We start from the raw sequence: 111545 nt of genomic DNA, 5'->3' as shown, positions 1-111545 counted from the left end.
GGTTGGTGGGTTTGTGGGTCAGCTTACCGGCCAGGCCCCAGATTTGCTCGGTGCCGTCTTCGCCGTCATAGTCACTGCCGTTAGAAACCGCCGTATAATTATAGCCCGGCACACCCTCTTGACCGGCCAGCGTTGCGCCATTTTCATCCAGATGGGCATAGCCATAACCGGCACCCACGTACATATCCAGGTTGTCGGTACCAAAGTTGTAGAACGCCGCCAGCGTGTAGGCGTTTTGCAGGCCGGTATCGCCGTCATCCGTTTCGGTCTGCATCGTGTAGGTGCCGCCGAAGCTGAAGCCGTCGAAGTCGGCACTCATGATGCGGATGGTATTGGAAACGCGGGAGATGAACTCATCTTCCCCGGTGCCGGTGCCGCTGGTACGGCCGATAAAGCCGCCGTTATAGGCACCGAAGCCCATTGCGCCGCCGTACTCATAGGTGAAGTCAGACCGTGCCATGTCATCGAACGGGGAGGTGACGCGGCCGAAGGTCAAATCACCGATGCCGTCCATACGGAAACCGGCCCAGCCCTGGCGGTTCGCCATTTCGAAATCGCCTTCGCCTTTCTGGGTATCGTTACCGAATTCCAGATAGCCGATGCCGTGTGCCTGGCCCTGGTTAAAGGCGTGGTCAAAGCTGAAACCGAAGCGGGAATCCTGGTCTTTCAGCTGGGTGGAATCTTTACCCGGATTATATTGATCGCGGGAATCGGAGTTTTCCATCATTAACCGGATGGAGCCGGTGAAATCAATTTTGGTGCCTTCGTTGTCGTACAGATTAGTGGCCTGTGCACCGGCAGTTGCCAGCATCAGGGGAAGCGCCATTGCTATCAAATTTTTCTTAAACATAGGAGATCCTTTCTTAATCGAGGTGACTCTTATTAATTAGGGAGGGACGGTTTAATATTTTTTAAATTGAACTTTTCGCGCTTTATATAATCGTTGTTCGGCATAATTTTCAATTTATGGTTTATTAATGAGTAATTAATCTGGGGTTAATTAATAGATCTGGCGCGTAAGAATTTTATTATTTTCTAGATTTGATGAATAAATAAAAACCCCGCCGGACAGGTTGCCCGGCGGGGTTTTTATTAAAGGATCGTGTTACGTGTTCACGTTACCGCGCAGTGGCTCTTTTTTTACGGATATACATCACCACCACACCGGCCAGCCCGAGCACCAGTAACAGCATCGGTAATACCATCAGCCCGGCCATCACCGCATCTTCATGGCGCTTCACCAGCGGGATCTGGCTGAAAGCGAAGCCGAGTGTCACCACCACGCTGACCCACAATGCGCCGCTCAGCCAGTTAAAGAACTGGAAGCGGGTATTGCTCAGCCCGGAGATGCCGGCCATGGTCGGCAACAGGGTGCGCACAAAGGCCAGAAAACGCCCCACCAGCAGCGCCATCAGCCCGTGCCGGTTGAACATATGAAACGCCCGCTGGTGGTAATGGGCGGGCAGTTGCAACAGCCAGCGGCGCACCAGCCGGGTATCGCCCAGCCAGCGCCCCTGCAGGTAACTCAGCCAGCAGCCGAGGCTGGCGGCCGCAGTGAGGATCAGCAGCGTAGGGATAAAGCTCATCACCCCTTTGGCGACCAGCGCCCCGGCCAGCAGTAACAGGCTGTCGCCCGGCAAAAAGGAGGCCGGCAACAACCCATTTTCCAGGAACAAGGTGGCAAACAACACGCCATAGATAATCCAGATCACGCCCGGATCGGCCAGCGCGCTGAAGTCCTGTTGCCAGAGCGCGTGGAGGATGTGTCTCAGTACTTCCATTGTTCTTCCCGTTGCGAATAAAACGTGCGCCGATCGGGCCCGACGACGCGCCGTCAGTCTACTCTCATTATAGTGCGCCGGGGGCGGCAGGCGATCAGGCCGGACGCAGACGGGCAAACCCGGCTGCCAGATCCTCAATTAAATCGTCGCAATCTTCCAGGCCGATGTGCAGCCGCACCAGCGTGCCGCTGAACGGGAGCGTCTCCGCCGGGCGGATCGCCTGCAACTCTTCCGGCTGGTTGGCCAGAATCAGTGACTCAAACCCGCCCCAGGAGTAGGCCATGCTGAAGTGGGTGAAGTGGTCGAGGTAGTGCGCCAGCTGGGCATCACTCAGGCGATCTTTCAGGATAAAGGAGAAGAGGCCCGCGCTGCCGTTGAAATCACGCTGGAAAAATTCATGGCCGGGGCAACCGGGCAGCGCCGGGTGGCGCACTTCCGCCACCTCCGGGCAGGTTTGCAGCCAGCGCGCCACCCGCAGGCTGCTCGCCTCATGCTGCTTCAGCCGCACGCCCAGCGTGCGCAGGCCGCGCGCCGCCATGTAGGCGGTGTCGGCATCGACCATCTGGCCCATCAGGTAGGAGTGCTCGCGCAGTTGCTCCCAGCAGCGCGCATTGGCGACGGCGGTACCGATCATGGCATCGGAGTGGCCGATGATGTACTTGGTGCCGGCCTGGATCGAAATGTCGATGTCATGCGCCAGCGCCGGAAACAGAATGCCCGCCGCCCAGGTGTTGTCGATCATGATCACGATGTCCGGGGCGACGGCGCGCACGGCGCTGACCATCGCCGGGATATCGGGCACTTCCATGGTGATGGAGCCGGGGGATTCCAGAAACAGCACTTTGGTGTTGGGCTGCACCAGTTCCGCGATGCCGGCGCCTGTCATCGGCGGGAAATAGGTGGTGCTGACCTGCATTTTCGCCAGCACTTTGCTGCAGAAATCCTGCGTCGGCTCATAGGCGGAGCCAATCACCAGCAGGTGATCGCCCGCGCTGACAAACGAAAGGATGGCATTGCTCACCGCCGCCGCGCCGCACGGGTAGAGCACGCACCCGGCACCGCCTTCCAGTTCGGTCATCGCGTCCTGGAACGCGAAGTGGGTCAGGGTGCCGCGGCGGCCGTAGAACAGCTCGCCCTGCGCACGGTGGGCGGTGGCGTGTTTTTTCGCTGCCACGGAATCAAACACCAGCGAAGAGGCCCGCTGGATCACGGCATTCACGGAGCCGTGGGTATATTTTTTCTGCCGTCCGGCGCTGACCAGCGCGGTATCACGATGTTTTCCTGCCATGTTGCCCGGTTACCTGTTGTTAATGTTGCGAACTTCCGCCTAACTTACCACGCAGCCGGGCAGGCGGGGGATGCTTTTCCCCGCCGGACGGAAAAACAGCAGATTCAGACAGCATTCTGCCGGAGAAGAGAAAAAACCTCCGGCAGAATAGATGGGAAATGAAAAAAGCCCGTCACGACGCGACACGGGCAAAGGGGAGTCACACTTAACCGGCGTGCACACCAAATAGGGTGGGCAGGTACAACGAAATCGCGGGGATGTACGTCACCATCATCAGGACAATGAACAGCACGATGTAAAACGGCATCATCGCTTTCACCACCGCCTCAATTTTCTGCTTGCTCACCGCACTGGCGACAAACAGCACCGAGCCAACCGGCGGGGTAATTAACCCAATACCCAGGTTGACCATCATGATCATGCCGAAGTGCACCGGGTCAATGCCGAGCGAGGTGGTCACCGGCAGCAGCACCGGCGTCAGGATCAGGATAATCGGTGCCATGTCCATTAAGGTGCCGACCAGCAACAGCATGATATTAATGCACATTAAGATGACATATTTGTTATCAGAGAACGCGGTGAAGAAATCGGTGATGCGGGTCGGCAACTGCATAAAGGTCATCACCGCGCCGAAGCAGGCGGCGAAACCGATCAGGATCATCACGATGGTGACGGTTTTCACCGTGCGGTACATCAGTTTCGGCAACTCAGACCATTTGTAATCACGGTAGATAAACATGGTGACGAAAAAGGCCCAGAGGCAGGCGATGGCCGCCGACTCCGTGGCGGTAAAAATACCGCTCAGGATGCCGCCCATGATAATCACCACCGTCATCAGCCCCCACAGGGTGTCGATGAAGATCTTCAGCGCCTCGCGGAACGGCACCCGCTCACCTTTCGGGTAGCCGCGGGCATGGGCAAAACCGACGCACATCACCATCAGCGACAAACAGAGCAGAATGCCGGGCAGGACGCCGGCGATGAACAGCGCCGCCACCGAGACGCTGCCGCCGGTGGCCAGCGAGTAGATCACCGCGTTATGGCTGGGCGGGATCAGAATCGCCTGCACCGAGCCGCTGGCGGTCACCGCGGCGGCGAAATCACGCGGATAGCCTTTTTTTTCCATCTCTGGAACCATCACCGAGCCAATCGAGGCGGTATCCGCCACCGAGGAGCCGGAAATCGCGCCGAAGAAGGTCGAGGCCATGATGTTCACCAGCGACAGCCCACCGCGGATAAACCCGACAAAAATATAGGCGAAGCTTACCAGCCGCCGGGCGATGCCGCCCTCCGCCATGATCGCCCCGGCCAGGATAAAGAATGGGATCGCCAGCAGGGAAAACTTGTTCACCCCGTTGGTGAGCTGGATCATCAGCGCTTCCAGCGGCAGATCGATCCACAACGCGCCGACCACCGCACTCAGCCCCACGGCATAGGCCACCGGCACGCCAATCGCCAGCAGCACGGCCAGCGAGAACAGCAGAACAAATGCATCCATCAGAGTCGCCCCGTATCAGGTTTCCGAGGTGCCGAAGACCACCGCCCGGCGATGGTGTTGCGGCCCCAGCATCAGCCGTTCAAGCACGAACAGCAGGGTAATTGCCGAGCCAAGCGGCAGCGGCAGGTAGGTTTGCCCGGCGGTCAGCACCGGGAAATCCGCCACCGGCTGCTCCCAGAGTTCGCGGCACAGGGTGGTGCTGTAGACCAGGATAAACAGGCTCAGCGCCAGCATCAGCAGGTCAGCCAGCGTCGCCGCGACTTTCTGCCACACCGGCGGCAGCCGGTCTGTCACCATACCGACGGCGATGTGCGATCCGGCGCGGTAACTCACCGCCGCACCGACAAAGGTAAAGGTCACCATGCAGATGATCGACACCGGCTCCGGCCAGGAGAGCGCCTGATTCAGCGCATAGCGGTAAAAAATACCGACCGGGATCACCGCGACCATCAGCAGCAGCGCAATGCCGGAAATCCACATTGCCAGCCGGTAGAGCACATCCATCGACGACAGGTAATAACGGGCCATAATTTCCCCCGGGTAACAGGCTGGACGTGAACAGGCTTATTTCACGTCGTTGATTTTATTCACCAGATCCTGATGGGCTTTGCCGAACTGATCGCGCACTGGCTGGGTGGCCTTATAGAAATAGTTAGTGTCTATCTCCTGGAATTTCACACCGCCGGCTTTCATGGTTTGCAGCGCTTTTTCGTTATAGGCGGCCCACAGCTGGCGCTGTTCAGTCTGCGCCTCTTTGGCCAGCTTCAGGATCAGTTGCTGATCCTCGCTGCTTAATTTGTCCCATTTCGCTTTCGAGTAGAGGAACAGCTCCGGGATAATGAAGTGGCGGGTCAGGGTGTAATATTTCGCCACCGGCAGGTAGTTATGGGCGACAAAGGTCGGCGGGTTATTTTCCGTGCCGTCAATCACGCCGGTCTGCATGCCGCTGAAGACTTCACTCACGCCCATCGCCACCGCATTGGCACCCATCGCTTTCAGCGTGGCCAGCGCCACCGGGCTGCCCTGCACGCGGATCTTCATGCCTTTCAGGTCTTCCGGTTTGGTCAGCGGGGTTTTGGTGATCATGTTCCGCGTGCCGGAATCCATCCAGCCGAGGAACACCAGGCGGGATTTTGGGTCATTGGTGATGTTATTGCCGATCTCCTGCCCGACCTGGCTGTCGAGCACCTTATGCATATGGTCTTCGTCGCGGAAAATATAGGGCAGGGTGAACACTTCAATTTCCGGCAGAATGGCTGCCACCGGCGCCATCGACACGCGGATCAGATCAATGGCGCCAATCTGCGCCTGCTCGATCATCTGTTTCTCATCGCCCAGCACGCCGCCGGGAAAGGTTTTAATCTCCAGCCGCCCGTCGGTGGCCTTCTCCAGTTTTTCCCCCATATGCTGCACCGCCACCACATTCGGGTAGCCCTGCGGGTGCACATCCGCGGCCTTAATGGTCTGGGCAAGGGACGAAGGGCTGATGAACAGCGTGGCGGAAAACAGGCTCAGGGCCAGCAGGGATTTTCGCAGTGTCATGGTTCTCTCCAGGGGCAGGGGAAGGCCGGGAAACGTCAAAGGAAAAAGGGGGTCTTGTTAAATTTGAAACATTTTATTAACGCGATTATACACTTTGAAATGGTATTGAAAATTTGTTGAAATGGCTTTTTAAAGTAAATCCGATCTGCGTCACGGCCAGCGCTGGCGCGGCCCCCGGATTTGTGATGCGGCTAAAAAAACAGCGCTTGCATCGGCGCGTTCCCGCCCTCCCTTCTGCCTGCCGCTCACTTTCCTTATGGATATTTCACTTGCCTTGACCTTGATCTCTTGCGTGCGTAAATAATAATGAGAACCACTATCAATCCCTGCTGTGTTTGATATGATCCCGCACTGATTTATTTCTTCCAACGTTGATGATTTAGGGTGGAGGCGTAGCAAATTGGCTCGCATGATGATGAAGTTGGGGATGCCCACATCCGCCGTAGCAGTAAAAAACACCACACAACGCCGTGGGCGCCTGGCGCTGGCCTCCCTGTGCCTGCTGGCCGGGTTGAGCGGCCCGGCGCTGGCGGCCCCAGCCACCAATACCGCCCCGGCCGCCCAGAGCGCGCAGGTAACCGCTGCGCCGGCGGCCCCGGTGATGGCCGCTGACCCGCAGCCGTCCGCCCCTGCGGCCCAGCCGGTGATCCCACAGGATCTGTCGGTGCTCGGCATGTATCACCACGCGGACGCGGTAGTCAAAACCGTGATGATTGGCCTGCTGCTGGCTTCGGTCGTCACCTGGGCGATCCTGTTCGCCAAGGGCAGCGAGTTGCTTGCCGCCAAACGCCGCCTGCGCCGTGAACTGCGCGCACTGGCTTCCGTGACCTCGCTGGACGAAGCCGCCGCCGTGGTAGAGGGCTTTGATGACAAGAGCCTCAGCGCCCGGCTGCTGGCGGATGCGCAAAACGAGCTGGAGCTGTCAGCGCAATCGGCAGACATCGCCGGCATTAAAGATCGCACCAGCTTCCGCCTGGAGCGCCGCGTGGCGGCGGCCGGCCGCCACATGGGGCGCGGCAACGGTTTCCTGGCGACCATCGGCGCGATTTCGCCGTTCGTTGGTTTGTTCGGCACTGTTTGGGGCATCATGAACAGCTTTATCGGCATCGCCGAAACCCAGACCACCAACCTCGCTGTGGTGGCACCGGGCATCGCGGAAGCGCTGCTGGCAACCGCCGTCGGCCTGGTGGCCGCAATTCCGGCGGTGGTGATCTATAACATCTTCGCCCGCCTGATTGCCGCCTACCGCCACCTGCTCGGGGACGTTGCTGCCCAATTGCTGCTGTTGCAGGGGCGTGATCTGGATCTGGCGGCCAACGCCGGCAGCAAACGCGCCAATCCGCAACTGCGCGTGGGGTAACTGACGATGGCGATGCGTCTGAATGACGATATTGATGAAAGCGGGGAGATGCATGAGATCAACGTGACGCCGTTTATCGACGTGATGTTGGTGCTGCTGATCATCTTTATGGTGGCCGCGCCGCTGGCCACGGTGGACGTGCGGGTTGACCTGCCGGCCTCCACCAGCAAGCCGTCGCCGCGCCCGGAAAAACCGCTGTTCCTCACGGTCAACGCCGAGAAACAGCTGTTTGTCGGTGATGTGCCGGTGCCGCGTGAGCAGCTCACGGCACAACTGGCGCAGCAGACGCACGGCGACAAAGAGACCACCATTTTCTTCCGCGCGGACAAATCCGTGGATTACGAAACGATGATGGGCGTGATGGACGCACTGCGTCAGGCGGGTTACCTCAAAGTCGGGCTGGTGGGCATGGAGCACACCGGCGCGCAGTAAGCCCGCCCCGCATGGAAAACGGCCTCCCCGGAGGCCGTTTTTTTATGGCCGCGCACCGGGCAGGAAGTGCGGTAAAGCAGGCGACTTCTGCGTGTGGCTCGACTAAAATAGGCGTTTTGTTGACAGGTCAGGCGGTAACTATGATGCACGGTACAATTACGACATATTTCGAAGACAAAGGATTCGGATTTATTAAAGATGAAAACGGCGACAACCGGTATTTTCACGTTGTCAAAGTGGCGAATCCGGAGCTGCTGAAAAAGAATGCCGCCGTGACGTTTGAGCCGACCACCAATAACAAAGGGCTGTCGGCCTATGCGGTGAAAGTGGCGGTAGAGAGCAAATACATCCACATTGCCGGTGAGCGCATCAAAATCACCAGCATCAAGTCGTTCAACCGTTTCACCAAACAGGTGCCGGTTGAGGCGCAGATTGATAAAGAGAACGCGGTGCTTTCTGCCGGGCTGCTGATGGAGCGCATCCGCCCGAAACAAGAGGCCGACAAAGGCGCAACCCGCCCGCTGGAAATGCTGAACGTCACCACCTTCCAGAATAAAACCTTCACTTTCTCCGAGCTGGAGATTGATATTGAAGAGACCGTGAAGGCGCTGAAAAACCTCTGATTGCCCGGCCTGCGGCCGTTAACTGACGCGCGGCAGGCCTTCCCCTCTGCATCCCCCTTTATGCCGTTGATAGTTTCATGTTGTTTATGTCTGATGATCGGCGCGCTGCTGCTAAAATAGTGACGTCGCGCACAATGCCGCGGCACACTTATAAAAACTAACCTGGTTACCGTTTCAGGTAACATATTGAGTTGAGAAGAGATAATGGAGTCTGTTCATATTGGTTTTCCTCTGGAGACGGTCAGCGTATTTGTTGGCCTGTCGGTCGCCGCGCTGCTGATTGACCTGTTTGCCCACCGTGGTAACCACGCCATCAGCCTGAAAAGCGCGGTAGGCTGGTCGATTTTCTGGGTGGCTACCGCCCTGGGTTTCGCCGGTTTTCTTTATATTCACCATGGTGCGGCCGTCGCGAACCTGTTTATTACCGGTTATGCGCTGGAGAAAGTGCTGTCGGTGGACAACCTGTTCGTGATGATGGCGATTTTCGCCTGGTTTAAGGTGCCGGATGGCCTGCGCCACCGCGTGCTTTACTGGGGCGTGATTGGGGCGATTGTGTTCCGCGGTATTTTTGTGGCCTTCGGCACCGCGCTGCTGTCACTGGGGCCGTGGGTGGAGATGGTGTTTGCGGTGATCGTCGCCTGGACGGCGGTGATGATGCTGCGTTCCGGTGAAGATGATGAAGAGATCGACGATTACTCCGATCACTTCGCCAACCGTCTGGTACGCCGCTTCTTCCCGGTGTGGCCGAAACTGGCCGGTGACCGTTTCCTGCTGAAAGCCGGCGAAGTGACCGCCGAGCTGGAGAAGCCGCAGAACAAGGGCTTCGCCTTTACGGTGAAGAAGGGCGCACGCTACGCCACGCCGCTACTGCTGTGTGTGGCGGTAGTCGAACTGTCGGACGTGATGTTCGCCTTTGACAGCGTCCCGGCGGTGATCGCCGTGAGCCGTGAGCCGCTGATTGTTTACTCCGCGATGATGTTCGCCATCCTTGGCCTGCGCGCGCTCTACTTTGTGCTGGAAGCGCTGCGCCGCTACCTCTCCCATCTGGAGAAAGCGGTGGTGGTATTGCTGTTCTTCATCGCCTTCAAACTCGGCCTGAATGCCAGCGATCACCTCTGGCACCACGGTTACGAGATTGGCATCAATACCAGCCTCTACATCGTGCTGATTGTGCTGGGCCTCGGCATCCTCGCCAGCGTGCTGTTCCCCGCCAAAGAGAAGTAATGCTCGCCTCCACACGCTAAAAACCCCGGCCCGCCGGGGTTTTTCTTTTTCCGGCCGGTGAAAACGGGAAAAGGGAATACCGGATTTTTAACGTCCTACAGGATCAATGACTTAGCTCTCATAAAAAACAAAGAAAATTTGGTAGAATTTTTTCGCCTGAAAAAGGTGCAGAGAATCAATGGAATGCCCGAAGAGTGTTCCCCGCGAGAGCGGGGATAAACCGGCGACTTGCACGGCAGGATTGCGAAATCGGAGGTGTTCCCCGCGAGAGCGGGGATAAACCGTTCATCACTCCCTCTCCGGTTGGTTGGAGTAAGTGTTCCCCGCGAGAGCGGGGATAAACCGGGGCTGGAGGGCGATGAGGAGCGCCTCACGGAGTGTTCCCCGCGAGAGCGGGGATAAACCGTGTCGCCGGTTGCTCAGTTTTGTACTGACCATGTCTTCCCCCGCTTTCGCGGGGATAACTTCTCGCCTTCAGGCGAAAGCCAGCCTGTGTAAATGGCTGACATCTGTTAGCTGTCTGGCGATAAAGAGGCTATACGTGGCCTGAATTTTTAGCCAGGTTTCCGGCGTGCTGCCAATTACGGCGGAAAGTTTAAGGGCCATTTCTGGCGTGACGGTAGTATGCCCGGAAATTAACCGGCTGGCCGTGGAAGGCGCGATCTCCATCGCTTTCGCAAATTGACGGAGGCTGACATTCATGTCCTCCAGCGCTTCAGCAATGATTTCGCCAGGATGGGCGGGGTTGGCCATTCTCATTAGTGGTAATCCTCCAGGTTAAGAATTTCAGCATCACCATCGGTAAACCTCCAGGGTAATACATCATAGCACCCCTTTAAGGTAAGCAAAAATGTTGACTAGGTAAGCATTTTTGATTACTATCTTTGCGTGTTCAACAGACAGGAGGAGAGGTGAAGCAAAGCGAGTTCAGGCGGTGGCTTGAATCTCAGGGGTGGAGATTTCAAACGGCACAAACCATTTGAAACTGAGATACCAGGGTAAACGGAGTGTAATGCCCCGGCATCCCGGCGCTGAGTTAAAAGAGCCATTGCGAAGGGCCATCATCAAGCAGCTTGGCCTATAAAAATCCAGCCCTTCGGGGCTGGTACTCGCGGAGATTCACTTAATCACTATGCGATATCCCATTGATTTACAGCCGTGTGATGGCGGGTACGTCGTGTCGTTCCCGGATATACCGGAGGCGCTGACCCAGGGCGACACGCGCGAGGAAGCGTTGGAAATGGGGCTGGATGCGCTGGTCACTGCCTTTGAATTTTATTTTGAGGATAATCAAAAAGTACCGGCCCCGAGTACAGTCACCGGCGATTTTGTAGAGGTGCCGTTAAGCGTTGCTGCTAAAGTCCTGCTGCTTAATGCCTTTATTGATGATGGCTTGACTCAGGTTGAACTGGCAAGCCGCATGAAAACTAAAAAGCAAGAGGTGACACGTATCTTCGATCTGCATCACACGACAAAGATCGATACGATCCAAAAAGCGCTGCTTGCGCTTGGTAAGCGGCTGGAATTGACGGCTATTTAATATACCGTAACCTAATTAAATGGCCGCCCTATGTGGGCGGCTTTTTTATGGGGATGTTCCCCGCCCCCTACATATTCCCTTCCAGCCTATACAGCTTCGTGTTTTCCCGTTTCACCTTAATCCGCCAGATAACCGCCAGCAGGATGAACCAGAGCGGCATCGAGAACAGCGCGATGCGCGTGTCCGGGTCGAACACCATGATCACCAGCGAAAACAGGAAAAACAGCAAGCTCAGGCGGCAGAGGAAAATACCGGCGGGCATTCTGAAAATCGCCTGCTGGTGCAGCTCCGGGCTGCGCTTGCGGTAGACCAGATAGGCCACCAGAATCATCCCCCAGCTGTAGATCACCAGAATCGCGGCCAGCGTCGAGACGATGGTGAACAGCGTCATCACGTTCGGCACCAGGAACAGCAGCAGGGTGCCGCTCAGCATACAGAAGATAGAGAAGATCAGGCTGCGTACCGGAATGGCCGTGGTGCGCGACAGAATCCGGAACTGCCAGTGCGCGTGCTTCTCCATCGACAGGCCGTAGAGCATCCGGGTGCTGGAGTAGACGCCGCTGTTGGCCGACGACATCGCCGAGGTCAGCGCGACAAAGTTAATCACCGCCGCCGCGGCCGGCAGCCCCGCTTTGGCAAACAGCGTGACGAACGGGCTGGTGTCGGGCGAGATGTGCTGCCACGAGGTCACGGCGATAATCACCACCATCGACAGCACATAAAACAGAATGATGCGCAGCGGAATCGCGTTGATCGCTTTCGGCAGAATCTTCTCCGGCTCGCGCGTCTCGGCGGTCATGGTGCCCAGCAGCTCAATGCCGGTATAGGAGAAAATCGCGATCTGGAAACCGGCAAAAAACCCCACCACGCCGTGCGGCATAAACACCGCTGTATCGGTGAGGTTGCCGAGCGAGGCACGCACGCCGTCTGGTGACGTCCAGCCGGTAGCAACCATCCAGATGCCGGTGACGATAAGCGCGACAATCGCAATGATCTTGATCAGGGCAAACCAGAACTCCGCTTCGCCGAACATCTTCACTGACAGCAGGTTAAACAGGAACAGCAACGCGAGCGTGAACAGCGCCGGGATCCACGGCGAGAGGTGCGGCAGCCAGTACTGCACATACCCGCCGCACACCACCACATCCGCGATGCAGGTCACCACCCAGCTCAGCCAGTAAGACCAGCCGAGGAAAAAGCTGGCCTTAGGGCCGAGATAGTCCGAGACGAAATCCGCAAACGAGCGGTACTCCAGCCTGGTGAGCAGCAGCTCGCCCATCGCCCGCATCACCATAAACATAAAGAAGCCGACCACCACATAAGTGATCAGGATCGACGTGCCGGAGACGGCGATGGTTTTCCCGGCGCCCATAAACAGGCCGGTGCCGATGGCACCCCCCAGGGAAATCAGCTGGATGTGGCGGGCGCTCAGGCCGCGGTGCAGGGTCTCCGGGCCGTGCTGATCCCCGGCCGGGGTGTGTGGCCGTTGTGATTTTTTTTCAGTCATAGGGGTCCTGTCACTCTGATAGGGAAAGGCGCGGCGCACCCGGTGCCAGCAGCATCCCGGCCCGCAGGCCCGTTGCTACCCCGGCGTTGGGGAACAGGATATGCCGTGCCGTGTCACTGACGACCCAGCGGCGATCCGGCTGGGCGGCGATCTCATAACCGGGCGGCAGGCAGGTGAAGTTCTCCGCCTCATTCGGCAGGTTCAGGGTGAACTGCTCACTGGTTTTGATGATGCTCTCCGCCACCGTAAAGTGATGCACCGGCGGTTTTTGCCGCTCCGGTAGCGGCGCGCCGGTGATCAGGGCACGGATCGCCCGGCCGGTGGGCGCGAACTGCGGCAGATCGTTCTGGCCGAACGGCCGCGCCTTGCCCAGCTCCAGCGTCACGCTCTGCGCCTGGAACTGCTCACTGACGAAGTGGCTGAAGGTGCCGCCCACCTGGGTGTGCTGCACCACCGCATCCAGCTCCGCCGCCGCCAGCAGATCAAAAAAGGCGGGTGAGTACGCATGCGCATGGAAAGGCACCAGCGCGAACTGCGGATACAGCGAACCCCTGATCGCGGTGTGCATATCCAGATGCCAGCGCTCACCTGCCGGGGCAGTGGTGTGCTCAAAAAACGCAGCGGTCACCGCTTCCAGCTCTGCCGCCCGCGTCGCCTCATGGCTGCGCGGGGCAGTTCGGTGGCGGCCGCCGAACAGCCGGTTCATGTCATGGTGCAGGTAGCGACGGTTGGCGCGCATCGCCGGCAGATTGCCGAACACCAGCAGCAGGTCAGTCGCCGGGCACAGCGTCCCGGCACCGATCGCCGCCACCAACGCCAGCAGCAGCTCGACCGGCGCGGTCTCGTTGCCGTGGATGCCCGCAGACACCACTACCGCCCGCCGGGCGTGCTCCGGCCGCAGTTCCAGCACGCCCTCCGCCAGCCAGCGCGGGTGAAGGGCGGCGGGCAGGGGCAGATCGGGCAGGGTGCAGTGCAACAGTTGATCGGTTAATGGCTGCATGTCGCCCCCTTAGCGCTGAAAGTCATACACGGTGCCGAGGCGCAGAATCTGCGACAGCTCGTCCAGCGCCACATAGACTTCGCGCAGCAGTTGCGGATCGGCCATGTCGCCGGGCAGCAGTTGGTCGCGGTAGTGGGCGTTGACCCACGCCGTCAGCCGCTGGTAGAGCGCGTCATCCAGCAGGCTGCCGGGGTTGACGGCGGCGCGCTCCGCCTCGTTCAGCACCACCCGCAACCGCAGGCAGGCTGGGCCGCCACCGTTGCGCATACTCTCGCGCAGGTCAAACACCCGCACTTCATTAACCGGCGAACCGGACGCCGCCGTGAGTTCATTCAGGCAGGCCCAGACGTTCTCCCGCTGGCGGCACTCCTCCGGCACTACCAGCAGCATCTTGCCGTCCGGTTTGCTCAGCAGCTGGCTGTTGAACAGGTAGGAGGCTACCGCGTCCGCCAGGCTGACGCGCGCTTCCGGTACCTCAAGGCTGATGAAATCCTGCCCCAGCGCCGCCATTTTTTCGCCCAGCGTGCGCAGCACCGTGGGTTGATCGACGAACGCCCGCTGGTGGTGGAACAGCACGTTTTTATTGCTGACGGCGATCACGTCGTTGTGGAACACGCCGCTGTCGATGGCCGCCGGGTGTTGCTGCACAAACAGCGTCCGCTCCGGGTTGAGCTGGTGCAGCCGCGCCACCGCCTCGCTCGCCTCCCGCGTCTGGCGCGCCGGGTAGCGCTGCGGTTGCAGGCCGGAGCCGAAAGCGCGACGGCCATACACAAACATCTGTACGCCCGGCGTCGCGTAGTCACCGCCGAAACGGTTATGGTTGGCCGCGCCCTCATCACCAAAATCGCCGTGCTGCGGCAGCGCGTGGTGGTGGCAGAAGTGCGCGTCGTCGGCGAACGTGGCGCGCAGGATCGCCGAGGTGGTCGGCGCTTCCAGCGACCGGTGCAGCTTGTTATTTAAGTTAGCGACGGTGAAATGCACGCGGCCATCCGCGCTGTCGGCTGACGGCGACACGGTGGCGGCGTTGGCCGTCCACATCGCTGATGCGGAGCCGAGCGTCGAGAGCAATTGCGGCGAGTAGGCGGCCGCCTGTTGCAGCATCTGCTCATCACTGCCGCCAAAGCCGAGCGCCCGCAGCGCCGCGACATTCGGGCGCGGGTGGGGCGGCAACACGCCCTGCACAAACCCGGTATCCGCCAACGCTTTCATCTTCTCCAGCCCCTGCAACGCCGCCTTGCGCGGGTTGGAGACGCCATCTTTATTGTTCAGCGACGCCTCGTTGCCCACCGACAGGCCGGCATAGTGGTGTGTCGGGCCGACCAGGCCATCGAAATTTGCTTCATAACCAGACATAACAACCCTCTGCGTGGTGGCGGATCAGAATTTCAAACCGGGATTGAGCGTGCCCGGCAGCGCCAGCTGGTCACTGACCAGCGAAGCCATCGGCCAGGCGCAGTAGTCAGCCGCGTAATAGGCGCTTGGCCGGTGGTTGCCGGAAGCGCCGACGCCGCCGAACGGCGCATTGCTGGAGGCGCCGGTCAGCGGCTTGTTCCAGTTCACAATCCCGGCGCGGGCGTCATCCGCCAGCTGGGCGAAGCGTGCCGGATCGGGCGAGATCAAGCCGATCGCCAGCCCGTAGCGCGTGGCGTTGGCGAGGCGGATCGCCTCGTCAAAGGTGGTGTAGCGCGAAACTGACAGCAGCGGGCCGAAGTACTCCTCATCCGGCACCTCAAGCCCGGTGACGTCAATAATCCCCGGCGTCAGCAGCGTGGCGTTGGCGTCCGGCTGGGTCAGCTCCAGCAGCGAACGGCCGCCGAGCGCCTGCAACTGCTGTTGCGCCTGCAACATCGACTCCGCCGCCTGCAACGAGATCACCCCGCCCATAAACGGCTGCGGCTCTGCATTCCAGTGGCCGACCTCGATCCGGCGGCTCACCTCCACCAGCCGGGCGATCAGCGCATCCCCCTCCGGCCCGGCTTTCACCAGCAGGCGGCGGGCGCAGGTGCAGCGCTGCCCGGCGGAGATAAAGGCGGACTGGATAATCACATGCACTGCTGCGTCCAGATCGTCCACGCCATCCACAATCAGCGCATTGTTGCCGCCCATCTCCAGCGCCAGCATTTTTTCCGGCTGCCCGGCGAGGTAACGGTGGAAGTGGAACCCGGCCGCCGCGCTGCCGGTGAACAGCACGCCGTCAATGTCGGCGTCTTCCAGCAGCGCTTTGCCGGTCTCTTTGCCGCCCTGGACAAGGTTCAGCACGCCGTCCGGCAGCCCGGCCTGTTGCCACAGCCGCACCGTCAGTTCGGCGGTAGCCGGGGTCAGTTCGCTGGGCTTGAACACCAGCGTATTGCCGGCGATCAGCGCCGGGATAATGTGGCCGTTAGGCAGGTGGCCGGGGAAGTTGTAGGGGCCGAACACCGCCATCACGCCGTGCGGTTTATGGCGCAGCAGCGCTTTGCCGTCCGGCATTGCGGTTTCGCGCTCGCCGGTGCGGCTCTGCCAGGCCTCTATGGAGATCGCGGCCTTGCCGATCATCGCCTGCACCTCGGTGCGCGTTTCCCACAGCGGCTTGCTGGTCTCCTGGCTAATCAGCCGCGCCAGCGCCTCTTTGTGGTCGGCCAGCAGCGCGGCGAAGCGCTCAACCATCGCGATGCGCTGGGCGGCAGGGCGGTGCGACCAGCCGTAAAACGCCTCGCGGGCGGCGCGGCAGGCGGCCTGAACCTCTTTCGCCCCGGCGCTGTGCGCCTGCCAGAGCACCTGTTGGTCATTGGGGGAAAACTTGCTGAAACGCGGGCCGCTGCCCGGTTGCCAGGTTCCCTGGATAAAGTGTGCAGCGTGCGTCATACGGGCAGTTCCTCAGGCAGCAGGCTGACCAGCCGGGCGGCATCGCCGTCGGCCAGGTGCAGCGCGTCAATCATCGGGCCGGTGAGATCCAGCGCCGGGGCGTCGGTGTCGGCCTCAATCAGCAGGGCGCGGAAATCCTCAAAGTGCTGGTTAGCCACGATGCAAAGCGTGTCTCCGGCGGTGGCCGGCTCACCATGGCGTACCGGCAACACGCGGCTGGCGCGCACCGCGCGGATGGCGTCAGTCTCGCCCTCCAGCACCGGCCCGGCGTCAAAAATGTCCACCGAGCCGCGCCACGTCAGCCCCTCACGCTCCAGAATGGCGCGCGCCGGGGCGGTCTGCGGGTGTACCTGCCCAATCACCTGTTGCGCCGGTTCCGGCAGCAGCGAGATGTAGATCGGGTAGGAGGGCATCAGCTCAGCGATAAAGGTTTTGGAGCCGATGCCGGTGAGGTAATCCGCCTCCGCAAAGGGGATCTCGAAAAAGTGGTGGCCGAGCGCATCCCAGAACGCCGAGCGGCCGCCGTTGTCCACCACGCCGCGCAGCTCCGCGAACAGGTGCGAGGAGAAGAACTCGCGGAACGCGGCGATAAACAGGAAACGCGCCTTGGAGAGGAACAGCCCGTTGCGGTTGCGCTGGTAGGCCGGGTCAAGGAACAGCGTGCAGAGTTCGCTGTGGCCGGTGTGGTCATAGCTCAGATAGAGGGTGTCGAGGTTCTTGTAGACGCCCAGCTCACGCGAGGCACGCACGGTGCGCTGGATGCGGAAATTGTAGAACGGCTCATCCAGCCCCACGGCGACTTCAATGGCGCTGACGCCGACCACTTTGGCCAGTTCGGTATCTTCCAGCACAAACAGGAACCCCTGTTGTGATTTGGGGCGCAGCCCGGCGAAGGTTTCGAGGCTGCGTGTAATCCGGGCGCGCAGGCGGTCGGGGTTATTCGGCAGCGAGGTCAGCCCCACGCCCGCACGGGCGGAAAGGTCAAGGATATCGTTCAGGTCAGTCTCTCTGACCGGGCGAAACAGCATCATGGCAGGCTCCTCAACGTCTCACACAAACCGGGCAACGGCGCGTTCCAGGCGGGCAAAGCCCTCGTCCAGCTCCTCAGCACTGATGTCCAGTGCCGGGGCGAAACGCAGCACATCCGGCCCGGCGATAAGCGCAATCAGCCCCTCTTCGGCGGCCAGATTGGTCAGGGTTTTCGCCTTGCCGTGCCAGCGTTCCGCCAGCGCCGCGCCAATCAGCAGCCCTTTGCCGCGCACCGCGCTGAACAGCCCGTAACGCGCATTCAGCTGTTCCAGGCGGCTGACGATCATGTCGTGACGCTCGCGCACCCCCTGCAACACATCGGCATCCAGCAGTGACAGCACCTTGTCTGCCACCGTGGCCGCCAGCGGGTTGCCGCCGAAGGTGGTGCCGTGCGTACCGGGCTGGAACACCTGTGCCCACGCCTCTTTCGTCAGCATCGCGCCAATCGGGAACCCGCCGCCCAGCCCCTTGGCGCTGGTCAGGATGTCCGGCTCGATGCCATAGGTCTGGTAGGCGTAGAGCGCGCCGGTGCGCCCGGCGCCGGTCTGCACTTCATCAAAAATCAGCGTCGCCTGGTGTTTATCACACAGGGCGCGCAGCCCTTTGAGGAAGGCCGGGTCAGCCGGGATCACGCCGCCTTCGCCGATAATCGGCTCCACAATCACCGCGCAGGTGTTGTCAGAGATATGATTCTCCACCGCCTTAAGATCATTGTAGGGCAGGTGGGTAATGCCCGGCGGCAGCGGGGCGTAATCGGCGGAGTACTTCGGCTGTCCGCCTACCGTGACAGTGAACAGCGTGCGGCCGTGGAAGGAGTTGGTGAAGGCGATGATTTCATGCTTGTGCGCGCCGTGGTGGTCATGGGCATATTTGCGCGCCAGCTTCAGCGCCGCCTCGTTGGCTTCCGCGCCGGAGTTACAGAAAAAGACTTTGTCAGCGAAGGTGGCGTCAACCAGCCGTTTCGCCAGCCGCAACACCGGCTCGTTGGTGTAGCCGTTGCCGATGTGCCAGAGCTTCCCGGCCTGTTCCACCAGCGCGGCGGCAAGGTCAGCATTGGCGTGGCCCAGGGAGTTCACGGCAATGCCGCCGGCTAAATCAATATACTCTTTGCCGGTTTGATCCCAGACGCGGGAACCCGCCGCCCTGACCGGAATAAACGGCGCGGGGGCAAAACAGGGCACCATATAATGATCAAACCAGTCGCGTGTAATTTTCTCAGCCATAACATTTCTCTCCCATTATCTTTTTTTAGACAAAGCCATCCCGCCCCTTAATTGCTAAGGGAAAAGTCCTGGTTAATACGGAAACACGTTGTTTACACCCCGGACGCTGTTTTTAACATCATCCCCTGCCGGCGATCGGCAGATGTGGGGCGGCCTTACATGGTTAACATGATAGAAATAAAGGGTTTTTCTCCCGGATTATCGCGCTGTATCGGCAGGGGGGCCGGTCAGTGATTGACCTCAATGCTGGCGGCACGCCATAACATTGTCAACACACTTCCCGACAAAAAATTCACTTTTTGATCACATTCAAGCTTCTGATAAATAGGAAAAATTCATGGTTTATGCACTTTAACTGCATAAAACATGCATAAAAATGCTTTCCCTATGGGGGTATAAAAAGCTAATTAATTATTCATTGCGTAAATGAATAAACCGGCGGAAAAAAAAGATCGGCACTGAATTAAACATTTCCCGGTTATTTTTTGGTGCTAGAGTAAAAGCGCATAGTGATATGCAGGTCACTTCCACGGTTTAACAACACAAATAACTTTGTTTAAAAAGGTTTGTCATGGAAAAGCTATCTTACGTGTCTGAAAGCAGCACATCAGCCTGGTCCACTTACCTGCAACAAATTGATCGCGTCGCACCCTACCTCGGCGACCTGTCACGCTGGATTGATACCCTGCGCCACCCCAAACGCGCCCTGATTGTCGACATCCCGCTGCAAATGGATGACGGTACCATCCGCCACTTTGAAGGTTTCCGCGTTCAGCACAACCTGTCGCGCGGGCCGGGCAAGGGCGGCATCCGTTACCACCCGGATGTGGACCTGAATGAAGTGATGGCGCTCTCCGCCTGGATGACCATCAAATGTGCGGCGGTCAACCTGCCGTATGGCGGCGCGAAGGGCGGCATCCGCGTCGATCCGTTCGCCCTGTCTGACGGTGAACTGGAGCGCCTGACGCGCCGATACACCAGTGAAATCGGGCTGGTTATCGGGCCGCAGAAAGATATCCCCGCGCCGGACGTCGGCACCAACCCGAAAGTCATGGCATGGATGATGGACACCTACTCCATGAACCACGGCACCACCATCACCGGCGTGGTGACCGGCAAGCCGATCCACCTGGGCGGGTCACTGGGGCGTGAAAAGGCCACCGGCCGCGGCGTGTTCGTGACCGGCAAAGAAGTCGCCCGCCGGGCGGGCATCGGGATTGAGGGGGCAAACGTTGCGGTGCAGGGCTTTGGTAACGTCGGCAGTGAAGCGGCCCGTCTGTTTGTGGAAGCAGGTGCGCGCGTGGTGGCGGTGCAGGACCATACCGCCACGCTGTTCAACGCCAACGGCCTTGATCTGCATGCGCTGAGCGACTGGCAGCACAAACACAAGCAGATTGCCGGGTTCCCGGGTGCGAAAGAAATCGACAGTGAAGCCTTCTGGTCAGTGGAGATGGACATCTTCATCCCGGCCGCGCTGGAAGGGCAGATCACCCGCGAGCGGGCGGAGAAGCTGCGCTGCAAACTGGTGCTGGAAGGGGCGAACGGCCCGACTTACCCGGAAGCGGATGACATCCTGAAAGCGCGCGGCGTCACCGTGGTGCCGGATGTGGTGTGTAACGCCGGCGGCGTGACCGTGAGTTACTTTGAGTGGGTGCAGGACATGGCCAGCTTCTTCTGGAGTGAAGAGGAGATCAACGTGCGCATGGACAAGATCATGACCGACGCGATGGTGCACGTCTGGGAGAAGGCAGTAGAGAAGGGGTGCAGTTTGCGCACCGCGGCCTACATTGTCGCCTGTGAACGCATCCTGATGGCGCGTAAAGATCGCGGTATTTACCCCGGTTAAGCCGCTGCGGCACGGGCGCAAAACCGCCCGTGCCACGCCTTATTTTTTGTTATTCATACTGTAAATAAGCCACATGGCTTTGCAGATACTCTTCCAGCCCGTGACGGCCATCCGCGCCGCCGATGCCCGATTTACGCCAGCCGGCATGGAACCCCTGCATCGCTTCAAAGTTCTCACGGTTCACGTAAGTTTCGCCGAACTTCAGCCCTTTTAACGCCTTCATAGTGACATTCAGGTCACGGGTGAAAATTGACGAGGTCAGGCCATAGTCGCTGTCATTCGCCAGCGCGATCGCCTCCTCCAGCGTCGAGAACGCCATTACCGGCAGCACCGGGCCGAAGGTTTCCTCTTTCATCACCGCCATATCGGCGCGCACGCCGGTCAGCAGCGTCGGCTCATAGAAGAAGCCGCGATCGCCGATGCGTTTGCCGCCAATCTCCACTTTTGCGCCCTGTTCCACGGCGCTCGCGACTTTTTGCTCCACGCGTTCCAGCGCGGCGCGGGTGATCAGCGGCCCCATGTCCAGCGTGGCCTGCTCGACCGGGTTGCCCACTTTCACCTGGCGGAACGCCTCGGTCAGGCGCGCCACGAATTCGTCATACACCCCTTCCTGCACGTAGAGGCGCTCGGCGCAGTTACATACCTGCCCGGTGTTGATCACGCGCGAGCTGACAATCGCTTTCACTGCCAGATCGAGATCGGCATCGTTCATCACAATCGCCGGGGCTTTGCCGCCCAGTTCCAGCGACACTTTGGTGACGTTGTTGGCGGCCGCCTGCATGGTGGCGATACCGGCATTCACGCTGCCGGTGAGGCTGACCATGCCGACTTTCGGGTTAGCCGCCAGCTCCTGCCCAACCACCGGGCCGTAACCGGTCACCACGTTAAACACCCCAGCCGGTAAACCGACTTCATCGACGATTTCGGCGAAGATCACCGCATTATTTGGCGTTAGTTCGCTGGGTTTGATCACGATGGTGTTGCCGGTCACTAGTGCCGGTGCGGCTTTGCGGGCGATCAGGAAGAACGGGAAGTTCCACGGCAGGATGCCGGTGGTCACGCCAATCGCTTTTTTGAACACCAGGATATTTTCATTCGGGCGATCGCTCTGCACGATCTCCCCTTCATAGCGGCGCGCCCAGCCGGCCATGTACTCCAGATAGTCGGCGGTGAACAGCACTTCGGTTTGCGCCAGCGCCTGGGTTTTTCCGCCCTCGGCCACGATGGTGGCGGTGAGTTCCGGCTCGCGGCGACGGATGCCGGCAGCGATTTTAATCAGCCAGTTACCGCGCTCCACGGCAGGCAGCGCTTCCCAGCCCGGCTGGGCCGCCTCGGCCGCATCGATGGCGCGGCGTGCATCCTCGGCGCTGCCTTCCGGCACCCGCGAGAGCACCTCTTCGGTGGCCGGGTTGATCACCTCAATCCACTTATCGCTGCGGTTCTCCACAAACTGGCCGTTGATGTACATCTGTTGCTGAACTGGGGACATGGCAGGATCTCCGTAAACAATATTTTATCGTCATGTTAATAAACAGAGAGGTTTCTGTTATTTGGTTGCCAACATGACGCACCCGGCGCGAAATCACCTTCATCTGGCTGCCATTTGCCCCTGACAGATGGCAAAAATCGGCAGATCGGCATGACCGGTGTAGCAGATTTGAAATACGGGGCAGCGCAGGCAAGGTCAGGTATCGTGATAAACCCCAATCAGCAGGAAAAATGTGCTATCACAGGCCATTATTTCACCACCACTGACGAAAAAGGGCCGCCTTATGACCAGACTGACTGCAAAAGATTTCCCGCCTGAACTGCTCGAATACTTCGATTTCTATGTGCACGGCAAAATCAGCAAACGCGAGTTTCTCGATCTGGCGTCAAAATTTGTGGTGGGAGGCCTGTCCGCCGTGGCACTCGGCACGCTGCTGACGCCGAACTATGCGTTTGCGCAGCAGGTGGAATTCACCGATCCCGACATTCTGCCGGAATATATCCACTACCCGTCGCCCAACGGGCACGGCAGCGTAAAGGGCTATTTTGTGAAACCGGCCAAGGCTGCCGCGAAGGTGCCGGCGGTGGTAGTGGTGCATGAAAACCGCGGGCTGAACCCCTACATCGAAGACGTGGCGCGGCGCGTGGCAAAAGCCGGGTTCATTGCCCTGGCGCCGGACGGGCTGAGTTCGGTAGGCGGTTACCCCGGCAATGATGAGAAGGGCCGGGAACTGCAACAGCAGGTTGACCCCACCAAACTGATGAACGATTTTTTTGCGGCGATAGAGTTCCTGATGCACCACGAGGCGACCACCGGGAAAGTCGGCATTACTGGCTTTTGCTACGGCGGTGGTGTGGCAAACGCGGCGGCGGTGGCCTACCCGGAGCTGGCGGCGGCGGTGCCGTTCTATGGCCGGCAACCAAAAACCGAGGATGTGCCGCGCATCCAGGCACCGTTGCTGCTGCATTTTGGCGGGCTGGATTCACGCATCAACGAGGGCTGGCCCGCGTATGAGGCCGCGCTGAAAGCCAACCATAAAACTTATGAGGGCTATGTCTACCCCGGCGTAAACCACGGCTTCCACAATGATTCAACGCCGCGTTACGACAAAGCGGCAGCGGATCTGGCCTGGACAAGGACGATTGACTGGTTCAGGAAATACCTGGCGTGAAGAGGGGGGCCGGTGGTGCACCGGCCCCGTGACGCGGCCGCAGATTACGGGTTGCGTTTGTCTTCGGTGCGCAGTTCAAAATCGGACGCATCATGGCGTTCATGCAACTGCTCAGAGGGCTCGCCCCAGGTGCGGTTAACGATGCGGCCGCGCTTCACCGCCGGGCGTTCTGCCACCTCATCAGCCCAGCGCAGCACGTGCGGGTACGCGCTCACATCCAGGAACTCGGCGGCGTTATACACACTGCCTTTTACCAGGCTGCCGTACCAGGGCCAGATGGCGATATCAGCAATCGAGTAGTCATTACCGGCAATAAAGCGGTGGTCAGCCAGTTGCCGGTTGAGCACGTCCAGCTGGCGTTTGGCTTCCATCGTGAAGCGGTTAATGGCGTATTCAATTTTTACCGGTGCATAGTTGTAGAAGTGCCCGAAACCGCCGCCCAGATAGGGTGCAGACCCTTGCAGCCAGAACAGCCAGTTCAGGGTTTCGGTGCGGCCTGCGTGATCTTCAGGGATGAAGTGGCCAAATTTTTCCGCCAGATAGAGCAGGATCGCGCCCGACTCAAACACACGCACCGGCGGGGTAGCCGAGTTGTCCAACAGCGCGGGGATTTTGGAATTAGGGTTCACCTCGACAAAACCGCTGGAGAACTGGTCGCCTTCGTTAATACGGATCAGGTGCGCATCATATTCCGCGCCGCTGACGCCCAGCGCCAGCAACTCTTCCAGCAGGATCGTCACTTTCTGGCCGTTCGGCGTGCCCAGCGAGTAAAGCTGCAACGGGTGGTTGCCTGCCGGCAGTGTTTTGTCATGGGTTGGCCCGGCGATGGGCCGGTTGATGTTCGAGAACGTTCCGGCATCGCTTTGGTTCCAGGTCCAGACTTTTGGGGGCTGATAGCTGTTTTCCGACATGATGGGGTCTGCCTTCTGCTGAGCAATAGGGATAACGATAATGGCGCGGAAGTGTGACAAGAGGGAAGAGGCAGGCGGGGATAAGGCAGAAAAAGTCAAAGACCTTACGGGGCAGAGGCCTTAGGAGGGGGGAAAGGGGCGCTCAGCCGTTGGCCTGCTCCCGGAGACGCCGGGAGGCTAACGCATGCATTACCGAACGCAATTCTGCCGGAGGGCAGCGTTGCGCAATCAGGTCGCGCAGCAGGGCCATATAGGGCGCGCTGTGGGTGAAAAAACGAAAATAACCCGCGCAGAGGTAGCTTTTCCCCTGATGCAAGCGGTGTTTAGGGCAATCGCCCCGGCATAAAGGCTGCACCGGGCAGACCCGGCACGCCTGCACTAACAGACGATGTTTATCTTCACCAAACCGGATGGCGGCCTGGCTTTGGTTTATCTCATGAAGTGAACGACGATGCACATTGCCCAGTTTGTACGCCGGGTAAACGTAATGGTCACACTGATAGAGATCCCCATTGGCTTCAAGCGCAAAGGCGTGGCCACAGCGTTTGCTGAAGACGCACATCTGCGCGGGGTAACCGCTCCACACGCCGAGCGTGGAGTCGAAGAGTTGCACGAACACCCGCCCGATATCCTCCTGCACCCACAGGTCAAACACCGTTGTCAAAAAATCGCCCCACTGCTCTGGCGGCACAGAGTCAGGGGTGACAGCGCCGGTTTCATCTTGCTCCACCAGAGGGATAAATTGCAGAAACGGGGTACCGAGGTTTTTCAGGTAGCGGTAGAGACGCGCCGGTTGCCGGCTGTTGTGCCGGTTTATCACTGTCACCAGGTTGAATTCAACCTGGTGCGCGTTCAGGTGCTGGATGGCAGCGATAACCCGGTGATGGGTCGGTTTTCCGCTGCGCGTGCGGCGGCAAAGGTCGTGGAGATCGGCCGGGCCGTCGAGGGAGATGCCCACCAGCCAGCCCTGCTGCCGTAAGAAGCGGCACCAGGCGTCATTAAGCAGGATGCCGTTGGTCTGCAAACTGTTCCGGATCTGTTTGCCTGCGCCGTAGCGCTGTTGCAGCGCCACCACACGCTGATAAAAGGGTAACCCTGCCAGCGTCGGCTCCCCGCCTTGCCAGGCAAACTCAACCACTTCGCCGGGTTGTGCAGCAATATGCTGCTGGATGAACCTTTCAAGCGTGGCGTCATCCATGACCGGATGCGTAGGTTTTTCAAGATAAAAGCAGTACCGGCAGCGGAGGTTGCAGCGTGAACTCATGGGTTTCGCCATCACATGGCATCCGCGCCCGCGCGCACTCTCCTTGCGGTTCCTCATTCCGTTATCCTCCACAGCAGCACAAGCTGACGTAAGTGTGACGCTGCAAACAACAGCGCCAGGCCGCCTACCGCCAGGGCGATAAGCCATTTTGCCCGTACCGCGCACGCCGCCGTAATATCACCGGCTGCGGTATCCATCAGATTGCGCTGCCGGGCGTAGTAATAAATGACCATCGCCGCCGCCGAGCACCCCATAAATACCAGGCAGAAAATCCACCCCGCAAAGGGCAGACTGTGGCGCAGTGCCTGGGCGAGCAGGGCGCTATAACCCAGCAGCGTGCGAAACCACGCCAGAGAGGTGCGCTCCGGCTGTAAACCCGGATCCTGCGTGCGCCGTTGCATCCGTTTATCCGGCATACAGCACCAGCCCCACCATAAGGGCGGCCACACCAGCCATGACCAGGCTGATCATGTGCAGGCCGCGGGTATAGGGTAAATCCTGTTTCAGCCGCATCGCTTTTTCATTACGCAGCCAGCGGACATAGCCATAGATCGCCACTATTCCGGAAAACAGGCACAGCAGCAGCGCCAGGGCTTCGCGGAGCAGTGGCGTGGCGAGACCGGGCGCGAGCTGATCCAGCCCGACACCCGCCGCCAGAAAGCCCAGCGCGGTACGTATCCACGCCAGAAAGGTGCGTTCATTCGCCAGGGAAAAGCGGTAATCCGGCGCTTCGCCCACAGTTGCTATTTTCATCGTGCTTCCTTTGCGGTGTTGCCTGAGGGGCGCCCCTGAGGTGAAGGGCGCACCTCAGAATTTCTGTTTCTTCTCTTCCACTTTGACCCCTTGCGTCGGCATCCCGGTGTCGTAATCACGCACCACCGGCGAGTAGCCATCGGCCGGGCGCGGGCGGAATGCACCCATCCAGCGCGGTGTCGCGCCTGTGCGCCAGGGGCGGCATGACCACTGATAAGAGCGGAACGGGTCGCGGATCTTATCCATGTAATCCATTAATTCGTCATGCAGTGCATCACGCTGAGCCGCGCAGGCCGGGTCGTCAATCAGGTTGTGCATTTCGTCCGGATCATGTTGCCGGTCATACAGCTCATCACTGGTAAACAGGTTCAAGACCAGCTTAAAGCGGGGCGTTACCCAGGCGCGCACCGGAATAAACCCCCCAAAGCTGTCATGCTCAATTTCGTAACGGTTGAATTCCACCATCACGCCGCGCGCATCATCCACGGCAAACAGATTGTCGCCGGGCAAACTCTCCGGTTGAGTGATGCCCGCCAGCGACAGCAGCGTCGGCAGAATATCGATATGGCTGACCGGCGTATCCACCCGGGCGGGAACCGCCTGGCCCGTGGGTGGCCGGAAAATCAGCGGGATACGGGTAATATCGTCATACATGGCGGCCCCCTTGCTGATAAGCCGGTGCGCACCCATCATTTCACCGTGATCGGAGGTGTACACCACCCAGGTGTTCGCCCGTTGCTCAGGCGTGAGCGCCGCCAGCACGCGGCCGATTTCATCATCGACAAAATCATTGCAGGCAAAATAGAGCGGGTGATGGTAGCGCCCATCCGCGCCCACCGGCGAAGGCATCGCCGCCGACCATAAACGGTGGTGCAGCGGTTTGTCCGCCAGATCATCAAATGCTTTCTCACCCAGGTCGTAATAGAAATCCTGATACTTTTCAATGTACTCCGCCGGGCAGGTGAACGGATGATGCGGTTCGTCGTAGGAGAGCACCATCAGGAACGGGGCGTCGAGACGCTGCGGCCGGGCGAGGAAATCGATCGCCCGGTTGCTGATACGGTGCGCCCAGGTGAAGGTTTTATCGATCTGGTGTTCCCGCAGATCGTCGGCGCTGTTTAACCCATTGCGCCACAGGCCGATCTCCTTTTCGCTCAATTCGGCAAGGTAGTTCGCCCCGTCAAACCAGTACTCCGCGTCCCACTCCGGCGGGCAGATGCCGGTGCCGAAGTAGTCATGCCCGTCCAGATGCCACTTGCCGATGTAACAGGTTTTATAGCCTGCATCACTAAAGTAGCGCCCCATCGTGGCGATGTTTTTGCCCGGCGCGAGGTTATTCGTCCACGGCCCGGACTGGTTTGAATAGATGCCGGTAAACAGCCCGGCGCGGGCCGGGGTACACACCGGGGCGCAGGTATAGGCCGAGGTAAAGCGGGTGCCCTCTGCGGCCAGGTTATCGATATGCTGGGTATTGAGCGGTTTGCCGCTGTAGCAGCCCACCATGTTGGTGGCCTGGGTATCGGTCATAATAAACAGGATGTTAGGACGATCCATTACTTATCCTTAAGGGCAGAAGAGGAGATAACAAGGCCGGCCCGGCGCTGACGCCGGCTGCTATAGATCAGATACACCACGACCGCCGCCACGATGCCGTAACTGACGATGGTGAGCGCCCGGGTGTGATAGCCGCCAAACTGGGCCAGCCCGGCGTACACGCCGATCATGGCGAACAGCACGCCCACTGAGGCGATGTGGGCGTCACGCCAGGGGGTTCTGTCCACGGCGAACGCATCCTGGAACCTGAAGGGCGTCGCACGCGGTTTCAGCAAGCCGATGGTGAGCATCAGCAATACGTTGATACAGAAGGTAAAAAACAGCACATAAAGGAAGTGGATCTCGAACGAGACCAGATAGTTGATGATGATATAGCTACAAATCCCAAACAGCAGGGCGGCTTTCGCGGCGATGGCCGGTATCCGCGGGAAGAAAAAGCCCATGATGACGATCGTCACCAGCGGCACGTTATAGATGCCGTTCAGCTGCTTCATCCAGCTATACAGGCCCTCCGGGGCGTTGGCGATCCACGGGGCGACCAGCACGGAAACCAGCGCAATAGCGAAGCCAAACTTCCGCCCGACGCTGACTAACTGCGTGGACGAGGCGTCCTGGTTAATGATGCGGTGGTAAATCCCCAGGCTAAACAGGGTGCTGGCGCTGTTCAGGAAACCGTTAAAGGTGCTGATAATCGCCCCGAACAGCACTGCGCCGAAGAAGCCGGCCAGCGGCAGGGGCATCACTTTATTGATCAGCGCCGGGTAGGCCATGTCATTCTTCGGCAGATCCTGGAAAAGGTGAAACGCGATCAGCCCCGGCAGAACCAGGATCAGCGGGTCGAGCATTTTCAGTACCGCCGTCAGCAGCGCGCCTTTTTGCCCTTCGGCCAGGCTTTTGGAGGCCAGCGTGCGTTGCACAATCCCCTGGTTAGTGCACCAGTAAAAGGTGTTCACCAGAATCAGGCCGGTCAGCGCTGCGCCAATCGGCACCGGGTCATTGCTGCCACCAATCGCATTCAGTTTCTCACTATGCACCGTCGTGAGCTGCTCAATGCCGCGCAGCAGGTTGCCGCTGCCCATCGCCATTAATCCGAACACCGGCACCATCAGGCCGCCAATAATCAGGCCGACCCCGTTGATGACATCCGCCACGGCGATGGCTCGCAGCCCGCCCACCACCGCATAGGCGATACCGGCCAGCCCCAGCAGCGCCACCATCAACCAGATGGCCGTACCCTGAGAAATGTGCAGTGATTCGGCGACATGGAACAGGCTGTTTAACGCCAGTGCACCGGAATAGAGCACGATGGGCAGAAAGCAGATACCGGTCGCCACCAGAAAGCAGCAGTCAACAATAATGCGGGTGGGTTTGTCATAGCGTTCTTCAATAAAATCCGGGATGGTGGCGATGCCGCGTTGCAGATATTTCGGCAGGAAAATCAGCGCCAGAAAAATAAGGGGAATGGCTGAAATCACTTCCCATGCCATTACCGACATACCGCTGTGATACGCCTGGCCGCTTAACCCCACCAGTTGTTCGGTAGAGAGGTTGGTCAGCATCAGGGAGGCGGCAATCACCGGCGCTTTCAGTGAGCGCCCGGCAAGAAAATAACCCTGTTGCGAACCGGTATCCGCTTTCCGCAATTTCCACCAGGTAATAAACGCCACCAGAAGGGTAAAAGCGAAGAAACTCACAATTTGCTGAATGTTCATCTCACTGCCCTTATTTATCATGATGCCCTGGTGCGCGATGTGCTGACATAGAGTGGCGCGTCTGCAGGGCGACAGGCTATTTTCGATAGAGGGTATTGACCAGGCGGTTTAACAGGCTGATAAATGAAAACCGCTCGGTGTGAGCATCAGACGCTAACGGGGAATATAAATGAATGGAAAAAAGAGTCTCTGTGATGTAAAAAGCGAAACAACCTATAATATTCCGTTGGTTATTCACGAAAATGTGATCTCAAGCGGGATAACACTGATCTCACTCTGGCATACCCTGGCGGATGAGAGTTATCAGGTGGTCTGGCCGCGTGATAAAAAGAAACCATTGATTGAGAACTCCTGGGTGGTGGTCTATACCCTGCAAGGTTGTGGGGAAATAATCCTGCGCGATCGTTCCCATATTACGCTGCACGGCAATTGCGTCATATTTTTAAAACCCACCGAGATACAGTCATATTATTGTGACGGCTTGATTTGGGAGCAGTACTGGATGGAGTTTATTCCCACTGGCGCCATGAGAATCCCGTTATCTCAGAAAGCCGTTATTTATAATGGTGAAGTATTTAATAAAGATCTGTGCGAGGTGACCCGTTTAATTGGCCTTGAGGATTCGTTGAGTGACAGCCTGGCCGTTGCCTTTATCACGAAGTTGATTTATCAATGGGTCTATCTGATTGTGCAGGCGGGAACCAAAGAAGACAGTCTGATTAAAATAGAGAAGTTGCTGTCCCAACTGCATACCGATATTCAGAAGCGCTGGACGGTCGATGAGATGGCCGCATGGATGCAGTGCAGCGAACAGTATCTCCGGCGGTTATTTATGAAATACACCGGGAAAAGCCCTAAAGCCTACTATCTGGATGCGCGTCTTGATCTGGCGCTGTCCCTGTTACAGCAGGGGAGTTACAGCATAAGCAAAGTGGCCGATATGCTGAATTTTTTTGATTCGTTTCACTTCAGTAAGGCGTTCAAGCGCAAGTTCGGTTATGCGCCTTCAATGTTGAAAGGTAAATAAGTGGGAGGGGGTGATGGCCGACGCATCGAACACGGTTCGATGGAGCTTTCAAACCCAGAAAAGCGAGAACCCGCCATAAGGCGGGTTTTTTTTTAAGAAACCCTTAGAGTGCATCCAGTTGCCCGCATTGTCACCTCAGTCAGCGGTATAAAATCCGCTTTATTTGTCATTCTGCAATGCCTTTTCATTATGAGAATATAGCTTCTATGGTTTCATTTCAGGGGATGAAGTAGAAAATAACATTAATTAACTATTTTATCGTGAGTTCTTATACTAAAGAGAGGTTTGTCGGATAGCGATGAAAACCATACGTTTAAATATTGGCTATATAATAATTTTAGGATGAAAATAAACTATTTAAGTGATAGTGTGAGGGGGTTTATTCACGGGGTCAATGAATTATAAGATTGATCTGCATCACTGAATATCATAAGAAATAGCGTGATAGTAACGGCGAGTATTCACATGTTTATTTTTAGCCTTTAAATGGAAGTTTATGCTGGTAATAGTTATGTCAGCAGAGTGGTCAAGGGAAAGTTTTCAAGTAAAAAGCGTTAATGTTAGTGAAGCAATCAGATTTTTTATTTTCCATTTAATTATAAAATAAGTCAATGATTTTATAATTACTATCTAAGGAGCGGTTAAAATGGGATGGAAAGGTACAGTGCGTTCGCTGAAAGCGGCCTCGAGGCGAGCTGAACGTGAATCACAAAAGCGGAAGCGCGAATTGCAGAGAAAAGAGAAAGAATATGCAAAAATGATGGAGCGTGAACAAGCGGAATATGAAGTTGATGTCTGGAATAACCATATTGAAGTTTTACAATCTGTTCATAAAGGTTGTGGGAAAAAAATAAATTGGGACGTCATGGCTTCTATGGAGGCACCCGAACAACCTGCCTTATGTACCCAGAAGTCATCTTTAGCGACTCAACGACTGGAAAATTATAAACCAGGTTTTTTCACTCGCCTTTTTAAACAAGAAGAAAAGGCCAGGAATAAATTAGCCATAGAAATAGAGAAGGCAGCTGATGAAGAGAGGCGTCAATTTGCTAAAGAATATGTTGAATGGCAGCAGGAGTATAATAGTTGGGAGAACATCACTGATATAGCGTCACGTATATTAGCAAATGAAGCAAAAGCAAAGATTGATGCAATCCAGCAGATTGATCCTTTTAGTGATATAGATGAGTTAGGCGCAAGAATCAATGTTGAAATTAATGATGTCACGAATCGGGTTCAGGCGACACTTTATGTTCGTGGAGAACATGTAATTCCAAAAGATGTTAAATCATTGCTAAAGAGTGGAAAGTTGTCCGTCAAAAAAATGCCGGTGGGTAAACGTAACGAAATTCTTCAGGATTATATATGTAGTTGTGTTTTACGTGTTGCCCGAGAATTGCTCAATATATTACCCGATGACCGAATCATTGTGACTGCGATTGATAAATTGCTAAACACCGCGACGGGGCATGAGGAAGAGCAATCCATTCTAAGCGTAGCTATAAACCGGCAAGATCTTGATAAACTCAATATGCATACGATAGATCCCTCTGACGCAATGCGAAATTTTGTTCATGAAATGAATTTTAAAAAAACCACAGGGTTTGCTGCTGTCAGTAAAATCAATTAATCAGTTTATTATTATTGGTGCTACGCCGCAGGCGTGTTGCACAGCGCGCTTGTCGCGCTGGCCCCAAAGGGGTGAGGGCGCAGCCCGAATAATCGAACGCAGTCCGATGGAGAGCCCGGACGCAGAAAAGCAAAAACCCAGCCATTGGCTGGGTTTTCTGAATGATGGTGCCCGGACTCGGAATCGAACCAAGGACACGGGGATTTTCAATCCCCATAGGGCCTGGTGCATAGGTGTTCATTACCCGCACGCTAAGGGTAATGTATATGCATGTAATATCGATAGTTTCTACGAAAGGCGGTGAGGGGAAATCTACCCATGCCGCGAATCTTGGCGGCATCTGCGCTGATGCCGGTCTGAAAACGCTGTTGATTGACGGCGACTACGCCCAGCCTACCACCTCCAGTTACTACTCCCTCCGCTATGAGGCTCCCTGCGGCTTATATGAACTGCTGATGCAGACGGTTGATCTCAACCAGCCGGCGCAACTCATCTCCCATACCTGTATTGATAACCTCGATCTGATTATCTCCAACGATCCCCATGAGCAGCTGAAAACCGCCATGATGCATGCACCGGACGGACGCATTCGCCTGCGCAACCTGCTTCAGCACCCGTTGTTTACCGGGTATGACGTGATCATCATCGACTCGCAAGGTGCGCGCTCCATCATGCTGGAGCTGGTTTTGCTGGCAACCACGCATACGGCCGTGGCGATGGTGAAGCCTGTGGTGCCGGATGTGCGCGAGTTCCTGCGGGGAACTATCACACTGATGGAAGGGCTGCTGCCTTACAAAGGGTTCGGTATCACACTGCCGCCGGTGAAGGTACTGGTTAATTGCATGGACTACACCTCGCTGGCAAAAGAGGCACTGGGAGCACTGACAACCATCATCGAGGAGGGCGCATACAGCGCCGCAGAAATCCCCGTTACGCTGCTGACGACCCAGATCTACGATCTGGATGTCTATAAATCCGGGCACAGTCTGGGACAGCCCGCTCACCGCCTCGAATACGCCTCTGATCGTAAAAGCCTGCCTGCCGCGCACACCATGCATGACCTGGCCTGCGAACTCTTCCCCGAATGGCGCGATCGGTTTGATGCCGTTCTGATCAATCAGCCGAAGGGGAATAAGCAATGAGCCAGACCTATCCCACTCTTTTTCGGGCAATTTGCCGCTGTACGTACCCTGATCCAGCCCTGCGAACTGGTGACGTCATGGTGTTTTTTGAGGCTGACGATTATGCCCGCGCTACCAAGAAAATCGTGCGGCTGCTGGCGGAGATCTGGGGATGCCGAGAGTCGTTTATCGGCTGCTGGAACCTTAAAGATGAACATGAACTGATCCTGGAGAGCGATGCCGAAACGCCGCGTGACTGGAAGCTGTTTGAGACCGGGGCAGGCCCGGCGCCCGCTTACATCAATGTGACGGAGGAGGGGCATCCGCTGTTCCTGGTCTCACCTGTGAACCTACAGCGCTTATACCGCGCACTGGCGGAGGTGTCGCATGAATAATCCTCCATTGCCGCACTCCCTCGACGCTGAGCAGTCCGTACTGGGTGGGCTGATGCTGGACAACGACCGCTGGGATGATATCGCGACGATTGTTTCTGCCGGCAGCTTTTACTCCCGGCCACATGGGCTGATTTTTACTGCCATGCAGACCTTGCTGACGCAGGGAAAACCCATCGATCTCATTACCCTGTCAGAAGCAATGGAGCAGCAAGGCACGCTGGAGCAGTGCGGCGGCTTTGCCTATCTGGCGGAGCTGGCAAAGAACACGCCGAGCGCGGCCAATATCGTCGCTTACGCGGAGTACGTCGCCAGCTATGGGCAGAAGCGGCAATTACTGGCGCTGGGGCACGATGTTATCCGGCAAGCCGGCGACGTCAGAAGCGACCTCGCTACCTTGCTGGAGGAGACGGAACAGCGGCTGTTTACTATTGCCGAACAGCATCAGCCCGGAGGCACCACTGACCTGCCGACCTCACTGGCCGCCTTCCTTAACCGGCTGGAACAACGATGCGGCAGCGAAGACCTGATCACCGGGACGCCGACAGGGTTTAACGAACTGAATGAGATGACCAGCGGGTTTCAACCCAGCGACTTTATCCTGTTGGCCGGGCGGCCCTCGATGGGCAAAACGGCGATGGGGCTGTCTTTCTGTGAAGGCGCACTCAGCCGCGATAACCGGCCGGTGCAAATTTATAGCCTGGAGATGCCGACAGAACAGTTACTGACGCGCTTTGTCGCCATGCTAGGGCGCGTGCCGATGCAGCATCTACGCAGCGGCAATATGGATACGGAAGACTGGGCGCGGGTCAGTTCGGCAATGAAAGTGCTGCTGGAAGAGTGGAAAGATCGCCTGATTATTGACGATGCCAGTTACATGACGCCGGCACTCCTGCGCTCCCGCGTTCGTAAAAACGTGCGCCAGTACGGTCAGCCCTCCCTGATCCTGCTGGACTATCTGCAACTGATGCGCTGCCCGGGACAGGAGAACCGCACGCAGGAGATCGCGGAAATCTCCCGCTCCCTCAAAGCGCTGGCAAAAGAGATCGATTGCCCGGTCGTGGCGCTCTCTCAGCTTAATCGTGCGCTGGAAAGCCGCGCCGACAAACGGCCGAACAACGGTGACTTACGCGACTCCGGCGCACTGGAGCAAGACGCCGACCTCATCATGTTTGTTTATCGCGATGAAATTTATGATGCCCATTCGCCGGATAAAGGCGTCGCTGAAATTATTCTGGGCAAGCAGCGCAACGGCCCGGTCGGCATAGTGAAAGTCAGCTATCAGGCGGAAATCACCCGGTTTGAAGACTTCCCGGGAGGCCGCTATGACTTCTGATTCACTGGGGGCGAAACTGCTCCAGCGAGGCCGCTCACCCAAGGTCACAGACATGCTGCCGGTAAATGAGATGCCGATGGTGCTGACGCTGGATCAACTGCGTCCAAACCCGGATAACCCGCGCACGTCGCGCAACCCGAAATATGAGGATATCAAAGCCTCTATCCACGCCCGCGGGCTGGATACGGTGCCGAAAGTGACCAAAGATCCGGACAGCGCGGATGATTTTTATATCTTCAGTGATGGCGGAAATACCCGTTACGCGATCCTCTTAGAGCTGTATCAGCAAACCGGCGATGAGCGGTTCTACCGCGTCCCGTGCATGGTGAAACCGTGGCCGGGGCGGATTAAATGCGTGGTCGGCCATCTTGCCGAAAATGATGTGCGCGGCGATCTGACGTTTATTGAGAAGGCGCTGGGGATCGAAAATGCGCGGACGCTCTATCAGGAACAACTGGGGCGGACGGTCAGCCAGCGGGAGCTGGCCGAGCTATTAAAAGCGGACGGCTACCCGGTCAACCACTCCAGCATCAGCCGCATGGCCTATGCGGTTGAGCACCTTTATCCTTATATGCCCGATTTACTGAAGTCAGGTCTGGGGCGGCCGCAGGTTATCCAGCTTATCGCGTTGCGTACCGCAGCGGAGAAAGCCTGGGCCGCGTTTAGCCAGGCCACGGATGTCACGCTGGAACAGACATTTGATGAGGTATTTGGCGGCGTATGCCGGTCACTGGATGATCCGGACAGTTTTTCCCATGACGTACTTAAAGATGAACTGATTGGCGCGCTGCTGAAGGCATTGCCCGACCCGCAATACACTTACGATAGCTGGCTGATAGAACTCGACCCGCAAGAGCTGAACCGGCGTAAGTTGTTTGGCGCACCGGAGCTGGTGGCTCCTCCTGTGATAGATGACGCCACACTGCCTGCGCCTGACATTTTTACGGCTGAGAAAGCCAAGCCTCGCAACCCCTCTCCGCCAAAAACAGCGCTTTCCCCTATGGAAACTTCATCAAAAAAAGCGTCCTGCCGCCCTGACACCAATACGCTTCAGGAGGAGGAGTACACGCCTCCAGAGCACGCCGAGCCGCCTGAGAATAAGCTGGACGATCTTGCCTCGCTTACCTTTGCAGAGAGCGGCCTGGAGCCGGTAATGGACATCTGGCATATCGCCTCGCTACAGGACGATATCGAGCATTTGCAAGATATGGCCTTCCGCTTGGCGTTTGAAATCTCGGAAGCGATGGGGGGTGAGGCGTCGATCCTGGAAGACAAAAGCCCTCAGGGCGCAGGGTATGCCGTCTCCTGTCAGGAACAACCGGGGGAACAGTTACTGATGGCGCTGTGTGGTGACACCGCATTGCCGGGAACGCTGTCGCTATTAAGCACCATGCTGACAGGCTCCGCTAATCCCCTTGATGCTCCGCCGCTGGAGGATCGCATTGCCGTCAAATTCCTTCGTTTACTTCGCGTACTACGCCGGTTACGTGAACTACAACGCCAGAATGATCAGGAGGACGCCCTATGAAAGCTGATTGGGTTGATGAAGCGCAGGAGGTGACGCAGCTCCTGGCGGAGAACCAGATTAACCGCATCCGTAATTCGCTCTGTTGCGCCGGTGTGTCGCTGGCAGAGTGTGAGATGTGCGGCAATGACATCCCTGAAGCCCGACGCTGCGCCGTTCCCGGTGTCAGGCTCTGTGTCGGGTGCCAGGAAGTGCGGGAGTTTAATGTGCGGTGTGGTACGGGGCGGACGATATGAAAAGAGACGCGATAGGTCTGGGGGACAGGGTGCTTTTTACATTATGTACGCTGGCTTGGATTGCAGTGATTTGGATGGTGCACGCATGGGGAGGAACGTACTGATGAACATACAGGGGATAACCACTAACGCGATGCTGACTCAGCTCCTGATGGAGCTGAAATCCGGCAACATCCGGCGCTGTGAAGCGATGGGCCTGACGCTGGCAGAGATTCAGGCGCTGAATCAGATCACGGTAGAAGATCTGCACTATCTGGTGAGTACCCCGGTGTCCATTCTGACTATCAGTATCAACCATACCAACCTGAACACCATGCTGGCGCAGGCCCGCCGCGAACAGATACGCACACAACGCATTGACCGTGCGCTGACGCTGGGCGGCTCGATTGAGTTGATGCAGCATTTTTTCGGACTGACGGCGGTAGAAGTTGGCTGCCGGCGACGGTTGGCGGGCGTGGTTACCCGGCCGGGGCGCAACCAGACGCCAACGGAAGCGCAGGAACTCTCTGTGTGGCAGCAATGGAAGGCATCGAACATAGATAACCTGGAGTCACTGGATGCGCTGGAAGCGATGATGTTAATTGCTGAACAGCAGGATATTTCGCTGACCACCGTGTGGGCGCTGGTGCGAGGCTGGTCGGAACAGCCGCAAAGGAGTGTAGTGTAATGGCATTACCCGTCGATAGTGTTATCCAGCGGACGCTGGCGAAAATGCAGAGCCGCATCGCGCAAAAGGCGCAATCCGGTGAGCAAACCAATGAGCAAAGCGGGCTGCTCTATCTGGGGAACGTGCATGATGCCGTCCCCCGGCGCTTATTTCTCGATAGCCGGTTATCGCCGCTGGATAAAATGGCCTGGGTGATGATTCGTCTCTATGCCCAGCAAAACGACGGGGCTGCTTTTCCAACCTACGATGAGTTGCAGTGCCAGCTTGCCTTGCCCCATTCAGACAAAGCCTCCCGGGAGACCATCAGCCGTGCCTTGTTAATGCTGCGTCTCACCGGCTGGCTGAGCCTGTGCAAACGGGTTAGGGATAAAGCCGGGCGTATCAGAGGGAACATTTACGCTCAGCATGATGAGCCGCTGGGGCTGCGTGATGCAGAGTATTTTGACCCAGGCTGGCTGGATGCCGTGGCGGACGCCTGCCGCCACACCAATAAAACCATCCGCCTGACGGCGCTGGCCGTATTGCAGGAGATCAAATCGGATACCGGTATGCGCCATCGTCATTCCCGTGTGGCGCTGATCGAAGCACGTTTATCGGCACCACAAACCCCGCTGGACGTGTTAACGCTGCGGCAGAAGAACACCCGTGATCCTAAAACCGAACTTAGTAAAAAAGCCCCTGGTTCGGCATCCGAACTCAGTACCTCAACAGGGCAGAAATCACCGGGTTCGGAATCCGAACTAAGCCGGAATACCAGGGATGGCGACCTGGTTCGAAAATCGAACCGTTACGTACGTAGTTTTACACAGAGTGTAAAAGATACGTACGTAGGGTCAGATGCGCATCAGTACCTGAAGTGGCCGGGCACAGTACGTGAACGGCTGACCACGGCCGACCGCGATATGCTGGAAGGGCAGTTGCGCGCATTGCCAGACGGGCTTGGGCAACAGGTGCTGGACGATCTGGCGAACCGCATGAAAACCACCGAAGTCAGAAACGTGGCTGCTTACCTGCTGGCAAACCTGAAGCGGGCGCGGGCAGGGCAATTTAATGCCGGAAGCGTAACCGTTCCCAAGGAGGCGGTGCCTAAGCAGCGCCCTCAACCAGCCCCTGATGCTGCCGTTAAGCCGCGTGTAAAACGTGCTGACCCGGCACACATCGCCAGTCTGCTGGCAGACATCCGGGCCACCTACTTGCGGTGAATGAAAATTGAGTGCTGTTGCCAGTGGCAACAACGGTTAAGAAGTGGACAGTGTTGACAGTGGCAACAGTGCTCTTAGGTCAATTTATAAAATGTTTAGGGTAGTAATAATACGAAGGACTAAAAAATATAAAAGGGTTCAAATAATATATTGAACCCTTTTTAAAATTATAGGAAAGAGATTAACAATCTCTTAATCGTTATGCGTCAAATTTTAAATTATATTTAACGCTTTTTGTTGGACTGCGAAACGACTGATCCAGCGAGAGTCTTAGTTACTTCGCTAGAACGCGCATTTTTTAATGCAGCAGATGCTTTAGCTTCCATATCTGCACCTGTTTGGTTCTTTGTTCCAGTTTGCGAGAGTACTGAGCCCGCTAAGCTTTTCTGAATTGCCGATGCACTCGGGTCACCAAGTGTTTTGGCAGCGATTTGTGCAACGTCATCTGATGACTGCTTTTTGTTATCTGTCATATGCTTTTTACCTTTTCCAATAGAAGTTGGATGCATATGTAGTGCACTAAGCTTGCACTACATATAGAAAAATTAACGATAATTGGGACGCTAAGCAAGATCAAAAAATATACTTTACTGGTTTTATGATCAGCCTCAATTGTTTGGTACATCACTGTATTATGAACTCTACGAATAGATAAAAAATTGTTATAGGTAGGCTTGGGTTAGCATTGATTTAGGCGGTTTTATTTAATTTTTGTAAAAACAGTTTCCCATTGTCCCTGACCTCGGCAATCCATAACCATCTCCATTACGTTAACCTTCAACGGATGGATGATGATGACCGAGAACACAAAGAAAGCGGGTGCGCTGCACTCCGAGCTGCGCATTGAACTGCACACGCAATATGCCATTAACACCTGGACGGGAAGACCTGCCTCAGAGGGCAAACCATCCCTGATCGGTATGCCGCTATTCTTCCGCCTGATTTCAAAAATTAACCGGGATTCACTAGCGGATAACCCGTATGCAGATGCGGCGCTACTCGCGATTGAAGCGATGCTGGACAGCGCCGCGCAACAGTTTCAGGGTTGGCTGGACGAGATTAATGGCTTACTTGCCAGCCAGTTCCCCGGCCCTGTTTCCGTGTCCAGCGTAGCTTCCACTGCACCGCTGGATATCGCCGTTCATAGCCATACCCCGCTGGGATATCGCTGTGTGTATCTTCTGGTGGGTTTTGACCAGCTGATCCTGCGCGTATTTCAGGCTCATCACTATGGGCTGATGTCGTTGAAGACCCGCAAAGAGTGGCTGCATCGCGGTAGCCATCAAATTCGACGGATATTCACGGCGGCATTGCGTTACCGTTCGTTCCCGGTCACGCGTCTGGATATTGCCGGTGACACCGAGATTGCACACCAGGCGGCGGCACATTTTGGTGAGCTGGAAACCGCTGTTTTGCTGGGTACCCGGCGTTCCCGCTTTTCCCCGCCTGCCAACCCGGAAAGCCTGAAGTTATTGAGCAAAGCCCTGAAATCTAAAAAAGCAGGGAGAAAATAGCATGAGGCTATTTCTGTGTGAGAAACCCAGCCAGGGGCGGGACATTGCGGCGGTTTTAGGCGCAACGAAGAAAATGCCCGGTTGCCTGTCTGGTCATGGTGTGTGCGTTACCTGGGGATTTGGTCACCTGCTGGAGCAGGCCAGCCCGGAGGCATACGGCGAACAGTATGGCGTTCCCTGGTGGGTTGAGGTGCTGCCGGTTTTACCCTCTGCCTGGCAAATGCAGATCAAACCTGATACCGCTGCACAGTTTGCGGTGATCCAGAATTTACTGAAGCAGGCAAAGACAGTAGTGATTGCCACCGATGCCGACCGGGAAGGGGAAGTGATTGCCCGCGAGATCCTGGAGTACTGCCGCTATCAGGGAAAAGTTGAGCGCTTATGGCTCTCCGCGTTGGATGACGCCAGTGTGCGTGCGGCACTGGCAGCAATAAAACCGGGCAGCGAGACGCTGCCTTACTACCTGGCCGGGCTGGGCCGCGCCCGTGCCGACTGGCAAATCGGGATGAACCTGACCCGTCTTTATTCGGTTAAAGCACGTAAAAACGGCTACGGTAAGGTATTGTCGGTGGGTCGGGTGCAGACGCCGACGCTGAACCTGATTGTTCAACGTGACCGCGACATTGCACAGTTCGCCCCAAAGCCGTACTGGAATGTGGTTGCTGGTCTGAAAGCGGGAGGCGTTGCGTTTCAGGCTCAGTGGGTACCTGCGGCGACATATTGCGATGAAGAGAATCGCTGTATCAACCCAACCGCCGCGCAACAGGTTGTGCAGCTTTGTCAGCGAACCGGGCAGGCGACAGTCACAGAGAAGGAAACCAAACGGGAAACCCTCTCCGCGCCGCTGCCTTTTGACCTCGGCACGTTGCAGCAAACCTGTTCCCGGCGCTTCGGTTATGGCGCCCAACAGGTGCTGGATATTGCCCAATCGCTCTATGAGACCCACAAAGCAACAACCTATCCCAGAACCGATTGCGGTTACCTGCCGGTCTCAATGCGTGAAGAGGTGGAGCAGGTGATGACGGCCTTGCAACACACTGATCCCACATTGTCGGCAGTGATTTCCCGGCTTGATATGCACTACGTTTCCCGTGCCTGGAATGACAAGAAAATCACTGCCCACCATGGCATCATCCCCACAAAACAGCCCTGCGATATGGCGAAGATGAGCGAGCCGGAGCGCAATGTCTATCAGCTGATCCGGCTGCACTACCTGGCTCAGTTCCTGGCGAACCACGAAGTAGACGCTACCCGTATTTCTCTTGACTGCGGCGGCCAACGTTTTAAAGCCAGCGGTAAAGTCATAGTTGTCACCGGCTGGAAAAGCCTGTTTGAGAGGGAGAACGACGAAGACGGGCAGGAGGCGGGAGATAAAACGCAGCTTCCGGTCATGTCGCAGGGTGATGTCTGCCGGGTAACAGGGGCTGAAGCCAAAGCCCAACAAACCAAGCCGCCGGAGCACTATACCGAGGGCACGCTGATTGCGGCGATGAAGAATGCGGCGCAGTTTGTTACCGATCCGCGCCTTAAAAAGATCCTTAAGGACAACGCTGGATTGGGCACAGAGGCGACCCGGGCCGGGGTGATTGAAACCCTGTTATCGCGTGGCTTTGTGGTGAAAAAGGGTAAGCACCTGCTGGCTACGCCCGTCGCTGGTGACCTGATGGATATGCTGCCGGCCCAGCTCAAAGATCCTGGGATGACCGCACTGTGGGAACAGGCACTGGATGATATCGCGGCGGGCCGGATGACGCTGGATGACTTTATGACGAAGCAGTCAGCCTGGACGAAGCAACTAGTGGATAAAGGCCGTCAGCAGACTGTGAAAATCACGTTGCCGCCGTCGCCACCCTGCCCAGTCTGTGGCGGGCCTACCCGCCAATGTACCGGTAAATCCGGCACATTCTGGGGATGTATCCATTACCCCGGCTGTAAGGGCATCGTGAATGCTGAGGAGAAGTTCCCGAAACAAAAACCAACTCGCCGGAAAAAAAGCCCCGGTAAAAATGGCAATTAGTGCACAAGAACGTTCTTATTGTTATTGCGACTGACGCCGGGATTTTGCTATTTTGCCAATGGCTCTGAAGTACCCCGTGACTGCGGAAAGGAGTAACTGATTCAAATGCAGGTTGGTTACTTTACAGTATGGCGACCCACTTTTTTACCTGGGGTGAGGACGTAAGGTGTGACCCTCCGTGAAGACACACCGGCCCGATGGCTCTGGCCCGGAGCAGCGAACTTGACGATGAACCCGTGGTACAGGTTCGACAGGCACGATTCTGGATGGGATCGTGCTTGTTTTTATATGTACTGACTCATACTTAATCTGATACGTTTGGTATTATTAGATTTGACGGTCGGCTATGTGCCAGAAGCGGTCATTGTTGAGAATCACATAACCGCCCACCATATCTATCACTAATTTTACATTACGGACTGACATGACGCTCTTCCGAATGGTCTGGTTCATTACATTTGGAACTTAAAAATTACTTTTAATATCAATGAAATAACTCTAGCAAAAACCGCTGAGTGTTCGCGTTATCACTTGATTTAACAGTTTTTTTGCTTAATAATATAATTTCATATTTACACATATAAACTACTCAACTTTTATGGGTAAAGCACATGGCAAAAATAATCATTAGAATCATTAGCTTGTTAGGAGCTATTATCGCATTTTTCTGTGCCTGGAAATATCAAACGTATACATGGTATTTTACTGCCCTTGCTTTTTTAATTACTTTTATTGGCACATTTGTAGTAAATAAAAGCTCTTCAACCGGTCATACAGTAACTCAAAAAGGAGGCGCTTTCTCGCATAATAATCAATCTGTAAATATCGGTGCCCCTTCTGCGAAGGATAAAAATAAATGACAGAAATTTCTCAACGTGGGGGCTTTGGGTCGAGAAATACGCAAGTTGTATTTAATGATGCTGTGGTTGACATAGTGCGATCACCTTCAATATTTATGGAGTTAGTTTCCATACTAGCTACTCAACCTAGTCAAAGTGATCTTTCAGATGATTTTGTTGAATATAACATAGAAAGTAAAATTGAGCATAATTTTGTTATCAAGCATCGTGAGAAAATTGAGTCTTATTATGCGTATGTATCAATGATCGATAATGCTTACCAAACTCTATGTGAGATGAGTCCTTCTGCAAGAGAAACGGCATTATATAATATAAATTCATGTTACAAAAATTGCGTAGGGGATCTTTTATTAGAAAATAAAATATCACTCACGAATAAAAACCGTGAAGAACGGGAGAGATTTAGGCTTGAATTGATTCAACAATATGCTGATTCAATCATTGATTGTGTTATTAATCATGTCCAAAGTACGTGTAGTAAATCTCTAACAGCAACCCAATGTTCAATTGAAGAAATTCAAAATCATTCTGAGCTAATTGTCTTCCATGCTTTTGTAGAATGTAAAGTATTGGAAAAACCATAATGATTTTATCTAACAGTATAAAGCCAAATCAAACATTATATTATTTGGGTGGTGTTTTGATTTCATGCTTGAAAAAACAACCTTCTCAAGTGATTGACAGTCTTAAGCTATTCGAAATATTTAAAAATTCCTTGTCAGTTAGGGTAACTTTTACACAGTACATGTTTACTTTAGACTGGTTATACCTTTTAGATATGATAGAGGTAAACGATGAAGGAGACATCATTGTATGTTTTTGAAAAGATTGGTTGTTAAATCCTTAAATCTTGGAATTATAAGAGACATAACCTTTCATAAAGGGGTTAATTTAATAATTGATAGAAGTGTCAAAAAAAGAACTGAAACTGGAAATAGTGTAGGTAAAACCACAGCTCTTCGTGCAATTGATTTTTGCTTAGGTGCCAAACAAGATGGTTTTTATATTGATCCTGAGTTCAAAACAGAAGATACTCTCATTAAAGATTATCTTATAAATAATGAAGTTACTTTTGATTTAGAGGTTGTAAATCTGAATGGAAAAGTAACAAAAATCTCGCGAAAGGCTATGTCTGGATCAAAAACATACGCAGTCATAGATGAGGAAGTTTTTACCAATTTAAAAAGTTTTCATGATTCATTAAAATCATTGCTCTTCATGAATTCATCAAGCAAGCCGAGTTTTCGCCAAATAATCACCCGTTTCATTAGAAGTTCATCTGATAAAATGTCAAATGCTTTACGTACTTTGACGATGGCTTCGAATGCAGATTATGAGACACTAAATCTATTTTTGTTTGGATTTAACGATGCAAGTGTCCTTAGTGAAAAACAGCATATTGTTAAGTTATTAAAAAAAACAGAAAAAGAATATGATGTTTTACTTAAAATCAGATCTAAGAATGCTTTAGAACAATCCCTTGCTGTTATAGTTCGAGACATAGAGAATAAAGAACGGGATGCAGAAGAATTTAAACTTAGTGATAGCTACTCTTCACAGATCATAGAATTAAATGAAATTAGGGGGGAAATATCTAACTTGTCTCAATATTTATCCTCACTTGAGATGAAGCGTATGCTTAATAATAAAGCTATTGATAATCTCGTAACTCAACAGGATAAAACTGATCCTAATGAGCTTAAAAAACTTTATGTAGAAGCTACGGAAAGAATTGGTCAGCTCAGTAAAACATTTGAAATGGCATTAAACTTTCATAACAAAATGTTGATTAAGAAAACCGATTTTATTAAAAGCCAAATGTCATATCTGGCCAAGTCAATTGATAACACCAGAGCTGAGTTAACCTCTTGGCTGGAAAAAGAATCATATATCTTAAAAGAATTATCAAAGTTGGGTTCATTAAATGATTTGCAAATAATTCATAAGGAATTGAATAAGCTATATGAAAGTAAGGGTGACTTTGAAAGTTCATTAATGCAGATCAAAGAGTTTGAGTCTAGGATTGAATCATTACAAATGAAATTGCAGGTTATTTCTACGGAAATTGAAAAGGAAATTAATAATTTCAATGACAACCTTTCAACTTTCAATAAGTATTTCTCGGAGTATACTCGCGAGTTATATAATGATGAGTTCATCCTAGCTTATGAAGTACATAAAGAAAATTATGTCTTTAAGTTGGAACCATTAGGTGCTATCCAAACTAAAGGTAATCAGGGTGACGGTAAAAAGAAAGCTCAAGTAACGGCTTTAGACTTGGCTTATTTGTCTTCTCTCGAAGAAAAGAGAGCTAAAACATTAAGGTTTGTAGCACACGATGGCATTGAAGCAATTCATGCAAATCAAATAAAAACCCTCTTTGATATAGCGGCAGGGATTGATGGGCAATATATATTAGCTATCCTTCAAGATAAATTATCATCTGTAGATAATGGTTTTATTGAAGATAATACTGTGCTAAAACTAAGTGAAAGTAACAAATTCTTTAAGATTTAGTAAATGAACGCCAAGTATCCCCAAGTGCCTGGCGTTTACTGACACTAGCAATCCAATATAATAAAAATCATTATGTTTTTTTCCGATTTTTTCTTATATTACAAGATATGTATTGACCTGTAGCAGTCTTTTTAAGGTGCCCCGTTGTCTCCGACAACAGCCAATGTCCCGGCGATCTGAGAGGGGCGCCTTCGGGCGATTGCCAGCCCAAGTTGCCGTAGCCTGAGAGGCAACGCTTTCGAGCGGTAACTCCACTTAACCTTTGCAAGTGGGGATCGCAAACGCGATAAAGGTACACTTCTTAACCACAGACTCTACCCCAGCGGGAAAACTCCCGGTTGGGCTGTTTCTCCGCCTACTTTTTTATTCCCCAGGAGAAACATCATGTCTGATAAAACTACATCCAACGCTGTAAAAACCGTCAAAGCACCAAAAGTGGCAAGAGCATCGAAAGCTGCAAAAGCGGTGAGCCAGGAAGCACCTGCGGCAGCAATGCCTCAACCGACCTCACAGCAAAACCAGCCAGGTTATTTCAACCTTCATATCGATGGGTTGGGTTACCTGAGTAATCTTCGTGAGATCACTACGCCAAACGGCTCTTTCCTGACGTGTGTGATTAATGCCTTACACGGCTCTACAGAGAAACCTGAGTACACACGCTTTGATGTCACCGTGGTTGGCAAAGAAGCCAGCTCCTTGATCCGGCGTTGTCGGCAAGCGGTGGATGAACAGAAAAAGGTACTGGTTGGTTTCAAGCTCAGTAACCTGACAGCCGAGGTGTTTACCTTAACCAAAGGCGTGCACGCGGGTGAAGCAAGACCGTCACTGCGGGCAAGACTGCTTAAAGTCAGTTGGATTAAGGTCGATCAGCAAATGGTGTATAAAGCTGAGAAACCTGAATCTGCCGCCGTATAAAAATAAGTGTTTACTGTGTCCTTTTTAACGCCAGTTATCTGGCGTTTTTTTTGCGCTTTTTTTGGGATTCGGAAATCAGTTGTTCGTTGAGGGGAATTCCCCGGTTTCGCACAGTTAACGCGTTTTTAATGTTAACGAGAGATATACATGAAACCTTCCCACGCTTTTTATTTCACTGCCGGGCTGCTGGCCGCCGGTATGCTCACCGCTTGTGCGCCTGTACAAAAAGCCTCACAACCTGAGAAACCACTAAACAGCAATGTTCGTCCTGCACCAGAAGTGGTGCGCTATGACCGTTATCTGTTGATTGATACCTCACCGCAGGCTGCACAACGTGCGCCGCTGGAGCAGATGATTGATATCCGTATCCCTTCCTCTTTCTCGCCTACGGTGGCTGATGCCTTGCGCTATGTGCTACGTACTTCCGGGTATGCGTTATGCGGCACCACTTCTGCGAACCGGGTGCTGTACATGCAGCCCCTGCCTGCGGTGCATTACCATCTCGGGCCGATGCGCCTGAGCCAGGCATTACAGATCCTGGCTGGCCCGGCTTGGCAGGTTGAGGTGGATGATGTGCAAAGGATTGTTTGCCACTCCCTGCGTGAAGGCTACCGCCAGCCCGCTGAACCGGCCGTGTTACCTGCGCACCCTGCGCCGCAACGGTTCCTGGTCACGCCTCCAGCCATTAACGCCAAACCTGTTGCAATAAAGCATACCGCTCCCTTTTTACTGACCGGCATTGAACGGCGCGGCGGCATGGTTTTTGCCGCCATTGCGCCTTTGTACACCTCCAGCCTGTCAGACGTGGCCCTGATGACTGTGGGTGAGAGCCGGCAGGGCTGGACGTTGTTATCCGCTGCCGGGCAGCAGGCACAGTTCAGCGTGGCCGGCACCACCCGCACGCTGTCAGTGAAATAAGGAGCAGTGCATGAAGCATATGATCCCTCTGTTGCTCTGTGGAGTGTTGCCACTGGCAACACTTGCGCAGGCGTCCCCTTCGGTCAGTCAGGAAAAAGAAAGCAGCCAGGTTGTCACCACTACCTTACAGGCGCTGGAGCAGCAACAAATGAAACAACAGGCGCAAGCGTGGGGGCTGAGTGTGGAGGAGTGGGAACGCTATGAACAACTGAAGCAAGGGCGGCGCGGGCTGCTCTCACCGGGGTTAGATCCGCTCACCATGCTGGGCATTGAAGCACGCACCGATGAAGAGCGCCGACACTACGCAGAGCTGACGGTGAAGCAGGATTACCAGCGGGTTGAGGCTGAGCTGGCCTTTCAGCGTGAAGTGAATGACGCCTGGCCGCGCCTGTTTCCCGGCATTCTGCCGGTTCAGGACGATGAGAGTCGGCTGGCGTTGTTTGTCAGGGCTGAGTGCCCGCCGTGTGACCGAAAACTCACACAGTTGCTGGCAACTAACCGGCCACTGGATATCTATCTGGTCGGCAGCGGCGGCAAAGATGAGGCGGTACGCGCCTGGGCGAAGAAACACAATATCCCGGCTGATAAGGTGAAATCACGCCGCATCACGCTAAATCATGACGGCGGCAAATGGCTGAAGTACGGCAATGGATTGATGCCGGTAGTGTTACAGCAGGAGGGCAACGGATGGCAACCGGCAAACTGAGGGTGTTAATGCTGGCCGGTCTGGTCTCTGTCACCTGTGAGGCGGGGCAGGTTATTCCATCCGGTTATCTGCACATCGCCCGGCAGGAGAATGTGCCTGCCGAAGCGCTCTACAGCCTGGCGTTGACTGAGTCATCACGCAAGCTGGCGCACGGGGTGCGCCCGTGGCCGTGGACAATCAACGTGGCCGGAAAAGGTTACCGCTATGCCTCGCGCCGGGACGCCTATCACGCTCTGATGGGGTTTATGCAGCGTTACCCGCTTAAACGGATTGATGTCGGCATCGCCCAGGTCAATTTGGGCTGGAACGGCCATCACTTCGCTTCCACCTGGGACGCCTTTGATCCCTATCTCAACCTCCATGTCGCAGCGCAGATTTTGCGGGCCTGCTATGTGCGCAATCCGGGAAGCTGGTTGCAGGCGGCGGGGTGTTATCACCATCCGACTGGCGGCAAGGCGGCCCGAACCTACCAATCAGCCGTGACACGGCACCTCAACACGTTGGCGCTGAACCGCCAGCCGGCAACAGGAGAAATTCAATGAAACGTGCTTTATGCAGTATTCCACTGGTCATCGCCGTCTCGTTGCCGGTGTCAGCAGCGCTGACGGTTGTCGCCGATCTTGGTGGGGAACCGACCTCAGACTATTTTGCAGCAATCAATAATCCGGCCGGGGAACAGGCTCCCCCGCAGTCCCTCACTACCCCCACGGTACCGGCGACGGTAGCGGCCATGTTGCCGGTCACCACACCTGAGTTAACGCCGGGGCCGGTCGAGCAGCAACCTCTTTTTCTGCCGGGAATGCGCGCCACGTTTCTGATTGGGGATGATGACCTGTCACGCCGCTGGCTGGCACTGCGTCGCGATCGGTTATTACAGCTGAACGCCGTGGGATATGTGGTGAACATCAGTGAGGCATCCGCGCTGAACACGCTGAAAGCCCATGCTGAAGGGCTGGAGCTGGTGCCGGTCTCCGGCAGCGATCTGGCGACGAGGTTGGGTATTTCACATTACCCGGTGTTGATCAGTGAAAAAGGGATAGAGCAATGAGCGACCGCTATGTCATCGAAGCGATGCTGCGCCCGGCGGTGGAGTTGAACACTGCCGTCATCGCCGCCTGTGCCGGGTACATCTGTGTGACCGCGCCGTGGGCCGTGGCGCTGGCTCCGTCAGTGAGTTATGTCACGGCGGCGGGGTTTGTTGTGCTGTCGGTTACACGCGCCAGGCAAGGCTTAAGGATATTGCGTTACCGCCGCAATATCCGTCGTCTGCCGCGTTATGTGGTGACCAGTGCGGAAGTGCCGGTGAGCCATCAGCGGCTTTTTCTCGGTAAAGGCTTTATGTGGGAGCAGAAACATACCCAGCGTTTGCTGGACACGTTGCGCCCGGAAGTGGCGGGTTACGTGAATCCCCCGGCGTTGTATCAGGCGGCGCGACGCTTTGAGCAACACTATGAGCATCGCTTCCCGGCGCTGTGCAAATTACTCGCCCGTGATTCTGTGTTGAACCCGGTGCGCCCGCTGCCGCCGGTTGGTGGGCATCCGGCGCTACACGGCATCGAGCCGGATGAGGTCAATGTCTCGATGAGCCTGGGTGAGCGCGTCGGGCATATGCTGGTGCTGGGCACCACGCGGGTCGGGAAAACGCGGCTGGCAGAGTTGTTGATCACGCAAGATATCCGGCGCGGCAACGTCACCATTGTATTTGACCCTAAAGGAGATGCTGACCTGCTTAAACGGATGTATGCCGAGTCGCATCGGGCCGGGCGGGAAGGTGAGTTCCATGTGTTTCATCTGGGCTGGCCGGACATCAGCGCCCGTTATAACGCAGTGGGGCGTTTCGGCCGCATTTCGGAAGTGGCGTCCAGGGTAGCCGGGCAGCTCAGCAGTGAAGGGAACAGCGCGGCATTTAAAGAGTTCGCCTGGCGTTTCGTTAACATCATTGCCTGGGGGCTGGTCGCACTGGGCCAGCGGCCAGATTTCGGTTTGATCCAACGTTACGTGAACAACATTGGTGAGCTGTTTGAAACCTACGCTGAGACCTGGCTGACACAGCACGCCCCGGCGCTGTGGCGTCAGGTGGAGAATCTGGCGCAAATCCTTACTGAACGTGATGTGCCCCGGCATATGGAGGGGCGCTCGATGCGGGTGGTAGCGATTGAGCAGGTACTTAACAGCGATGAAGGCAAAAAGATTTACGATCCGGTGCTGGATGGGCTGCGTTCATCTGTGCGCTATGACCAGAAATACTACGACAAGATTGTCGCCAGCCTGCTGCCGTTGCTGGAAAAACTCACTTCCGGCAAAACCGCGCAACTGATCTCCCCCAACTATACCGACCTCACCGATCCGCGTCCGATCTTCGACTGGCAACAGGTGATCCGAAAGAAGGGCGTGGTCTATATCGGGCTGGATGCGCTGTCCGATCCGGAAGTTGCGGCGGCGGTCGGGAATTCGATGTTTGCTGATCTGGTATCAGTAGCGGGGCATATCTACAAGTTTGGCGTCAATGACGGGTTACCCGGTGATGATGCGAACAAAACGCCGATCAGCCTGCACTGCGATGAGTTTAATGAGCTGATGGGTGATGAGTTCATTCCGCTGATCAACAAAGGCGGCGGAGCCGGGATAGAGGTGACGGCCTACACCCAGACCCTGCCGGATATCGAAGCGCGGTTGGGTAACGCGGCCAAGGCGGCGCAGGTGGTCGGCAACTTCAACAACCTGGTGATGCTGCGGGTGCGGCATACCGAAACGGCGGAGCTACTGACCCGGCAACTGCCGGAAGTAGAGGTCTATACCAAAACGCTGGTGTCCGGGGTGACTGATATTTCCAACCCGGAAATGGGCAGTGACTTCACCTCCAATACACAGGACAGGGTCAGTACCGTGCGTACCCCGCTTATCACGGCGGCCAACGTGATTAATCTGCCGAAAGGGCAGGCTTTTGCGCTGCTGGAGGGCGGCAGGCTCTGGAAAATCCGGATGCCATTGCCGTCTGCCGGGGCAGATGCGCTGATGCCGGACAGCATCGGGCAGATCGCGGAGTATATGCAGCGTAATTACCGCACCGGCGATGTCTGGTGGTCTGGCACGGCGCTGCCGGGCGACCACATGGCCCATGAAGCGTGAGGAGGAAGAAATGTCACAAGAGAATACTGCGTCTGCCCCTTCACAACCGCCTGCACCGCCAAAACCTCACGGCTTTTTTACCGTACTGCTGTGGGATACGCCGTGGCGCATTATCGGGATGCTGCTGGTTTCCCTGCTTTTCAGCCTGGTCGTGGAGTATATCGGCATCGCTTTTTTCTGGCCGGAACAGGGCGCGGCACACAGCCGGGAGGTGATGGTGATCGAGAGCGGTTATTTTGCGGAAGGTTTTACCCAAAGCCTGCTGCTGTCAGCGCCGGTGGTAACCGTCCAGAACTGGGTCACCGCCGGGTATCAATGGCTGTTCGTGGACAGCGGATTTATGGCGTGGTTGCAGACAATCCAGACTCCGGCCGGGCATACCGGTAATGGCGTAACCGATGGCCTCAACGCCTGGAGCGCCCAGGCAATACAAATGGGCCATGAATACCTGATGGCGTCTGTGTATGTCTCACTGGTCTTCCTGATGCGGGTAATGATCCTGGTGCTGTCGATCCCGCTATTTGTGCTGACGGCCGTGGTGGGCGTCGCGGATGGCATGGTACGACGGGACTTAAGACGTTATGGCGCAGCTTATGAATCGAGTTTTTTGTACCACCATGCGAAACGTTTCGTAAAACCTGCGGCGTACATTCCCTGTGTGCTCTATCTTTCCGCGCCGTTCTCGGTATATCCAAACTTATTGCTGCTGCCGGCGGCCCTGCTGACAGGCGCTGCAATCTCGGTGACGATGGGGAGCTTTAAGAAGTATTTGTGATTGTAAAAAATCCGGGGATAACCCCGGATTAATTTATTCATTCAATATGTTGAACTAAGTCCCGTATATTTGGAACTTGTTTGTCTAGTTGAGACTGGTTTACAGAAATATTTTTCCCCGCCACGTTTTTTGAGCCTGCTGTGAGCGAAGCAATAGGAATACCTAAGGCTCCAGACACCACTGAAGCAGAATTAGCATCATTCACTTCATATTGGAACATAGCTTTAAACGCTCGTTTGTTGCTCGGTGTTGCAGCACCATTCGGATGAATGCAAAAAACTTGCGGTGTCGTTTGCCAAACATTCCAAATCTCATCTCCAATCTCACTAACCACTGTTCTGAATGCTGAGGCCGAAGAACTGTTCATCTGTGTAAGCCGATTGCCAATATACATATATATTTGTGGCACTTGCATTCTGAAACGACGAGCCTCGTTTACAAAATCAGATACTGGATCACCAATATGACGTTGAACTCCGTAAACAAGAGACAGTATTGCTTTTACGGCCCGCTTTGATGAACCATCGGCAGAAAAAGGAATCAGTAATCTTTCAGATGCAGTCAATGCCAACTCTGTATATATAGAAAAACTTGGATTGCAATCAATGAATACACAGCTCTCCGCATCATTCCACGATAACTGAATATCATCGATAAGTTCCCTAATCCATAAGTGAACACTTCTCCATGCATCTTGAGGGCCAGGATTGGTTGCACTAGAAACTCGTGATGATTGGGTTTCAAGTTGCTCATCACCAACCACTAGGAATACATTACTAGGAATTCGGTTATTATACTGTGATACTTGTGTAACATAATTTGCACCAGAATTAGGTGACATATACGGACTACGAATGCGCTCTTCGATATATCCTGAAATGGTGCGTCTATTATTCTGTTGTGAGTGAATGTTTGTTAATTGTTGTTCACCATTAATCATCCCACCTAATAACATTGATGATGAGTTAGCTTGCGGACAAAGATCTACAACCAGCACTTTTTTTTGTGGGTGCTGCCTTGCATATTCAGAAGCCAGCTGAAAAGTTAGATAGCTTTTTCCAACACCACCTTTGTTGTTCCAGACTGCATAAATTGACATAGATTTAGATCCTAATCGTGTTGTTGAGCCATTCTACAAAAAGATAATCTATTACTGTTAATATATTTTATAACGAAGTTAATTTATTGATTTTATAAGTTTTAATTGACCGAATGCAAGGCAGGGATAGTACGTTACCGTGTCTTTCTTGCCTTGCATTCGGTTTTGCGGGGCGCACAAGCTTGCTTGTGCCGGGGTGGCAAAGAACCCCGATGGCGCGGCCCGCGCCAGGCTGTTAATCCTTCCTTAATTTTCACCTTTCCCTTTCTAGTTGTTTGCTGCCCGGCATCCTGCTTTTCGCCACTCTCCCTCTGCTTATGCAATCGCATTAAAGGAGGTTTTCATGCGCATAACACACGCACTCTGTCTGGCGGCGGGTCTGATCGGTTTTGGTGTTCAGGCATCCGAGTCTGACGAGCTGGCGTTGGTGATAAAACAACTCGATCAGCTACAGGCTGCCTTGGATCGCGCCCGTGTGGTGTCGGTTCAGGATGGGCAGCACACACGTTTCTATTTCGATTACCTGCGCGCCACAAACGACATCAAGGCTATCCGGCAAGGGATTGGGGTCTACCTGGAACCCTCCCGCGCCCAGCCTGTTGCGCCCTTTGCATTTTCCGGCCAATACCGGCAGGAGCGTCATCCGTGACCGATGCCCAGACCAGTGCTTTTAAGGTGGCGAGCGGCAATGCGGAACCTGCTTTGCTCAACACCCTGTTTATCGGCGCACTGATCGCCCTGTTAATCCTGTGGGCCGGGTGGGGGCTGGTGCATGTCTATCGTGGCTATGCCGCCGGAAAAATCCAGGAACAGACGATGGCGCGGTTTGTCATCCGGCTAGTCCTGCTCATCGTGATCAGCCTCTATCTGTTTGCCGGGTAATTCTCTCTTTCTCATTATTTTAAAAGGAAATAACTATGTCATATTTATCACGTATTCGTCATCTGGCTGCCCGGGTCATGCTGGTCGGCCTGTCCGGCAACGCTACGGCTCGGGCGGGTTTACCTACCCCAGAAGGCCCGAAAAGCAGTACCGACAGTTCGTTTTACGGTCAGATGTCCGGTTACCTCAATGACGGTATTGTGCTTGGCGGTCTAATCCTGGCAGCGGTTGCCATGCTGGCCGTAGGCAACGCCATCATCGCGACCTTTGCAGAAGTCCGGGACAACAAAGCCACTTGGGCCAAATTCGGCATGTTGTGTGTGGTCGGGGTCATCCTGATTGTGACGGTAATCTGGCTGGCGGCTCAGGCGGCCACGGTGCTGCTGGGCTAAGGTGGAAACGGTATGGCGACAATTGAGTTTATGCCCGACCGGCTGAATGCCGAACCGGTGGTGTTCCGCGGCTTTACCACGCCGGAACTAGGGTTTACGGCGCTGTTCAGCGTACTTGGCGGCCTGGTGGTCGCCATACCTGTTGCGCCGCTGCTGGGCTGGCTGGCCTTTCCGACCGTGGCTCTGCTGATGCCGCTGGTCACGATTATCTTTGGCGGCAGGCTGATGGCCCGCTTCAAACGGGGCAAACCGGAAAACTACCTTTACCGGCAGATGAGTCTGCTGCTGAGCCGATACGGCCTCGGCGGCGCGGGGATGGTATTGCAGAGCCGACGCTGGGCATTGCGACGTCTGCGGCCGGTCATCCGCCGTCAGGAGACGATCCATGAGTAAGTTTAAACATGCCCTGAACGCTCGTGATTACCACATCCGCACCCTGCGTGCCGGGTGTGGAATATTGCTGCTTTTGTTGTTGGTCGCCTTGAGTGGCTGGATGTTATCGCCGCGTAATCTGACCATTCATAACCCACCTGACCTGCGTTCCGGCAGTACCCGCGCCTGGTGGGAGATCCCACCCTCTACAGTCTACGCCTTCAGCTTTTATATTTTTCAGCAACTTAATAGCTGGCCGAAAGATGGCGACAGCGATTATCCCTACCGCATTACTACCCTGGCGGCCTACCTGACGCCTTCCTGCGAGGCGCTGCTGCGCCAGGATGCGAAACAGCGCAAGGATCAGGGTGAACTGCGTGAACGGGTGCGCGGCGTCTCTGAAGTGCCGGGGCGTGGCTATCGGGAGGACAGCGTCACCGTGGTTGACCGGGATAACTGGCGGGTGCGGCTCGATCTGGTGGCCGACGAATATTACAACACCGAGCCGGTTAAGCGCGCCCTGGTGCGCTATCCGCTGAAGGTAGTGCGCTGGGATAAAAACCCGGAGGCCAATCCGTTTGGCCTGGCGCTGGACTGCTTCTCCGATGTGCCGCAACGGCTGGAAGCGGCCCCGGTGGCCCCGGTTGAAAAAAAGGGAGTACTTAACTGATGCGCCTGAAAATGATGTGTTTACTGGCCTGCGCGGTGATGTTGCCGACACAGGCGGTGGAGCTGGTCAAATGGGAGCGGATTCCGCTGCCGGTCGCCCTGCATGTGGGGCAGGAGCGGATCGTGTTTGTGAACCGCAATGTCCGCGTGGGCTTCCCGCCTGAACTCAACGGTAAGTTACGGATTCAGAGCAGTGGCGGGGCGGTGTATCTGCATCCCAGTGCCGGTTTTGCCCGTACCCGTCTCGCGTTACAGGATGTAGAAAATGGCGAACTGATTCTGTTGGATGTCAGCGCGGCCGAGGGGAAAAACGCACTGGAGCCGGTGAGCATCGTCTATCAGGGCGACGTCTTCACGGCCACGAACAGCAACCAGAAAGACACGTCTGAGCCTGCTGCAAAGCCTTCTTCAAAAGCGAAAGAAACAAAACCTGCCACGCCGCTGCCGGTAGTGCTCACCCGTTACGCGGCTCAAAGCCTCTACGCGCCGCCGCGTACGCTGGAACCACTGCCCGGTGTGCATTCGGTTTCACTGTCGCTGCCTGCCCAACTGACCACCTTATTACCCTCAGAGCCGGTCGAGGTGAAACCGCTGGCCGCCTGGGGCTTGCAGGGGTACAGCGTGGTGGCGTTACGCCTGCGTAATCAGCATACCAACAAAGTTGTGCTTGATCCGCGTCGCCTTCAGGGCAGTTTCTACAGCGCGACATTCCAGCATCGCTGGCTTGGCGCGAAGGGTACGCCGGAAGACACCACCACGCTCTATCTGGTCACCAAAGGGCGGCCGGATGCGGCGTTTATTCCCGAACCGGCCCCGGCTGACCCGAAAGGTCAGGCCGCGAAAGGAGGGAAAAGAGATGCAGATTAAATCGAATACTCTGCTGAAAGTGCTGGTGCCGGTGGTGTTGCTGTCAGCGGTCGGCATCGGGGTTAAATCCTGTGGCGGCGATGCTAAAAATACCCGGAGCACGCCGGACAACGTGGCGGCTGACCTAACCAAAGAGGAGCTGCAACTCCTCGGGATTGAGGGAGATACCCCGCAGGACACCCTGCGCACACTGGTCGGCCGCATTAAGACCATCCAGACCCACCAGGAAGCGCTGGCGAAACAGAATAGCGAACTGGTGGAAGAGAATGCGCAACTGAAAAGCAAAGGCGACCGGGTGGAGGGGCGGATTAAGGAGGCGGTCAATGCGGTGAAGGAGGAGAACGCTCAGACGCAACAAAAACTTCAGGCCGAGCAACAGCGGCTGGCCGGGCTGCTGGACTCGTTGAAAAATAGTGTTCCCGCTACTGTGCCGGGAAACAGTAACAGTGACTTGCCGGTCGGGCTGGGGCTGGAAGAGGCAGCCCCAGAGAGCGCTGCCACGCCGGGCACGGTCTGGATAGAACCGCAGGATGGCGTGCAACGTGATCGCAGTGGCAAGCCGATCATTGGTGCCGCCGTACTCGGCAGCGGCACCTTCCAGTTCCCCACGGCGTTTAATGGCCTGAAGGAGAATGAGATCACCCGCCAAAAATCCGAGCTGGATCGGGTTGCCAAAAATCAGGAGAGCATCGAAGAGACGGAGCAGCCGGTCTATACCCTGCCGGAGAACGCCACGCTGGTCGGCAGCCGGGCGATGACTGCTTTACTGGGCCGCGTACCGATTGATGGCAAAGTCACTGACCCTTATCCGTTCAAAGTGCTTATCGGCAAAGAGAACCTGACAGCTAACGGCATCGAACTGCCGGATGTTGAAGGCGCGGTGGTGTCCGGTACGGCCACCGGCGATTGGGTGCTCTCCTGCGTGCGCGGTGAGGTGCATTCCATCACCTTTGTGTTTACTGACGGCACTGTGCGCACTGTGCCCCGGCCCGAAAAATCCAGCGACGGCAGCAACGGTAAAGCTGAGCGTAATGGCGGCAGTATCGGCTGGTTATCCGATGCGAGCGGCATTCCCTGTTTATCCGGGACGCGCAAAACCAATGCCGCCACTTACCTGCCGACGCTGTTTGCACTTTCTGCCGCCGGGGCGGCGTCGGATGCGATGGCTGACAGCCAGAACACCACCACCACAGACGGCACGTCCATCACCAGTACGCTCACCGGCAGCGCGGGTCAGGCGGTACTTGGGGAAGCCTTATCCGGCGGCACCAGTGAGCTGGCTGAGTGGGTAAAAGCCCGCTACGGCCAGATGTTTGATGCCGTCTATGTCCCGCCTGGGGCGCAGGTTGCGGTACATATCAGCCGCCAGATCCCGATTGATTACGAAGAGTTGGGCCGCAAGGTTAAATACGATGTTGATGCCGGTCAGCCGCATGAGCTGGATTAAGGATACGCCATGAAAACATATTGTCTGTTTGCCCTGCTGGCCGCGCTGTTGCTGGCAGGATGCAGCACCTCGAAAGAAGAAATCCTGCCGCCCGGTGATGCCACCATGTTGGACATCTGGCAACACAACGCCGGCAGCGCCCGTACCACCACAGAAGCCCGATCTGTGCTGCGGCGTGGCCTGACCGATCAAGAGAGTCAGACCCGGCAAACGCTGGAGGAGAGCTATACCCGCCATGCTGAAAACGAAATCCAGCAGCTTTTCCCCCGGCTGCCGAACCCGGATATGGTGATCTATATCTATCCGCATCTCGCCGGTAGTGAACCTGCGCCGGTGCCGGGTTACAGCTCCGTATTTCCATTCTACAGCCGGGTGCAATACGCGTTGCCGGGCGAACGTCTGGAGGCACTCTGATGTTCAGCCTGTTTACTAAAAAGCAGCCGCAACCGGCTGCCAGCACTGCCTCCCGGCCGGTACTGAAAAAGAGCTGCAACCTGACAAATAATGATGTGCGTGCGCTCTATCCTAATAATCCCTCTTTTGTCGATTACCTGCCGTGGGTGGAGTATTTGCCGGAGAGCCAGAGCCTGCTGCTGGATGATGGGGTATCGGTCGGCGCGGTGTTTGAAGTAGTGCCGGTGGGTACAGAAGGGCGCACGGAGGCGCGGCTGGAAGAGATCCGCGACGTTGTGGAGGATGCCTTTCAGGACAGTTTTGACGAGCGCGACAGCAATCCGTGGGTGATCCAGTTTTTCTGCCAGGATGAAACAGACGTCACCGGGTATCTCGACACACTACGGGGCTACGTCAAACCCTGGGCGCAGGGCACGGCGTTTACCGCCGCGTATCTGCAAGAGATGGCACGGCATATGCGCGGCATCGCGGTGCCGACCGGGCTGTTCATCGACAAAGCCGTAACCGGCGTACCGTGGCGCGGCCAGCAGCGCCGTACCCGGATGGTGATCTATCGCTATATCAACCCTAAGGTTTCCGAGCCGTATAGCGCGCAGGAACAGCTGAATCAGGTCTGTGAGCGGTTGTCGTCTGCCCTGGCCGGTGCCGGAGTATTACTGGTCAGGCAAAACGGTGAGCAGATCCATGCCTGGATATTACGCTGGTTTAATCCCGCCCCGGACTGGATAGACAAAGAGACGCTGTACCGTACGGCAGCACATGTGGATGCGCGTGAAGGCGAACTGCCGATACTGAATGATTTCAGCGAGACCCTGATGTTTACGCCGCCGCGTTCAGACGTGGAAAATGGCATTTGGTGGTTTGATGAACGCCCCCATAAAGCGGTACAGATTGACCGGCTCCGGCGTGCGCCCTCTGTCGGGCATTTGACTGGTGAAACGGTGAAAGGCGAGAAAATCAATGCTCTGATGGATACCTTGCCTGAAGGCATCGTGATTTCCCTGACGCTGGTTGTGCAGCCGCAGGATGTGCTAGAGGAGCGTTTTAACCATCTGGCGAAAAACGCCATCGGTGAAAATACCGAGTCTGAACGGGTACGCGACGATGCGGAAACGGCCAAAAGTTACCTTGGCGAACGGCATAAACTCTACCGTGCGGCCATGACCTTTTTTCTGACGGCTCCGACGCTGAAGGCGCTTAACAGCCGTGAGCGCGACTTAACCGCCGCCTTGCTGAATGCCGGCTTACAGCCGGTTAAACCAGAGTATGACGTGGCACCGCTGAACGGTTACCTGCGGGCGCTGCCGATGTGCTTTAACCCGGCACTGGACAAGAAAAACTGGTATACCCGGCTGACCTTTGTGCAGCACATGGCGAATATGCTGCCGGTGTTCGGCCGCGATACCGGCACCGGCCACCCTGGGTTTACGTTCTTTAACCGGGGCGGTGCACCGCTGACCTTCGATCCGCTCAACAGTGCCGACCGCTCCAAGAACGCGCACCTGGTACTGTTCGGCCCCACCGGTTCCGGCAAATCGGCCACGCTAAACAGCCTGTTCGCTCAACTGATGGCGATCCATCGCCCGCGCTTGTTTATCGCGGAGGCGGGTAACTCCTTTGGACTGTTTGCTGATTACTGTGCGGAACTGGAACTGACGGTAAATAAAATCAGCATCAAGCCCGGCTGTGGTATCTCGCTGGCTCCATTTGCGGATGCGCATAAGCTGATTGAAGCGCCTGTTAAAGTTGTGGATGAAGCTACCTTAAGTGAGCGTATCGAAGTCGATGAAAGCGAAGGGGAAGAAGAACGCGATATTTTGGGCGAACTGGAGATCGTGGCACGGCTGATGGTGACCGGTGGTGAGGCGAAAGAAGAAGCCCGGCTGGAGCGTGCTGACCGGGGCATGATGCGCGAGGCGATTCTGAGTGCGGCACGTGCTGCCTGGGATGCCGGGCGGCAGATGATTACCGCTGACTTACAGAACGCCTTCTATGCTTTCGCGCAGGATACGTCCCGCCCTGAGGTGCGGCGTGCCCGGGCGCAGAATATGGGAGAGTCGTTGGGCGTGTTTATGCAAGGTTTTCTGGGTGAACTGTTTAACCGGCCCGGGCAGAACTGGCCGGAAGCGGATGTCACGCTGATCGACCTCGGCACCCTGGCGAGGGAAGGGTATGAAGCACCGCTGGCCGTGGCCTATACCTCACTGGTGAATACCATTAACAACATCGCTGAGCGTGACCAGTTTCTTGACCGGGAAATCGTCTTTACCACCGATGAGGCACACATGATCACCACCAACCCATTACTGGCCCCATATGTGGTTAAGGTCGTGAAGATGTGGCGTAAGTTGGGGGCATGGTTATGGCTGGCAACGCAGAACCTGGAGGACTTCCCTGCCACTGCCAAGAAGATGCTGAACATGATCGAGTGGTGGCTGTGCCTGGTGATGCCGCCGGAGGAGGTGGAAGAGATCGCCCGCTTTAAGAAGCTGACCAGTGAACAGAAAGCGATGCTGTTGTCTGCCACCAAAACCCCTCGCTGTTATACCGAAGGGGTCGTGCTGGCAAGCCGGATTGAAGCACTGTTTCGCGCCGTGCCGCCGAGCCTCTATCTGGCGCTGGGCATGACCGAGAAGGATGAAAAGGCAGCCCGCCGGGCGCTGATGGTGGAGCACGGCCTTAGCGAACTGGATGCTGCGAAGCGGATAGCTCACCAGTTGGACATTGCCCGGGGCATCACAGCCGATGAGGATTACACCGCATGATGCAGCGTAAACCTTTCAGGTTGGAGATCGTCAGCAGCGGAGGCATCAACTCATCAGTATTGTTTGATGCGCCACCCCAGGGCGGCCCGCGTATCAGCCAGGTACACGAGGCGCATCTGGCAGAGCTATACCGCCAGATCCATCAGCACGCGGGCGATAGCATCACGTTCTCCTGCCTGCCTCATCGTATCGCCGGGCATAGCTGCCTGGCGGTCAAATTGAGCGGGGACAGAGGCACGGTCAACCTCTTACTGACCGTTACCGGCAATTTACGCTGGCCGCAGCCGGAAGAGTATGCCCATTCACCACGTTGGTACATCAACGTACCCGACGCGGTGGATGCGGTGTATCTGGTGAGGGAGCTGGCGGAGACACTGAGTTAATCTGATATATAAAAATAGCCAGTTAAGATACTGGCTATTCTCTCTTCTTCAGGCGATTGATGAATTATACTTGTCTAGTGTTGTTTTAAGATCTTCTATTTTTTTACGAGAAGTGCTACTTCGCCAGATCGCCACGCCAAACAGTACTCCTAAAATAGAAATACCCAAAAAAACTGGGTAAGTGTTATAAGGTATTTTTGGTGACACGATTGCCAAAAATGAGAGGCTAGAAAAGCAAAGAATAACGCATGTGGCAATCACACGAACAAAGAAACACTCAAAAACCCATACATCCCATGTCTCTCGGAAGGAAAGCTTGCCTTGATCGTTTTTATGAATGCGGCCGGAGTATGCCTGAAAGTATTTTATGGGTAAGTTAGGGTGTTCATTGTTTAATATTTTTATTAAATCCTCCTGCACTTTGGCATTAATTATGCCAGTCAGTTTTTTATTGGAAAGGATAGTTAATTCTTTTTGTAGTAATTCTTTATGAGCAGCAGAGGTTTCAAAGGATTGGATTGCCTGCGTCAGTTTGCTTATCCTTCTGTTTTGTAAATAATCTATAAATTCAATTGCCCCTCTTGGCGACTCAGCCAGCCTTTTGCATATCCATAACAAAAAAGTTAAGGCCAGTATAGAAATACTGATGTTCTCAAATGTTAACTCACCACTTAAGAGTCTTTCGATAAGCTTTTCCATTTTTATTTATCCCTGTCAGGGTTAATCATCAAAAGTTTTAGCCTAAAATTCATACTGATTGAAGCATACTAAGATTTTCAGGTTCCTATTTCCAGATTTTTTCGACTTTCTGGTACTGCGCCCTATGATTTTCTTCGTCAATGGGGTGTACCATGCTACTAAGATGCCTATACCTTCCTGCTGGCGCTTGCTATGCTGACATTGGCGACAACGGTAGTACAAGCTAACTGCTTTCATCTATATCTGCTTGCCGCTGTTATACCTAGAGGCATCAGAGTAAATTTTCTTTCTAACTACTCAATTGCACAACTCATGCCTGGCCGCCCTTAAAATTAATTACTAACCATAATTTGTGTTTTGTGAGCGACTTCTTATTTTTTTCTATGCTATAGCACAAGGTAAACTATAATTAAAAATATAGAAATCAACGGCAGCATGAACATGAGTAGATTGATAATTGCAACTTTACTCCTATGCGTCCCATTTTTCTCTATCTCTGGAGACTCTACACGTGGAGAAAGTGGTCATTTCTGGTGTGGTGAGCGTTTTCTTGGTAACCGCGGTATAGATCGTTTCGGTATAAGAGAAGAACAGGCTGCTATTAAGGGGTATATTTATGTCCTCGCAGCCGCTTTAGCTTTACAAAAGAATAATAATGAAAGCAATGCTCATCTTTTTTACAAGCCGGAGAGAATGCAGGTTATCGACACTCCAGAAAGCTCCCCTTCAGGTTTTAAAGCGATTACCTATTTAATCAAACCTCTTGAGACCGATGGGCATGATGAAATTGTAATTGCTTTTACAGGATCTGATCAATGGTTGGATTGGAAAAAAACAAACTTTGGAAAAAGCAGAGATCAATATAATGAAGCTAGAAACTATGTAGTAAAGATTTCGAAATTCCCTAAAGTTATAGGAAAGAAAATAATTGTTTCTGGTATTTCTCTTGGTGGCGCTCTTGCAGTCCATGTAACTAAGGATTCACTCACTAAAAATTATATTAAACAAGCTTGGGCGATTAATCCATCCCCAAAAATTTATGCTGGCAATGATATAGATAAACGTATATGGTTGATCTATTCTAAAGGTGAAATACTTGAACATATTAGAAATATGAAATTTTTCCTTTTATTTAAGGGGATGGGGGTTATTGGTGCGCCAGAGAACCAAAAAAGCATGGATTATGTGCTTGTTAAATCAAATAGCATTTATGCTCATTATCGTTGGGTAATCACTAGAGAAGTGCTTTTTGTTGCTGATTATGCGCTTACAAATAGAGGGAGGGATATTGTTAACACGGAACCTTATGAGATTTTAAAGAAAAGTAGCTTTCGTTCATGTAAAAACCCGATAGTGATGTCTGAGACAATAGATGTACAAAGTTAAATAGGAGAAAATAATCTGATTCAGAGATTGATTTATGACTGGTTTGCCATTAATTGCTTAGTGTTAAGCATCAGCCAGGAAACGCTTTTTGTTGCCACGCTTTACTAAAAAGATGTGCCATATTTTGCGCAATGCTTTTATTTTAAATGAGCCTTATTTCTAAAATTTATTTGTATTGGCAACAATTATTTAAAATAAAGATCCATTCCTAACAAGTAAATAATATTCCACGTGTGGATGCATTGCACGTGAGTTTTTATATCCTTGGATGTTTAAGATTTTTGTGAGATTAGAGAAATTTAAAAAGGCAAAATAGAGTTGTTTGCTGCTTCCTTATCTCCTCCCATGCACCCTGTGACTTTCCCCGTCACAGGAGTGCATCATGACCCCAAAAACACGTTTACTTCCTCTGCTTGCCTTTGCCATCCCAGTATCAGCTACCACGGTGGTTTACACCGATAGCCATCACCCGCCGCTTAACCTTTCCGCCGGTCATCAGGTGGTTTACCTGGATGCGCCCCAGACAGCGCAGCGCCAGATCTTTGGCGAACTTCCATCAGATCCTGTTCAGGCTGAGCGAGCTGCAAAAGCCGTTATCCAGTCATCGGACTGGCCGCAGAAGCAACAGCAGATCGCGCAGGCGTATCAGGGCGTGCTTCAGGCATACAGCTTGAAACTGGAGAAGTATCCGTCCGTGGTTTTTGACGACAAATACGTGGTGTACGGCACCACAGACGTTGCCCTGGCAGAGAGCCGGCTGGCTGAGTTCCGGGAGGCACAATGATCCGGAGACGATTACGGCCGCACCGTCTGGCGCTGGCAATGGTCTGGGGATGTGCGGCCCAGCCGTTCGCTGCCGGCGCAATTAACTCAGTACAGATTGTTGCCAGCGCGCTGTCTCCTGACTGTCTGGAGTACAAAGTGGTGGGTCTTTGCTATTGGCTGCTCTGCACACCTGTTGGCTGCACCGTCGAGACGTCAGTCAAAGTCCGGCATTACGTCCCTAATGTGGTGGTCTCCAGTTACAGCCAGATGGGCAGCAATCCCTGGGAAGAGGTGGCGGTGCTGGGTACCGGCATTTCCGGGGTAGCGGAGGGGGGCGGAGCCAACCAGCAAAAACGAGTCGAACGTAAAGATAATCTGCAATTTAAGAACGCGGACGCCATAGGTCACCCGGCGCTCGCCTCACCGTTGTTCAATCAATTTATGGCACGGATGGGGCAAACCTGTCCGGGTTCTGCCACCGCGATGATGCCGTACTTCCTCAGCAATCTGGATGCCCTGACGTGGCGCAGTGGGTTGCCGGAATCTTTTTATCCGGAAGCGTTGACGCCCGGTATGCGCGAAGTCGGCTCAACGCTGGGCGGTGCGATGTGGGGCAACGTCTACCCGCGCAGTGGCTTTGTGACCCAGACAGACGATTACAAAGCCGCAGCGGTCACCGCGCAGCGTGCCGCAGACGTGATCACCCGGGCCGGGCAACTCCACGTCTATCAACCGTTGACCGCTACACCACGGCCCGGCTACTGGCCGCCGGGGCCGGTAAAAGAAAACAGCCGTAACCATAAATGGCAGCGGCTCACACCTGAGCTGTCCCGCTCTTGTGCCGTGTTCCCGGACAACCATCAACCTATTGCCGCTGACAGCCGTTACGCCTGGGCGCTCTGGCAACCCTATAGCTGCTGTAAACGACGCGGGCAAACCTTCCTCTACAGCACAGGTATTGAGTAATAAGGAGTATGAAAACGATGATTAAACACAAGTTTTATTGGAGATTGCTTGCTGTCAGCCTGGTGATGAGCCAACCGGTACATGCCGGGTTTGAACTGGATAACGAAGTCATTGATGCCGATTACGGTAAAGGGGTGAAGGGCGCGATCAACGACAACCTCTATTACACCATTGGCGGCGGCACGGTTATTTCCCAGCCGCCCAGCGGCAACAATATGCAAAAAATGGGGTTAGGCATCAATTGGAACAGTGACCTGATGTGCGGGAACTTTGACCTGGATACCACCGTAAAAAACCAGCTTAACGGCGTGACCAGCGGGTTCAAGGACATGATGAGCAATGTGATCAGCAGTGCCACCGGCGCGGTGGCCAGCCTGCCCGCGATGATCATCCAGCGGGCCAATCCGGGGCTGTATGAGTTGCTGACCAACGGAATGCTTCAGGCCAACGTCTCATTTGATAAGGCGCAGCTTAATTGCCGGAGCATGTCGGAGAAGATGCGCGACTACGCGCTTTCCAACCAGTGGACGCAGGCGGCAATAGGCGAAGAGTTTAAAAATATTGTGGCAACCACGCCGGATGCCGTGGAGGCGGATAACCAGTTGAAAGCGGCAACAGGTAAAGAGGGTGTGCGGTGGATTGGCGGGCAGAAACGCGGTGGCAGCGGGCAACCGGCGATTCAGCCAACCCACGATCTGGCGAAGGCTGGTTTCAATATTCTCAACAAGCAGCCGGTGACCAGTGACGGCGGCGTGAGTGGTTCAGCGTGCAACGGCGCGTTATGCCGGAAATACAAAACCAGTGAAGAAGCTGCGGCGGCAGTGGTGAAAGTACTGGGTGACCGCTCGATACGCACCTGTTCTGAATCCAGTGAATGCGCCAGCGGTGGGCTGGAGAATGAACCCGGCGCATCAACGGCGGGTGTCGGTTTTTCTCCAATGCTGGAAGAGACCAGCAAAGAGAATCTGGAGATTTTGGTCAAGCTGGTCAATGGCGAACTGCCGCCAGACAGTGCCAACCTGGCAACGCTGAAAACCGGTGATTTAAGCGTTTCACGGGGTGTGATTCAGGCATTAAAAGATGACCCGGATAACGCCGCCCTGGTGCAGCGGCTGGCCGGTGAGCTGGCGATGTCGGAGACCATTTCAACGGCATTGGGGATGCGGCGCATGTTGATGGCCGGGCAATCAGAACCCAATGCGGCCGATCAACCCATGGCGCTGGCCGAGTCTGACCGGCGGTTGGAGTTTCTGGATCGCGAGATCCAGGCACTAAAAAACGAGATGGAGATCCGGAAGGCGATCAGTAACAACTCCATTCTGACGACCTTAACCCGCCAGAACGAACGCAACCTGAATAACCGTATGCAGCAACAAGCGGGTGGCGAAGATCGCGGATTCGATCAACTGGACGAGGCCACAGGAGAATGATGATGCAGCGGAAAATAATCGTTGGGTTGCGGTCGCTGGCTGTGGGCAGCAAGTGGGTCATCGGCAGTGTAGCGATATTACTCACCGGCTGCGGCATTGCCTGGCTCGGGATAAAAGTGACCGGCAGCCAGGCGGCCTTCACCGCGTGGCTGGACACAGCCAGGCCCTGGCTCCAGCTCTGGCGGCTGGTGCTGTATGCCTTGATGGCTGGGCTGTGGTTCAGCCGGGTTCGCGGGCGTTTCCTGTTACAGCTACCCATTCGGCAAGTGCGTCGTTTAGAACTGCTGACGCTCATGCTGTTCGTCCTTATTGAGCTGGGTGCTCATCACCATCAACTGTTTCAGGGAGCCGCCTCATGAGCGCTGATAATTATCTGGAATATTTTGTGGTGTTACTGGGCTGGCTGCTGAATAACGCCATCTGGGACATCATCCTGACGACCGGCCTGTTTGCGTTGCCGCTGGCTTTTAAGTTGTGCAATGTCTGGCTTACGGTACGTGAAGAGGGGGATGACGAAGGGAACAAAGGCGCGCTGGCCCTGCCGCGCATGGAGCATGTGGTCTACGTGGCTTTTGTGGTGATCATGTTTTGTGCGATACCCATGCAGCCCGTTGATATTCACACCATCCGCTTTGATAAGGAACGTTCGAAGCAGTGCAGCCTGAACATACCTTCTCCGGAGAACACCGGTTATGCCGCGCTGATCAATGACTTTAATGGCAAGACAGCTCAGGTGCCATACTGGTGGTATCTGGTGCACAGTCTCTCTAAAGGGGTGACACGGGCGGCTATTGCCTCGATCCCATGCGGGGAGAATCTGCGCCAGCTCCGTTTTGAAGTGCAGCACACGGAACTTAAAGATCCGGTCATCCGGGAGGAGGTACAGGAGTTTGCCAACCAGTGTTATTCCAAAGCCTACTTCAGGTTGAAATCGACCAATACCAAGCTTACTGACGCCACGATTGATTCAGTGGGCTGGATTGGCTCCAGCTATTTCCTCAACACGCCCGGCTATTACGACTACTACACGTCCACAACACCGCGCTCCCAGTGGCCGTACAATGAAAGCCGAGACAGCGGCTATGCAAATGTAGGCCGTGGTGGTTATCCAACCTGTAAAGAGTGGTGGAGCACCCCGACAAAAGGGCTGAAAGCCCGCGTGATGGCAAGCTACAGCGACTTAACCCTGAAAGGGATGCGGGCCACGCTGGGCGAGGGCTGGGAAGAGACGGCGTTGCGCTGGTTGGTCAGCCCGAAAAACAGTGCGATTTCCGGGAATGGCGAAAGCTATATGACGGGTAACGACGCATCCGGAGGAGCCTTTGCCGGGCTGACACACGGGCTGGCGAATATAGGCGTTGCTGTTACGCAGACCACCGCGTTACCGGGCTTTGATGCGATGAAAACCGCGCTCCCGATTATTCAGGCATTACTGTTAATGGCGCTGATCATCATCATCCCCATCGTGCTGCTGTTTAGTGCGTTTGATCCGAAGACTGTAGTCACCGTGTCATTTGCTCTATTCGCGCTGATCTTTGTGTCGTTCTGGTGGGAGTTGGCCGGCTGGCTGGATGACCGGCTGGTACGTATTCTCTATACCAGCATGGATGAAAAAGGCGCAGGCTCGAATGTTCCGTTCTCTACGTTCATCAGTTCGACAATGGACGGCTGGATCATGAATCTGATCCTAGGCGCGATGTATCTGGTACTTCCGGCTTTTTGGATGGGAACACTGAGTTGGGCGGGCGTAAAAGCAGGACAGGCATTTTCTGGCGCGATGGAAAAAGCGTCAGCGCCTTCTAAAAGTGCGGGGGAGAAGGGAGGTGAAATTGGAAAAGGTGCAGCAAAGGTAGCAGTAAAAGCAGCCACTAAAAAAGGATAATAAATCAAAAGGGCTGCAATGCAGGCAGCCCTTATTCATAAGGCTCAGAATCTACTCTGACATCAGAAATATAATGACCATATCCCTGCCAGCCGTCTCTATAGCCATCTTTCCTTTCTATGCTTTCGTCAGGTATAAATTCTGCAACAACACCCACCAACGCTAAAGCTGCCTTTACTACCTCTACCGTGCCGTGAGCCGCATTGCGGCCTATCTCTTGGTAATCAGCTTTGTTGAGCTTAGACGTCATTGCCTTTCTGGAAATAATCTCCTGAACATCCTCTTTATCAAAGCCTCTGTTATCCACTATGTCGTCCTCTATAAAGATATCTTTCTAAAATTACTATATCGTTCAGTGATTGGGTTGGCGAGGGAATTTAAGCTAATTAACTTGCACGGAAAGACCTTCATAATGTTAACTGTTTCACATGATTTAATGTTAAATCTATATATTTCAATGCTTTTTATTTCATGGCTTAAAATTTAAGTTTTCGCATTATATTTTATTTCTCAATTACAAATGCTTTTGTTTTTGTGATCTTTGACACTGTTTGTATTCATAATAAGTATAGTTTTAAAAATGTAGCGGGGATTTAAAAAAGGGTATTAATATGGATTCTGTTATTATAATTATCGTTATATTGTTATTGCTAGGGTTGTTAAGTAATTTATTAAGCTTATTTAATAAAGGTAAAGGTGATAACCGCTATAGTGAAAATTCGTCAGATCGAGTTAACAAAAAAGAAAATAATACCGCTGGATTTTATAAAGGATATTCATCGCTAGGGGATAAGAAACGAGAGTATCAGAAAAATGATATTTATAATAAAAACCCCGCGAGGGTTTTTAATCATGAGAAAAAGACAAATACTGTAGTTAAAAATTGGGATGAAAAGTTTTGGGAGTTGGCAAAAGGTGGTGGGGCTTTTAAAAGGCAGAAATTCCTTACTGAGAGAGAAGCTAAATTTTTTAATAAGTTGATTATAAACTATGGTAAAGAATTTTCTATACACTCGCAGGTTAGCCTGGGTGCATTAGTTGCACCTGGTGAACGGTATGCTTATGGGAGTGATGAAAATAAAATTATTTTTAGCATGGTAAATAAACTTCGGGTTGATTTTGTACTTTATTCAAGAAAAGAAAAAGAAGTTGCTGCTGTAATAGAGTTAGATGACAGTACCCATTCAGCACCTGCTCGTATAGAAAGAGACAATAAACTTGATGAAGTGTTAAAGCAGGCGGGAATAAGAGTGATCAGAGTAATTAATATTGAGCAAGAGTTGCCGATTATTTGAATCCCAGAAAAGGTTAAGAGAGTAAGTGGCAAATGAATATTTATATTAAATTTCGTTGATATTATGGCATGTTTTTTTTATTATCCGCACGTTACACCGTTGTCTCCGACAACAGCCAATGCTTCGCGCGCAAGGAGTGCGGCCTGCAATCTGAGAGAAGCGCCTTCGGGTGATTGCACAGCCAAAATCATAGGGAAAGAAGCGCGGCCTGGGACTGATGCCTTCGGGCGGCCGCAGCCAATGTTGCTATAACCTGAGAGGCAACGCTTTCGAGCGGTAATCCGGCTTAGCCTTTGAAAGCCGGAGTTGCAGATGCAATCAAGGCACACTTCACCTTCGGGCATCCTTTATGCCTGCGTCTTTAACTCTCTCGTTCCTTGGGCTTACGTCCAGCTATCCCGGCAACATTTGCGGCTCTCTGCTATGCCAATTGGAACATTTGGCATCTGCAAGAGCAGCATTTGGCGGCGGGATATGCGCAGCGTCACTTGTGTAAATGCGAAGCTATTACCAAGTGACGCTGCGCGAAGACACACCGTCTTACCAGACGGCACGCGGTCTGGCAGCAACCTGTACGCTCTGACACACGTAGTCTCAGCCGCAGGAAGGAAACCCTTAACCATAACGACCTGGAGAACTCGCCAGTCGTCCTCACTCAGGAGAAAAATCGACTCGGTATCGATGGCAACGCCAGTGAAAACTGACGTATGGAGGTAGTCTGACGACAGTCAGGACGGCATATGCCGCGAACAGCTCAGAGAGCTGGGGAACCTCGCAATAACTCAACCATTTGCCACCCCGATGCACAGATACCAGCCGAGCCGCAGGAAGCGCAAACTTAACCATGCCGTCGGGGCTAAGCGTTTTTGAAAAGATGAATAGCGGATAACCACGGAGTGATCTCCGTGGTTTTGGTATGGGAAGAAGAGGGGAATGACCAATAAAGAGGGGAATTACCAGCCTACCGCGATGCCGGCTCCTACACCCACGCCGTCAGAGGTGTCCCAGGAAAAATTCAGCCGGGTATTTACGTTCGGCGAGATCTTATATTGCATCCCGGCCGCTAAGGCCGTTTCGCTCCGGTATGTACCAGTGCCAATACCTGCACTGAAGGTCTGCGCATCCACGAACGGGATCGTCGTCATTGCCATTGCAGCCGCAACGCCTGCATTCGCACGCTTCTCGTTTCTCTCAACTTTATTATCCAGCTTGTTGAGGGATTGATTAAACTCGCCGAACTTATTATCGGTATAGGTATTCGCTTCTATCAGGGTCTGGGCTGATTTATTATCAGTATAAGTATTGGCGGTACTGATGGCTTCATGCTTTGAGTTGTCGATGTTCTGATTAATGACCTCGTTGTTTTCAGTAATCCTGTTATCTGTATAGTTATTGGCAGTTTGGTTTATTACCTGGTTGTTTTCGGTAATCTTACTGTCTGTGTAATGATTGGACGTATTAATTGCCTCGTTTTTTGAGTTATCGATATTCTGATTAATTACTGTGTTGTTTTCAGTGATCTTGCTATCCGTATAGTGGTTAGAGGTGTTAATCGCTTCATTTTTTGAGTTATCAATAGTCTGGTGGATTACCTCGTTGTTTTCGTTGATTTTGCTTTCTGTATAGTTATTAGAGGTGTTGATTGCTTCGTTTTTCGAGTTATCAATAGCCTGGTTGATCACGGTGTTGTTTTCAGTAATCTTACTGTCCGTGTAACTATTAGATGTGTTAATGGCGTCATTTTTAGCATTGTCGATGGACTGGTTGATGACCAGATTGTTTTGAGCGATCTGATTGTTGGTATAACTGGTCGAGGTATTAATAGCCTCATTTTTTGCTGTATTCACTTGTGCCACATTGGTGGCATCCGTATCACTGGTGCCGGCAGCAACATGGGTGATTTGCCGTTCATTACCCGCTGCACCTATCGATATTACATTCTCCCTATCCGCTACCGAACCTGAACCCAGTGCCACACTATTTTCAGCGGTTGACGTGGAATATGCGCCTATTGCCATACTGTTATCGGCGGTGGAGGTTGCCCTTATTCCCATTGCAATACTGCTCTCTCCTTCTGATTTAGCAATGCCACCGATGGCAATTGAGTGATCGCCAAAAGCTCCGCCTCCTCCTCCTTGGCCGCCGATAGAAACGGAGGATTGGCCGCTGGCATTTGAATTCGAGCCAATAGAAGTTCCTCCAGGAGCAGCATAAGCATCATTGCCAATAGCTGTGCCGGCAATTTCAGCTATAGCATTATCACCGAAGGCAGTAGGAGAGTTATGTGCAGCATACGCATTATGATGTGAAATCACCATCAAGGCAGAAGCCAATAAAGAGCGCTTAAAACGTATTTTCATCTTTAGAATCCAAAAAATTTTACAGAAGGGGGTTCTGCCATCAATAAACATTGCTGTGATGACATGAAGAGTTCACTCGTAAATTAAAAGGAATCCAATGAGAAACTATTTTCTCAGTTTTAATAGTTGTTTGTTGATTATATAAAGGTGGCATGACATATCGACGGTGTTCTGTCCCTCGTTTTAAAAGGTGTTGTTAGTATGTCAAAGCTCAGTAAGCAATTAGTGACGTTATCCCGGCAGGCAGGCGGAAGTTTTAAAACAGTGGCCGATCGTTCCCGGATCGCAGATCGCGTCGCAGAACGAATAGCTAAATTAAATATCCAAATCAGGGATGTGAAACATATCAAGACGAACCATATTGAGCTGTATATCAAAAGCCGTCAGGCAGAAAATATCTCTAAACGGACTCTTCAAAATGAGATGGCGGCGATTCGGGCTATCTGTGCTGCGGCAGGCAGAAATAAGCTGGCCGATCCGAACCATGAAAAATTAAGCAATAAAGCACTCGGCTTGTCGGAAGCCAGCCGTGACGGAACTAAACTTGCCATTAACAGCGAACGCTATCTCGCTGCGTTCACTTATGCAGAGCGTCAGGACGTAGGCGTCGCCGCCGCCATGCAGCTGGCCCGTTGCATGGGGCTTAGAACGGAAGAAGCCGTGCAGTCAGCGAAGTCTTTACGCACCTGGCAGCGAGCGCTGCTAAAAGGTGAGGATCGGCTACGGATAGTTTTCGGCACTAAAGGCGGGCGGCCACGCGATACCACAGTATTACACCGTGAGCAGGTGTTATCGGCCGTCAATTATGCGTTGAAGTATGCCGACGAACATAATGGGAAGCTCATTGATAAACCTAACTTACAGTCAGCGATTGACCGATACCGCAATGTCGTTAGAGAAGCAGGGCTGTCAGGTAAATATTCCCCTCACAGCTTGCGCTATGCCTGGGCTACAGAAGCGATGGAATACTATCAACAGCGCGGGCTGGGCCAGGAAGAAGCCAGGGCAATGGTATCGATGGATCTGGGGCATGGCGATGGGCGAGGGCGCTATGTGGAGCGGGTATATAATAAGCCTGATGTTGATGTGGAATAGACGTCCGTGGTTGGGTAATATTACCGGGTTAATCCGTTGTCTCTGACAACAGCCAATGTTCCGGTAATCTGAGAGGAACGCCTTCGGGTGATTGCCAGCCAAACTCGTCATGACCTGAGAGACGAAGCCTTCGGGCGGTAACATCGTTTAGCCTTTGAAAACGATGATCGTAACAGCGATAAAGGTACACTTTTACTCACCCTGCGGGAGACACCTCTCCCTATGGGATGTGTCTCCCGTTTTTTATTTAACAAGGAGACACATGATGAACCATAACATTTCTTATGATGCTGCCATCATCCTGCAACAGGCAGGTTTCAGTGATGTGCAGGTGGAGGCGTTAGTGAATTTTCAGAAGTCAGTGAATGCGCAGCTTGCCACCAGTACGGAATTGCAGATGGTCAAAGCCGAACTGCAAACCGACATGCGGATCATGAAATCTGAGTTGAAGCATGACATTGCCCAGCTTGAAAACCGTCTGACGCTGCGTTTTGGGGCCATTGCGGTATTCATTATTGGCGCACTCGGAGCAATGAAGTTTTTTGCCTGATCGCTCTGCTTTAACCCGCAAGAAATAGCCTTTTCAAAACAGCGGATCTCCCGCGCTCTACGTTGTTACTCACCCTAAGGGAACACACTTCCCTATGGGATCGGTGTTCCCTTTTTTATGCAAGGAATACACCGATGACTACACATACTTTGGCCTCTCTGCCTGTCGCGATCACGCTTTCCGCCTGGGATTGTGCCGTTGAACCTTTTGGTATTTCCCAATGGGAAACCCGGCAACGGGCATTGATCAACGCAGCACAAGAAGCGTGGAATAGCCGTTCCGCCCGTCGGGTACAACAGGTCGCTTTTTCTCTGACTGAACTCACCGAACGTACCCAGCAATTTATTGCCAGGTACAGTGACAATGCGCTGGTTGTGACGTTGGGGGAATAACCAATGGAACACATCATTATCTGCCGCGATTGGATCATGCGACGTCTGGTGCCGTTTGTGGCCGACTTGGTGGTGCTGTTTTGCGTCTGCATCATGCTGGCCGTTAATCTGGCTTACATTCGCGGAATACTGGTTGATGCATGGTTATCAGGTGCATCGCTTCATGGACAGTTACGGGCGGAGCGTCTGGTGTTGTTTTTAGCCGGGCGCTTTCAGGCCGGCCGTTTCCGCAATCGGGTGAATCGTCACCTCTTAGTCCTGGCGCTATGGCTGGGCAGGAAACTGAATTACACCGGTCTGGCCGTTTTGCCTGAAGGCGCATCACGGCTGCTCAGGAACGGTAACTGATACCTACTTAAACCACTTATCAATGTTGACTAACCCGGAGGGAAAACACCCTCCGGGCGTGTTCTCCCTCTTTTTTAATTTAAGGAAGAATACGATGTCAGCTATCACTATGCGGCCAGTTAGCGTCGGCACTATTTTATTCAGACTACCTGACGCTTATGCCCGCGAAGCTATTTTTTTATCCTGGGCCGGTCGTTTAAGCGATGACTATGATGGTGGTTTATGGGCAGGCCGAATGCTGTCAAACGGCGGCTATTATCTTGTACCTGTTGCACGCCATGCTTATCGGGTCTGTGTTGTGGGTAATGGCTATGATGGTGTGATGACGGCAGAAGCCTTTGGCATCACGCTGTCGTTATTTGCTTTAGGCCATATTGCCAATATCACAGAGATGGACAGCGATATCAGCGCGTACCACACATTGCGTGATTATGCGCTGGAGCACAGTGAGTCAGGCGCCATTCTGGCAGCTATTGACTGATTTTAAGTAACCCAAGCGGGGATTGACTTCCCGCATGGGCAGCAATCCCTGTTTTTTATGGATAGGGATTAACCATGACTAAGAAATCAACTTCACGTAAAGCGTCCACGGATCTGTTTCAGACAGTGACGGACAAAATCATCAAAGCCCTGGAGAAAGGGACATCTCCCTGGCGTAAGCCCTGGACATCAGAGCGCGGGCTTAATCCAGGCTTGCCGGCCAATGCGGTAACCGGGCGGTCATACAGCGGGATTAACGTCATGCTGTTGTGGATCGACATGGAAGAGAAGGGCTTTCGCTCTTCACGCTGGCTGACGTTCAAGCAGGCACAGGATGCCGGCGGCAACGTCCGGAAAGGTGAAAAATCGTCATTGGTGACGTTGTATAAACCTTTTCAAAAGCCAGCTACTGATGACCAGGGACGACCTGTCGTTGATGAGAACGGTGACGCAGTAATATCGCGCCACAACTTTATGACCAGTTTCCATCTGTTCAACGTTGAGCAGTGCGAAAACTTACCGGAACACCTTTCCCCTGTTTTGCCGGTCACGACCGAAATAGAGCGAGTGGCAAGGGCCGAGCAATTGGTTGCTTGCAGTGGTGTGCCGGTTATCCATCGGTATCAGAACCGGGCGTTTTACAGCCCAGGTTTAGATCAAATTACCATGCCGGAAGCCGGGCAATTTACCCAGCCGGCTGACTACTACAGTACATTGCTGCATGAGCTGGTGCATTCTACCGGCCATGCATCACGGCTGGCCCGTGAAGGCATTACATCAACATCGCATACCTTTGGCGACCCTGTTTATGGATTCGAGGAGCTGGTCGCTGAAATGGGGGCTGCTTTCCTGTGTGCTGAACTGGGCATTCAGGGCGACGTGCAACATGACAGCTATATCGCATCCTGGCTGCGTGTGTTGAAGGAAGATAACCGGGCGGTATTCCGGGCGGCACGTTTTGCCCGGGAGGCGTTTGAGTATCTGGTGTTACGTGAGCAGGCGCTGGCTGCGGCGTGAGCTATCTTTACTTAATTTGATGTCATAACTTACCAATCCTCAGAGAAATATTCTCTCTGAGGATTGGTCATAAGAAATGCATTTTATTGTTTTTTAATTGAACGTAATTCCATCATTAGTTTTACGCCCCGAGGAGTCAACTTCCAAAGAGGTGTATTATGAGAGATAAGATTTAATGCTTTGAAGTTTAGATATATTGTTTTAATATCCTGCGTGTCTAAGTAAATATATTCAAATACTGAATTTGATGATTTGTCAATCTCAGTTTTGAGAATGTCTATAATTGTATTTTCTCTAGCTTCTTCAATAATGAAAGGGGATATTAAAAAGAAAATTCGCTCTAGGCTTATCAGTATTGTCCTGTTATTAGTGACGTTTCTTTCATAAATTGCATCATACTCGAAAGTTTGATATGAGAGGTTGAAGTTATATTCTAACCCTGCCAAGTTTTCAGGTTCAATGAAGTCGATAGGGTTCTCATATAAAGCAATTTTTTTCTGTAATTCTTCATTTGTTTTCCTTAATTCATTTAACTCGCTCAAAGCCGATTCATTACTTATTTTATCAGCTCTAACCCAACCAACAGCAGGGTAGGCTTTGATTGTTCTAGTCATGCTTAATGCCACTAGTCCTGGCAAATCTTGAACTGTAGACCAGGTTTTACGAAGCCTGCCACTGGATGCTTTTTCTATAAATCTAGAAAGTTTTTCTCGTATCTCTGGATTGATGTCTGATTTTGCAATAGGCAATTCACTGGGGTTTTCATGAATTAAAACAACCACTCTCATCCCTTTTGATACTGCATAATCAAATTCTTTTTCTGTATAACTTAGACCATCCTCTGCCATTGAGCCATAACGTCCACCAATGATAAGAAGGTAATAATCACAATCATCTATAATTCTTTTTATAAATTCCCATTGCTCCTCATCAATTGCTGGAAATAGCTCCATTCCAGCGGGAATGCAATCCATCTCCATAAGCGTCTGAATGACGCTTTTACGTTCATCTTGTAAATCAGTAAAGGTTGAGCTGACAAAAACCTGATATCTCTTATCCATATATGTCCCTTGAAAATTCTAGTTTTTTGATGGTTTTAAGGTGAGAAAGTATAAGAACTATCATCTTAAAAGGAATGATTTGGATACGCTATAAAAAGATAATGAGTAATAGTTTAAGTTTAGGGAATTATTTTGATGGATTTAGAGTTATTCGTTGTAGCCATCCCATAGGGACTTACAGTAGCTGAATTTGTCACCTGACAGGTTCCCGCTATGTTAAAACGCCTTCTTCGTCTGGGCCGTGAGCGCCTCACGGTAGTCGATATCTCCGTTGCCAATACTCAGATCGCACCTCCCGGCTATCACCTTCCGTTGACACCGGCAGAGCTGCTTGCCCCCGTCAAACGTCAGCAATGGCTTCAGACGCTATGGGATTACTCATCCCTGCCTAAAGAGATGTATCACCAGTTCTACCTGGTTCCTTTGGAGCGCTGTATCACTCTGATGCAACAGTTCCCTTTGTCTGAATCCGGTCATCATGCCGGATTGGGAGGTATGGCAGATTACATGCTGGAGTCCACCGCGTATGCCATCCGGTTATCGAAAAGTTATATGTTGCCTGTGGGTGCGCCACCGGAAGAACAGGCGGAGCAAAGCGCAGCCTGGAACGCGGTCGTGGTGTATGCTGCCATGTTGTCTTCATTGGCACACCTCTGCCATCTGGAGGTCGAGTTGGCAAATGGGAAATGTTGGGTACCCCTGCGGGAGCCGCCTGCCGAACCCTATCGCTTCCGCTTTGTTCCGGAAACCTCTCCAGAGAGAGTGCAAAGTTTTGCCGCCATGCTTGCCTGGCAGATCCTCCCGGAAGCGGCGATTACCTGGTTAAGTACCTGGCCTGATGCAATTAAAACATTATCAACTTACCTGACAGGCTTTCACACGCAGTCAGGAGTAGTGAATGCCATTATCTCAGAGGCGGTGCAGGTGGCGAGGGGCGAGGTCGAAACACAGCACTCATCTCATCCTCAGAATATTGTTGACGATATTTTGATCGAATCCCCGGTTTCTCAGGAAATATCACACATCGAGCCTTTAGAAAATGGCGATATAGCTAAGGTTTCAGAAGAAAATATAACGGACGTCAACACTCTTTCCCTGGAGCCATCAGAAGATGATACCGAAGGATTATTGTCCGTGTTGGGTTATAACACCAACACTGATGCTTCAGCAGAAACAAAGCATTCTTCTTCGAATCGTGAAATGGGAGAAGCGTTTTGGCAATGGCTCACTGAAGGCTGTGAAACAGGGAAAATAACAGTGAATACATCGCAATCATACGTCCATCTTATCGCCGGGTTTGTATTTATCCAGACACCCAAGGTATTTCACCAATACTTATCAGATAGTGGGGTAACAGATGTCAGCAAATCAACACTACAAAAAGCGTTTGAGCGGTTGGGGCATCACCGGCAGGATGAGAAGGCGCTCTATACCGGCCATCTCTATGAAAACGAGCAGAGAGAAGGGCGATTTAAAAAGCTGAATGGCTATCTCATTTTAGTGAATAAAGTTTATAAGAGCACACATGTTCCTAAAGAGAATCCATTGTTAATAATTCACCAGGGAAGGGGATAGTATGGAGAATATAACGTTTGATGATTTACTGGATCACTATTTTCACGTCAAGCTGCTGCGGCCTGCCACACAATGGAGTTATCGAAAAGTCGTCAAATCCTTTATAAAGGACATGAAAAAACAGCCGTGGGAGGTAGATAGCCAGACGGTGCTGGCCTGGCGCAGAGAGGTATTGACCGGGCAACGGCTCGAGGCTCGCACCTGGAATAATAAGGTGGCCCATATGCGAGCGATTTTTAATTTCGGCATAAACGAAGGCGTATTAACTCACAAGAAAAATCCCTTTAATGGGGTCGTGGTACGGGCAGGAAAGAAGAAAAAGAAAACGCTGACCAAAGGCCAGATAGAGGCAATCTACCTGTTGATGCAGCAATACTACGAGCAAGAGCAACAGCTGGCTCAGTCGCACAGAAGAAGTTCAAAGTGTGCGCTCTACCCGGCGTGGTTCTGGATGACCGTCCTGGATATGTTGCGCTACACCGCTATCCGGCAGAACCAGTTGCAACATATACGTGTTGGGGACGTCAATCTTGAAGAGCGGTGGGTTGATCTCCGTACTGAGGGAGCAAAAAACCATTGTGAGCATCGGGTGCCGGTTATCAGGGCGTTATATCCACGGCTGCACGAACTGGTGACCCGTTCTCTGGAGGCCGGTGCTGAACTGACCGATCCTCTTTTTGATGTTGCCCGGTTTGATGTACGGCGAAGAAAAAGCGCGATGAGCATCTATCCGCTGCGGGCTTTCTTCCGGCGCTTATCTAAAGACTGCCGCTTCCCGGTCAGTCCGCACCGTTTCCGGCATACGGTTGCCACCCACATGATGAAATCCCCTGACCGGAATATACAGGCGGTCAAACGGCTACTGGGGCATGTCAGTATCATGTCGACAATGGAATATATTGATGAGGATGTAGATGCACTGCGCGAGATTTTAGAGCAGGAGTTGATGTAACCAACTGATAACAAAGCAGGGTACTGCCTGACAGAGTTTGACATTTGTAGACAAAGCTGCAAATATCGCACGCGAAAAACCCACCTGTTAGAGCAGGTGGGTTCTTCAAGAGCCAAATTTTCTGACAATCAGGTAATGATACCTATCGTTGCTTCCTCTGGCCCATCTCTTGCCGGTCTGGATTTACATCCCGTAAATCTTAACCAACAGGCTCTGAATGATGGTGCCCGGACTCGGAATCGAACCAAGGACACGGGGATTTTCAATCCCCTGCTCTACCGACTGAGCTATCCGGGCAACGGGGCGCATTAAACCGTATTGGCCGGGAAGCGTCAACGGCTTTTTCCCGGTTTGTGGTTCAAGCGTTGATTTTTACATCAAAAAGCGCCGGGCAGGGCGGACGGCACCGCGCCGGGCGTGGGTTGGCCACCGGAATTGTGGCTTGATGCGCCTCAGAAAAAATGCCATGATTGCGCAAATTTTGACTTCCGTTTTACGCGACAGCTTATGAGGGTTGCGGCATGACAGGCTTATCCCATCGCACCTTCCGGTGCTGCCGCGCGGCGCTTATCGCCGCCCCTTTGATGCCTGCCCGGCTGCGCCCGGCTCGTCTTTCCTGTTCGATCCTTTCCAGCGTTATCTCCGACGTCACCATGCGGTGAAGTTACCCCCCTGTACCGGCTGTTGGGCATGATTAAAAACAGAGTGCGCCTCTGGTTTTACTGATGTCTATCGACGGTGCCGATCCCAGTTTACTGCCTGTGCCCGGTGCGTTGCCCCGGTTGACGGTAAGCCGTTGTCACCGATACCGATATCACTTTGCCGGGAGAGGGCGTATTTGCCTTGTCCTATTGCCGTGCCAGTGTGGCACCCCCTCATCCTTAACCGTTTGAGAGTTGCAGATGAAATCATTGAAAATAGCAGCAAGTGCTGACGTAGCCCCCCGCCTCGATACCCCGCGTGATGTCATCGGGTTAGAGTCCGCTGACTACACCGAGGTGGCCGCCATCGTGGTCTCGGCGCAGGATCTGCGCGCCGGCCGGCTGGATGCGGTGCAGCAGACCGGCTTTGCCATCCCGGCTTTTGTGGCGATAAGCGGGGATGAGGCGATTTCGCCGGACTACCTGCCGCAGCTGAAGGGCGTTATCTCCCTGTCGGATGCCAACCAGGCGTTCTATGGCGCACAGCTGGAAGCCGCCGCCGCTGCCTACGAGGCTGCGCTGTTCCCGCCGTTTTTCGACACGCTGAAAAAGTATGTTGAGATGCAGAACTCGACCTTTGCCTGCCCCGGCCACCAGGGCGGTGAGTTCTTCCGCCGCCACCCGGCCGGTCGCCAGTTCTATGAGTTCTTCGGGGAAAATGTTTTCCGTTCTGACATGTGCAACGCGGATGTGAAGCTGGGCGATTTGCTGATCCACGAAGGCAGTGCCAAAGATGCGCAGAAGCACGCGGCGAAAGTCTTCAGCGCCGACAAAACCTATTTCGTGCTGAACGGCACCTCTGCCGCCAATAAAGTGGTGTGTAACGCCCTGCTGACGCGCGGCGATCTGGTGCTGTTTGACCGCAACAACCATAAGTCCAACCACCACGGCGCGCTGATCCAGGCCGGGGCGACGCCGGTCTACCTGGAGACGGCGCGCAACCCGTTCGGCTTTATCGGCGGCATTGATGCGCACTGCTTTGATGAAGACTACCTGCGCCGGGAGATTGCCCGCGTTGCCCCGCAGCGTGCCGCGGAGGCGCGCCCGTTCCGGCTGGCGATTATCCAGCTCGGCACCTATGACGGCACCATTTATAACGCCCGCCAGGTGGTGGAGAAGATCGGCCACCTGTGTGACTACATCCTGTTTGACTCGGCGTGGGTCGGTTATGAGCAGTTCATCCCGATGATGCAGCAGTGCTCGCCGCTGCTGCTGGATCTGGATGAGAACGATCCGGGCATCATCGTTACCCAATCGGTGCACAAGCAGCAGGCCGGGTTCTCGCAGACGTCACAAATCCATAAAAAAGATAACCATATCAAAGGGCAGAAGCGCCACGTCAGCCATAAAAAGCTCAATAATGCCTTTATGCTGCACGCCTCCACCAGCCCGTTCTACCCGCTGTTTGCCGCGCTGGACGTCAATGCGCGGATGCATGCCAACGGCAGCGGCCACCATATGTGGCTGGCGTGTGTCAAAACCGGTATTGAGGCGCGTAAAATGCTGCTCAACCGCTGCTCGATGATCCAGCCCTTTGTGCCGCCGGTGGTGGACGGCAAACCCTGGCAGGATCATGACACCGACCTGATGGCGAGCGATGGGCGCTTCTTTGACTTCGTGCCGGGCGAGACGTGGCACGCGTTTGAGGGGTACGCCGAGCACCAGTATTTTGTTGACCCGTGCAAACTGCTGCTGACCACGCCGGGCATCGACGCGGCGACCGGCAACTACACCGATTTTGGCATCCCGGCCACGATCCTTGCCAACTACCTGCGTGAGAACGGGATCGTGCCGGAGAAGAGCGATCTCAACTCGATCCTGTTCCTGCTCACCCCGGCGGAGAGCGATGCCAAGATGGTGCAGCTGGTGGAGGAGATCGCCCGCTTCGAGCGTTATGTGCAGGAAGATGCGCTGCTGGAAGAGGTGTTGCCGACGGTCTATCGCAAAAATGAAGCGCGTTACCGGGGCTACACCCTGCGCCAGCTCTGCCAGGAGATGCACGATCTCTACGTCAGCTTTGATGTGAAACAGTTGCAGAAAGAGATGTTCCGCCAGGCGCATTTCCCGCAGGTGAGGATGAATACCCAGGACGCGCACAATGAGTTCATCCGCGACAACGCCGAGCTTATCCCGATCGGCGAGGCGGAAGGCCGGGTGGCGGTGGAAGGTGCGCTGCCGTACCCGCCGGGCGTGCTCTGCGTGGTGCCGGGCGAAGTGTGGGGCGGGGCGGTGCAACGCTACTTCATGGCGCTGGAAGAGGGCATCAACCGGCTGCCGGGCTTCTCGCCGGAGTTACAGGGCGTGTATGTGGAGAAAAAGCCGGAGGGCTGGAAGCGCATTATGGGCTACGTGCTGACGCACTGATCTCTCTGCTGACAATAAAAAAAACCCGCCTCGGCGGGTTTTTTTATGGGTTCTTTTTATCAGAAAACAGCGGATCAGCCGCCGCGGCGGTAGCTCTTCTGCGCGTTGTTCACCTTGTAGAGGTAACGGCGCGATTCGCCTGACGGGTGTTTGGTGGTCAGGGTCGCGTAGACGTCGCCCGGTGCCATGCTGTTGATGATGTTGAACGCCCGCGTCTTGTCGCTGGAGAAGACGCGCAACACGCTGCCTGCGCCGCCGTTGTAGGCGGTGATCACCGCGTAACGGCGTGAGGTCGGGTTGCTGATGCCGCCCAGGTAGCTGTTCTGCAAAATCGACAGGTAGGCGGTGCCGGTGTCGATGTTGTTCTCCGGGTCAAACAGGTAGTTGCGGCTCGGTTTGCCCCACTTGCCCTGCATCTTGAACACGTCTACCCCGGCGGAGTGCTGCACCACCTGCATCAGCCCCAGCGCGTCGGAGTTACTCACGGCGTAGGGGTTGAAGCTCGATTCGGTCTGCATAATCGCCAGGATCAGCGACGAGTCCACGCCATACTTGGCGGCGGCTTTGCGCACCATCGGCAGGTATTTGTGGGCCCGTTTGTCGAGGTGGTTCGGCACCAGCTGAATGGTGACCGAGTAGATCACATGCAGGCCGGACTCGCGTTTTTGCAGGCGGTTCTGCAACAGGTAGTCGGCGAAGTGCGCGGCGCGCCACTCCCAGCGGATCGGCTCGCCGTTGTTGTCCAGCACCTGGCCGTAGAGCAGCGGTTCTTTGCTGATCTGGATGTCATTGGCGTCGGAGTAGAGATCCACGCCGTCCGGATCTTCACCAATCAGCAGGGTGGTGATGATCGCCTGGCGCAAATGCGCCGCCGGATCGGTGCCGGCAATGGTCTCAATGGTGATGGTACCGCTGTCAAAGTTGATGTGGCTGCGGGTCTGGTACTGATCCGAATATTTGACGTAGTCCTTCGGCCCGGCAATCAGGACTTCGTTCATGCCCCAGATATTCTCGATGTTATTGGCAAACTGCCCCATCAGAATATCGAACCCATTGGTATCTTTTACAAAGGCTTCACTAAACGCATCGCTTTTCTTGTCGCTGGAGCAAGAGACCAGCAAAGGCGCAATGACCATCAGCGCTAAAATTTTCTTCATCTTAAATGCCGTGTCGTGATGAAAGAAGCAGGGCCAATCCAGCCCTGAAAATGTGCGTTCCGGCTTACTCGCTCGGCGGCGTATAGCCTTCAATATGAACGTCATGCCCTTCAAACAGGAATTTCACCATCTCCTGCTCCAGCAGCTTGCGGTCGGCCACATTCATCATGCTGAGCTTTTTCTCGTTGATCAGCATGGTCTGCTTGGTCTGCCACTGCGCCCACGCCTCTTTGGAGATCTCGTTATAGATGCGCTTGCCCAGTTCACCAGGGTAGAGCTGGAAATCCTGCCCTTCGGCATCGCGTTGTAAAAAGGTGCAATAGATGGTTCTGCTCATGCTTATTCCTCATCTGCGGCGCGATGGCCAAATAATGATTGCTGTGTGGGGGCGTGCCGGGCCAGCTCGGCCAGCAGGCGCTCAACCGGGGCGGCCAGCCCGACCGACGGCGGCCGCGCTAAGTTATACCAGAGACCGTCGCCGGCATCCATGCCGCCCGGTGCGGATGCACTGCTTATGTGCACCGGCACAATATCCAGGTGGAAGTGGCTGAAGGTATGGCGAAAGGCGATCAGCTGCTCACGCGGCGCGCCCTGTAGCCCGAGCCCTGCCAGCCAGGCATCCAGCGCGGCTTCGCTCTCATGCTGCGGGAAGCCGTACAGGCCGCCCCACAGGCCGGAGGGCGGGCGCTTCTCCAGCCAGATGCTGCCCTGGTGCTCAATCAGCGCCATCCAGCCGGTGCGTACCGGCAGCACTTTCTTCGGCTTCTTGCCGGGGTATTCCGCCCAGCTGTGGTGGGCATACGCCTCGCAGCCGCGGTTCAGCGGGCAGAGTTCGCATTTCGGTTTTGAGCGGGTGCAGACCATCGCGCCCAGATCCATCATCGCCTGGTTGAACTGCTGCACGCCATCGGCCGGGGTCACCTGTTCGCTGAGTTGCCACAGGCGGTTCTCCACCTTTTTCTCGCCCGGCCAGCCGGACACGGCGTAACAGCGCGCCAGCACCCGCTTGACGTTGCCGTCGAGGATCGGGTGATGCTGCCCCAGGGAGAGCGACAACACCGCCCCGGCGGTAGAACGGCCGACGCCGGGCAGATCCGCCACCGCGTCAAAGGTGGTGGGGAAAATGCCGCCGTGCTCCGCCACCACTTTCTGCGCCGCCTTGTGCAGGTTGCGCGCGCGGGCGTAGTAACCCAGCCCCGTCCAGAGGTGCAGCACCTCATCCAGCGGGGCGGCGGCCAGCGCCTGCACATCCGGGAAGCGGGCCATGAAGCGCTCAAAATAGGGGATCACGGTGGCAACCTGGGTTTGTTGCAACATCACTTCAGAGAGCCATACTTTATAAGGCGTTTTTTCAAGCTGCCACGGCAGGGTTTTGCGGCCGCAGCGTTGGTACCAGTCAAGTACCAGGCGCGCGAACAGTTGCGCTTCCATCATAAGTGGGATCGGTTTCTCAGAAAAAGAGTAGCCTGCGATTCCAGCACAGACCCCCGCCGGAGTAAACCGGAACTTTCCGGCTAAACCGGCCCGGAGCAACGCGGCGCTTGCTAAAGCAGGGTATCTTTGGATAATGCGCCTTTCCTTATTCACAGCCAAACAGACGAAACGCACTATGATTAATGACGTCATCTCGCCGGAATTCGATGAAAACGGCCGCCCGCTGCGCCGTATCCGCAGCTTTGTCCGCCGTCAGGGCCGCCTGACCAAAGGGCAGCAACACGCGCTGGATAACTTCTGGCCGGTAATGGGCGTGGAGTACCAGACGTCGCCGATCAGCCTGGAGACGCTGTTTGGCCGCGAAGCGCCCACGGTGCTGGAGATTGGTTTCGGCATGGGCGCCTCGCTGGTGACCATGGCACAGACCAACCCGCACCAGAACTTCCTGGGCATTGAAGTCCATTCGCCGGGCGTCGGGGCCTGTCTCGGCACCGCCCACGAGGCGGGCGTCAGCAACCTGCGCGTGATGTGCCATGACGCGGTGGAAGTGCTGGAAAATATGATCCCGGATAACGCGCTGACCATGGTGCAGCTGTTCTTCCCGGATCCGTGGCACAAGGCGCGCCACAACAAGCGCCGTATCGTCCAGATGCCGTTTGCCGAGCTGGTGCTGCGTAAACTGAAGCTGGGCGGCGTGTTCCACATGGCGACCGACTGGGAAGCCTACGCGGAGCACATGCTGGACGTGATGAACCAGATTGCCGGGTACAAAAACGTCTCCGAAAGCGGCGACTATGTCCCGCGGCCGGAATCACGCCCGCTGACCAAATTTGAAGCGCGTGGCCATCGTCTTGGCCATGGCGTATGGGATCTTATGTTTGAGAGGACAAAGTAATGGCCACACAACGCAGCCGCCGTTTGCGCAAAAAGTTACACATCGACGAGTTCCAGGAGCTGGGCTTCTCGGTGAAATGGACCTTCCCGGATGACACCGCCGTTGATGTGATCGACGCAACGCTCGACACCTTCATCAATGAAGTGATTGAGCCGAACGGCCTGGCGTTTGACGGCGGCGGCTACCTGCAATGGGAAGGGCTGGTGTGCCTGCAAAAGATCGGCCATTGCACCGATGAGCACCGCCAGCTGGTGAAAAGCTGGCTTGAGCAGCACAACATGACCGATGTGGTGGTCAGTGACCTGTTCGACATCTGGTGGGAATAAGTTTTCCTGCCTGAAAAAAGCGCCTTCCGGCGCTTTTTTTATGGGCGTTTTCCGCTCAGGAGAGGAACCAGTTCAGCCGCTCACGCAGCGCCACCACCCGGCCGACGATGATCAGGCTCGGGCTGCTGACCTGTTGCGCCAGAGAGGCGAGATGGCATAGCTCACCGCTGACCACCCTCTGCTTCACCGAAGTGCCGTTCTCCACCAGTGCCACCGGCATCGTGCCGGCCATGCCGTGCGCCATTAACTGCTGCTGGATCGCCGGTGCCTGCGCCAGCCCCATGTAAAACACCAGCGTCTGCTGCCCGGCGGCCAGCGTGGCCCAGTCCAGCTCACCCTCTTTTTTCAGGTGGCCGGTCACCAGCCGCACGCTCTGCGCATAGTCGCGGTGGGTGAGCGGAATGCCGCTGTAGGCGGCGCAGCCGGAGGCGGCGGTAATACCGGGCACCACCGAGAACGGGATGCCGGTATCGCACAGGGTTTCCAGCTCCTCGCCGCCGCGCCCGAAAATGAACGGATCGCCGCCTTTCAGCCGCACCACGCGTTTGCCGCGCTGCGCCTGCGCCAGCAGGATCTGGTTAATCTCCTCCTGCGGCACGCAGTGGTAACCGGCGCGTTTGCCGACGAAAATGCGCTCCGCATCGCGCCGCACCAGGTTCATCACCTCATCCGACACCAGCCGGTCATACACCACGATGTCCGCCCGCTGGAGTTGCTGCAACCCCTTCAGCGTCAGCAGCCCGGCATCGCCCGGCCCGGCACCCACCAGCACTACTTCGCCGTGGTGGTCCAGCGGCTCGCTGAACAGGGTTTCAACAAGTTGCGTGCTGCGGGCGCTGTCCTTCGCGGCCACGGCGTGCGCCAGCGGCTGGTGGTCAAACAGCTTCTCCCAGAAGTGCCGCCGTTCGCCTGCACTTTTCCAGCGCTGCTTGACCCGTTGGCGCAAACTGCCGGCCAGCGTTGCCAGTTCGCCAAGGTGTTGCGGCAACAGCGCCTCCAGCTTCTCACGCAGTAACCGCGCCAGCACCGGCGCCCGCCCGCCGGAGGAGACCGCCACCATCAGCGGTGAGCGGTCGATGATCGACGGCATAATAAAGCCCGCCTGTTCAGGCGCATCCACCACATTGCAGAAAATGCGTTGTGCCTCCGCCGCGTCACTGACCTGCTGGTTGACGGCCATGTCATCGGTGGCGGCAATCACCAGCCATTTATCCGCCAGCAGCGCGGCGTCAAACGGCTGGGCGGCCAGCGTCAGCGCCTGCTGCTCCGCCCACAGGTGAAATTGCGGGGTGAACGCCGGGGCGCAGACGGTGAGCTGCGCCCCGGCGTTCATCAGCAGGCGCGCCTTGCGTTCGGCGACGTCGCCGCCGCCCACCAGCAGGCAGGCGCGCTGGTGTAACCGGCAGAAAATCGGCAGGTAATCCATGGTCAGGCCGCCTGTTGTTTTGTCACGGTGGCCGGTTGCGGGCGCTGGGCGCGCGGGGTGGCATACCAGTAACCCAGCCCCATAAACACCGCGCCGGAGAGCGTATTGCCGAGCGTCACCCACAACAGGTTGTGGCCGATACCGGCCAGCGTATAAGCCTCGCTGTGGTGGCCGAACCAGGAGAGGGCGAACAGCGTCATGTTCGCGACGGAGTGCTCATACCCGGAGGCGATAAAGGCCAGCAAACACCACCAGATGGCGATGAACTTCGCTGCGCCTTCGGTGCGTAACGCCATCCAGATCGCCAGACACACCAACCAGTTGCAGAGCGCGCCCTTAAAGAACAGCACCATCGCCGGGGCAGTGGTTTTCGCCAGCGCAGCGGTGTGCAGCAAACTGGATTCCGTCGGCAGCAGGCTGCCGCCGCCCCAGTGGTAGAGCAGGGCAACAAACACCGAGCCGAGCAGGTTCCCGAGCCAGGTTTGCGGCAGGATCGCCCACATCTCAGCGGGGCGGATGGTGCCGGCTTTCACGCCCAGCGTCAGGAACATCGTATGGCCGGTAAACAGTTCAGACCCGGCGATGATCACCAGCGTCAGCGCGATGCCGAAGGTCGCGCCCATCACCAGCGGCCGCACGGCCGGCTCCAGCAGGTTGCCGAGGGTGAAAATCAAAATAATCGCCAGGCCCACGTAGGCCCCGGCCATCGCAGAACTGACCCAGAAGCTCAGCGGCGTCTCTTTGGCCAGCCGCGCAATGCGTGCGGCATTGGCGGCACATTTATTCAGGGTGTCGGTAAACATGGTGGTATCCCAGAGGGTAAGAGAAAGGTAAAAAAGGGGGCCATGCGGCCCCTGACAATCAGGCGTTAACCTGCACGTTGCCGTCCTGCACCCTGACCGGCCAGGCGGGCACCGAGTGGGTCTCATCCTCCAGGCAGAGGCCGTCACGCAGGCGGAAACGCTGTTTTTTCAACGGGCTGGCGACCCACAGCTCGCCTTGATGCTCGGCGATGATGCCGCGGGACAGCACGCTCGCCTGGGCGAACGGGTCAATATTGCTCAGGGCAAACAGCTGGTCGTCCGCGTAGGGGCGGAACAGGGCGATCTGCTGGCCGCCTACCAGCGCACAGACGCCAGTGGCGGGCAAAATAGCCTCTAACGGGCAGACGGTTGTCCACTGGCTCATGGGTTCACCTCCATTTCCTGTTCTTGCGCGGTAACCAGCCGCACCGGGATGCGCTCCTCCGGCCGCGCCGGGCGGTGCTGATCACGTTCCGGCACCACCTGCACGTTCGGGTCACGCTGCGGGCTGTTGATAAAGTGGGCGAAGCGGGAGAGCTGTTCCGGATGGTGCAGGGTTTCCTGCCATTCGCACACCACCCGTGCCTGCAGCTGGGCGATCTCCGCCTCTAGCTGTGCATTCAGGCCGAGTTTGTCATCGATGATGACGCTGCGCAGGTAAGCGATGCCGCCCTCCAGGCTCTCCAGCCACAACGAGGTGCGCTGTAATTTGTCGGCGGTGCGGATGTAGAACATCATGAAACGGTCGAGATAACGGACCAGCGTGTCGCGGTCGAGATCCGCCGCCAGCAGGTCGGCATGGCGCGGTTTCATGCCGCCATTGCCGCAGACGTAAAGGTTCCAGCCTTTCTCCGTGGCGATGATGCCCACGTCTTTGCCTTGCGCTTCGGCACATTCGCGGGTACAGCCCGAGACGCCGAACTTCATCTTGTGCGGGGTGCGGATGCCTTTGTAGCGGTTCTCCAGCTCGACGCCGAAGCCCACGCTGTCGCCCACGCCAAAGCGGCACCAGGTGCTGCCGACGCAGGTTTTCGCCATGCGCAGCGCCTTGGCGTAGGCGTGGCCGGTTTCGAATCCGGCGTCGATCAGTTTCTGCCAGATGGCGGGCAAATCATCTTTCTGCGCGCCAAACAGTGCGATGCGCTGGGAGCCGGTGATTTTGGTATAGAGGTGGTATTCACGCGCCACCTCACCAATCGCCAGCAGCCCTTCCGGGGTGATTTCACCGCCCGGCGAGCGCGGGATCACCGAGTAGGTGCCGTCTTTCTGGATGTTGCCGAGGAAGATGTCGTTGCTGTCCTGCAATGGCGTATGCTGCGGCGCGAGCACATACTCATTCCAGCAGGAAGCCAGCAGTGACCCCACGGTAGGTTTGCAGATTTCACAACCGTAGCCTTTGCCGTATTTCTCCCGCAGGGCGTCAAAGGAGGTGATGTCCTCCACGCGGATCAGGTGGTAAAGCTCCTGGCGCGAATAGGCAAAATGTTCACACAGGTGATGGTTGACCTCGATCCCCTGTTTGCTCAGCTCGGCGTTCAGCACCTGCGTCACCAGCGGGATGCAGCCGCCGCAGCCGGTACCGGCTTTGGTTTCGGCTTTGATCGCGGCCACAGTGTGGCAGCCGCCCTGTACCGCGCGCATGATGTCGCCTTTGGAGACGTCAAAACAGGAGCAAATCTGCGCCGTTTCCGGCAGGGAATCCACGCCCAGCGCCGGTTTGCCGCTGCCGGCATGGGCCGGCAGGATCAGCGTATCCGGGTGCTCCGGCAGGGCGATCTTGTTGAGCGCCAGTTGCAGCAGGTTGCCGTAGTCGCTGGTGTCACCCACCAGCACCGCGCCGAGCAGCGTGCTGTTATCGGCACTGACCACCAGCCGTTTGTAAACTTCTTTGCTTTCATCGAGGTAGACGTAACTGCGCGCGCCCGGCATGCGGCCATGCGCGTCACCGATGCCGCCAACATCCACACCCAGCAGTTTCAGCTTGGCGCTCATGTCCGCGCCGCTGAAGGCGTTATCACGCCCCAACAGGTGATCGGCCGCCACCTGCGCCATTTTGTAGCCCGGTGCCACCAGCCCATAGACCCGCTCGTTCCAGGCGGCGCACTCGCCGATGGCGTAGACGTCCGGATCGGAACTCTGGCAACTGTCGTTGATGGTGATGCCGCCGCGCGTCCCGGTGGCGAGGCCGCACTGGCGCGCCAGTTTGTCCTGCGGGCGGATGCCGGTGGAGAAGACGATAAAGTCCACCTCCAGCGCGCTGCCGTCAGCAAACTGCATGGTTTTACGTGCCTCCCGGCCCTGATCGGTGATCAGTTGGGTGTTCTTGCCGGTATGCACCCGTACGCCCATCCGTTCGATCTTCTGGCGTAACTGTTCGCCGCCCATGCGGTCAAGCTGCTCTGCCATCAGCACCGGCGCGAACTCCACCACGTGCGTCTCCACGCCGAGGTTTTTCAGCGCCCCGGCCGCTTCCAGCCCCAGCAGGCCGCCGCCGACCACTGCGCCGCGAAAGCTTCGCCGGGCGCAGGCTTCGATGGCGTTGAGATCCTCAATGGTGCGGTAGACAAAACAGTCCTGGGTGTCTGCGCCCTGAATCGCCGGGATCCACGGGTAGGAGCCGGTGGCCATCACCAGTTTGTCATACCAGACGGTGCGCCCGCTGGTGGAGTGGATCACCTTTTCCTGCCGGTTGATGGTGATGGCACGTTCGCCTACCAGCACCTGAATGCCGTGCTTCTCGTAGAAGCCTTCGCGCACCAGTGACAACTCTTCCGCCGTATGGTGTGAAAAGTAGGAGGAGAGATGCACCCGGTCGTAGGCGAGGCGCGGTTCCTCACAAAACACGGTGATCTCAAATTGGCCCGGCTCCGCTTTCTCCATCAGTTCTTCGATGAAGCGATGCCCGACCATACCGTTGCCGATGACAGCGAGTCTGACTTTGCTCATTTTTGCCCCACATTCTTATTTATTGCGCTCACCATAACGCGTTGGCAGCGGCACTTATTGATGCAGATCAAGTTCGATGTTTGATAACTCTTAAGGGTTATCTGACTGATTTTCCGCTGTTTTTATAAGTTGCTAAATATATTCATCTTTAGCTGAAACGTGTCAGGAGGCGGGAAATAGCGTGCCATTTAAAAGAAAAAATAAGAAAGATTCAGCAACGCATCCGGCGTGTGAAGATGAGTACAATAGCCACATTAACCTAAGCCACCATTAACGTAGCGGCCGTGACAGGCAGTGTGGGAAAGAGAGATGTTTATAGCGAGGGAGAAGTAACGTGCGCGGAGCACCCAAGGTGATGACAGAGCTGGACAACGCCCTGCTGGAGGAGATTGTGCAGCAGGTCAGGCCGCTGATTGGGCAGGGCAAGGTCGCGGACTACATTCCGGCGCTGGCGGAAGTGCCGGCAGACCGGATGGGCATCGCCATCTGTACCCTTGACGGGCGGGAATATTATGCCGGGGACGCCGGGGAGCGTTTCTCCATCCAGTCGATCTCCAAAGTCCTGAGCCTGACGCTGGCGCTGACGCGTTATCAGGAGCATGAGATCTGGCAGCGCGTCGGCAAGGAGCCGTCGGGCCAGCCGTTTAACTCACTGGTGCAGCTGGAGCTGGAGCAGGGCAAGCCGCGTAACCCGTTCATCAACCCCGGCGCGCTGGTGGTGTGCGACATGTTGCAGACCCGCCTCAGCGCCCCGCGCCAGCGGATGCTGGAAGTGGTGCGGCAACTCGCCGGGCAGCCTGACCTCGTCTACGACACCCGGGTAGCGCGCTCGGAGTTCGAGCACAGTGACCGCAATGCGGCCATCGCCTACCTGATGAAATCCTTCGGCAACTTTGAGAATGAGGTACTTTCGGTACTTCAGACCTATTTTAATTACTGTGCCCTGCGCATGAGCTGCCGTGAACTGGCCCGCACCTTCGTCTACCTGGCGAACCAGGGGCGGCCGCTGGCCTCAGAGACGGCGCTGCTGTCGCCGCGCCAGGCCCGGCAGATCAATGCCCTGATGGTGACGTGCGGCATGTACAACGGGGCTGGGGAGTTTGCCTACCGCGTGGGGATGCCGGGCAAATCCGGCGTTGGCGGCGGCATCATCGCCGTGGTGCCGGATGAGATGTGTATTGCGGTGTGGTCGCCGGAACTCGATCCGGCAGGGAACTCTTTGGCCGGCACCGCTGCCTTAGAACAGCTGGCGCAGCGGATTGGCCGCTCAATTTTTTAATCTGCCGCCTTGGGGGCGACAGGAGAGGGAGAACGATGAAACTGAAAAGCGCATTAACATATGGCCTGTGTGCCGCCGCAATGCTGACTGCCGTGCAGGCGCAGGCGGAATACCAGTGCAACGTCAAACCGCAGGATGACATCGTCATCACCCCGCAAACGGTGCAGGTGGTGGGGGCCAGCGGCAACTTTACCATTTCGCCGACCGGTGACATCAACAACAACGGCAAGCGGATGGATCTGGACACGCTGCAACGCCAGAAAGCGGTGGATTATCAGGGCGCGCTGCGCCGTGACCTGCCGTGGATCGACACCGGTGCGCAACAGCATCTGGAGAAGGCGCGCGTGGCGCTGGACAAGGTGATCGTCGAGCAGCTCGGCAGTGACAGCAATGTGCGCACCCGCCTGACGACCCTGAACGGCCAGCTCAAGCAGCAGATGAACCGCATCCTTGAGCACCGCGACGGTGGGCTGGTGTTCCACCACCAGGCGATTTCGCAGGTCGAAGAGGACGGCAAACGCATTGTGCAGCAGAGCATGGGCGGCGTATTGCAGGACAGCCTGAACGAAATGGGCGTCAAGCAGGCGTCCGGTTCCTCCGACAACCCGTTGCAGGCGGTGATGGGCAACCTGGGCGGCCTGCAACAGGCGATTCAGGCCGAGTGGAGCAATCAGGAGCAGGATTTCAGCCAGTTCGGCCACGAAGTCTGTAACCGCGTCACCGCGCTGGAAAACCAGCGTGCCGGGCTGCTCAGCAGCCTGAAATAACCCGCCGGATAACGCACAATAAAAAACGGGCGTCCCTCACAGGACGCCCGTTTTTGTCTCAGTGCGGTTTACGCCTCGTCCGGCAGGAACAGCTCCAGCAGCGAGTTCAGGAACAGTTTGCCGTGCGGCGTGATCTGCCATGCGTCGGCGGTTTCGGTGATGTAATTCTGCTTCAGCGCCTCATCCAGCGGGGCGCGCACCACGCTCTCCGGCAGGCCGGTAAAGGCCGCGAACTCGGCGCGCGGGGCCGGTTCCAGCAGGCGGAAGCGGTTCATAAAGAACTCAAACGGCATGTCGGCTGCCGCCACCGGCTGCCGCTTGTCCAGATAGCGCCCCTGCATATAGCCGCGCGGGTGGCGGGTTTTGCTGGTGCGGATAACGCTGCCGTCCGGCAGGGAGATCTTGCCGTGTGCGCCGCAGCCGATGCCGAGGTAGTCACCAAAGCGCCAGTAGTTGAGGTTGTGCTGACACTGGTAACCCGGTTTGGCATAGGCCGAGGTCTCATACTGCCGGTAGCCCGCCGCGGTGAGCAGTTCATCCCCTTTTTCAAAGATGTCCCACAGGGCGTCATCATCCGGCAACACCGGCGGCCGTGAGGCAAACAGCGTATTGGGTTCGATGGTGAGCTGGTACCACGACAGGTGCGGCGGGTTGAGGGCGATCGCCTGGCGTAGATCGTCCAGCGCCTCTTCCAGCGACTGGTCCGGCAGGCCGTGCATCAAATCGAGGTTAAAGCTGCGCAGGCCGAGGCTTTCCGCCAGCCGGGCGGCGCGTTTGGCCTCGTCCGGGCCGTGGATGCGGCCCAGTCGCGTCAGCTTTTCGGCGCTGAAACTCTGCACCCCAATCGAGATACGGTTCACGCCGGCGCGCTGATAGCCGCTGAAGCGGTCAGCCTCTACGGTGCCGGGGTTGGCTTCCATGGTGATTTCGGCATCCGCGGCCAGCGGCAGGCGCGCACGCACGCCGTCCAGCAGCGTCTGCATCGCTTCGGCGCTTAACAGGCTCGGCGTGCCGCCGCCGATAAAGATCGTACTGAGGGTGCGTCCTGCAACGTCAGGCACGTCCATGTCCAGATCCGCCAGCAGGTGCGCCACGTAGTCGTCGTGCGGCACCTCGCCCTTCAGGGCGTGGGAGTTGAAATCGCAGTAGGGGCATTTCTGCACGCACCACGGGATATGGATATAGAGGCTGAGCGGCGGCAGGTTATGCATGTTTCATCGCATCCAACAGTTGTGACAGCGCCCGGCCGCGGTGGGACACGGCGCGCTTCTCTTCTCGCGTCAGGGTGGCGGCGGTTTTGCCCGCTTCCGGCGCGAAGAAGATCGGATCGTAGCCGAAGCCGTGGGTGCCTTCGGCGGCGAAGGTGATTTCACCCGGCCAGCTGCCGTGGCAGACCAGCGGCGTCGGGTCATCGGCATGGCGCAGGTAAACCAGCACACAGTGGAACTGCGCCTGGCGCTGCCCGGCGGGCACATCGCTGAGCGCTGCCAGCAGCTTCTCCAGATTCTGCTGGTCGCTGGCGTCTTCACCGGCGTAGCGGGCAGAGTAGATGCCCGGCGCGCCGCCGAGGGCGTCCACCGCCAGCCCGGAGTCGTCGGCAATCGCCGGCAGGCCGGTAATGCGGGACGCATGGCGCGCCTTGAGGATCGCGTTTTCAATAAAGGTCAGGCCGGTCTCTTCCGCCGACTCAACACCCAGATCGGTCTGGGCGACCACATCCAGGCCAAACCCGGCCAGCAGATGGGCCAGCTCGCGCACTTTGCCGGCGTTACCGGTGGCGAGAACAACTTTTTGCATGGGGTATCCTGCGTTAAATAGGGATGCCGCCGGAGCGGCATCAGGGGACAAGCAGCGCGGCCACGTCAGCCGGGATCTGCTGCGGCGCAATAATGCGGACCTGTTTGTGGCGGCCAAGCTCACCTTTTTCGATGATCACCTGGCCTTTGGCCACCCGGAACTGTTTGGCGAGAAATTTCACCAGATGGGCATTGGCCTGCCCATCCACCGGCGGGGCAGTAATGGCGACTTTCAGTTCGTCGCCATGTAACCCGACAAGCTGGTCGCGGCTCGATTTCGGCTGAATATATAGCCTGAGCACCAGCCCGTCCAGTTGCGCGGTCACTGCACTCACAGCAGGAACCAGAGCTGCCCGAACAGATCCATGCCCAGGTAGTTGAGCATATAGAGAATTAATACCACCACCATCGCGGAAAAATCGATGCCGCCCATCGCCGGGATAACGCGGCGGATCGGGGCCATCAGCGGTTCGGTCAGCTGCATCAGCACGTAGTCCATCGGGCTGCTGCCGCGGCTGACCCAGCTCATGATCGAGCGGATAATGATCATCCAGAACACCAGATAACCGGCTGACTTAAGCACCGAGATCAGGCCAAACAGCAGATTATAAGGGCTGAGCGAGATGCCGCCGACCTGGATCAACAGCAGCAGCGGGTACTTGATGGTCATCAGCAGAAACGCCAGCAGCAGCGAGGCGCTGTCTACCGGCCCGAGGGACGGCACCACGCGGCGCAGCGGCCCGACGATAGGCTGGGTGATCTTTACCACAAACTGCGAAAACGGGTTGTAGAAGTCGGTGCGCGCCCACTGCATCCAGATGCGCAGCAGCAGCACCATCACGTAGAGGTCGACCAGGGTTTTGACCAGAAAAGTCAGCGTCAGCATAAATTACCTTGTTCCTGTGATTAAAACTGTTTTTCCATATCCTGAGCGCGGGCGATGGCGGCCTGCATGGCGCTGGCGACGATCTCCGGCAATTTCTGCTCATTCATGACCCGGAGCGCTTCCGCCGTGGTGCCGCCTTTCGACGTCACGCGCTCGCGCAGCGTGCCGATGGAAACCTCCGGGCTGGCTTCCACCAGGGCTGCTGCCCCGCTGGCCGCCTGCTGCACCAGCAGGCGCGCTTTGTCTGCCGGAAAGCCCTGGCGCTCCATCTCCTGCTGCATCGCTTCCATAAACAGGAAGAAGTAGGCCGGGGCGCTGCCGGCGGCGGCGATCACCTGATTGATGCCGTGCTCATCCTCTACCCAGCAGATTTTGCCCACGGATTCCATCAGCGCGGCGGTGAAATCGCGATCCTCCGCGGTGACGTACTCCGGCGCGTACAAGCCGCTCATGCCTTTGCCGACCAAAGACGGCGTATTCGGCATGATGCGCACGATATTGAGCTGTTCACCCAGCAGCGCGCAGAAGCGCTCCACCGTGACCCCGGCGGCAATCGACAGCACCAGCTTGCCGCTGAAGTCCACCTGACTGCGCAGCGCGCCGCACACTTCCGCCATCAATTGCGGTTTCACTGCCAGCACCACCACGCCCGCCTCGGCGGCGCAGGCGGCGTTGTCGCTGCGGCTGTGCACGCCATAGCGTTCTGCCAGGGCATCGCGATGGGTAGCGGACGGGGCGCAGACGCTGATCAGATCGGCCGGGTAGCCGCCTTCCACCAGTCCGGCGACGATGGCGCCCGCCATGTTACCAGCACCAATAAAGGCAATGTTGCGATGTTGCATGGGACTCCTTGTTGGGGTTATGCCGCTTAGTCAGTTTCGCGCCGGGCATCATCCCGGCGCGGTCAGGGTGAGGTTACTGGGGCGCGCCGTAGTCCCGCGCGCCGAAAATCGCGGTGCCGATGCGAACCATAGTGCTGCCCGCCGCAATCGCCGCGGGCATATCGTCTGTCATGCCCATCGACAGCGTGTCCGCCTGCGGGTGGCGCGCCTGTAACGCCGCCAGCGCGTCGGCCATCCCGCGGAACACCGCCAGCTGGCGCGCGTAGTCACTTTCCGGGGCCGGGATCGCCATCAGCCCGCGCAGCCGCAGGTTGGGCAACGCGGCCACCGCGTCAGCCAGTGCAGGTAATTCCGATAAAGGAATGCCCGCCTTGCTGGCTTCGTCACTGATGTTGACCTGAATCAGCACATTGAGCGGCGGCAGTGAGGCGGGGCGCTGTTCATTCAGCCGGGTGGCGATCTTCAGCCGGTCTACGGTGTGGCACCAGGCAAAGTGCTCCGCCACCAGACGGCTTTTATTGGATTGCAGCGGCCCGATAAAGTGCCAGACCAGCTCTGTCGCCAGCGGGTGTCCGGCGAAGTGGTGGATCTTGTCCACGCCCTCCTGCACATAGTTTTCCCCAAAGGCGCGCTGCCCGGCAGCCATCGCTTCTTCGAGCGCACTCGCAGGTTTGGTTTTACTCACGGCAAGCAGCGTAATTTCTTTGGCATCCCGCCCGCATTCTGCGGCAGCGGCGGCGATACGGCGGCGAACATCCTGTAGATTGTGCTCAATCGTACTCATAGTGGCTCAGGCGTCGTGACATGGATATCAATGAATGGGTGGCCCTTAGTGTAAAGCATAATGCCTCCGATCTGCACCTCTGTACCGGACATCCGCCCATCTGGCGGCAGGACGGCAGCTTGCGGTGCGGGGAGGGCGTTCCCCCGCTCACCGCCGCCCAGCTGGCGCAGTGGTGTGAACCCTGGCTTGACGGGGCGCAGCGGCAGGCGCTGGAGACCCACGGCCAGCTTGATGCCGCGCTGACGTTGCCGGGCGGGCAGCGCTTCCGTGCGCATCTGTTCCACCAAAGCAACGGGCTTTCCGCTGCGCTGCGGCCGTTGCCGGTGGCCTGCCCGACGCCCGCTGCCCTGGGCGCGCCGCCGGTGCTGCTGGAGTGGGTTACGGCGGAGGATGGGCTGATCCTGGTGACCGGGGCCACCGGCAGCGGCAAATCCACCACACTGGCGGCGCTGGTCGGCCACCTCAACCGCCACCATGCGCGGCACATCATCACACTGGAAGACCCGATCGAATTCCTGCACCCAAGCGACTGCTGCCTGATCCAGCAGCGGGAGATCGGGCTGCACTGCGCGACCTTTGCACAGGGGCTGCGCGGGGCGCTGCGGGAAGACCCGGACGTGATTCTGCTCGGCGAGCTGCGGGATGCGGAGTCGATCCGGCTGGCGCTGACGGCAGCGGAAACCGGCCACCTGGTGCTGGCAACATTGCATACCCGCAGCGCGGCGCAGGCGGTAGACCGGCTGGTGGATGTGTTCCCGGCAGAGGAGAAAGCCTTTGCCCGCGCGCAGCTGGCGGGCAGCCTGCGGGCGGTGGTGGCGCAGATGCTGTGTGCCACGGCGGGCGGCGGGCGCACGGCACTGTTTGAGACGCTGGCCGCCACCCCGGCAGTAAGCAACCTGATCCGCGAGGGCAAAACCCACCAGTTGCCCGGCCTGTTACAGACCGGCGCGCAGGCCGGGATGCAGACCTTCGCCCAGCACCGGAAACAGCGGGAAGCCGAAGGCGTGGTATTCGCTGAGTAGTGAACGGGCGGGAGGAAGGGGCTGATAAGGGCGGAAAACAGGCGCTGGAAATGGGGTGATGGAAACGAGGTGAGGGGGGAACAGGCGTTAGAAAAGAGGTGGCTGAAAACGGCAGTCAGCGCGGCGGCAGGCACACGGCGCGCTGATACCGGAGGTTAACCGTAATGGTTTTCGAACCAGCTTTCGAGGATCACCACGGCGGAGGCGGAATCCACGCTGCCTTTGTCCAGCGCGCGGAAACCGCCGCTGCTGAACAGGTGGGCACGGGCCTCTACGGTGCTTAACCGCTCATCATGCAGCTCGACCTGCACGCCAAAGCGGCCATGCAGGCGGTTGGCAAACTTGCGCGCCCGGGCGGTCAGCGGTTGCTCGGTACCGTCCATGTTCAGCGGCAGGCCCACGATCACCAGATCGGGTTGCCACTCTTTCAGCAACTTCTCGATCTTCTGCCAGTCGGGGGTGCCGTCCTGCGCTTTGAAGGCGGACAGGGCGCGGGCGGTGCCGGTTATCTCCTGGCCGATGGCGGCACCGATGCTTTTGGTGCCGAAGTCAAAGGCGATTAAGGTGCGCTGGCTCATCAGGCGTGGCCCGCCTGGGTCGCAATGTTGGTGATGTCGATGCCGAGACGGCGGCCGGCTTCACGCCAGCGGTCAGCGACCGGCACCGTGAACAGAATATCGACGCTGGCTTCGGAGGTCAGCCAGGCATTTTCCAGCAACTCTTTCTCCAGTTGCCCCTGCTCCCAGCTGGCGTAACCCAGCGCCACCAGCACCTCTTCCGGCTGGTCAAGGGTGCCCAGGGTTTCCAGCACGTCTTTGGAGGTGGTGATCATCGTCTTGTCAGAAATCAGGATGCTGGAGCCGAAGCTCTCACGTGGGGTATGCAGGATGAAGCCGCGATCTTCTGCCAGGGGGCCGCCGGAAAAGACCGGCTTGTCCAGGCGGATGGCGGGGTCGCGGGCAACCGGGGCGATATTGAGTTTTTCCAGCACACCTTCCACGGTGAGCTGCTCAATCGGCTTGTTAATCACCAGACCCATCGCGCCTTCTTCATTGTGCTCACAGATATACACAACGGCACGTTTGAATTGCGGATCGTCCAAAGAGGGCATGGCAATAAGAAAGTGATGCTGTAAATTCATTATAGTTTGGAGGTTTCGCGGGGTTAAAGGGTACACGATCTGTAGTATGCGGTGTATGGCAGAGCAAGTCACTGGCCGCATTCTGAAAAGGCGGCCAGTTTCCGGGCTTTCAGGCGTTAGCGGGCGGCCAGGCGCTTCTCAATGGCATCCATCAGCATCCCGGTGATGGAGATCGGGAACGCGGCTTCGATTTCACGGGCGCAGGTCGGGCTGGTGACGTTAATTTCCGTCAGGCGATCGCCGATGATATCCAGACCCACAAAGATCAGGCCTTTCTGCTTCAGGATCGGCGCCACAGTACGGGCGATCTGCCAGTCAGATTCGCTCAGCGGGCGGGCTTCGCCACGGCCACCGGCCGCCAGGTTGCCGCGCGTCTCACCTTGTGCCGGAATACGCGCCAGGCAGTAAGGCACCGGCTCGCCGTCCACCACCAGCACACGCTTGTCGCCTTCCTTGATGGCCGGCAGGTAGTTTTGCGCCATGCAGTAACGGCTGCCGTGCTCGGTCAGGGTTTCGATGATCACGGATACGTTCGGGTCATCCTGCTTCACGCGGAAGATGGAGGCACCGCCCATGCCGTCCAGCGGCTTGAGGATCACATCGCCGTGCTCCTGGTGGAAGTTGCGCAGGTGCGCCTTGTCGCGGCTGACGAGCGTGTCCGGCGTCAGTTCCGGGAACCAGGCGGTGAACAGCTTTTCGTTGCAGTCACGCAGGCTCTGCGGCTTGTTGACGATCAGCGTGCCTTTGTCTTCCGCGCGCTCCAGGATGTAGGTGGCGTAGATGAACTCGGTGTCGAACGGCGGGTCTTTACGCATCAGGATGGTGTCCAGCTGGTGCAGCGGGATGTCCTGCTCGCCGCCAAACTGGTACCACTGTTCGTAATTCTGCTCCACGCTCAGCAGGCGGGTGCGCGCCCGCGCTTCACCGCCGCGCAGGTAGAGGTCGTTCATTTCCATGTAATGGATTTCCCAACCGCGGCGCTGTGCTTCCAGCAGCATGGCAAAGCTGGTGTCTTTTTTAATGTTGATGGAGGAAATCGGGTCCATCACGATGCCGAGCTTGATCATTCTCTCTCCTTTAACCCAGGTCGCCAAAGCGCACCTGGAGTGCAGTTATCGCTGTGAGCGCGGTAGTTTCGGTACGTAAAACGCGTGGCCCCAGCAGGATGTCGGTAAAGCCCACCGTGGCGGTCATGGCGATTTCGTCTGACGATAATCCCCCTTCCGGGCCAATCAGCAAGCGAACTTTTTTCACCGGCAGGGGCAGGGTGTTAATACTCTGGCTGGCGCGCGGGTGCAGGTTCAGCTTCAGGCTGTCATCCTGCTCGCGGCACCACGCCTCAAGGGTCATCGCCTCACGGATCAGCGGAATGCGGTTACGGCCGCACTGTTCACAGGCGGCCACGGCGATCTTCTGCCACTGCTGGATCTTTTTCGCCAGCCGATCGCCGTCCAGTTTAACCCCGCAGCGCTCGGAAAACAGGGGGGTAATTGTGCTGACACCCAGCTCAATCGACTTCTGGATGGTGAACTCCATCTTCTCCCCGCGCGACATCACCTGGCCGAGATGCAGGTCAAGCGGTGACTCCACATCCTGCACCACGCCCGCGCCCAGGCGTACCTGTACGCTTTTCTTCTCTACCTGGGTAATCTCCGCAGGAAAGACCTGGTTGCTGCCGTCAAAAAGGTGCAGTTGCTGGCCTGCGGTCATGCGCAGCACGCGGCCGACATGGTTGGCGGCCTCATCGCTCAGCGTGAGGGTGCTGCCGGAGTGCAGCGGTTCCGGATGATAAATGCGGGGAATACGCATAACGGGGTTCAACGTCCTGTGTGACATAAGGGAGGCCGCAGTACGGCGCAACGGGCGCGCAGCGGCTCTGGCCCTGCGCGCGGAATGCCTAGTGTAGGTTAGCCTTTTCGCTGCTGGCAAGCCTGCTGCACATAGGGGTTGTGGTTGCCCTGTACGGCGGCGATGCGGTTGTCCCGCGTGCACTCCCAGTCGGTGACCGGGTAGAGGCGGTTCCAGACGTCAAACAGCTGGGTTTGCTGGCTGGAGAGGCGCAGCTGGTAGTGGTCACGCATGTAGAAATAAGTACGGGCGATGGCACCCCGGGCGCGGGCCGGTGGCTCGGCGCTCTTGTCTTTGAAGTCTACTTTCATTTCACAGCGGCCGTACTGGCCTTCACCGCCGCGCCACTGGTTATACATGAAGTTCCCGCGGTCGCCGTTCACTTCGCCGACGGACGGTTCCAGGTTGTGCAGGTCAGTTTCCATCTGGCGGTAGACCGGATCTTTCACACAATTTTTACGCCCGCCGTCCTGCCAGCACTGGCGCTGGTGGCCGAACTGCCAGGCCGGCACCACATGCTCCCATTCAATACGGTTGGCGCGTAGGGCGCTTTTGCGCACCTGATAGCCGCAGGAGGCGAGATCGGGGATGCCCTTTTTGCCCTGCCAGGTGATTTTGCAGCCGCAGTAGAAATCGCCGGGCGCGTCCTGGTGAATCTTTGCCGCTTCCGCCTTGGCCTGGCTGAAGTTGTTAATCTCTTTGCTGACGCCGGTAAGCGGCAACAGGGCACCGGTAAGAAGCAGGGTAACGATAATTTTGCGGGACATATTCCAAAACTGCCTGAGGGGAAAAGTGCGAGAGTAACGGATGTGTAACACGGTGGCAAATCAGCGGCCCCGTTTTTACGGCGCGGTCACGCAAGGTCAGGTGGGTGTATCCCCGGCCGGGTGCAGAGTGCGGCCGCAGCGGCGGCAGCGATACTCCGCTTCGTTGCGCAGCACGCGGTTATGGCGGCGCAGCGTCAGCTCGTGATGCTGGCAGCCGCACTGGTAGAGGAAGGTTTTGCTCTGGACGGAGGCAATCTCAAACTGGTGGGTACGCCGCGCCGGAACGCCCAGCACGCTCTCCATCATCCACTGCCACTGTTTGCCGTGCGGCGGCACGCGGCCGAACCGGCGGTGCACCAGCAGGTGCGCCAGTTCATGCGGAATAACTTCATCAATGAAGCGCTGCTCATTCTCCAGCAGTAATACCGGGTTGAGGCGGATCTCCCAGCGGTCAAGCCAGGCGGTGCCCGCCGAAGTGCCGCGCTGCTGGTAGAGCAGCACCGGCTCCGGGTAATCGGTGCCCAGTTGCTGGTTGGCCTGCTGCAATTTCTCGCGCAGGCAGCGCATCACCGCCTGTTGCAGGGCGATCGGGATTCGTACTGGTTTCATATCCGGCAGAATAGTGAAGCCGGCCGGTTCCGGCAATAAAAAAAGGGCGCCCCGTGGGGCGCCCTGTCAGCAGAAGCCGCGATAATCAGTCCTGAGCACCGATGTCGCGCAGCGCTTTGCCTTTCATCAGGTTGCGTTCGATGTGTTCCAGCGAGACGTTTTTGGTCTCCGGAATCAGCGCGATGGTGATGAAGATGAACACCACGTTCAGCGCGCCGTACACCCAGAAGGTGTTGGCGTTGCCGAGCGTGTCCAGCATCGTCAGGAAGGTCGCGCCCACAATCATGTTGGCAATCCAGTTGGTGGCGGTAGAGACGGTGATACCGAAATCACGCCCTTTCAGCGGCTGGATCTCAGAGCACAATACCCAGATCAGCGGGCCGGCGCTCATGGCAAAGCCGACGATGAAGATCAGCAGCATCGCGATAGCGAAGTATTTCGCCGCCATGGTCTCCACGCCGAGGTGCAGCATGGTACCCAGTACGCCCATGCCGATCGCCATGACCAGGAAGCCCAGCTTCAGGGTCGGCTTACGGCCCCAGCGGTCTACCAGGCCAATCGCAATGAAGGTCGCCAGTACGTTGACCAGCCCGACAATCACCGTGCCCCACATCTGCTGGTTGGTGCTGGCGAAACCGGCCAGGCCGAAGATTTTCGGCGCGTAGTACATGATGACGTTCATCCCGGTGAACTGCTGCATCACCTGCAACAGGATGCCGAGGTACACGGTGCGGCGGAAGTTTGAGTTGCTCTTGAACAGCGCCCAGCCGGACTGCTTGATCTTCAGGCTTTCACGGATCTCATCCAGCTCACGTTTTGCCTGCTCGCTGGTGTCACGCAGTTTTTCCAGCACCCGGCGCGCTTTTTCATTGCTGCCGCGGGCCGCCAGCCAGCGTGGGCTGTCCGGCAGGAAGAAAACGCCGATCAGCAGCAGCAGGGCAGGGATGGTGATCACGCCCAGCATCCAGCGCCATGCGCCGGTGTAGCTGAAGCCGGTATCAGAGAGGTAGGCACCCAGAATACCGATGGTGATCATCAGCTGGTACATGGAGATCATGCTGCCGCGGATCTTCTCCGGTGCGATTTCCGACAGGTAGATCGGGGCGGTGTAGGAGGCGATACCCACGGCCAGGCCCAACAGCACACGTGCAACGATCAGCACGTCCACGTTCGGGGCCAGGGCGGAAGCCAGAGAGCCAATCACAAACAGCACTGCGCCGATCATCAGACTGTATTTACGGCCAATGCGGAAGTTAAGCCAGCCACTGCCGACGGCGCCTACGGCGGCACCGAACATCATGGAACTGACCACCCACTCTTGTTGATGGTTGGTTATCTGAAACTCATTGCTGATAAACGGCAGCGCCCCGGCGATAACGCCGATGTCCAGGCCAAACAGCAGCCCAGCCAGTGCGGCAAGAAAACAAACAAAGAAAGTGATTCTGGCACTAGAGCCATTCCTTTCTTTGCTTAACGTAATGTTACTCATTGGGCCTCCAAGATGGCATGTATTAATTAGGTCGCTATGTTATTTGCCCAGTCTCGTTGATAAAGTGCGCCAGATCACACTTATGTAATCGGTTACACCTATTATAACCAGGTATATTGCTGATTAATCGAGCCTTCGCGCCCGAAATAACGGGACGAAATGCGCGCCGCAGATTATTCGTTGAAGCGCGATGAAAGAGCAATCAGATTTTGACGAAAGCTTACAAAAGAAAAATATAATTCCCTGTTTTATAAGTGACTTTTATGTGTAATCGGTTTCAGTTATCAGAGAAATACGCAAAAGGGCATGGGAAAACGTAAATATTCCCTTTTTTATTAATGGGTAAAAAAGGGGAATAAAAAGGCGGAAATCAAAAGCTGCCCCTTTCCTAGGCCGCCAACCACCTGAAAAAAGCCGGGCAATAAATAATAAAAAACCCCGGCAGTTCCCTGCCGGGGTCATCATTCATGCAGAAACTTACTTCAGGCCGGCAGCATCACGCAGTTGCGCGGCTTTGTCGGTTTTTTCCCATGGGAAGTGCTCGCGGCCAAAGTGGCCATAGGCGGCAGTTTCTTTGTAGATCGGGTGCAGCAGGTCCAGCATCTGGATCAGGCCGTAAGGGCGCAGGTCGAAGAACTCACGCACCAGCAGGGTCAGTTGCTCGGTAGGCACTTTCTCAGTCCCGAAGGTTTCAACCATGATGGAGGTCGGTTCCGCCACGCCGATGGCGTAGGAGACCTGAATCTCACAACGGTCAGCCAGGCCGGCCGCCACGATGTTTTTCGCCACGTAACGCGCCGCATAGGCCGCAGAGCGGTCAACTTTGGACGGGTCTTTGCCGGAGAAGGCACCGCCGCCGTGACGGGCCATGCCGCCGTAGGTGTCAACGATGATTTTACGGCCGGTCAGGCCACAGTCGCCCATCGGGCCGCCGATCACAAAACGGCCGGTCGGGTTGATGAAGAATTTGGTGCTGGTGCTGAGCCACTCTGCCGGCAGAACCGGTTTGATGATCTCTTCCATCACCGCTTCCTGCAGCTCTTTCTGGCCGATCTCTTCTGCGTGCTGGGTAGAGAGCACCACGGCGTCGATGCCGACAATTTTGCCGCCGTCATATTGGAAGGTGACCTGGCTTTTTGCATCCGGGCGCAGCCACGGCAGGATGCCGCTCTTGCGCACTTCAGCCTGGCGCTGCACCAGACGGTGGGCATAGGTGACCGGGGCCGGCATCAGCACGTCGGTTTCATTGGTGGCGTAGCCAAACATCAGGCCCTGGTCACCGGCACCCTGTTCCAGCGGGTCAGAACGGTCAACGCCCTGGTTGATGTCCGGGGACTGTTTGCCGATGGCACTCAATACGGCGCAGGAGTTGGCATCAAAGCCCATGTCAGAATGAACATAACCAATTTCACGCACGGTGTTACGGGTGATCTCTTCGATATCGACCCAGGCGCTGGTGGTGATCTCGCCGCCTACCATGACCATGCCGGTTTTGACATAGGTTTCACACGCCACGCGTGCTTTCGGATCCTGCTCGAGGATGGCGTCAAGAACGGCGTCAGAAATCTGATCGGCAATCTTGTCCGGATGTCCTTCTGAAACAGATTCGGACGTAAAGAGGTGTTTAGCCATTATCTTCTTCACCTTGAGAAACGGGTTAAGTAATTACTGTGCGGCACAGGGCATGCCGGATAAGAGGTGAGCGCAGCTCCCCTGGGTCTGAAATGCATCCCGCACTGCCCGCAGACGAGCCGATCAACAGTTCATTGGTTAACCACGATAGACGGATTAACATCTGGACGGCTATTTTAGGTCAGCTTTTGGCCGGATTGCCAGTGCTTTTTTTGCAAGGTTGTTACAGCAAAGCGCGCGCCGCTGCACAAGGCGTCGCCTGAAACGTTGCGGCACACATTTTCATTTTGCATTTTCAGGCTGATACCGGTATAACCAGCGCGCATCGGGCACCCGTCCGACCCTGTTAATTATTTCTTAGAGGCTTGGCTGCCAACCCGGCAGCGTGCGTGGAGGTGGTGAGATTAATGACCCGCTGTTTACCGGTTGTTACATTTATGCAGCTGCGGCATCGCGTGATGTCACTCGCCACGGCAACCTGCCTCTCCTCTTTGTCTTCGACATCTGAACGGTGTTATCCCCCTCTGGGTGCAACCCAGGATTCCCGGGCCGGCAAGCCTGGATCACTCCCCTGAACCTTTAGTCTGCGCTGTTATCCCCGCAGGCCGGAGACGTCGTTTCTGACGCTTCAACTTCCGTATAACCGGCATAACGCCGGAATAATTCGCCTCGAGAGTCGAGGTTTGAAGCAGGTGTTTTACACTTAAAGGGGTGTTAACGCCCTTACACCGCCTTCCCAGCAGCGTTTTATCCTGCGTGGAGGGGCATGGTGTGGGTTGTTCTCATCGATTATTACTGTGATAGTGGCTGGCCATGTTGTCAGTACAGAATAAGAGGCAAATGATGTCTGATGATATGTTGCACCACCGTCCGTCCTTGTCGGGCGAACCTATTTCTTTGCGCTCCATGCAGGAGGTTGCCGTGAATGACCGGAATGCCAGCAAAATGCTGCGCACGTATAATGTCGCCTATTGGGGCAACAACTATTATGACGTCAACGAACGGGGCCACATCAGTGTCTGCCCGGATCCGGACGTGCCTGAAGCGCGGGTTGACCTGGCAGAGCTGGTCAAGGAGCTGCGTGAAGAAGATGGCCAGCGCCTGCCCGCGCTGTTCTGTTTCCCGCAGATCCTGCAACACCGTTTGCGCTCGATTAATGCGGCGTTCAAACGCGCACGCGAGTCGTTTGGTTATCAGGGCGGCTACTTCCTGGTCTACCCGATCAAGGTAAACCAGCACCGCCGCGTGATTGAGTCGCTGATCAATTCCGGCGAACCGCTGGGGCTGGAGGCCGGTTCCAAGGCGGAACTGATGGCAGTGCTGGCGCACGCCGGCATGACCCGTTCAGTGATTGTGTGCAACGGCTACAAAGACCGCGAATATATCCGCCTGGCGCTGATTGGCGAGAAGCTGGGCCATAAGGTCTATCTGGTCATCGAGAAGATGTCTGAGATCAATATGGTGCTGGAAGAAGCGGAACGCCTGAATGTGGTGCCGCGCCTGGGCGTGCGTGCCCGCCTGGCCTCCCAGGGCTCCGGCAAGTGGCAGTCCAGCGGCGGTGAAAAATCCAAATTCGGCCTCGCAGCGATCCAGGTACTGAAGCTGGTGGAAACCCTGCGTGAGGCCGGCCGCCTCGACAGCCTGCAACTGCTGCACTTCCACCTCGGCTCGCAGCTGGCGAACATCCGTGACATCGCCACCGGGGTGCGTGAGTCGGCGCGCTTCTATGTGGAATTGCACAAACTCGGCGTGAACATCCAGTGCTTCGACGTCGGCGGCGGCCTGGGCGTAGACTATGAAGGCACGCGCTCGCAGTCTGACTGCTCGGTGAACTATGGCCTGAATGAGTACGCCAACAACGTGATCTGGGGCATCGGCGAAGCCTGTAATGAGCATAACCTGCCGCACCCGACGGTGATCACCGAGTCCGGCCGTGCCGTGACCGCGCACCACACGGTGCTGGTGTCCAACGTCATTGGCGTGGAGCGCAACGAGTTCAGTGATGATCCGCTGCCGCCGCCGGAAGATGCGCCGCGTGCGCTTGAGAGCCTGTGGAACACCTGGCAGGAGATGCACGACCCGGCCAACCGCCGCTCGCTGCGCGAATGGCTGCATGACAGCCAGATGGATCTGCACGACGTCCACACCCAGTATGCCCACGGGATGCTTGACCTGACCAACCGCGCCTGGGCTGAACAGCTCTACCTGAACATCTGCAACCTGATCCAGCAGCAGCTTGACCCGAGCAACCGTGCGCACCGCCCGATTATCGATGAGTTGCAGGAGCGCATGGCGGACAAGTTCTACGTCAACTTCTCGCTGTTCCAGTCAATGCCGGATGCGTGGGGGATCGACCAGCTGTTCCCGGTGCTGCCGCTGGAAGGGCTGGACCAGCCGCCGGAGCGCCGCGCCGTGCTGCTCGACATCACCTGTGACTCCGACGGCACCATTGATCACTATGTTGACGGTGACGGCGTGGCCGCCACCATGCCGATGCCGCCTTACGACCCGGAGAACCCGCCGGTGCTGGGCTTCTTTATGGTCGGCGCGTACCAGGAGATCCTGGGCAACATGCACAACCTGTTTGGGGATACCGCCGCAGTGGATGTGTTTGTGTTCCCGGACGGCAATGTTGAAGTGCAGCATTCCGATGACGGCGACACCGTGGCCGACATGCTGGAATATGTGCAACTTGACCCGAAAGTGCTGCTGGCTCGTTTCCGTGATCAGGTCAAAGAGACCGATCTGGATGACGCGCTGCAAAGCGAATTCCTGGAAGAGTTTGAAGCCGGTCTGTACGGCTACACCTACCTGGAAGACGAGTAACCTGATAACAGTCCCCTCTCTGCCGCGCCTGCGGGCGGGGAGGGAATTTTTTTACACCCGCATCCCGGCCGCGCCGGGGTGGATAATAAAGAGGATGAACGATGAGCACTTTGGGACATCAACCCGATAACTCTCTGGTTTCCAATGCATTTGGTTTTCTGCGTTTTCCGGTAAACTTCCAGCCGTATGACAGCGACGCAGAGTGGGTCATTACCGGTGTGCCGTTCGACATGGCGACTTCCGGCCGTTCCGGCTCCCGCCTCGGCCCGGCGGCGATCCGTCAGGTGTCGGTAAACCTGGCGTGGGAAGGCAAACGCTGGCCGTGGAGTTTTGACCTGCGCGAGCGCCTGAACGTGGTGGACTGCGGTGACCTGGTGTTTAACTTCGGCGACGCCCAGGACTTCACCGACAAGCTGCAGGCCCACGCGGAAAAACTGCTGGCATCCGGCAAGCGTATGCTGACTTTCGGCGGTGACCACTTCATCACCCTGCCGCTGCTGCGTGCCCACGCCAAACAGTTCGGCAAAATGGCACTGCTGCATTTCGATGCGCACACCGACACCTACTCCAACGGCAGCAAATTCGACCACGGCACCATGTTCTTCCATGCGCCGAACGAAGGGCTGATTGACGCTGACCGCTCCGTGCAGATCGGCATCCGTACCGAGTTCGACAAAGATCTGGGCTTCACCGTGCTCGACGCGGCACAGGTCAACGACCGCACCGTGGACGACATCCTGGCGCAGGTGAAACAGATCGTCGGCGATCTGCCGGTGTACCTGAGCTTTGACATCGACTGCCTGGACCCGGCACACGCACCGGGCACCGGCACACCGGTGATCGGCGGCCTGACCTCCGATCGCGCGCTGAAACTGGTTCGCGGCCTGAAAGATCTCGACATCAACATCGTCGGCATGGACATCGTGGAAGTCGCCCCGGCGTACGACCAGTCCGAGATCACGGCGCTGGCCGCCGCGACGCTGGCGCTGGAGATGCTCCACGTGCAGGCGGACAAAAAAGGCGCGTAATCGCGCTATTTTGCCCCTAAGAAAAAAGCAGCCGGTTGGCTGCTTTTTTTATGCCTGTGAACCGCGCTTATTTACCGGCGGCGATACGCTCACGGATATGTCTGGCGCGCGCCTCAGAAGAGGGGTGATCGCTCAGCCAGTCAAGGCCGCCGCCCTGTTCGAGTTTGGCCAGCTTTTCAAAGCTGGTGGCCAGCCCAATCGGGTCGATGCCGCGTTTTTTCAGCAGATCAAAGGAGTAGTCATCCGCTTCGGACTCCTGCTTCTGCGAGAACTGCGCGTTAACCAGTTTCTCACCGAGGTCCGCCAGCTGAGACTGGGAGAGCGCGCCGGTGATGCCGCCGAGCGCCGAGGCCGCCGTACGCGCGGCGGTGGTGCCGTAAGCCACCTGCATCGCTTTACGGGTGTGGCCCAGCGCCACGTGGCCCATCTCATGGCCGAGCACGCCTTCCACTTCGTTGTCGTCCATCAGATCCATCAGCCCGCTGTAAACGCGGATGCAGCCGTTGGCCATCGCCCAGGCGTTCACATCCTTGGTGACATAGACCTTGTAGTTCGCCGGCTGGCCGTTGATGTTGTCACCCAGCGCGGCGGCGATCTTCGCCAGCCGCTGGCTGTATTCGCTGTCCGCCGGGGCGATCTGTGCTTTTTTGTCCATCTCTTCGCAGGATTGCACGCTGAGGGTTTTGACCTGCTCATCACTCAGGGTGGCCGCCTGGTAGGCTTGCGCGCCGGATTGCAGCAAAGACTGGGAATTCATGTTCTGGCAACCGCTCAGCAGGGCAGCCATGCTGAACGCTAAAAGCGCGGGGCGCATTTTCATAGAGTTATCTTCCTGTGACATAACAAGGGAACCGGGGCGCAGCATACCCCAAACGTAAAGAAAGCGTTAAGGTAAGTAATGGGGCTGCACCGGCATAGACCATTTTTCCGAAAAAGTGCACCAGAATGGCTGACAACTTGTGATCGCCTTCACAAATGGTTTTAACGATTGCCGTTTTAATGCCGACTCTGACAAAATGCCTGACTTGATCGCTTTTTTAATCCGACCTGGAGTTGAACATGTCCTCTCGTAAAGAGCTTGCCAATGCTATCCGTGCGCTGAGCATGGATGGGGTGCAGAAAGCCAAATCCGGCCACCCCGGCGCCCCGATGGGGA

112 protein-coding genes, 1 tRNA gene and 2 pseudogenes (1 of these 115 running past the window's edge) are annotated in these 111545 nt (G+C 55.6%); 65 read left to right on the top strand and 50 right to left on the bottom strand.

What is annotated here, in order from left to right:
- The 6 genes from CYR55_RS14410 to CYR55_RS14385 all read right to left on the bottom strand — a co-directional run.
- On the bottom strand, nt 1–850 hold the 5' portion of the coding sequence (locus CYR55_RS14410) for a porin (protein ID WP_101816943.1). The gene continues 404 nt to the left of window position 1, outside the view; 850 of the gene's 1254 nt are visible here — the first part of the coding sequence; the start codon lies at nt 848–850; its stop codon lies beyond the left edge, outside the window.
- Nucleotides 851–1118: 268 nt separating this feature from the next.
- Nucleotides 1119–1781, bottom strand: coding sequence for a DedA family protein (locus tag CYR55_RS14405; RefSeq protein WP_101816941.1), 663 nt, complete (start codon nt 1779–1781; stop codon nt 1119–1121).
- A gap of 94 nt (nt 1782–1875) precedes the next feature.
- On the bottom strand, nt 1876–3069 hold the full coding sequence (metC, locus tag CYR55_RS14400; RefSeq protein ID WP_101816938.1) for a cystathionine beta-lyase: 1194 nt from the start codon (nt 3067–3069) through the stop codon (nt 1876–1878).
- Between the two features lie 205 nt (nt 3070–3274).
- Complete coding sequence (locus tag CYR55_RS14395) at nt 3275–4567, bottom strand: TRAP transporter large permease (protein ID WP_101816935.1); 1293 nt, start codon at nt 4565–4567, stop codon at nt 3275–3277.
- Between the two features lie 15 nt (nt 4568–4582).
- Complete coding sequence (locus CYR55_RS14390; RefSeq protein ID WP_101816932.1) at nt 4583–5095, bottom strand: TRAP transporter small permease; 513 nt, start codon at nt 5093–5095, stop codon at nt 4583–4585.
- 36 nt (nt 5096–5131) lie between these two features.
- A complete protein-coding gene (locus tag CYR55_RS14385) occupies nt 5132–6109 on the bottom strand; it encodes a TRAP transporter substrate-binding protein (protein ID WP_101816929.1) in 978 nt (325 codons plus the stop codon).
- Nucleotides 6110–6536: 427 nt separating this feature from the next.
- Between CYR55_RS14385 and exbB the strand changes: the two genes are divergently transcribed.
- From exbB to CYR55_RS14365, 4 genes are all read left to right on the top strand, one after another.
- A complete protein-coding gene (gene exbB / locus CYR55_RS14380) occupies nt 6537–7469 on the top strand; it encodes a tonB-system energizer ExbB (protein WP_241522158.1) in 933 nt (310 codons plus the stop codon).
- 6 nt (nt 7470–7475) lie between these two features.
- Nucleotides 7476–7901 (top strand): TonB system transport protein ExbD, encoded by a 426-nt coding sequence (gene exbD / locus CYR55_RS14375; protein ID WP_101816925.1) that lies wholly within the window; start codon nt 7476–7478, stop codon nt 7899–7901.
- A gap of 143 nt (nt 7902–8044) precedes the next feature.
- A complete protein-coding gene (locus tag CYR55_RS14370; RefSeq protein ID WP_101817010.1) occupies nt 8045–8524 on the top strand; it encodes a cold shock domain-containing protein in 480 nt (159 codons plus the stop codon).
- 204 nt (nt 8525–8728) lie between these two features.
- Nucleotides 8729–9748 (top strand): TerC/Alx family metal homeostasis membrane protein, encoded by a 1020-nt coding sequence (locus tag CYR55_RS14365; protein ID WP_101816923.1) that lies wholly within the window; start codon nt 8729–8731, stop codon nt 9746–9748.
- 474 nt (nt 9749–10222) lie between these two features.
- Here the strand turns inward: CYR55_RS14365 and CYR55_RS14360 are convergent, their stop codons facing one another.
- A complete protein-coding gene (locus tag CYR55_RS14360; protein ID WP_101816921.1) occupies nt 10223–10507 on the bottom strand; it encodes a HigA family addiction module antitoxin in 285 nt (94 codons plus the stop codon).
- A gap of 152 nt (nt 10508–10659) precedes the next feature.
- On the opposite strand from CYR55_RS14360, the pseudogene CYR55_RS14355 reads away from it, so the two are divergent.
- Together CYR55_RS14355 and CYR55_RS14350 are read left to right on the top strand one after the other, a co-directional pair.
- Nucleotides 10660–10832, top strand: a pseudogene (locus CYR55_RS14355) (type II toxin-antitoxin system HicA family toxin).
- Between the two features lie 48 nt (nt 10833–10880).
- Complete coding sequence (locus tag CYR55_RS14350) at nt 10881–11288, top strand: type II toxin-antitoxin system HicB family antitoxin (RefSeq protein WP_101816920.1); 408 nt, start codon at nt 10881–10883, stop codon at nt 11286–11288.
- Between the two features lie 67 nt (nt 11289–11355).
- Here the strand turns inward: CYR55_RS14350 and CYR55_RS14345 are convergent, their stop codons facing one another.
- Genes CYR55_RS14345 through CYR55_RS14320 form a run of 6 tightly spaced genes read right to left on the bottom strand, consistent with a single transcriptional unit; the run spans nt 11356 to nt 18891 of the window.
- A complete protein-coding gene (locus tag CYR55_RS14345; RefSeq protein WP_101816918.1) occupies nt 11356–12795 on the bottom strand; it encodes an amino acid permease in 1440 nt (479 codons plus the stop codon).
- Nucleotides 12796–12805: 10 nt separating this feature from the next.
- Nucleotides 12806–13795, bottom strand: coding sequence for a succinylglutamate desuccinylase (gene astE / locus CYR55_RS14340; RefSeq protein ID WP_101816916.1), 990 nt, complete (start codon nt 13793–13795; stop codon nt 12806–12808).
- A gap of 9 nt (nt 13796–13804) precedes the next feature.
- A complete protein-coding gene (astB, locus tag CYR55_RS14335) occupies nt 13805–15148 on the bottom strand; it encodes an N-succinylarginine dihydrolase (RefSeq protein WP_101816914.1) in 1344 nt (447 codons plus the stop codon).
- A 24-nt stretch (nt 15149–15172) separates the two neighbouring features.
- Complete coding sequence (gene astD, locus CYR55_RS14330; RefSeq protein WP_101816912.1) at nt 15173–16639, bottom strand: succinylglutamate-semialdehyde dehydrogenase; 1467 nt, start codon at nt 16637–16639, stop codon at nt 15173–15175.
- Nucleotides 16636–17667, bottom strand: coding sequence for an arginine N-succinyltransferase (gene astA, locus CYR55_RS14325; RefSeq protein ID WP_241522161.1), 1032 nt, complete (start codon nt 17665–17667; stop codon nt 16636–16638). The genes astD and astA overlap by 4 nt, the downstream gene beginning before the upstream one ends.
- Before the next feature lie 21 nt (nt 17668–17688).
- A complete protein-coding gene (locus tag CYR55_RS14320) occupies nt 17689–18891 on the bottom strand; it encodes a bifunctional succinylornithine transaminase/acetylornithine transaminase (protein ID WP_101816908.1) in 1203 nt (400 codons plus the stop codon).
- Nucleotides 18892–19462: 571 nt separating this feature from the next.
- Here CYR55_RS14320 and CYR55_RS14315 point away from each other — a divergent pair.
- A complete protein-coding gene (locus CYR55_RS14315; RefSeq protein WP_101816906.1) occupies nt 19463–20737 on the top strand; it encodes a Glu/Leu/Phe/Val family dehydrogenase in 1275 nt (424 codons plus the stop codon).
- Nucleotides 20738–20786: 49 nt separating this feature from the next.
- Here CYR55_RS14315 and aldA read toward each other — a convergent pair whose 3' ends face one another.
- A complete protein-coding gene (gene aldA, locus CYR55_RS14310; protein ID WP_101816904.1) occupies nt 20787–22226 on the bottom strand; it encodes an aldehyde dehydrogenase in 1440 nt (479 codons plus the stop codon).
- A 283-nt stretch (nt 22227–22509) separates the two neighbouring features.
- On the opposite strand from aldA, the gene yghX reads away from it, so the two are divergent.
- Entirely contained in the window at nt 22510–23397 is an 888-nt protein-coding gene (yghX, locus tag CYR55_RS14305; protein WP_101816902.1) for a YghX family hydrolase, read from the top strand.
- A 44-nt stretch (nt 23398–23441) separates the two neighbouring features.
- Here the strand turns inward: yghX and yghU are convergent, their stop codons facing one another.
- The 6 genes from yghU to CYR55_RS14275 form a co-directional block, all read right to left on the bottom strand.
- On the bottom strand, nt 23442–24308 hold the full coding sequence (gene yghU / locus CYR55_RS14300) for a glutathione-dependent disulfide-bond oxidoreductase (RefSeq protein WP_101816900.1): 867 nt from the start codon (nt 24306–24308) through the stop codon (nt 23442–23444).
- Between the two features lie 142 nt (nt 24309–24450).
- Entirely contained in the window at nt 24451–25629 is a 1179-nt protein-coding gene (locus CYR55_RS14295) for an anaerobic sulfatase maturase (RefSeq protein ID WP_165699600.1), read from the bottom strand.
- On the bottom strand, nt 25626–25988 hold the full coding sequence (locus CYR55_RS14290; RefSeq protein ID WP_101816896.1) for a DUF202 domain-containing protein: 363 nt from the start codon (nt 25986–25988) through the stop codon (nt 25626–25628). The genes CYR55_RS14295 and CYR55_RS14290 overlap by 4 nt, the downstream gene beginning before the upstream one ends.
- Entirely contained in the window at nt 25978–26325 is a 348-nt protein-coding gene (locus CYR55_RS14285) for a YidH family protein (protein WP_101816894.1), read from the bottom strand. Before CYR55_RS14285 ends, CYR55_RS14290 begins: the two co-directional genes overlap by 11 nt.
- 54 nt (nt 26326–26379) lie before the next feature.
- Entirely contained in the window at nt 26380–27879 is a 1500-nt protein-coding gene (locus tag CYR55_RS14280; protein ID WP_101816892.1) for a sulfatase-like hydrolase/transferase, read from the bottom strand.
- On the bottom strand, nt 27879–29591 hold the full coding sequence (locus CYR55_RS14275) for a solute:sodium symporter family transporter (protein ID WP_101816890.1): 1713 nt from the start codon (nt 29589–29591) through the stop codon (nt 27879–27881). Before CYR55_RS14275 ends, CYR55_RS14280 begins: the two co-directional genes overlap by 1 nt.
- A gap of 169 nt (nt 29592–29760) precedes the next feature.
- On the opposite strand from CYR55_RS14275, the gene CYR55_RS14270 reads away from it, so the two are divergent.
- From CYR55_RS14270 to CYR55_RS14230, 9 genes are all read left to right on the top strand, one after another.
- On the top strand, nt 29761–30618 hold the full coding sequence (locus CYR55_RS14270) for a helix-turn-helix transcriptional regulator (protein ID WP_101816888.1): 858 nt from the start codon (nt 29761–29763) through the stop codon (nt 30616–30618).
- Nucleotides 30619–31264: 646 nt separating this feature from the next.
- Complete coding sequence (locus CYR55_RS14265) at nt 31265–32248, top strand: hypothetical protein (RefSeq protein ID WP_101816886.1); 984 nt, start codon at nt 31265–31267, stop codon at nt 32246–32248.
- Between the two features lie 266 nt (nt 32249–32514).
- Nucleotides 32515–33390: a ParA family protein gene (locus tag CYR55_RS14260; RefSeq protein WP_101816884.1), complete on the top strand. Its 876-nt coding sequence runs from the start codon at nt 32515–32517 to the stop codon at nt 33388–33390.
- Nucleotides 33391–33467: 77 nt separating this feature from the next.
- Entirely contained in the window at nt 33468–33764 is a 297-nt protein-coding gene (locus CYR55_RS14255; RefSeq protein WP_241522157.1) for a hypothetical protein, read from the top strand.
- Nucleotides 33757–35097, top strand: a complete 1341-nt coding sequence (gene dnaB-PI, locus CYR55_RS14250; protein ID WP_101816879.1) for an SPI-7-type island replicative DNA helicase — start codon at nt 33757–33759, stop codon at nt 35095–35097. The genes CYR55_RS14255 and dnaB-PI overlap by 8 nt, the downstream gene beginning before the upstream one ends.
- Nucleotides 35087–36625, top strand: a complete 1539-nt coding sequence (locus tag CYR55_RS14245) for a ParB family protein (protein ID WP_101816877.1) — start codon at nt 35087–35089, stop codon at nt 36623–36625. Before dnaB-PI ends, CYR55_RS14245 begins: the two co-directional genes overlap by 11 nt.
- On the top strand, nt 36622–36858 hold the full coding sequence (locus tag CYR55_RS14240; RefSeq protein ID WP_101816876.1) for a TraR/DksA C4-type zinc finger protein: 237 nt from the start codon (nt 36622–36624) through the stop codon (nt 36856–36858). Before CYR55_RS14245 ends, CYR55_RS14240 begins: the two co-directional genes overlap by 4 nt.
- A gap of 103 nt (nt 36859–36961) precedes the next feature.
- Nucleotides 36962–37525, top strand: coding sequence for a DUF2857 domain-containing protein (locus CYR55_RS14235; protein ID WP_101816873.1), 564 nt, complete (start codon nt 36962–36964; stop codon nt 37523–37525).
- The gene (locus CYR55_RS14230; RefSeq protein ID WP_101816871.1) at nt 37525–38727 is read left to right on the top strand and encodes an STY4528 family pathogenicity island replication protein; all 1203 of its coding nucleotides are present in this window, start codon (nt 37525–37527) and stop codon (nt 38725–38727) included. The genes CYR55_RS14235 and CYR55_RS14230 overlap by 1 nt, the downstream gene beginning before the upstream one ends.
- Before the next feature lie 224 nt (nt 38728–38951).
- On the opposite strand, the gene CYR55_RS14225 is transcribed toward CYR55_RS14230, so the two are convergent.
- On the bottom strand, nt 38952–39200 hold the full coding sequence (locus CYR55_RS14225) for a hypothetical protein (protein WP_101816869.1): 249 nt from the start codon (nt 39198–39200) through the stop codon (nt 38952–38954).
- 321 nt (nt 39201–39521) lie between these two features.
- Here CYR55_RS14225 and CYR55_RS14220 point away from each other — a divergent pair, with 321 nt between their 5' ends.
- From CYR55_RS14220 to CYR55_RS14175, 13 genes and pseudogenes are all read left to right on the top strand, one after another.
- The gene (locus tag CYR55_RS14220) at nt 39522–40241 is read left to right on the top strand and encodes a PFL_4669 family integrating conjugative element protein (RefSeq protein ID WP_101817007.1); all 720 of its coding nucleotides are present in this window, start codon (nt 39522–39524) and stop codon (nt 40239–40241) included.
- Between the two features lies 1 nt (nt 40242).
- Complete coding sequence (locus tag CYR55_RS14215) at nt 40243–42258, top strand: DNA topoisomerase III (RefSeq protein WP_101816867.1); 2016 nt, start codon at nt 40243–40245, stop codon at nt 42256–42258.
- Between the two features lie 611 nt (nt 42259–42869).
- Nucleotides 42870–43118, top strand: coding sequence for a hypothetical protein (locus CYR55_RS23350; protein WP_146000987.1), 249 nt, complete (start codon nt 42870–42872; stop codon nt 43116–43118).
- Nucleotides 43115–43702: a hypothetical protein gene (locus CYR55_RS23345; RefSeq protein WP_146000986.1), complete on the top strand. Its 588-nt coding sequence runs from the start codon at nt 43115–43117 to the stop codon at nt 43700–43702. The genes CYR55_RS23350 and CYR55_RS23345 overlap by 4 nt, the downstream gene beginning before the upstream one ends.
- On the top strand, nt 43702–43941 hold the full coding sequence (locus tag CYR55_RS24220; protein ID WP_420912735.1) for an ABC-three component system middle component 6: 240 nt from the start codon (nt 43702–43704) through the stop codon (nt 43939–43941). The genes CYR55_RS23345 and CYR55_RS24220 overlap by 1 nt, the downstream gene beginning before the upstream one ends.
- Complete coding sequence (locus CYR55_RS14210; RefSeq protein ID WP_101816865.1) at nt 43932–45635, top strand: DUF2326 domain-containing protein; 1704 nt, start codon at nt 43932–43934, stop codon at nt 45633–45635. Before CYR55_RS24220 ends, CYR55_RS14210 begins: the two co-directional genes overlap by 10 nt.
- Before the next feature lie 492 nt (nt 45636–46127).
- Nucleotides 46128–46550 carry an STY4534 family ICE replication protein gene (locus tag CYR55_RS14205; protein ID WP_101816863.1) on the top strand — a complete coding sequence of 141 codons (423 nt, stop codon included), beginning with the start codon at nt 46128–46130 and terminating at the stop codon, nt 46548–46550.
- 147 nt (nt 46551–46697) lie between these two features.
- A pseudogene (pilL2, locus tag CYR55_RS14200) lies at nt 46698–47228 on the top strand (PFGI-1 class ICE element type IV pilus protein PilL2); the annotation flags it as partial.
- Nucleotides 47229–47478: 250 nt separating this feature from the next.
- The gene (locus CYR55_RS14195) at nt 47479–48174 is read left to right on the top strand and encodes a TIGR03759 family integrating conjugative element protein (RefSeq protein WP_101816861.1); all 696 of its coding nucleotides are present in this window, start codon (nt 47479–47481) and stop codon (nt 48172–48174) included.
- Nucleotides 48156–48716, top strand: a complete 561-nt coding sequence (locus CYR55_RS14190) for a transglycosylase SLT domain-containing protein (protein WP_101816859.1) — start codon at nt 48156–48158, stop codon at nt 48714–48716. The genes CYR55_RS14195 and CYR55_RS14190 overlap by 19 nt, the downstream gene beginning before the upstream one ends.
- Nucleotides 48713–49222, top strand: a complete 510-nt coding sequence (locus tag CYR55_RS14185) for an integrating conjugative element protein (RefSeq protein ID WP_101816856.1) — start codon at nt 48713–48715, stop codon at nt 49220–49222. The genes CYR55_RS14190 and CYR55_RS14185 overlap by 4 nt, the downstream gene beginning before the upstream one ends.
- Nucleotides 49219–51303 carry a type IV conjugative transfer system coupling protein TraD gene (traD, locus tag CYR55_RS14180; protein WP_101816854.1) on the top strand — a complete coding sequence of 695 codons (2085 nt, stop codon included), beginning with the start codon at nt 49219–49221 and terminating at the stop codon, nt 51301–51303. The genes CYR55_RS14185 and traD overlap by 4 nt, the downstream gene beginning before the upstream one ends.
- A gap of 10 nt (nt 51304–51313) precedes the next feature.
- Nucleotides 51314–52078 carry a TIGR03747 family integrating conjugative element membrane protein gene (locus CYR55_RS14175; protein WP_101817005.1) on the top strand — a complete coding sequence of 255 codons (765 nt, stop codon included), beginning with the start codon at nt 51314–51316 and terminating at the stop codon, nt 52076–52078.
- Between the two features lie 37 nt (nt 52079–52115).
- On the opposite strand, the gene CYR55_RS14170 is transcribed toward CYR55_RS14175, so the two are convergent.
- Nucleotides 52116–53177, bottom strand: a complete 1062-nt coding sequence (locus CYR55_RS14170) for a ParA family protein (protein ID WP_101816852.1) — start codon at nt 53175–53177, stop codon at nt 52116–52118.
- Between the two features lie 343 nt (nt 53178–53520).
- Here CYR55_RS14170 and CYR55_RS14165 point away from each other — a divergent pair, with 343 nt between their 5' ends.
- The 10 genes from CYR55_RS14165 to CYR55_RS14120 are packed head-to-tail and all read left to right on the top strand — an operon-like array spanning nt 53521 to nt 61368.
- Entirely contained in the window at nt 53521–53826 is a 306-nt protein-coding gene (locus CYR55_RS14165; RefSeq protein ID WP_101816850.1) for an integrative conjugative element protein, RAQPRD family, read from the top strand.
- Nucleotides 53823–54059, top strand: a complete 237-nt coding sequence (locus tag CYR55_RS14160; protein ID WP_101816847.1) for a TIGR03758 family integrating conjugative element protein — start codon at nt 53823–53825, stop codon at nt 54057–54059. The genes CYR55_RS14165 and CYR55_RS14160 overlap by 4 nt, the downstream gene beginning before the upstream one ends.
- Before the next feature lie 35 nt (nt 54060–54094).
- Complete coding sequence (locus tag CYR55_RS14155; RefSeq protein ID WP_241522156.1) at nt 54095–54451, top strand: TIGR03745 family integrating conjugative element membrane protein; 357 nt, start codon at nt 54095–54097, stop codon at nt 54449–54451.
- 12 nt (nt 54452–54463) lie between these two features.
- Nucleotides 54464–54844: a TIGR03750 family conjugal transfer protein gene (locus CYR55_RS14150; protein WP_101816845.1), complete on the top strand. Its 381-nt coding sequence runs from the start codon at nt 54464–54466 to the stop codon at nt 54842–54844.
- Complete coding sequence (locus CYR55_RS14145) at nt 54837–55493, top strand: PFL_4703 family integrating conjugative element protein (RefSeq protein ID WP_101816843.1); 657 nt, start codon at nt 54837–54839, stop codon at nt 55491–55493. The genes CYR55_RS14150 and CYR55_RS14145 overlap by 8 nt, the downstream gene beginning before the upstream one ends.
- Nucleotides 55493–56359: a TIGR03749 family integrating conjugative element protein gene (locus tag CYR55_RS14140; RefSeq protein ID WP_165699599.1), complete on the top strand. Its 867-nt coding sequence runs from the start codon at nt 55493–55495 to the stop codon at nt 56357–56359. Before CYR55_RS14145 ends, CYR55_RS14140 begins: the two co-directional genes overlap by 1 nt.
- On the top strand, nt 56349–57806 hold the full coding sequence (locus tag CYR55_RS14135) for a TIGR03752 family integrating conjugative element protein (RefSeq protein WP_101816840.1): 1458 nt from the start codon (nt 56349–56351) through the stop codon (nt 57804–57806). Before CYR55_RS14140 ends, CYR55_RS14135 begins: the two co-directional genes overlap by 11 nt.
- Before the next feature lie 9 nt (nt 57807–57815).
- Nucleotides 57816–58220, top strand: a complete 405-nt coding sequence (locus CYR55_RS14130; RefSeq protein ID WP_101816838.1) for a TIGR03751 family conjugal transfer lipoprotein — start codon at nt 57816–57818, stop codon at nt 58218–58220.
- The gene (locus CYR55_RS14125) at nt 58217–60985 is read left to right on the top strand and encodes a conjugative transfer ATPase (protein ID WP_165699602.1); all 2769 of its coding nucleotides are present in this window, start codon (nt 58217–58219) and stop codon (nt 60983–60985) included. The genes CYR55_RS14130 and CYR55_RS14125 overlap by 4 nt, the downstream gene beginning before the upstream one ends.
- Entirely contained in the window at nt 60982–61368 is a 387-nt protein-coding gene (locus tag CYR55_RS14120) for a hypothetical protein (protein ID WP_101816835.1), read from the top strand. The genes CYR55_RS14125 and CYR55_RS14120 overlap by 4 nt, the downstream gene beginning before the upstream one ends.
- Nucleotides 61369–61416: 48 nt before the next feature.
- Here the strand turns inward: CYR55_RS14120 and CYR55_RS14115 are convergent, their stop codons facing one another.
- The gene (locus CYR55_RS14115; RefSeq protein ID WP_101816832.1) at nt 61417–62067 is read right to left on the bottom strand and encodes a hypothetical protein; all 651 of its coding nucleotides are present in this window, start codon (nt 62065–62067) and stop codon (nt 61417–61419) included.
- 441 nt (nt 62068–62508) lie between these two features.
- On the opposite strand from CYR55_RS14115, the gene CYR55_RS23340 reads away from it, so the two are divergent.
- The 6 genes from CYR55_RS23340 (at nt 62509) to CYR55_RS14090 (ending at nt 68496) form a co-directional block, all read left to right on the top strand.
- Nucleotides 62509–63453 carry a Tle-like phospholipase domain-containing protein gene (locus CYR55_RS23340; RefSeq protein ID WP_165699598.1) on the top strand — a complete coding sequence of 315 codons (945 nt, stop codon included), beginning with the start codon at nt 62509–62511 and terminating at the stop codon, nt 63451–63453.
- 382 nt (nt 63454–63835) lie between these two features.
- Nucleotides 63836–64237 (top strand): TIGR03757 family integrating conjugative element protein, encoded by a 402-nt coding sequence (locus tag CYR55_RS14110; RefSeq protein WP_101816830.1) that lies wholly within the window; start codon nt 63836–63838, stop codon nt 64235–64237.
- Entirely contained in the window at nt 64234–65184 is a 951-nt protein-coding gene (locus CYR55_RS14105; RefSeq protein WP_101816828.1) for a TIGR03756 family integrating conjugative element protein, read from the top strand. Before CYR55_RS14110 ends, CYR55_RS14105 begins: the two co-directional genes overlap by 4 nt.
- A gap of 17 nt (nt 65185–65201) precedes the next feature.
- The gene (locus tag CYR55_RS14100) at nt 65202–66614 is read left to right on the top strand and encodes an integrating conjugative element protein (RefSeq protein WP_101816999.1); all 1413 of its coding nucleotides are present in this window, start codon (nt 65202–65204) and stop codon (nt 66612–66614) included.
- Nucleotides 66614–66973, top strand: coding sequence for a hypothetical protein (locus CYR55_RS14095; RefSeq protein WP_146000984.1), 360 nt, complete (start codon nt 66614–66616; stop codon nt 66971–66973). Before CYR55_RS14100 ends, CYR55_RS14095 begins: the two co-directional genes overlap by 1 nt.
- Nucleotides 66970–68496, top strand: a complete 1527-nt coding sequence (locus CYR55_RS14090; RefSeq protein ID WP_101816825.1) for a conjugal transfer protein TraG N-terminal domain-containing protein — start codon at nt 66970–66972, stop codon at nt 68494–68496. The genes CYR55_RS14095 and CYR55_RS14090 overlap by 4 nt, the downstream gene beginning before the upstream one ends.
- A 31-nt stretch (nt 68497–68527) precedes the next feature.
- Here CYR55_RS14090 and CYR55_RS14085 read toward each other — a convergent pair whose 3' ends face one another.
- Nucleotides 68528–68803 (bottom strand): hypothetical protein, encoded by a 276-nt coding sequence (locus CYR55_RS14085; RefSeq protein ID WP_146000983.1) that lies wholly within the window; start codon nt 68801–68803, stop codon nt 68528–68530.
- A 304-nt stretch (nt 68804–69107) separates the two neighbouring features.
- Here CYR55_RS14085 and CYR55_RS14080 point away from each other — a divergent pair, with 304 nt between their 5' ends.
- Nucleotides 69108–69791: a DUF2726 domain-containing protein gene (locus CYR55_RS14080; RefSeq protein WP_101816821.1), complete on the top strand. Its 684-nt coding sequence runs from the start codon at nt 69108–69110 to the stop codon at nt 69789–69791.
- 953 nt (nt 69792–70744) lie between these two features.
- Here CYR55_RS14080 and CYR55_RS14075 read toward each other — a convergent pair.
- Complete coding sequence (locus CYR55_RS14075; RefSeq protein ID WP_165699597.1) at nt 70745–72151, bottom strand: YadA-like family protein; 1407 nt, start codon at nt 72149–72151, stop codon at nt 70745–70747.
- Nucleotides 72152–72352: 201 nt separating this feature from the next.
- Here CYR55_RS14075 and CYR55_RS14070 point away from each other — a divergent pair, with 201 nt between their 5' ends.
- From CYR55_RS14070 to CYR55_RS14045, 6 genes are all read left to right on the top strand, one after another.
- Nucleotides 72353–73246: an integrase domain-containing protein gene (locus CYR55_RS14070; RefSeq protein ID WP_101816817.1), complete on the top strand. Its 894-nt coding sequence runs from the start codon at nt 72353–72355 to the stop codon at nt 73244–73246.
- A gap of 262 nt (nt 73247–73508) precedes the next feature.
- Nucleotides 73509–73796, top strand: a complete 288-nt coding sequence (locus CYR55_RS14065; protein WP_241522155.1) for a hypothetical protein — start codon at nt 73509–73511, stop codon at nt 73794–73796.
- A gap of 134 nt (nt 73797–73930) precedes the next feature.
- Nucleotides 73931–74188: a hypothetical protein gene (locus tag CYR55_RS14060; RefSeq protein WP_101816812.1), complete on the top strand. Its 258-nt coding sequence runs from the start codon at nt 73931–73933 to the stop codon at nt 74186–74188.
- 3 nt (nt 74189–74191) lie between these two features.
- On the top strand, nt 74192–74536 hold the full coding sequence (locus CYR55_RS14055; protein ID WP_101816810.1) for a hypothetical protein: 345 nt from the start codon (nt 74192–74194) through the stop codon (nt 74534–74536).
- A 94-nt stretch (nt 74537–74630) separates the two neighbouring features.
- A complete protein-coding gene (locus tag CYR55_RS14050; RefSeq protein ID WP_101816997.1) occupies nt 74631–75017 on the top strand; it encodes an antirestriction protein in 387 nt (128 codons plus the stop codon).
- Between the two features lie 74 nt (nt 75018–75091).
- The gene (locus CYR55_RS14045) at nt 75092–76033 is read left to right on the top strand and encodes an ArdC family protein (RefSeq protein ID WP_101816808.1); all 942 of its coding nucleotides are present in this window, start codon (nt 75092–75094) and stop codon (nt 76031–76033) included.
- An 83-nt stretch (nt 76034–76116) separates the two neighbouring features.
- Here the strand turns inward: CYR55_RS14045 and CYR55_RS14040 are convergent, their stop codons facing one another.
- Entirely contained in the window at nt 76117–77094 is a 978-nt protein-coding gene (locus tag CYR55_RS14040; protein ID WP_101816806.1) for a DUF4062 domain-containing protein, read from the bottom strand.
- Between the two features lie 213 nt (nt 77095–77307).
- Between CYR55_RS14040 and CYR55_RS14035 the strand changes: the two genes are divergently transcribed.
- Together CYR55_RS14035 and CYR55_RS14030 are read left to right on the top strand one after the other, a co-directional pair.
- Nucleotides 77308–78669, top strand: coding sequence for a TraI domain-containing protein (locus tag CYR55_RS14035; protein WP_101816804.1), 1362 nt, complete (start codon nt 77308–77310; stop codon nt 78667–78669).
- A gap of 1 nt (nt 78670) precedes the next feature.
- On the top strand, nt 78671–79621 hold the full coding sequence (locus CYR55_RS14030; RefSeq protein ID WP_101816802.1) for a tyrosine-type recombinase/integrase: 951 nt from the start codon (nt 78671–78673) through the stop codon (nt 79619–79621).
- Nucleotides 79622–79842: 221 nt separating this feature from the next.
- Here CYR55_RS14030 and CYR55_RS14025 read toward each other — a convergent pair.
- Nucleotides 79843–79918 (bottom strand) — tRNA-Phe (locus CYR55_RS14025).
- Nucleotides 79919–80523: 605 nt separating this feature from the next.
- Between CYR55_RS14025 and speF the strand changes: the two genes are divergently transcribed.
- Nucleotides 80524–82686 (top strand): ornithine decarboxylase SpeF, encoded by a 2163-nt coding sequence (speF, locus tag CYR55_RS14020; protein WP_101816801.1) that lies wholly within the window; start codon nt 80524–80526, stop codon nt 82684–82686.
- A gap of 74 nt (nt 82687–82760) precedes the next feature.
- Here speF and mltC read toward each other — a convergent pair whose 3' ends face one another.
- The 3 genes from mltC to mutY form a co-directional block, all read right to left on the bottom strand.
- Nucleotides 82761–83843, bottom strand: coding sequence for a membrane-bound lytic murein transglycosylase MltC (gene mltC, locus CYR55_RS14015; RefSeq protein ID WP_101816799.1), 1083 nt, complete (start codon nt 83841–83843; stop codon nt 82761–82763).
- A 64-nt stretch (nt 83844–83907) separates the two neighbouring features.
- Nucleotides 83908–84180, bottom strand: a complete 273-nt coding sequence (locus tag CYR55_RS14010; RefSeq protein ID WP_072927328.1) for an oxidative damage protection protein — start codon at nt 84178–84180, stop codon at nt 83908–83910.
- Between the two features lie 2 nt (nt 84181–84182).
- Nucleotides 84183–85277, bottom strand: a complete 1095-nt coding sequence (mutY, locus tag CYR55_RS14005; RefSeq protein WP_101816796.1) for an A/G-specific adenine glycosylase — start codon at nt 85275–85277, stop codon at nt 84183–84185.
- Between the two features lie 175 nt (nt 85278–85452).
- Here mutY and trmB point away from each other — a divergent pair, with 175 nt between their 5' ends.
- Nucleotides 85453–86172, top strand: a complete 720-nt coding sequence (trmB, locus tag CYR55_RS14000; protein ID WP_101816995.1) for a tRNA (guanosine(46)-N7)-methyltransferase TrmB — start codon at nt 85453–85455, stop codon at nt 86170–86172.
- Nucleotides 86172–86498 (top strand): YggL family protein, encoded by a 327-nt coding sequence (locus CYR55_RS13995; protein WP_101816794.1) that lies wholly within the window; start codon nt 86172–86174, stop codon nt 86496–86498. Before trmB ends, CYR55_RS13995 begins: the two co-directional genes overlap by 1 nt.
- A 55-nt stretch (nt 86499–86553) precedes the next feature.
- Here CYR55_RS13995 and cysG read toward each other — a convergent pair whose 3' ends face one another.
- Genes cysG through nirB form a run of 4 tightly spaced genes read right to left on the bottom strand, consistent with a single transcriptional unit; the run spans nt 86554 to nt 91673 of the window.
- Entirely contained in the window at nt 86554–87924 is a 1371-nt protein-coding gene (gene cysG, locus CYR55_RS13990) for a siroheme synthase CysG (protein WP_101816792.1), read from the bottom strand.
- A gap of 2 nt (nt 87925–87926) precedes the next feature.
- Complete coding sequence (gene nirC / locus CYR55_RS13985) at nt 87927–88727, bottom strand: nitrite transporter NirC (protein WP_101816790.1); 801 nt, start codon at nt 88725–88727, stop codon at nt 87927–87929.
- A gap of 58 nt (nt 88728–88785) precedes the next feature.
- Nucleotides 88786–89112 (bottom strand): nitrite reductase small subunit NirD, encoded by a 327-nt coding sequence (nirD, locus tag CYR55_RS13980; RefSeq protein WP_101816788.1) that lies wholly within the window; start codon nt 89110–89112, stop codon nt 88786–88788.
- Nucleotides 89109–91673, bottom strand: coding sequence for a nitrite reductase large subunit NirB (nirB, locus tag CYR55_RS13975; protein WP_101816786.1), 2565 nt, complete (start codon nt 91671–91673; stop codon nt 89109–89111). The genes nirD and nirB overlap by 4 nt, the downstream gene beginning before the upstream one ends.
- Before the next feature lie 352 nt (nt 91674–92025).
- On the opposite strand from nirB, the gene glsB reads away from it, so the two are divergent.
- On the top strand, nt 92026–92952 hold the full coding sequence (gene glsB, locus CYR55_RS13970; protein WP_101816784.1) for a glutaminase B: 927 nt from the start codon (nt 92026–92028) through the stop codon (nt 92950–92952).
- Between the two features lie 35 nt (nt 92953–92987).
- Nucleotides 92988–93719: a YggN family protein gene (locus tag CYR55_RS13965; RefSeq protein WP_101816782.1), complete on the top strand. Its 732-nt coding sequence runs from the start codon at nt 92988–92990 to the stop codon at nt 93717–93719.
- 68 nt (nt 93720–93787) lie between these two features.
- Here CYR55_RS13965 and hemW read toward each other — a convergent pair whose 3' ends face one another.
- The 6 genes from hemW to CYR55_RS13935 form a co-directional block, all read right to left on the bottom strand.
- The gene (hemW, locus tag CYR55_RS13960) at nt 93788–94930 is read right to left on the bottom strand and encodes a radical SAM family heme chaperone HemW (RefSeq protein WP_101816780.1); all 1143 of its coding nucleotides are present in this window, start codon (nt 94928–94930) and stop codon (nt 93788–93790) included.
- On the bottom strand, nt 94923–95516 hold the full coding sequence (locus CYR55_RS13955; RefSeq protein WP_101816779.1) for an XTP/dITP diphosphatase: 594 nt from the start codon (nt 95514–95516) through the stop codon (nt 94923–94925). Before CYR55_RS13955 ends, hemW begins: the two co-directional genes overlap by 8 nt.
- 40 nt (nt 95517–95556) lie before the next feature.
- The gene (gene yggU / locus CYR55_RS13950; protein WP_101816777.1) at nt 95557–95850 is read right to left on the bottom strand and encodes a DUF167 family protein YggU; all 294 of its coding nucleotides are present in this window, start codon (nt 95848–95850) and stop codon (nt 95557–95559) included.
- Complete coding sequence (locus CYR55_RS13945) at nt 95847–96401, bottom strand: YggT family protein (protein ID WP_101816775.1); 555 nt, start codon at nt 96399–96401, stop codon at nt 95847–95849. The genes yggU and CYR55_RS13945 overlap by 4 nt, the downstream gene beginning before the upstream one ends.
- 20 nt (nt 96402–96421) lie before the next feature.
- Nucleotides 96422–97243 carry a pyrroline-5-carboxylate reductase gene (proC, locus tag CYR55_RS13940; RefSeq protein WP_101816773.1) on the bottom strand — a complete coding sequence of 274 codons (822 nt, stop codon included), beginning with the start codon at nt 97241–97243 and terminating at the stop codon, nt 96422–96424.
- 73 nt (nt 97244–97316) lie between these two features.
- Nucleotides 97317–98027: a YggS family pyridoxal phosphate-dependent enzyme gene (locus CYR55_RS13935; protein WP_101816771.1), complete on the bottom strand. Its 711-nt coding sequence runs from the start codon at nt 98025–98027 to the stop codon at nt 97317–97319.
- Between the two features lie 20 nt (nt 98028–98047).
- Here CYR55_RS13935 and CYR55_RS13930 point away from each other — a divergent pair, with 20 nt between their 5' ends.
- Nucleotides 98048–99049, top strand: coding sequence for a type IV pilus twitching motility protein PilT (locus CYR55_RS13930; RefSeq protein ID WP_101816769.1), 1002 nt, complete (start codon nt 98048–98050; stop codon nt 99047–99049).
- A gap of 155 nt (nt 99050–99204) precedes the next feature.
- Here the strand turns inward: CYR55_RS13930 and ruvX are convergent, their stop codons facing one another.
- The 9 genes from ruvX to CYR55_RS23580 form a co-directional block, all read right to left on the bottom strand.
- Nucleotides 99205–99627 (bottom strand): Holliday junction resolvase RuvX, encoded by a 423-nt coding sequence (gene ruvX, locus CYR55_RS13925; protein WP_101816766.1) that lies wholly within the window; start codon nt 99625–99627, stop codon nt 99205–99207.
- Entirely contained in the window at nt 99627–100190 is a 564-nt protein-coding gene (locus CYR55_RS13920) for a YqgE/AlgH family protein (protein WP_101816764.1), read from the bottom strand. Before CYR55_RS13920 ends, ruvX begins: the two co-directional genes overlap by 1 nt.
- Nucleotides 100191–100306: 116 nt before the next feature.
- Nucleotides 100307–101257 (bottom strand): glutathione synthase, encoded by a 951-nt coding sequence (gene gshB, locus CYR55_RS13915; RefSeq protein WP_101816762.1) that lies wholly within the window; start codon nt 101255–101257, stop codon nt 100307–100309.
- Nucleotides 101258–101267: 10 nt separating this feature from the next.
- Nucleotides 101268–101999: a 16S rRNA (uracil(1498)-N(3))-methyltransferase gene (gene rsmE / locus CYR55_RS13910; RefSeq protein WP_101816760.1), complete on the bottom strand. Its 732-nt coding sequence runs from the start codon at nt 101997–101999 to the stop codon at nt 101268–101270.
- A gap of 98 nt (nt 102000–102097) precedes the next feature.
- Nucleotides 102098–102805, bottom strand: coding sequence for a deoxyribonuclease I (gene endA / locus CYR55_RS13905; RefSeq protein WP_101816758.1), 708 nt, complete (start codon nt 102803–102805; stop codon nt 102098–102100).
- Between the two features lie 96 nt (nt 102806–102901).
- Nucleotides 102902–103414, bottom strand: coding sequence for a SprT family zinc-dependent metalloprotease (locus tag CYR55_RS13900; protein ID WP_101816993.1), 513 nt, complete (start codon nt 103412–103414; stop codon nt 102902–102904).
- 85 nt (nt 103415–103499) lie between these two features.
- Nucleotides 103500–104903, bottom strand: coding sequence for a sugar porter family MFS transporter (locus CYR55_RS13895; protein WP_101816756.1), 1404 nt, complete (start codon nt 104901–104903; stop codon nt 103500–103502).
- A gap of 477 nt (nt 104904–105380) precedes the next feature.
- Nucleotides 105381–106535: a methionine adenosyltransferase gene (gene metK, locus CYR55_RS13890; protein ID WP_101816754.1), complete on the bottom strand. Its 1155-nt coding sequence runs from the start codon at nt 106533–106535 to the stop codon at nt 105381–105383.
- A gap of 176 nt (nt 106536–106711) precedes the next feature.
- On the bottom strand, nt 106712–106861 hold the full coding sequence (locus CYR55_RS23580; RefSeq protein ID WP_165699596.1) for a hypothetical protein: 150 nt from the start codon (nt 106859–106861) through the stop codon (nt 106712–106714).
- Between the two features lie 81 nt (nt 106862–106942).
- Here CYR55_RS23580 and CYR55_RS24275 point away from each other — a divergent pair, with 81 nt between their 5' ends.
- The 3 genes from CYR55_RS24275 (at nt 106943) to speB (ending at nt 110389) form a co-directional block, all read left to right on the top strand.
- A complete protein-coding gene (locus CYR55_RS24275; protein ID WP_476739106.1) occupies nt 106943–107110 on the top strand; it encodes a hypothetical protein in 168 nt (55 codons plus the stop codon).
- Between the two features lie 268 nt (nt 107111–107378).
- A complete protein-coding gene (speA, locus tag CYR55_RS13880; protein WP_101816991.1) occupies nt 107379–109361 on the top strand; it encodes a biosynthetic arginine decarboxylase in 1983 nt (660 codons plus the stop codon).
- 101 nt (nt 109362–109462) lie between these two features.
- Entirely contained in the window at nt 109463–110389 is a 927-nt protein-coding gene (speB, locus tag CYR55_RS13875) for an agmatinase (protein WP_101816749.1), read from the top strand.
- Nucleotides 110390–110456: 67 nt separating this feature from the next.
- Here the strand turns inward: speB and loiP are convergent, their stop codons facing one another.
- Nucleotides 110457–111209, bottom strand: a complete 753-nt coding sequence (gene loiP, locus CYR55_RS13870; protein ID WP_101816747.1) for a metalloprotease LoiP — start codon at nt 111207–111209, stop codon at nt 110457–110459.
- Between the two features lie 239 nt (nt 111210–111448).
- Here loiP and CYR55_RS24215 point away from each other — a divergent pair.
- On the top strand, nt 111449–111545 hold a 97-nt coding region (locus CYR55_RS24215), incomplete at its 3' end, for a hypothetical protein (RefSeq protein ID WP_201900571.1).

This window comes from Chimaeribacter californicus (genome assembly GCF_002858675.1).
Classification (GTDB): domain Bacteria; phylum Pseudomonadota; class Gammaproteobacteria; order Enterobacterales; family Enterobacteriaceae; genus Chimaeribacter; species Chimaeribacter californicus.
The sequence above is the reverse complement of the archived record's forward strand: the minus strand, read 5'-3'. Positions and strand labels throughout refer to the sequence as shown.

What these genes read in the sequence shown, in the direction of transcription:
- CYR55_RS14315 (WP_101816906.1), top strand. Translation starts at nt 19,463, where the DNA reads ATGGAAAAGCTATCTTACGTGTCTGAAAGCAGCACATCAGCCTGGTCC.
- CYR55_RS14165 (WP_101816850.1), top strand. Translation starts at nt 53,521, where the DNA reads ATGCGCATAACACACGCACTCTGTCTGGCGGCGGGTCTGATCGGTTTT.
- nirB (WP_101816786.1), bottom strand. Translation starts at nt 91,673, where the DNA reads ATGAGCAAAGTCAGACTCGCTGTCATCGGCAACGGTATGGTCGGGCAT.
- CYR55_RS24220 (WP_420912735.1), top strand. Translation starts at nt 43,702, where the DNA reads ATGATTTTATCTAACAGTATAAAGCCAAATCAAACATTATATTATTTG.
- CYR55_RS14030 (WP_101816802.1), top strand. Translation starts at nt 78,671, where the DNA reads ATGGAGAATATAACGTTTGATGATTTACTGGATCACTATTTTCACGTC.
- CYR55_RS14215 (WP_101816867.1), top strand. Translation starts at nt 40,243, where the DNA reads ATGAGGCTATTTCTGTGTGAGAAACCCAGCCAGGGGCGGGACATTGCG.
- aldA (WP_101816904.1), bottom strand. Translation starts at nt 22,226, where the DNA reads ATGTCCCCAGTTCAGCAACAGATGTACATCAACGGCCAGTTTGTGGAG.
- gshB (WP_101816762.1), bottom strand. Translation starts at nt 101,257, where the DNA reads ATGATCAAGCTCGGCATCGTGATGGACCCGATTTCCTCCATCAACATT.
- CYR55_RS14260 (WP_101816884.1), top strand. Translation starts at nt 32,515, where the DNA reads ATGCATGTAATATCGATAGTTTCTACGAAAGGCGGTGAGGGGAAATCT.
- CYR55_RS14235 (WP_101816873.1), top strand. Translation starts at nt 36,962, where the DNA reads ATGAACATACAGGGGATAACCACTAACGCGATGCTGACTCAGCTCCTG.
- CYR55_RS14265 (WP_101816886.1), top strand. Translation starts at nt 31,265, where the DNA reads ATGGGATGGAAAGGTACAGTGCGTTCGCTGAAAGCGGCCTCGAGGCGA.
- CYR55_RS14045 (WP_101816808.1), top strand. Translation starts at nt 75,092, where the DNA reads ATGACTAAGAAATCAACTTCACGTAAAGCGTCCACGGATCTGTTTCAG.
- CYR55_RS14050 (WP_101816997.1), top strand. Translation starts at nt 74,631, where the DNA reads ATGTCAGCTATCACTATGCGGCCAGTTAGCGTCGGCACTATTTTATTC.
- CYR55_RS14055 (WP_101816810.1), top strand. Translation starts at nt 74,192, where the DNA reads ATGGAACACATCATTATCTGCCGCGATTGGATCATGCGACGTCTGGTG.
- CYR55_RS23580 (WP_165699596.1), bottom strand. Translation starts at nt 106,861, where the DNA reads ATGCGCGCTGGTTATACCGGTATCAGCCTGAAAATGCAAAATGAAAAT.
- CYR55_RS14190 (WP_101816859.1), top strand. Translation starts at nt 48,156, where the DNA reads ATGGCAACCGGCAAACTGAGGGTGTTAATGCTGGCCGGTCTGGTCTCT.
- CYR55_RS14370 (WP_101817010.1), top strand. Translation starts at nt 8,045, where the DNA reads ATGCACGGTACAATTACGACATATTTCGAAGACAAAGGATTCGGATTT.
- CYR55_RS14360 (WP_101816921.1), bottom strand. Translation starts at nt 10,507, where the DNA reads ATGAGAATGGCCAACCCCGCCCATCCTGGCGAAATCATTGCTGAAGCG.
- CYR55_RS14010 (WP_072927328.1), bottom strand. Translation starts at nt 84,180, where the DNA reads ATGAGCAGAACCATCTATTGCACCTTTTTACAACGCGATGCCGAAGGG.
- astE (WP_101816916.1), bottom strand. Translation starts at nt 13,795, where the DNA reads ATGCAGCCATTAACCGATCAACTGTTGCACTGCACCCTGCCCGATCTG.
- CYR55_RS14320 (WP_101816908.1), bottom strand. Translation starts at nt 18,891, where the DNA reads ATGGCTGAGAAAATTACACGCGACTGGTTTGATCATTATATGGTGCCC.
- CYR55_RS14350 (WP_101816920.1), top strand. Translation starts at nt 10,881, where the DNA reads ATGCGATATCCCATTGATTTACAGCCGTGTGATGGCGGGTACGTCGTG.
- CYR55_RS14090 (WP_101816825.1), top strand. Translation starts at nt 66,970, where the DNA reads ATGAGCGCTGATAATTATCTGGAATATTTTGTGGTGTTACTGGGCTGG.
- CYR55_RS14295 (WP_165699600.1), bottom strand. Translation starts at nt 25,629, where the DNA reads ATGAGGAACCGCAAGGAGAGTGCGCGCGGGCGCGGATGCCATGTGATG.
- CYR55_RS14075 (WP_165699597.1), bottom strand. Translation starts at nt 72,151, where the DNA reads ATGAAAATACGTTTTAAGCGCTCTTTATTGGCTTCTGCCTTGATGGTG.
- CYR55_RS13930 (WP_101816769.1), top strand. Translation starts at nt 98,048, where the DNA reads ATGGATATCAATGAATGGGTGGCCCTTAGTGTAAAGCATAATGCCTCC.
- CYR55_RS13955 (WP_101816779.1), bottom strand. Translation starts at nt 95,516, where the DNA reads ATGCAAAAAGTTGTTCTCGCCACCGGTAACGCCGGCAAAGTGCGCGAG.
- CYR55_RS13965 (WP_101816782.1), top strand. Translation starts at nt 92,988, where the DNA reads ATGAAACTGAAAAGCGCATTAACATATGGCCTGTGTGCCGCCGCAATG.
- astD (WP_101816912.1), bottom strand. Translation starts at nt 16,639, where the DNA reads ATGACGCACGCTGCACACTTTATCCAGGGAACCTGGCAACCGGGCAGC.
- CYR55_RS14285 (WP_101816894.1), bottom strand. Translation starts at nt 26,325, where the DNA reads ATGAAAATAGCAACTGTGGGCGAAGCGCCGGATTACCGCTTTTCCCTG.
- CYR55_RS14245 (WP_101816877.1), top strand. Translation starts at nt 35,087, where the DNA reads ATGACTTCTGATTCACTGGGGGCGAAACTGCTCCAGCGAGGCCGCTCA.
- CYR55_RS13935 (WP_101816771.1), bottom strand. Translation starts at nt 98,027, where the DNA reads ATGAGTACGATTGAGCACAATCTACAGGATGTTCGCCGCCGTATCGCC.
- CYR55_RS14145 (WP_101816843.1), top strand. Translation starts at nt 54,837, where the DNA reads ATGAGTAAGTTTAAACATGCCCTGAACGCTCGTGATTACCACATCCGC.
- CYR55_RS13900 (WP_101816993.1), bottom strand. Translation starts at nt 103,414, where the DNA reads ATGAAACCAGTACGAATCCCGATCGCCCTGCAACAGGCGGTGATGCGC.
- metC (WP_101816938.1), bottom strand. Translation starts at nt 3,069, where the DNA reads ATGGCAGGAAAACATCGTGATACCGCGCTGGTCAGCGCCGGACGGCAG.
- yghU (WP_101816900.1), bottom strand. Translation starts at nt 24,308, where the DNA reads ATGTCGGAAAACAGCTATCAGCCCCCAAAAGTCTGGACCTGGAACCAA.
- CYR55_RS14140 (WP_165699599.1), top strand. Translation starts at nt 55,493, where the DNA reads ATGCGCCTGAAAATGATGTGTTTACTGGCCTGCGCGGTGATGTTGCCG.
- CYR55_RS14220 (WP_101817007.1), top strand. Translation starts at nt 39,522, where the DNA reads ATGACCGAGAACACAAAGAAAGCGGGTGCGCTGCACTCCGAGCTGCGC.
- traD (WP_101816854.1), top strand. Translation starts at nt 49,219, where the DNA reads ATGAGCGACCGCTATGTCATCGAAGCGATGCTGCGCCCGGCGGTGGAG.
- hemW (WP_101816780.1), bottom strand. Translation starts at nt 94,930, where the DNA reads ATGCATAACCTGCCGCCGCTCAGCCTCTATATCCATATCCCGTGGTGC.
- CYR55_RS14195 (WP_101816861.1), top strand. Translation starts at nt 47,479, where the DNA reads ATGAAGCATATGATCCCTCTGTTGCTCTGTGGAGTGTTGCCACTGGCA.
- nirC (WP_101816790.1), bottom strand. Translation starts at nt 88,727, where the DNA reads ATGTTTACCGACACCCTGAATAAATGTGCCGCCAATGCCGCACGCATT.
- CYR55_RS14405 (WP_101816941.1), bottom strand. Translation starts at nt 1,781, where the DNA reads ATGGAAGTACTGAGACACATCCTCCACGCGCTCTGGCAACAGGACTTC.
- CYR55_RS14280 (WP_101816892.1), bottom strand. Translation starts at nt 27,879, where the DNA reads ATGGATCGTCCTAACATCCTGTTTATTATGACCGATACCCAGGCCACC.
- CYR55_RS14230 (WP_101816871.1), top strand. Translation starts at nt 37,525, where the DNA reads ATGGCATTACCCGTCGATAGTGTTATCCAGCGGACGCTGGCGAAAATG.
- CYR55_RS14225 (WP_101816869.1), bottom strand. Translation starts at nt 39,200, where the DNA reads ATGACAGATAACAAAAAGCAGTCATCAGATGACGTTGCACAAATCGCT.
- ruvX (WP_101816766.1), bottom strand. Translation starts at nt 99,627, where the DNA reads ATGAGCCAGCGCACCTTAATCGCCTTTGACTTCGGCACCAAAAGCATC.
- CYR55_RS14120 (WP_101816835.1), top strand. Translation starts at nt 60,982, where the DNA reads ATGATGCAGCGTAAACCTTTCAGGTTGGAGATCGTCAGCAGCGGAGGC.
- CYR55_RS13895 (WP_101816756.1), bottom strand. Translation starts at nt 104,903, where the DNA reads ATGAGTAACATTACGTTAAGCAAAGAAAGGAATGGCTCTAGTGCCAGA.
- CYR55_RS14185 (WP_101816856.1), top strand. Translation starts at nt 48,713, where the DNA reads ATGAAACGTGCTTTATGCAGTATTCCACTGGTCATCGCCGTCTCGTTG.
- CYR55_RS14110 (WP_101816830.1), top strand. Translation starts at nt 63,836, where the DNA reads ATGACCCCAAAAACACGTTTACTTCCTCTGCTTGCCTTTGCCATCCCA.
- CYR55_RS14365 (WP_101816923.1), top strand. Translation starts at nt 8,729, where the DNA reads ATGGAGTCTGTTCATATTGGTTTTCCTCTGGAGACGGTCAGCGTATTT.
- CYR55_RS14105 (WP_101816828.1), top strand. Translation starts at nt 64,234, where the DNA reads ATGATCCGGAGACGATTACGGCCGCACCGTCTGGCGCTGGCAATGGTC.
- rsmE (WP_101816760.1), bottom strand. Translation starts at nt 101,999, where the DNA reads ATGCGTATTCCCCGCATTTATCATCCGGAACCGCTGCACTCCGGCAGC.
- CYR55_RS14175 (WP_101817005.1), top strand. Translation starts at nt 51,314, where the DNA reads ATGTCACAAGAGAATACTGCGTCTGCCCCTTCACAACCGCCTGCACCG.
- CYR55_RS14170 (WP_101816852.1), bottom strand. Translation starts at nt 53,177, where the DNA reads ATGTCAATTTATGCAGTCTGGAACAACAAAGGTGGTGTTGGAAAAAGC.
- nirD (WP_101816788.1), bottom strand. Translation starts at nt 89,112, where the DNA reads ATGAGCCAGTGGACAACCGTCTGCCCGTTAGAGGCTATTTTGCCCGCC.
- exbB (WP_241522158.1), top strand. Translation starts at nt 6,537, where the DNA reads ATGCCCACATCCGCCGTAGCAGTAAAAAACACCACACAACGCCGTGGG.
- CYR55_RS14135 (WP_101816840.1), top strand. Translation starts at nt 56,349, where the DNA reads ATGCAGATTAAATCGAATACTCTGCTGAAAGTGCTGGTGCCGGTGGTG.
- CYR55_RS14395 (WP_101816935.1), bottom strand. Translation starts at nt 4,567, where the DNA reads ATGGATGCATTTGTTCTGCTGTTCTCGCTGGCCGTGCTGCTGGCGATT.
- CYR55_RS14205 (WP_101816863.1), top strand. Translation starts at nt 46,128, where the DNA reads ATGCCTCAACCGACCTCACAGCAAAACCAGCCAGGTTATTTCAACCTT.
- speF (WP_101816801.1), top strand. Translation starts at nt 80,524, where the DNA reads ATGAAATCATTGAAAATAGCAGCAAGTGCTGACGTAGCCCCCCGCCTC.
- CYR55_RS14080 (WP_101816821.1), top strand. Translation starts at nt 69,108, where the DNA reads ATGGATTCTGTTATTATAATTATCGTTATATTGTTATTGCTAGGGTTG.
- CYR55_RS14275 (WP_101816890.1), bottom strand. Translation starts at nt 29,591, where the DNA reads ATGAACATTCAGCAAATTGTGAGTTTCTTCGCTTTTACCCTTCTGGTG.
- proC (WP_101816773.1), bottom strand. Translation starts at nt 97,243, where the DNA reads ATGCAACATCGCAACATTGCCTTTATTGGTGCTGGTAACATGGCGGGC.
- CYR55_RS14095 (WP_146000984.1), top strand. Translation starts at nt 66,614, where the DNA reads ATGATGCAGCGGAAAATAATCGTTGGGTTGCGGTCGCTGGCTGTGGGC.
- CYR55_RS14150 (WP_101816845.1), top strand. Translation starts at nt 54,464, where the DNA reads ATGGCGACAATTGAGTTTATGCCCGACCGGCTGAATGCCGAACCGGTG.
- CYR55_RS24275 (WP_476739106.1), top strand. Translation starts at nt 106,943, where the DNA reads ATGACCCGCTGTTTACCGGTTGTTACATTTATGCAGCTGCGGCATCGC.
- CYR55_RS14100 (WP_101816999.1), top strand. Translation starts at nt 65,202, where the DNA reads ATGATTAAACACAAGTTTTATTGGAGATTGCTTGCTGTCAGCCTGGTG.
- metK (WP_101816754.1), bottom strand. Translation starts at nt 106,535, where the DNA reads ATGGCTAAACACCTCTTTACGTCCGAATCTGTTTCAGAAGGACATCCG.
- CYR55_RS23350 (WP_146000987.1), top strand. Translation starts at nt 42,870, where the DNA reads ATGGCAAAAATAATCATTAGAATCATTAGCTTGTTAGGAGCTATTATC.
- CYR55_RS14240 (WP_101816876.1), top strand. Translation starts at nt 36,622, where the DNA reads ATGAAAGCTGATTGGGTTGATGAAGCGCAGGAGGTGACGCAGCTCCTG.
- astB (WP_101816914.1), bottom strand. Translation starts at nt 15,148, where the DNA reads ATGTCTGGTTATGAAGCAAATTTCGATGGCCTGGTCGGCCCGACACAC.
- CYR55_RS14035 (WP_101816804.1), top strand. Translation starts at nt 77,308, where the DNA reads ATGTTAAAACGCCTTCTTCGTCTGGGCCGTGAGCGCCTCACGGTAGTC.
- CYR55_RS14270 (WP_101816888.1), top strand. Translation starts at nt 29,761, where the DNA reads ATGAATGGAAAAAAGAGTCTCTGTGATGTAAAAAGCGAAACAACCTAT.
- CYR55_RS14130 (WP_101816838.1), top strand. Translation starts at nt 57,816, where the DNA reads ATGAAAACATATTGTCTGTTTGCCCTGCTGGCCGCGCTGTTGCTGGCA.
- CYR55_RS23345 (WP_146000986.1), top strand. Translation starts at nt 43,115, where the DNA reads ATGACAGAAATTTCTCAACGTGGGGGCTTTGGGTCGAGAAATACGCAA.
- CYR55_RS14060 (WP_101816812.1), top strand. Translation starts at nt 73,931, where the DNA reads ATGACTACACATACTTTGGCCTCTCTGCCTGTCGCGATCACGCTTTCC.
- CYR55_RS14115 (WP_101816832.1), bottom strand. Translation starts at nt 62,067, where the DNA reads ATGGAAAAGCTTATCGAAAGACTCTTAAGTGGTGAGTTAACATTTGAG.
- CYR55_RS13920 (WP_101816764.1), bottom strand. Translation starts at nt 100,190, where the DNA reads ATGAATTTACAGCATCACTTTCTTATTGCCATGCCCTCTTTGGACGAT.
- mltC (WP_101816799.1), bottom strand. Translation starts at nt 83,843, where the DNA reads ATGAAGAAAATTTTAGCGCTGATGGTCATTGCGCCTTTGCTGGTCTCT.
- mutY (WP_101816796.1), bottom strand. Translation starts at nt 85,277, where the DNA reads ATGATGGAAGCGCAACTGTTCGCGCGCCTGGTACTTGACTGGTACCAA.
- CYR55_RS14255 (WP_241522157.1), top strand. Translation starts at nt 33,468, where the DNA reads ATGGTGTTTTTTGAGGCTGACGATTATGCCCGCGCTACCAAGAAAATC.
- CYR55_RS23340 (WP_165699598.1), top strand. Translation starts at nt 62,509, where the DNA reads ATGAGTAGATTGATAATTGCAACTTTACTCCTATGCGTCCCATTTTTC.
- speB (WP_101816749.1), top strand. Translation starts at nt 109,463, where the DNA reads ATGAGCACTTTGGGACATCAACCCGATAACTCTCTGGTTTCCAATGCA.
- CYR55_RS14385 (WP_101816929.1), bottom strand. Translation starts at nt 6,109, where the DNA reads ATGACACTGCGAAAATCCCTGCTGGCCCTGAGCCTGTTTTCCGCCACG.
- dnaB-PI (WP_101816879.1), top strand. Translation starts at nt 33,757, where the DNA reads ATGAATAATCCTCCATTGCCGCACTCCCTCGACGCTGAGCAGTCCGTA.
- CYR55_RS14210 (WP_101816865.1), top strand. Translation starts at nt 43,932, where the DNA reads ATGTTTTTGAAAAGATTGGTTGTTAAATCCTTAAATCTTGGAATTATA.
- cysG (WP_101816792.1), bottom strand. Translation starts at nt 87,924, where the DNA reads ATGGATTACCTGCCGATTTTCTGCCGGTTACACCAGCGCGCCTGCCTG.
- CYR55_RS13945 (WP_101816775.1), bottom strand. Translation starts at nt 96,401, where the DNA reads ATGCTGACGCTGACTTTTCTGGTCAAAACCCTGGTCGACCTCTACGTG.
- CYR55_RS14040 (WP_101816806.1), bottom strand. Translation starts at nt 77,094, where the DNA reads ATGGATAAGAGATATCAGGTTTTTGTCAGCTCAACCTTTACTGATTTA.
- trmB (WP_101816995.1), top strand. Translation starts at nt 85,453, where the DNA reads ATGATTAATGACGTCATCTCGCCGGAATTCGATGAAAACGGCCGCCCG.
- CYR55_RS14290 (WP_101816896.1), bottom strand. Translation starts at nt 25,988, where the DNA reads ATGCCGGATAAACGGATGCAACGGCGCACGCAGGATCCGGGTTTACAG.
- CYR55_RS14155 (WP_241522156.1), top strand. Translation starts at nt 54,095, where the DNA reads ATGTCATATTTATCACGTATTCGTCATCTGGCTGCCCGGGTCATGCTG.
- speA (WP_101816991.1), top strand. Translation starts at nt 107,379, where the DNA reads ATGTCTGATGATATGTTGCACCACCGTCCGTCCTTGTCGGGCGAACCT.
- CYR55_RS14070 (WP_101816817.1), top strand. Translation starts at nt 72,353, where the DNA reads ATGTCAAAGCTCAGTAAGCAATTAGTGACGTTATCCCGGCAGGCAGGC.
- yghX (WP_101816902.1), top strand. Translation starts at nt 22,510, where the DNA reads ATGACCAGACTGACTGCAAAAGATTTCCCGCCTGAACTGCTCGAATAC.
- CYR55_RS14065 (WP_241522155.1), top strand. Translation starts at nt 73,509, where the DNA reads ATGATGAACCATAACATTTCTTATGATGCTGCCATCATCCTGCAACAG.
- astA (WP_241522161.1), bottom strand. Translation starts at nt 17,667, where the DNA reads ATGCTGTTTCGCCCGGTCAGAGAGACTGACCTGAACGATATCCTTGAC.
- endA (WP_101816758.1), bottom strand. Translation starts at nt 102,805, where the DNA reads ATGTCCCGCAAAATTATCGTTACCCTGCTTCTTACCGGTGCCCTGTTG.
- loiP (WP_101816747.1), bottom strand. Translation starts at nt 111,209, where the DNA reads ATGAAAATGCGCCCCGCGCTTTTAGCGTTCAGCATGGCTGCCCTGCTG.
- CYR55_RS14390 (WP_101816932.1), bottom strand. Translation starts at nt 5,095, where the DNA reads ATGGCCCGTTATTACCTGTCGTCGATGGATGTGCTCTACCGGCTGGCA.
- exbD (WP_101816925.1), top strand. Translation starts at nt 7,476, where the DNA reads ATGGCGATGCGTCTGAATGACGATATTGATGAAAGCGGGGAGATGCAT.
- CYR55_RS14345 (WP_101816918.1), bottom strand. Translation starts at nt 12,795, where the DNA reads ATGACTGAAAAAAAATCACAACGGCCACACACCCCGGCCGGGGATCAG.
- CYR55_RS13995 (WP_101816794.1), top strand. Translation starts at nt 86,172, where the DNA reads ATGGCCACACAACGCAGCCGCCGTTTGCGCAAAAAGTTACACATCGAC.